At 69.7% G+C, this 114,545-nt stretch carries 106 protein-coding genes, 1 tRNA gene, 1 pseudogene and 1 riboswitch (2 of these 109 only partly in view); of the genes and pseudogenes, 76 read left to right on the forward strand and 32 right to left on the reverse strand.

Annotated elements, in window-relative coordinates:
- The 5 genes from ABD212_RS02955 to ABD212_RS02975 all read right to left on the reverse strand — a co-directional run.
- Positions 1-648, reverse strand: partial view of an ABC transporter ATP-binding protein gene (locus ABD212_RS02955; protein WP_344091029.1) — the 5' portion only. The gene continues 141 nt to the left of window position 1, outside the view; the window shows 648 of its 789 coding nt (coding positions 1-648); the start codon lies at positions 646-648; its stop codon lies beyond the left edge, outside the window.
- Positions 645-1,580, reverse strand: a complete 936-nt coding sequence (locus ABD212_RS02960) for an ABC transporter permease (protein ID WP_344091031.1) — start codon at positions 1,578-1,580, stop codon at positions 645-647. Before ABD212_RS02960 ends, ABD212_RS02955 begins: the two co-directional genes overlap by 4 nt.
- Before the next feature lie 107 nt (positions 1,581-1,687).
- Complete coding sequence (locus ABD212_RS02965) at positions 1,688-2,638, reverse strand: ABC transporter permease (RefSeq protein ID WP_344091033.1); 951 nt, start codon at positions 2,636-2,638, stop codon at positions 1,688-1,690.
- The gene (locus tag ABD212_RS02970) at positions 2,635-4,143 is read right to left on the reverse strand and encodes an ABC transporter substrate-binding protein (protein ID WP_344091036.1); all 1,509 of its coding nucleotides are present in this window, start codon (positions 4,141-4,143) and stop codon (positions 2,635-2,637) included. Before ABD212_RS02970 ends, ABD212_RS02965 begins: the two co-directional genes overlap by 4 nt.
- A 142-nt stretch (positions 4,144-4,285) precedes the next feature.
- Complete coding sequence (locus ABD212_RS02975) at positions 4,286-5,248, reverse strand: alpha/beta fold hydrolase (RefSeq protein WP_344091038.1); 963 nt, start codon at positions 5,246-5,248, stop codon at positions 4,286-4,288.
- 60 nt (positions 5,249-5,308) lie between these two features.
- Between ABD212_RS02975 and ABD212_RS02980 the strand changes: the two genes are divergently transcribed.
- From ABD212_RS02980 to ABD212_RS02995, 4 genes are all read left to right on the forward strand, one after another.
- Positions 5,309-5,818, forward strand: a complete 510-nt coding sequence (locus ABD212_RS02980) for a carboxymuconolactone decarboxylase family protein (RefSeq protein WP_344091039.1) — start codon at positions 5,309-5,311, stop codon at positions 5,816-5,818.
- Entirely contained in the window at positions 5,815-6,552 is a 738-nt protein-coding gene (locus tag ABD212_RS02985; RefSeq protein WP_344091041.1) for a tyrosine-protein phosphatase, read from the forward strand. Before ABD212_RS02980 ends, ABD212_RS02985 begins: the two co-directional genes overlap by 4 nt.
- Before the next feature lie 53 nt (positions 6,553-6,605).
- Complete coding sequence (locus ABD212_RS02990; RefSeq protein ID WP_344091043.1) at positions 6,606-7,070, forward strand: SIP domain-containing protein; 465 nt, start codon at positions 6,606-6,608, stop codon at positions 7,068-7,070.
- A 153-nt stretch (positions 7,071-7,223) separates the two neighbouring features.
- Positions 7,224-7,775 carry a hypothetical protein gene (locus tag ABD212_RS02995; RefSeq protein WP_344091046.1) on the forward strand — a complete coding sequence of 184 codons (552 nt, stop codon included), beginning with the start codon at positions 7,224-7,226 and terminating at the stop codon, positions 7,773-7,775.
- Here ABD212_RS02995 and ABD212_RS03000 read toward each other — a convergent pair.
- The 4 genes from ABD212_RS03000 to ABD212_RS03015 form a co-directional block, all read right to left on the reverse strand.
- Positions 7,767-8,231: a Fe-S oxidoreductase gene (locus ABD212_RS03000; RefSeq protein WP_344091049.1), complete on the reverse strand. Its 465-nt coding sequence runs from the start codon at positions 8,229-8,231 to the stop codon at positions 7,767-7,769. The genes ABD212_RS02995 and ABD212_RS03000 overlap by 9 nt on opposite strands.
- Positions 8,228-9,049: an arginase family protein gene (locus ABD212_RS03005; protein WP_344091051.1), complete on the reverse strand. Its 822-nt coding sequence runs from the start codon at positions 9,047-9,049 to the stop codon at positions 8,228-8,230. Before ABD212_RS03005 ends, ABD212_RS03000 begins: the two co-directional genes overlap by 4 nt.
- Positions 9,050-9,175: 126 nt before the next feature.
- On the reverse strand, positions 9,176-9,937 hold the full coding sequence (locus ABD212_RS03010) for a PspA/IM30 family protein (protein ID WP_344091053.1): 762 nt from the start codon (positions 9,935-9,937) through the stop codon (positions 9,176-9,178).
- 104 nt (positions 9,938-10,041) lie between these two features.
- On the reverse strand, positions 10,042-12,042 hold the full coding sequence (locus tag ABD212_RS03015; RefSeq protein ID WP_344091055.1) for a TPM domain-containing protein: 2,001 nt from the start codon (positions 12,040-12,042) through the stop codon (positions 10,042-10,044).
- A gap of 156 nt (positions 12,043-12,198) precedes the next feature.
- On the opposite strand from ABD212_RS03015, the gene ABD212_RS03020 reads away from it, so the two are divergent.
- The 5 genes from ABD212_RS03020 to ABD212_RS03040 all read left to right on the forward strand — a co-directional run bounded on the left by ABD212_RS03020 (position 12,199) and on the right by ABD212_RS03040 (position 16,458).
- The gene (locus ABD212_RS03020; RefSeq protein ID WP_344091057.1) at positions 12,199-13,035 is read left to right on the forward strand and encodes a DUF3097 family protein; all 837 of its coding nucleotides are present in this window, start codon (positions 12,199-12,201) and stop codon (positions 13,033-13,035) included.
- Between the two features lie 89 nt (positions 13,036-13,124).
- A complete protein-coding gene (gene trmB, locus ABD212_RS03025; protein ID WP_344092393.1) occupies positions 13,125-13,787 on the forward strand; it encodes a tRNA (guanosine(46)-N7)-methyltransferase TrmB in 663 nt (220 codons plus the stop codon).
- A 53-nt stretch (positions 13,788-13,840) separates the two neighbouring features.
- Positions 13,841-15,112, forward strand: coding sequence for an MFS transporter (locus tag ABD212_RS03030; protein ID WP_344092395.1), 1,272 nt, complete (start codon positions 13,841-13,843; stop codon positions 15,110-15,112).
- Position 15,113: 1 nt separating this feature from the next.
- Complete coding sequence (locus tag ABD212_RS03035; protein ID WP_344091059.1) at positions 15,114-16,034, forward strand: CPBP family glutamic-type intramembrane protease; 921 nt, start codon at positions 15,114-15,116, stop codon at positions 16,032-16,034.
- A 26-nt stretch (positions 16,035-16,060) separates the two neighbouring features.
- A riboswitch (guanidine-III (ykkC-III) riboswitch) is annotated at positions 16,061-16,125 on the forward strand.
- 12 nt (positions 16,126-16,137) lie between these two features.
- A complete protein-coding gene (locus ABD212_RS03040) occupies positions 16,138-16,458 on the forward strand; it encodes a DMT family transporter (RefSeq protein WP_344091061.1) in 321 nt (106 codons plus the stop codon).
- Between the two features lie 356 nt (positions 16,459-16,814).
- On the opposite strand, the gene ABD212_RS03045 is transcribed toward ABD212_RS03040, so the two are convergent.
- The gene (locus ABD212_RS03045; protein WP_344091063.1) at positions 16,815-17,243 is read right to left on the reverse strand and encodes a cupin domain-containing protein; all 429 of its coding nucleotides are present in this window, start codon (positions 17,241-17,243) and stop codon (positions 16,815-16,817) included.
- Between the two features lie 101 nt (positions 17,244-17,344).
- Between ABD212_RS03045 and ABD212_RS03050 the strand changes: the two genes are divergently transcribed.
- Positions 17,345-17,731, forward strand: coding sequence for a glucose-6-phosphate dehydrogenase (locus ABD212_RS03050; protein ID WP_344091065.1), 387 nt, complete (start codon positions 17,345-17,347; stop codon positions 17,729-17,731).
- Positions 17,732-17,785: 54 nt separating this feature from the next.
- Here ABD212_RS03050 and ABD212_RS03055 read toward each other — a convergent pair.
- Together ABD212_RS03055 and ABD212_RS03060 are read right to left on the reverse strand one after the other, a co-directional pair.
- A tRNA-Arg gene (locus tag ABD212_RS03055) sits at positions 17,786-17,858 on the reverse strand.
- A 44-nt stretch (positions 17,859-17,902) separates the two neighbouring features.
- On the reverse strand, positions 17,903-18,556 hold the full coding sequence (locus tag ABD212_RS03060; RefSeq protein ID WP_344091067.1) for an SGNH/GDSL hydrolase family protein: 654 nt from the start codon (positions 18,554-18,556) through the stop codon (positions 17,903-17,905).
- A 293-nt stretch (positions 18,557-18,849) separates the two neighbouring features.
- Between ABD212_RS03060 and ABD212_RS03065 the strand changes: the two genes are divergently transcribed.
- From ABD212_RS03065 to ABD212_RS03110, 10 genes are all read left to right on the forward strand, one after another.
- On the forward strand, positions 18,850-19,704 hold the full coding sequence (locus ABD212_RS03065; RefSeq protein WP_344091070.1) for a transglutaminase-like domain-containing protein: 855 nt from the start codon (positions 18,850-18,852) through the stop codon (positions 19,702-19,704).
- Between the two features lie 99 nt (positions 19,705-19,803).
- Entirely contained in the window at positions 19,804-21,471 is a 1,668-nt protein-coding gene (argS, locus tag ABD212_RS03070; protein ID WP_344091072.1) for an arginine--tRNA ligase, read from the forward strand.
- 6 nt (positions 21,472-21,477) lie between these two features.
- Positions 21,478-22,308: an LmeA family phospholipid-binding protein gene (locus tag ABD212_RS03075; RefSeq protein ID WP_344091074.1), complete on the forward strand. Its 831-nt coding sequence runs from the start codon at positions 21,478-21,480 to the stop codon at positions 22,306-22,308.
- A gap of 185 nt (positions 22,309-22,493) precedes the next feature.
- Positions 22,494-24,047, forward strand: coding sequence for a diaminopimelate decarboxylase (gene lysA / locus ABD212_RS03080; protein ID WP_344091076.1), 1,554 nt, complete (start codon positions 22,494-22,496; stop codon positions 24,045-24,047).
- Complete coding sequence (locus ABD212_RS03085) at positions 24,044-25,384, forward strand: homoserine dehydrogenase (protein ID WP_344091079.1); 1,341 nt, start codon at positions 24,044-24,046, stop codon at positions 25,382-25,384. Before lysA ends, ABD212_RS03085 begins: the two co-directional genes overlap by 4 nt.
- A gap of 1 nt (position 25,385) precedes the next feature.
- A complete protein-coding gene (gene thrC, locus ABD212_RS03090; RefSeq protein WP_344091081.1) occupies positions 25,386-26,474 on the forward strand; it encodes a threonine synthase in 1,089 nt (362 codons plus the stop codon).
- Between the two features lie 14 nt (positions 26,475-26,488).
- Positions 26,489-27,421: a homoserine kinase gene (gene thrB, locus ABD212_RS03095; protein ID WP_344092397.1), complete on the forward strand. Its 933-nt coding sequence runs from the start codon at positions 26,489-26,491 to the stop codon at positions 27,419-27,421.
- A 168-nt stretch (positions 27,422-27,589) separates the two neighbouring features.
- Positions 27,590-29,833 carry a transcription termination factor Rho gene (gene rho / locus ABD212_RS03100; protein ID WP_344091083.1) on the forward strand — a complete coding sequence of 748 codons (2,244 nt, stop codon included), beginning with the start codon at positions 27,590-27,592 and terminating at the stop codon, positions 29,831-29,833.
- A gap of 32 nt (positions 29,834-29,865) precedes the next feature.
- A complete protein-coding gene (prfA, locus tag ABD212_RS03105) occupies positions 29,866-30,945 on the forward strand; it encodes a peptide chain release factor 1 (protein ID WP_344092399.1) in 1,080 nt (359 codons plus the stop codon).
- Between the two features lie 49 nt (positions 30,946-30,994).
- Positions 30,995-31,396 carry a hypothetical protein gene (locus ABD212_RS03110; RefSeq protein WP_344091085.1) on the forward strand — a complete coding sequence of 134 codons (402 nt, stop codon included), beginning with the start codon at positions 30,995-30,997 and terminating at the stop codon, positions 31,394-31,396.
- 179 nt (positions 31,397-31,575) lie between these two features.
- Here the strand turns inward: ABD212_RS03110 and epsC are convergent, their stop codons facing one another.
- The 3 genes from epsC to cysK (ABD212_RS03125) are packed head-to-tail and all read right to left on the reverse strand — an operon-like array spanning position 31,576 to position 34,080.
- Positions 31,576-32,160 (reverse strand): serine O-acetyltransferase EpsC, encoded by a 585-nt coding sequence (gene epsC / locus ABD212_RS03115; protein ID WP_344091087.1) that lies wholly within the window; start codon positions 32,158-32,160, stop codon positions 31,576-31,578.
- Positions 32,157-33,110 (reverse strand): cysteine synthase A, encoded by a 954-nt coding sequence (gene cysK, locus ABD212_RS03120; protein WP_344092401.1) that lies wholly within the window; start codon positions 33,108-33,110, stop codon positions 32,157-32,159. The genes epsC and cysK (ABD212_RS03120) overlap by 4 nt, the downstream gene beginning before the upstream one ends.
- A gap of 31 nt (positions 33,111-33,141) precedes the next feature.
- A complete protein-coding gene (gene cysK, locus ABD212_RS03125; protein ID WP_344091090.1) occupies positions 33,142-34,080 on the reverse strand; it encodes a cysteine synthase A in 939 nt (312 codons plus the stop codon).
- A 159-nt stretch (positions 34,081-34,239) separates the two neighbouring features.
- On the opposite strand from cysK (ABD212_RS03125), the gene prmC reads away from it, so the two are divergent.
- The 13 genes from prmC (at position 34,240) to ABD212_RS03190 (ending at position 45,516) form a co-directional block, all read left to right on the forward strand.
- Complete coding sequence (gene prmC, locus ABD212_RS03130) at positions 34,240-35,118, forward strand: peptide chain release factor N(5)-glutamine methyltransferase (protein ID WP_344091092.1); 879 nt, start codon at positions 34,240-34,242, stop codon at positions 35,116-35,118.
- Between the two features lie 124 nt (positions 35,119-35,242).
- Entirely contained in the window at positions 35,243-35,929 is a 687-nt protein-coding gene (locus tag ABD212_RS03135) for an L-threonylcarbamoyladenylate synthase (protein ID WP_344091094.1), read from the forward strand.
- The gene (locus ABD212_RS03140) at positions 35,926-37,116 is read left to right on the forward strand and encodes an MraY family glycosyltransferase (protein ID WP_344091097.1); all 1,191 of its coding nucleotides are present in this window, start codon (positions 35,926-35,928) and stop codon (positions 37,114-37,116) included. Before ABD212_RS03135 ends, ABD212_RS03140 begins: the two co-directional genes overlap by 4 nt.
- Positions 37,094-37,573, forward strand: a complete 480-nt coding sequence (locus ABD212_RS03145) for a Cg1360 family ATP-synthase-associated protein (protein ID WP_344091099.1) — start codon at positions 37,094-37,096, stop codon at positions 37,571-37,573. The genes ABD212_RS03140 and ABD212_RS03145 overlap by 23 nt, the downstream gene beginning before the upstream one ends.
- 160 nt (positions 37,574-37,733) lie before the next feature.
- Positions 37,734-38,540: a F0F1 ATP synthase subunit A gene (gene atpB / locus ABD212_RS03150; RefSeq protein WP_344091101.1), complete on the forward strand. Its 807-nt coding sequence runs from the start codon at positions 37,734-37,736 to the stop codon at positions 38,538-38,540.
- 49 nt (positions 38,541-38,589) lie between these two features.
- Complete coding sequence (gene atpE / locus ABD212_RS03155; protein WP_179437659.1) at positions 38,590-38,811, forward strand: ATP synthase F0 subunit C; 222 nt, start codon at positions 38,590-38,592, stop codon at positions 38,809-38,811.
- Positions 38,812-38,838: 27 nt separating this feature from the next.
- Entirely contained in the window at positions 38,839-39,387 is a 549-nt protein-coding gene (locus ABD212_RS03160; RefSeq protein WP_344091103.1) for a F0F1 ATP synthase subunit B, read from the forward strand.
- On the forward strand, positions 39,387-40,178 hold the full coding sequence (locus tag ABD212_RS03165; RefSeq protein WP_344091105.1) for a F0F1 ATP synthase subunit delta: 792 nt from the start codon (positions 39,387-39,389) through the stop codon (positions 40,176-40,178). The genes ABD212_RS03160 and ABD212_RS03165 overlap by 1 nt, the downstream gene beginning before the upstream one ends.
- A gap of 63 nt (positions 40,179-40,241) precedes the next feature.
- Complete coding sequence (atpA, locus tag ABD212_RS03170; protein WP_344091106.1) at positions 40,242-41,882, forward strand: F0F1 ATP synthase subunit alpha; 1,641 nt, start codon at positions 40,242-40,244, stop codon at positions 41,880-41,882.
- A 19-nt stretch (positions 41,883-41,901) separates the two neighbouring features.
- A complete protein-coding gene (locus tag ABD212_RS03175) occupies positions 41,902-42,798 on the forward strand; it encodes a F0F1 ATP synthase subunit gamma (protein ID WP_344091107.1) in 897 nt (298 codons plus the stop codon).
- Positions 42,799-42,824: 26 nt separating this feature from the next.
- Positions 42,825-44,273 (forward strand): F0F1 ATP synthase subunit beta, encoded by a 1,449-nt coding sequence (gene atpD / locus ABD212_RS03180; RefSeq protein WP_344091110.1) that lies wholly within the window; start codon positions 42,825-42,827, stop codon positions 44,271-44,273.
- Between the two features lie 2 nt (positions 44,274-44,275).
- Positions 44,276-44,536, forward strand: coding sequence for a F0F1 ATP synthase subunit epsilon (locus ABD212_RS03185; protein ID WP_344091113.1), 261 nt, complete (start codon positions 44,276-44,278; stop codon positions 44,534-44,536).
- 230 nt (positions 44,537-44,766) lie between these two features.
- Positions 44,767-45,516 carry a YaaA family protein gene (locus tag ABD212_RS03190; RefSeq protein WP_344091115.1) on the forward strand — a complete coding sequence of 250 codons (750 nt, stop codon included), beginning with the start codon at positions 44,767-44,769 and terminating at the stop codon, positions 45,514-45,516.
- A 36-nt stretch (positions 45,517-45,552) separates the two neighbouring features.
- Here ABD212_RS03190 and ABD212_RS03195 read toward each other — a convergent pair whose 3' ends face one another.
- Entirely contained in the window at positions 45,553-46,044 is a 492-nt protein-coding gene (locus ABD212_RS03195; protein WP_344091117.1) for a DUF4282 domain-containing protein, read from the reverse strand.
- Positions 46,045-46,215: 171 nt separating this feature from the next.
- Between ABD212_RS03195 and ABD212_RS03200 the strand changes: the two genes are divergently transcribed.
- From ABD212_RS03200 to ABD212_RS03235, 8 genes are all read left to right on the forward strand, one after another.
- Complete coding sequence (locus ABD212_RS03200; RefSeq protein ID WP_344091119.1) at positions 46,216-47,112, forward strand: large exoprotein; 897 nt, start codon at positions 46,216-46,218, stop codon at positions 47,110-47,112.
- A gap of 80 nt (positions 47,113-47,192) precedes the next feature.
- Complete coding sequence (locus tag ABD212_RS03205) at positions 47,193-48,179, forward strand: aldo/keto reductase (protein WP_344091122.1); 987 nt, start codon at positions 47,193-47,195, stop codon at positions 48,177-48,179.
- A gap of 81 nt (positions 48,180-48,260) precedes the next feature.
- Positions 48,261-48,875 (forward strand): TetR/AcrR family transcriptional regulator, encoded by a 615-nt coding sequence (locus ABD212_RS03210; RefSeq protein ID WP_344091124.1) that lies wholly within the window; start codon positions 48,261-48,263, stop codon positions 48,873-48,875.
- Positions 48,876-48,877: 2 nt separating this feature from the next.
- Positions 48,878-50,611, forward strand: coding sequence for an ABC transporter ATP-binding protein (locus ABD212_RS03215; protein WP_344091126.1), 1,734 nt, complete (start codon positions 48,878-48,880; stop codon positions 50,609-50,611).
- Positions 50,608-52,674 carry an ABC transporter ATP-binding protein gene (locus ABD212_RS03220; RefSeq protein ID WP_344091128.1) on the forward strand — a complete coding sequence of 689 codons (2,067 nt, stop codon included), beginning with the start codon at positions 50,608-50,610 and terminating at the stop codon, positions 52,672-52,674. The genes ABD212_RS03215 and ABD212_RS03220 overlap by 4 nt, the downstream gene beginning before the upstream one ends.
- A gap of 58 nt (positions 52,675-52,732) precedes the next feature.
- The gene (locus tag ABD212_RS03225; RefSeq protein ID WP_425561225.1) at positions 52,733-53,527 is read left to right on the forward strand and encodes a PP2C family protein-serine/threonine phosphatase; all 795 of its coding nucleotides are present in this window, start codon (positions 52,733-52,735) and stop codon (positions 53,525-53,527) included.
- 66 nt (positions 53,528-53,593) lie between these two features.
- Positions 53,594-56,458, forward strand: a complete 2,865-nt coding sequence (locus ABD212_RS03230; RefSeq protein ID WP_344091133.1) for an FtsK/SpoIIIE domain-containing protein — start codon at positions 53,594-53,596, stop codon at positions 56,456-56,458.
- A gap of 31 nt (positions 56,459-56,489) precedes the next feature.
- Positions 56,490-58,034, forward strand: a complete 1,545-nt coding sequence (locus ABD212_RS03235) for an APC family permease (protein WP_344091135.1) — start codon at positions 56,490-56,492, stop codon at positions 58,032-58,034.
- 468 nt (positions 58,035-58,502) lie between these two features.
- Here ABD212_RS03235 and ald read toward each other — a convergent pair whose 3' ends face one another.
- Together ald and ABD212_RS03245 are read right to left on the reverse strand one after the other, a co-directional pair.
- Positions 58,503-59,618 carry an alanine dehydrogenase gene (ald, locus tag ABD212_RS03240; RefSeq protein WP_344091137.1) on the reverse strand — a complete coding sequence of 372 codons (1,116 nt, stop codon included), beginning with the start codon at positions 59,616-59,618 and terminating at the stop codon, positions 58,503-58,505.
- Positions 59,619-59,674: 56 nt separating this feature from the next.
- Entirely contained in the window at positions 59,675-60,664 is a 990-nt protein-coding gene (locus tag ABD212_RS03245; protein WP_344091140.1) for an asparaginase, read from the reverse strand.
- Between the two features lie 53 nt (positions 60,665-60,717).
- Here ABD212_RS03245 and ABD212_RS03250 point away from each other — a divergent pair, with 53 nt between their 5' ends.
- Positions 60,718-61,194, forward strand: coding sequence for an OsmC family protein (locus ABD212_RS03250; RefSeq protein WP_344091142.1), 477 nt, complete (start codon positions 60,718-60,720; stop codon positions 61,192-61,194).
- 23 nt (positions 61,195-61,217) lie between these two features.
- Here ABD212_RS03250 and ABD212_RS03255 read toward each other — a convergent pair whose 3' ends face one another.
- Positions 61,218-61,934, reverse strand: coding sequence for a lysophospholipid acyltransferase family protein (locus ABD212_RS03255; protein WP_344092403.1), 717 nt, complete (start codon positions 61,932-61,934; stop codon positions 61,218-61,220).
- A 380-nt stretch (positions 61,935-62,314) separates the two neighbouring features.
- On the opposite strand from ABD212_RS03255, the gene ABD212_RS03260 reads away from it, so the two are divergent.
- Both ABD212_RS03260 and dxr read left to right on the forward strand, forming a co-directional pair.
- Complete coding sequence (locus tag ABD212_RS03260) at positions 62,315-63,094, forward strand: FKBP-type peptidyl-prolyl cis-trans isomerase (protein ID WP_344091144.1); 780 nt, start codon at positions 62,315-62,317, stop codon at positions 63,092-63,094.
- A 75-nt stretch (positions 63,095-63,169) separates the two neighbouring features.
- Positions 63,170-64,258, forward strand: a complete 1,089-nt coding sequence (dxr, locus tag ABD212_RS03265) for a 1-deoxy-D-xylulose-5-phosphate reductoisomerase (protein WP_344091146.1) — start codon at positions 63,170-63,172, stop codon at positions 64,256-64,258.
- Positions 64,259-64,388: 130 nt separating this feature from the next.
- On the opposite strand, the gene ABD212_RS03270 is transcribed toward dxr, so the two are convergent.
- Positions 64,389-66,011: a Mur ligase family protein gene (locus tag ABD212_RS03270; protein ID WP_344091148.1), complete on the reverse strand. Its 1,623-nt coding sequence runs from the start codon at positions 66,009-66,011 to the stop codon at positions 64,389-64,391.
- A 110-nt stretch (positions 66,012-66,121) separates the two neighbouring features.
- Between ABD212_RS03270 and ABD212_RS03275 the strand changes: the two genes are divergently transcribed.
- From ABD212_RS03275 to ABD212_RS03285, 3 genes are all read left to right on the forward strand, one after another.
- Positions 66,122-67,471, forward strand: a complete 1,350-nt coding sequence (locus ABD212_RS03275; RefSeq protein WP_344091149.1) for a M50 family metallopeptidase — start codon at positions 66,122-66,124, stop codon at positions 67,469-67,471.
- An 84-nt stretch (positions 67,472-67,555) separates the two neighbouring features.
- Complete coding sequence (locus ABD212_RS03280; protein ID WP_344091150.1) at positions 67,556-67,924, forward strand: YciI family protein; 369 nt, start codon at positions 67,556-67,558, stop codon at positions 67,922-67,924.
- Positions 67,921-69,186, forward strand: coding sequence for an RNA polymerase sigma factor (locus ABD212_RS03285; protein WP_344091151.1), 1,266 nt, complete (start codon positions 67,921-67,923; stop codon positions 69,184-69,186). Before ABD212_RS03280 ends, ABD212_RS03285 begins: the two co-directional genes overlap by 4 nt.
- Positions 69,187-69,295: 109 nt before the next feature.
- Here the strand turns inward: ABD212_RS03285 and ABD212_RS03290 are convergent, their stop codons facing one another.
- The 3 genes from ABD212_RS03290 to ABD212_RS03300 all read right to left on the reverse strand — a co-directional run bounded on the left by ABD212_RS03290 (position 69,296) and on the right by ABD212_RS03300 (position 74,013).
- On the reverse strand, positions 69,296-71,299 hold the full coding sequence (locus ABD212_RS03290) for an anthranilate synthase family protein (protein WP_344091154.1): 2,004 nt from the start codon (positions 71,297-71,299) through the stop codon (positions 69,296-69,298).
- A 165-nt stretch (positions 71,300-71,464) separates the two neighbouring features.
- The gene (locus tag ABD212_RS03295) at positions 71,465-72,697 is read right to left on the reverse strand and encodes a low temperature requirement protein A (RefSeq protein ID WP_344091156.1); all 1,233 of its coding nucleotides are present in this window, start codon (positions 72,695-72,697) and stop codon (positions 71,465-71,467) included.
- 83 nt (positions 72,698-72,780) lie between these two features.
- Positions 72,781-74,013: a low temperature requirement protein A gene (locus tag ABD212_RS03300; RefSeq protein ID WP_344091158.1), complete on the reverse strand. Its 1,233-nt coding sequence runs from the start codon at positions 74,011-74,013 to the stop codon at positions 72,781-72,783.
- An 82-nt stretch (positions 74,014-74,095) separates the two neighbouring features.
- Here ABD212_RS03300 and ispG point away from each other — a divergent pair, with 82 nt between their 5' ends.
- Positions 74,096-75,247 carry a flavodoxin-dependent (E)-4-hydroxy-3-methylbut-2-enyl-diphosphate synthase gene (ispG, locus tag ABD212_RS03305; RefSeq protein WP_344091160.1) on the forward strand — a complete coding sequence of 384 codons (1,152 nt, stop codon included), beginning with the start codon at positions 74,096-74,098 and terminating at the stop codon, positions 75,245-75,247.
- 103 nt (positions 75,248-75,350) lie between these two features.
- On the opposite strand, the gene ABD212_RS03310 is transcribed toward ispG, so the two are convergent.
- Positions 75,351-76,244 carry a hypothetical protein gene (locus ABD212_RS03310; RefSeq protein WP_344091161.1) on the reverse strand — a complete coding sequence of 298 codons (894 nt, stop codon included), beginning with the start codon at positions 76,242-76,244 and terminating at the stop codon, positions 75,351-75,353.
- Positions 76,245-76,379: 135 nt separating this feature from the next.
- On the opposite strand from ABD212_RS03310, the gene ABD212_RS03315 reads away from it, so the two are divergent.
- Positions 76,380-76,934 (forward strand): pyridoxamine 5'-phosphate oxidase family protein, encoded by a 555-nt coding sequence (locus ABD212_RS03315; protein ID WP_344091162.1) that lies wholly within the window; start codon positions 76,380-76,382, stop codon positions 76,932-76,934.
- Positions 76,935-76,936: 2 nt separating this feature from the next.
- Here ABD212_RS03315 and ABD212_RS03320 read toward each other — a convergent pair whose 3' ends face one another.
- On the reverse strand, positions 76,937-78,403 hold the full coding sequence (locus tag ABD212_RS03320) for an RNB domain-containing ribonuclease (RefSeq protein WP_344091163.1): 1,467 nt from the start codon (positions 78,401-78,403) through the stop codon (positions 76,937-76,939).
- 107 nt (positions 78,404-78,510) lie between these two features.
- On the opposite strand from ABD212_RS03320, the gene ABD212_RS03325 reads away from it, so the two are divergent.
- Positions 78,511-80,280, forward strand: a complete 1,770-nt coding sequence (locus ABD212_RS03325) for a proline--tRNA ligase (RefSeq protein WP_344091165.1) — start codon at positions 78,511-78,513, stop codon at positions 80,278-80,280.
- 6 nt (positions 80,281-80,286) lie between these two features.
- On the opposite strand, the gene ABD212_RS03330 is transcribed toward ABD212_RS03325, so the two are convergent.
- Entirely contained in the window at positions 80,287-80,808 is a 522-nt protein-coding gene (locus ABD212_RS03330) for a pyridoxamine 5'-phosphate oxidase family protein (protein WP_344091167.1), read from the reverse strand.
- Positions 80,809-80,869: 61 nt separating this feature from the next.
- The gene (locus ABD212_RS03335; protein WP_344091169.1) at positions 80,870-81,673 is read right to left on the reverse strand and encodes a DUF1206 domain-containing protein; all 804 of its coding nucleotides are present in this window, start codon (positions 81,671-81,673) and stop codon (positions 80,870-80,872) included.
- Positions 81,674-81,834: 161 nt separating this feature from the next.
- On the opposite strand from ABD212_RS03335, the gene nusA reads away from it, so the two are divergent.
- From nusA to infB, 3 genes are all read left to right on the forward strand, one after another.
- Positions 81,835-82,824, forward strand: a complete 990-nt coding sequence (nusA, locus tag ABD212_RS03340) for a transcription termination factor NusA (RefSeq protein ID WP_344091172.1) — start codon at positions 81,835-81,837, stop codon at positions 82,822-82,824.
- 92 nt (positions 82,825-82,916) lie between these two features.
- Positions 82,917-83,189 carry a YlxR family protein gene (locus tag ABD212_RS03345; protein WP_344091174.1) on the forward strand — a complete coding sequence of 91 codons (273 nt, stop codon included), beginning with the start codon at positions 82,917-82,919 and terminating at the stop codon, positions 83,187-83,189.
- Between the two features lie 77 nt (positions 83,190-83,266).
- The gene (gene infB, locus ABD212_RS03350) at positions 83,267-86,113 is read left to right on the forward strand and encodes a translation initiation factor IF-2 (RefSeq protein ID WP_344092405.1); all 2,847 of its coding nucleotides are present in this window, start codon (positions 83,267-83,269) and stop codon (positions 86,111-86,113) included.
- 80 nt (positions 86,114-86,193) lie between these two features.
- On the opposite strand, the gene ABD212_RS03355 is transcribed toward infB, so the two are convergent.
- Positions 86,194-86,340: a hypothetical protein gene (locus ABD212_RS03355; RefSeq protein WP_344091176.1), complete on the reverse strand. Its 147-nt coding sequence runs from the start codon at positions 86,338-86,340 to the stop codon at positions 86,194-86,196.
- A 315-nt stretch (positions 86,341-86,655) separates the two neighbouring features.
- Here ABD212_RS03355 and rbfA point away from each other — a divergent pair, with 315 nt between their 5' ends.
- Positions 86,656-87,138, forward strand: a complete 483-nt coding sequence (gene rbfA / locus ABD212_RS03360) for a 30S ribosome-binding factor RbfA (RefSeq protein ID WP_344091178.1) — start codon at positions 86,656-86,658, stop codon at positions 87,136-87,138.
- Between the two features lie 3 nt (positions 87,139-87,141).
- On the opposite strand, the gene ABD212_RS03365 is transcribed toward rbfA, so the two are convergent.
- Positions 87,142-88,008, reverse strand: coding sequence for an HhH-GPD family protein (locus tag ABD212_RS03365; protein WP_344091179.1), 867 nt, complete (start codon positions 88,006-88,008; stop codon positions 87,142-87,144).
- A gap of 224 nt (positions 88,009-88,232) precedes the next feature.
- Between ABD212_RS03365 and ABD212_RS03370 the strand changes: the two genes are divergently transcribed.
- The 14 genes and pseudogenes from ABD212_RS03370 (at position 88,233) to ABD212_RS03435 (ending at position 102,389) form a co-directional block, all read left to right on the forward strand.
- Entirely contained in the window at positions 88,233-88,919 is a 687-nt protein-coding gene (locus ABD212_RS03370; RefSeq protein WP_344091181.1) for a nucleoside/nucleotide kinase family protein, read from the forward strand.
- Entirely contained in the window at positions 88,919-89,815 is an 897-nt protein-coding gene (gene truB / locus ABD212_RS03375; RefSeq protein ID WP_344091183.1) for a tRNA pseudouridine(55) synthase TruB, read from the forward strand. Before ABD212_RS03370 ends, truB begins: the two co-directional genes overlap by 1 nt.
- Complete coding sequence (locus tag ABD212_RS03380) at positions 89,812-90,180, forward strand: hypothetical protein (RefSeq protein ID WP_344091185.1); 369 nt, start codon at positions 89,812-89,814, stop codon at positions 90,178-90,180. The genes truB and ABD212_RS03380 overlap by 4 nt, the downstream gene beginning before the upstream one ends.
- 52 nt (positions 90,181-90,232) lie before the next feature.
- The gene (locus ABD212_RS03385; protein ID WP_344091188.1) at positions 90,233-90,685 is read left to right on the forward strand and encodes a hypothetical protein; all 453 of its coding nucleotides are present in this window, start codon (positions 90,233-90,235) and stop codon (positions 90,683-90,685) included.
- A complete protein-coding gene (locus tag ABD212_RS03390) occupies positions 90,682-91,641 on the forward strand; it encodes a bifunctional riboflavin kinase/FAD synthetase (protein WP_344091190.1) in 960 nt (319 codons plus the stop codon). The genes ABD212_RS03385 and ABD212_RS03390 overlap by 4 nt, the downstream gene beginning before the upstream one ends.
- A gap of 41 nt (positions 91,642-91,682) precedes the next feature.
- Positions 91,683-94,136 carry a PEP/pyruvate-binding domain-containing protein gene (locus ABD212_RS03395; protein ID WP_344091192.1) on the forward strand — a complete coding sequence of 818 codons (2,454 nt, stop codon included), beginning with the start codon at positions 91,683-91,685 and terminating at the stop codon, positions 94,134-94,136.
- A 33-nt stretch (positions 94,137-94,169) separates the two neighbouring features.
- Entirely contained in the window at positions 94,170-94,538 is a 369-nt protein-coding gene (locus ABD212_RS03400) for a hypothetical protein (RefSeq protein ID WP_344091194.1), read from the forward strand.
- Between the two features lie 43 nt (positions 94,539-94,581).
- Positions 94,582-95,589, forward strand: a complete 1,008-nt coding sequence (deoC, locus tag ABD212_RS03405; protein WP_344091198.1) for a deoxyribose-phosphate aldolase — start codon at positions 94,582-94,584, stop codon at positions 95,587-95,589.
- 10 nt (positions 95,590-95,599) lie between these two features.
- A complete protein-coding gene (locus tag ABD212_RS03410) occupies positions 95,600-97,114 on the forward strand; it encodes an aldehyde dehydrogenase family protein (protein WP_344091200.1) in 1,515 nt (504 codons plus the stop codon).
- Entirely contained in the window at positions 97,111-97,974 is an 864-nt protein-coding gene (locus tag ABD212_RS03415; RefSeq protein WP_344091202.1) for an aldehyde dehydrogenase family protein, read from the forward strand. Before ABD212_RS03410 ends, ABD212_RS03415 begins: the two co-directional genes overlap by 4 nt.
- Before the next feature lie 15 nt (positions 97,975-97,989).
- Positions 97,990-98,148: pseudogene (locus ABD212_RS03420) on the forward strand (glycerophosphodiester phosphodiesterase family protein); the annotation flags it as partial.
- Positions 98,149-98,236: 88 nt separating this feature from the next.
- A complete protein-coding gene (locus ABD212_RS03425) occupies positions 98,237-98,893 on the forward strand; it encodes a hypothetical protein (protein WP_344091205.1) in 657 nt (218 codons plus the stop codon).
- Positions 98,894-99,098: 205 nt separating this feature from the next.
- Entirely contained in the window at positions 99,099-101,246 is a 2,148-nt protein-coding gene (locus tag ABD212_RS03430; RefSeq protein ID WP_344091207.1) for a DEAD/DEAH box helicase, read from the forward strand.
- Between the two features lie 114 nt (positions 101,247-101,360).
- The gene (locus ABD212_RS03435; protein ID WP_344091209.1) at positions 101,361-102,389 is read left to right on the forward strand and encodes an ATP-dependent 6-phosphofructokinase; all 1,029 of its coding nucleotides are present in this window, start codon (positions 101,361-101,363) and stop codon (positions 102,387-102,389) included.
- A 230-nt stretch (positions 102,390-102,619) separates the two neighbouring features.
- On the opposite strand, the gene ABD212_RS03440 is transcribed toward ABD212_RS03435, so the two are convergent.
- Both ABD212_RS03440 and ABD212_RS03445 read right to left on the reverse strand, forming a co-directional pair.
- The gene (locus ABD212_RS03440; protein ID WP_344091211.1) at positions 102,620-104,734 is read right to left on the reverse strand and encodes a S9 family peptidase; all 2,115 of its coding nucleotides are present in this window, start codon (positions 104,732-104,734) and stop codon (positions 102,620-102,622) included.
- A 38-nt stretch (positions 104,735-104,772) separates the two neighbouring features.
- The gene (locus ABD212_RS03445; RefSeq protein ID WP_344091213.1) at positions 104,773-106,398 is read right to left on the reverse strand and encodes an MFS transporter; all 1,626 of its coding nucleotides are present in this window, start codon (positions 106,396-106,398) and stop codon (positions 104,773-104,775) included.
- 216 nt (positions 106,399-106,614) lie between these two features.
- Here ABD212_RS03445 and ABD212_RS03450 point away from each other — a divergent pair, with 216 nt between their 5' ends.
- From ABD212_RS03450 to ABD212_RS03470, 5 genes are all read left to right on the forward strand, one after another.
- Positions 106,615-107,913 carry an inorganic phosphate transporter gene (locus tag ABD212_RS03450; RefSeq protein ID WP_344091215.1) on the forward strand — a complete coding sequence of 433 codons (1,299 nt, stop codon included), beginning with the start codon at positions 106,615-106,617 and terminating at the stop codon, positions 107,911-107,913.
- Positions 107,910-108,242, forward strand: coding sequence for a peptidase (locus ABD212_RS03455; RefSeq protein ID WP_344091217.1), 333 nt, complete (start codon positions 107,910-107,912; stop codon positions 108,240-108,242). Before ABD212_RS03450 ends, ABD212_RS03455 begins: the two co-directional genes overlap by 4 nt.
- 121 nt (positions 108,243-108,363) lie before the next feature.
- A complete protein-coding gene (locus ABD212_RS03460; protein ID WP_344092407.1) occupies positions 108,364-109,278 on the forward strand; it encodes a phosphodiesterase in 915 nt (304 codons plus the stop codon).
- Between the two features lie 126 nt (positions 109,279-109,404).
- A complete protein-coding gene (locus tag ABD212_RS03465) occupies positions 109,405-110,862 on the forward strand; it encodes an aspartate ammonia-lyase (RefSeq protein ID WP_344091219.1) in 1,458 nt (485 codons plus the stop codon).
- Positions 110,863-110,953: 91 nt separating this feature from the next.
- Complete coding sequence (locus ABD212_RS03470; protein ID WP_344091221.1) at positions 110,954-111,466, forward strand: DUF4190 domain-containing protein; 513 nt, start codon at positions 110,954-110,956, stop codon at positions 111,464-111,466.
- Between the two features lie 55 nt (positions 111,467-111,521).
- Here ABD212_RS03470 and ABD212_RS03475 read toward each other — a convergent pair whose 3' ends face one another.
- Positions 111,522-112,385, reverse strand: a complete 864-nt coding sequence (locus ABD212_RS03475; RefSeq protein WP_344091223.1) for a fumarylacetoacetate hydrolase family protein — start codon at positions 112,383-112,385, stop codon at positions 111,522-111,524.
- A gap of 64 nt (positions 112,386-112,449) precedes the next feature.
- Here ABD212_RS03475 and ABD212_RS03480 point away from each other — a divergent pair, with 64 nt between their 5' ends.
- The 3 genes from ABD212_RS03480 to ABD212_RS03490 all read left to right on the forward strand — a co-directional run.
- On the forward strand, positions 112,450-113,667 hold the full coding sequence (locus ABD212_RS03480; RefSeq protein WP_344091225.1) for a PrsW family intramembrane metalloprotease: 1,218 nt from the start codon (positions 112,450-112,452) through the stop codon (positions 113,665-113,667).
- Between the two features lie 221 nt (positions 113,668-113,888).
- Positions 113,889-114,257: an FKBP-type peptidyl-prolyl cis-trans isomerase gene (locus ABD212_RS03485; RefSeq protein ID WP_344091228.1), complete on the forward strand. Its 369-nt coding sequence runs from the start codon at positions 113,889-113,891 to the stop codon at positions 114,255-114,257.
- A gap of 176 nt (positions 114,258-114,433) precedes the next feature.
- Positions 114,434-114,545 carry the start of a YceI family protein gene (locus tag ABD212_RS03490; RefSeq protein WP_344091230.1) on the forward strand. Its footprint extends 452 nt past the window's final position, so the window shows 112 of its 564 coding nt (coding positions 1-112); it begins with the start codon at positions 114,434-114,436; its stop codon lies beyond the right edge, outside the window.

Raw genomic sequence — 114,545 nt, forward strand, 5'->3', positions numbered from 1 at the left:
CGTCGCGATCTGCGACAGGACGGCGAGGTCGTGGGTGATGAACACCAGCGACATCCCGTCGTCCTCCACCAGCGACCGCAGCAGCTCGAGGATCTCCGCCTGGATGGTGACATCCAGTGCCGTCGTGGGCTCGTCCGCGATCAGCAGCCGCGGCCGGCACGCGAGCGCCATCGCGATCGCGACGCGCTGGCGCTGGCCGCCTGAGAGCTGATGCGGATACCGGCCGACGATGCGCTCCGGATCGGGGAGCGCGACGCGCCGTGCCTCGGCGACCGCGCGGGTCGCGGCATCCCGTTTCGACGCCTTCTCATGGATGCGGATCGACTCGGCGATCTGCCTGCCCACGGTGCGGATCGGGTTGAGGGCAGTGCGCGGCTCTTGGAAGACGATGCCGATCTCGTCGCCCCGCAGTTGGGCGAGCTCGCGGTCCGGCAGCCCGATGAGCTCGCGGCCGTTCCAGCGCACGCTGCCGGCTGCGACCGCGCCGTCCGGCAGGAGCCCGAGGATCGCGAGCGCGGTGAGCGACTTCCCCGATCCCGATTCGCCGATGAGACCGACGCGCGCGCCGTCCGCAACCGCGAACGAGACGCCGTCCACCACGCGGCGACCGTCGATCTCTATCGTGAGGTCCTGCACCTCGAGGCTCATGAGACCACCTCGGGGACGTGGCGGATGGATCCGCGCGGCGGATGCAGAGGATCGCGGCCGTGCGAGAGGGTCGGGTCGGTCGCCTCGCGGAGGGCATCGCCGAGCAGGTTCAGCCCCAGCACGGTCACCGTGATCGCGACCCCGGGAGGCACGACCGACAGCGGGTACACCGTGATGTACTGCTGCAGCTGCGCGAGCAGCAGCCCCCACGACGGCTGGGTGACCGGTGCGCCGAAGCCGAGGTAGGACAGGCCCGCCTCGGCGAGGACCGCGACCGCCATCGCCCACGAGAGCTGGACGATGAACACGGGAGCCACGTTGGGCAGCAGGTGCCGCACCAGGTTCTGGGTCGGGGTCAGACCCGACGCCCGACCGGCGAGCACGAACTCGCTGCGCAGCACGCGGCGGAGCTCGGGGCGTGTGACGCGCGCGATGTTGACGCCGAAGCCGATGCCGACCGACCAGATGACGACCCACAGCGAACCGCCCCACACGGCCGAGATCATCATCGCGATGATCAGCACGGGGAAGGCGATCAGGATGTCGACGAAGACGGCGACCGACTCCCGCACCCAGCGCGCCGTGAGCGCACCGAGGGCGGCGAGGGCGATGCCGATCACGGTCGCGACGATGCCCGCTCCGACGGCGACGATCACCGTGGTGCGGGAGCCCGCCATGACCAGGCTCAGGATGTCGCGGCCCGACCCGTCGGTTCCGAGCAGGTGCGGCCAGCTGGGCAGCGCCCACCGATGCGCGATGTCGACCCGCGCCGGGTCGAAGGGGGTCCACAGCAGCGACACGATCGCGGTGAGGACGACGACGATCACGACGATGATGCCGAAGCGGCCGGTCGACAGCCCCCAGAGGCGGCGCAGCCATGTCCATCGGGACCGTGCCGAGCGATCGCGAGCCGCCGGGCGAGCGTCGTTCATCGCGGGAGCGGCCCCGGCCGCAGGACTCCGGCTGGCAGACGGGCCGCCCGCCGCCGCCCGTCCGGGACCCGTTCCGGAGCCTGTCGAAGAGTCCGGCGTCGAGCCGCTCAAGACGCCTCCCGCTGCCGTGGGTCCAGCACCCGGTGGATGAGATCGACGACGAACCCGACGATGAGGACGAACGCGGTGAGAGCGAGCAGCTCCCCCTGCACTTTGGGCAGGTCGCGCGCGCCCACGTCGGCGACGAGCATCCGGCCGATCCCGGGCAGTGAGAACAGCTGCTCGATCACGACAGCGCCCACGATGATCCCCGCGACCTGCAGGCCCAGGACCGTGATGACCGAGAGGCCGACGTCGGGCAGCCCGTGGCGGATCAGCGCGCTGTCGCGCGTGAGCCCCTTCGCAGCGGCGGTGCGGACGTAGTCCTGGCCGACCGCCTGCAGCGTGGCGCTGCGGACGAAGCGCAGCAGCATCGCCCCCTCGACGATGCCGATCGTGAGGGCCGGCAGCAGCAGCGACCGGAACGCCGCTCCGGGGTCCTCCCAGCCGCTGCGCGGGAAGCCCTGTGCGGGGAGCCATCCGAGCCAGACCGCGAAGACCACGACGAGCATCATGCCGGCCCACACGACCGGGACCGCGGCGAGCGTCTGGGCCCCCACGCTCAACACCGTGCCGCTGCGCCGGCTGCGCCGCATCGCCGAGATGACCCCCAACGGCACGCTGAACAGCACCGCGATGGTGAGCGCCATGATCCCCAGGGGAACAGTCACCCGCGCCTTCTGGGCGAGCTCGTCCGCGACGCTCGATCCGGTCAGCAGCGACGTTCCGAGATCACCGCGCAGCACACCGCCGATCCAGTCGAGGTACTGCACCGGCAGCGGCTGGTCTAGACCGAGCCGCAGCCGGATCGCCTCGACCTGCGCCGGGGTGCTGTTCACGCCGGCGATCAGCTGAGCGACATCACCCGGCAGCACCCGCAGCGTCAGGAAGATGAGCACGCTGGCGACGAGCAGCCCGAGCAGCAGCAGGGCCAGTCGCGTCAGCGTGTATCTGATCACCCGTCGCTCTTGGCGAGTTGGGCGAGGTTGAGGCGCTCGTTGACGTTGGTGGTCGGCATCCCGTCGATGTGCTTGCCGATGGCGACGACGGATGCGCCGTTGTACAGCCAGTCGGCGGCGGCGTCCTCGGACACGATCCGGGCGGCCTTCTTGAGCAGGTCGGCGGCGGCGGCGGGATCGGTGGCGGCGAGGGACTGCTTGTACAGGCTTTGCACCTGCGGGTTGTCGTAGGTGAAGTAGTACTTCGGATTCGCCCAGTTCTCGAAGTCGCGTGCCTCGGTGTGCAGCACGAACGACAGCTCGTAGTCGTGGTTGACGTAGACGTCGTTGAGCCAGGTTGAGAAGTCGACGGCGTTCACTTTCAGGGTGATGCCGACGTCATTGAGGTTCGACACCAGGATCTGCGGGATCGTGGCTCCGTAGAAGTTGGGGATCGTCAGCGTCAGATTGAGGTCCTTCACCCCCGCCTCCTTGAGCAGCGCCTTCGCGGCCTCCGGATCGAAGGGTGCGACGTCGGACAGGTTCTCGTAACCGGGATCCAGCTCGGGGATCGGCCCGTAGAGGGTCTGCCCGGATCCCATCGCCTCGATGATCGCCTTGTGATCGATGGCCTGGCGGATCGCCTGTCGCACCCGCTTGTCGGCGAGCGGCCCCGAGGTCTGGTTGATCGCCAGGGTGCCCTTGTCGGTGGACTTGCCGAGCTTCAGGGCGAAGTCGCCGTTGCCCTCGATCTGCTCCTTCAGGTTCGCGTCGAACCCGGTAAGCACGTCGACCTCGCCGGCCAGCGCCGCGTTGAGAGCCGCCTGGTTGTCGGGGATGTAATCGAACACCACCTCTTTGACCTTGGCCTTGTCGCCCCAGTACGAGTCGTTGCGATCGAACGTGATGCTGTCGCCCTGCACCCAGTCCTTCAGCACGTAGGGGCCGGTGCCGTTCGCCTTGGTCTTGTAGTCCACCTTGTCGCCCTGCTTGAGGATGAGCCCGGCCCGCCCGGTCAGATTCCACAGCAGCGACGAGTCCGGCTGGGCGAGCTTGAGGGTGATGGTCTGCCGGTCGGCGGTGATCGAGTCGACGTTCGCCAGCCGAGCCGAGTCCGACCAGTCGGCGGTGTCCTTGCGCGTCTGCAGCGACCACACCACGTCCTGCGGCGTCAGGTCCTGCCCGTCGTGGAACTTCACGCCCTCACGCAGCGTGAACGTGTACGTCAGTCCGTCGCCGGACACCTTCCAATCGCTCGCGAGCGCGGGGACGATATCCTGCTCCGGAGTGCGCGACACCAGGCCCTGGTAGATGTTGTCGATGAGGATCTGGTCGAGCGCCGATCCCGCGGTCTGACGGATGTCGAGGTTGCCGGGCTCGAGCACCAGGCGGATCACCGCCGAGGCACCCGGATCGGGCGTGCCGGTGTCACTGGGTGCGGTCCCGCCGCCACCCGTGCAGGCGGTCAGCAGGAGCGCCCCCGCAGCGAGCAGGGAAGCCGCGGCGAGTGCGGTGCGACGGAGCATGGAATTCCTTCCGGGACGGGTGTCCGCGTGCTGTGCGGGCGCCGATGCCGGGTTGGATCGGCGCATGTGCTGGTGCGTCACCCCAGCCTAGAGAGTGCAGGATGAGCCAGCCGAACCTGCTGATCGGAACGCAACACAAGCGTTAATCCTTCCCCGTGAGCTCGCGCAGGCGGGCTCCGAGATCGACCGGCTGCTCCTCCTGCACGTTGTGTCCCGACGAGACCGTGATGATGGATGCCGCGGGCACGCGCTCGCGGAACTGCGCGGCATCCGCCTCGGTGACGTAGCCGCGGTCGCCGCGGATGAGAGTGATGGGTGCCTGGGCGGCGGCGAGGTCCTGCCAGCCGGCCCCGCCGAGCACGGCGGCGAGCGCGTCCTGCGACGGCTCCGTCGCCGGACCCGCCGGAGCGGCGTTCATCGCCGCGGCGAGGTGGGCGAAGTGGTGCTTCCACTCGACCCGTCCGTCGGGGCGGATGCGCGAGTTGAAGAACACACCGCGTTCGGCGGCGGAGCGCGACCCGCCGAGCCCGAACGCGAGAGCGCGGTCGACGAGCTCGTCGCGCGTGGCCCAGTCGGTCGGTCCGGCGAAGAACTCCCGGATCTGCGTCGGGCCTGCGTTCGGGTCGATTCCGGGGGTGATGTCGATGACGACGAGCTCCCGCACGAGGTCGTGGCGGGATGCCGCCACCGCCGCCGCGGTGAGCCCCCCGAGCGACTGCCCCACGAGAACCTGCCGCCCGTCGGTCCAGGCGTCCATGCCGGCCGCGACATCCGACGCGAGGACCCGCGCCACGTAGGCGGCGTCGGTGCGCCACGAGGAGTCGCCGTGTCCGGGCAGATCGATCGCGATGGCCGGGAGCCCGAGCGAGAGGATGGTGGTGTCCCAGGTGTGGGCGTTGAGCCCGGCGCCGTGGAGGAATGTCACCACGGGTGACCCGGCCGCGGGGCTTCCGGAGCTCGTCGCAGGGACGTATCGGAGCGCGCTGAGCGTGCGGCCGTCGGGAAGCGTCAGCGTCAGGCGCTCGCCGCGGGGTGCGGGCCGGTCGATGCCGGCTTCGGCGGCCTGCTCGGCCAGGAACGAGAACTCGTCGATGGGTTCGGTCACCCGCACATTCTCGCAAACGCGCGGCCGACCCGGTCACGGCGCCCTCGCTAGGCTGGCGGCATGAGCGAACAACCCCGGGTGCATCTGTCGCGTTCGGCCCCGAAGGCGTATCAGGCGCTCGCGGCGTTCTCGAAGACGGTCGGCTCGATCGCGGCCGAATCGGGGATCGACGACAGGCTCAAGGAGCTCGTGCAGGTGCACGTCTCGCAGCTGAACGGCTGCGCATACTGCGTCCGCGTGCACGGCGATCGGGCGGCCAAGGCCGGCGTCACCGTCGATGTCATCGCCCAGCTGCCGGTGTGGCGCGAGTCGGGGGTGTTCTCCGACCGTGAGCGCGCCGGCCTGGAGCTCGCCGAGGCGTACACGTTCATCGGCGAGGACGGCATCCCCGATGACGTCTACGACAGGGTCGGCGGCATCCTCACCGAAGCCGAATACGTGGCGCTCAGCTGGATCCTCGTGTCGATCAACGCGTTCAACCGGATCGCGGTCGCCGGGCGTTACCATGTTCCGCCCCGCGAAGACCTCTCGCGCGAGGACCGGGACGCCGCATCGGGCAAGGCGTGGTGACCGAGAGCCTGCACCTGGACGCGCCGCTGGTTCCGGGCGCCGTCAACTTCCGCGATGTGGGCGGCCTCAGCGCGGGGGCGGGCCGCACCCGCGGGAGGGTGCTCTACCGGTCGGGCCAGCTCGCCCAGCTCGACGAGAAGGGGATCACGGCTCTCCGGGGTCTCGGCATCCGGCGCATCATCGATCTGCGCGCCGACGAAGAGGTCTCGCACGCGCCGAGCCGCGTCGAGGGCCTCGATCTGGTCACCCAGCGGGTGCCGCTGTTCCTCGGGTCGGTCGCGTCGTTCTTCGCCGACGACATCGGCCTCGACGAGATGTACCGGCGACTCGTGGCCGATTCCGCGGCGGGAGTCGTCGACGTCGTGCGAGGAATCGTGACCGACCAGCCCGTGCTCGTGCACTGCACGGTCGGCAAGGACCGCACCGGCGTCACCGTGGCGCTCGCGCTCGCGGCCGCAGGCGTCGACGAAGGCGCCGTCGTCGCGGACTACGCCCGGACCGAGACCCTGCTGCCCGCGTGGCGCAGTCGCAAGATCGTCGACTCGCTGCGCTCCTCGCATCCTGAGGCCGTCCACCTCGAGGATCTCGCGACCAAGTCGCCGGCACCCGTCATGCAGGCGCTCCTCGCGGATGTGCGCGAACGGTACGGGTCTGCGGGGGATTACCTGCGTGCGCACGGCCTCACGGACGACGAGATCGCCGAACTGCGGCGCGTGCTCGTCGTCGAGGAGTGAGATCAGGAGCAACACAGGTTAGGCAAGCCTATGCTCAGCTATACTGGGTGATCATGTCCGCCATGTCCGAGCACAACGACGCAGCCTGCCGCGCGAAGCGGCACACGCGCGTTCAGCAGCTCATCACCGCCGACGAGGGATCCCTCGCCGAGCTCGAGGCGCTGCTGGCGACGCTGCCGATCTGCTCGACCGGTCGCGTGTTCATCGAGATCCCGGATGCCGCCTGGCACGGCGTCGTGGTCGCCCCGGCGCGCATGGTCGTGACCTGGCTCGACCGATCGCAGCGCACCGGCGACCCGGGAACCGGGCGCGCGTGCGCGCCCGGGCAGGCGCTCGCCCGCGCCGTGACCGCGTGGGCCGACGAGATGCTCTGCGACGAGGACGACGAGACCCGCATCCACCTGCTGGGCGGCTATCTCGGCACCGCTGACATCGTCGACCACCTCACATCGCGCAACGGCGTCGCGCCGGAGTCGATCCACGCCCCCGAGCAGTACGGGCTGACGACGGCTCACTGACGCCGAGAAACCACCTCCCCGCCGAGACGCAGCGCGTCGAGTGGTGTCCCGACAGGAATGTGGTTTCTCGGCGGCGCCGCGCGTCCGCCAGTGGCTCGACACACGCGGACGGGAGTTCGACGCCGGCCGGGACGAGCCCCTACAGTCGTGCCCATGACTGCCACCGCATCCCCCCTGGTCCTCTCCGCCCGTGATCTGCGAATGCCCGTGTGGGTGATCGTGTGGCTCTCGATCTCGGCCTTCATCCAGACGTATGACGCGTGCTACGTGCTGCTCGGATCCCTTTCGCACGTCGGCGGGCCGCTCGCGGGCTTCTGGCCGGGCCATGTCTTCTACGCCACGTTCGACCACCGGTATGGCACGGTCGACTCCTTCGGCAGCGCGCAGAGCTGGGCGAACCTGCTCGAGGTGATCTTCATCGTGTGGGCGCTGGTGCACGCCAAGAAATGGTCGGGAGTGGTCGTGGCACTGATCGTGACCGTCGCGACGTTCTGGAAGACCGTGCTCTACTTCCTCGTCGAGATCTCGAGCGGTCTGGAGATGACCCGCCAGTCGCTCGAGCGCGGCGACCTCGTCGGTTTCCTGATGGTGGCCGTGCTGCCGAACCTCTTCTGGATCGTGTTCCCGCTCGCCGTCGTCCTCACGCTCGGCCGGCAGGTGTATCGCGTGGGGCGCAGTGCCGCGGTGCAGCTCGAATCAGCCTGAGCCTGCACCTCGCGGGACGTAGTTGCCGTCCTCGAGTCCGGCCTCGATCTCGAACCGGTTCCGCAGCGGATCACGGCCGGCGAGCAGATACAGCACGGGCATGAGGAATCCGTAGCGCTCCCACTGGCGCTTGTGCACGGCCTCGTGGCGCAGCAGCGTATCCGTTACCGGCAGGTCGCCCGTGAGGAAGCAGCCTCCCGCGCACGTCCCACCGCGGGGGAACGCCCATTTCGGCATCCCCCGGAAGATCCACAGCCCGCCCCGCTGCTCCACCCGCCCGGTGCTCCACAGCGACCCCCACACCCAGCCCACGGTCGAGCCGTACCAGCAGCCTGCGCGGCTGACGGGCGAGTCCAGCAGGATGCCGGGGATGAGGCGGTCGAAGCGCCGGCCGCGTGCGACGGCCCGGTCGGCGGCTTCGCGCCAGCCCTCGGGCGGCGTGGGGATCGGGCTCATGCCAGCGCGCCGATGATCCGCAGGATGGCGCCGAGGTCGTCGTCCGCGGCGCTCAGCGAGGCCGGCGAATACCCGGCGAGCGATGATCCGACCAGCGGCACGGCCGCGCGGAGCCGGCCGATCGCCGCGGTGAGCTCGCCCACGGTGACGCCGAACGGCTCGGGGTGCGCGTTGCCTGCGAGCTCGGCCGGGTCGAGCGCATCCACGTCGACGTGGACGAAGACACCCTCCGCGCCGGTCTCGCGGACCGCTGTGGCGAGCGCCTCGGGGTCGCGCAGCGCCTCGACCGAGATCGTCGTGATCCCGAGCGACCCGACGGCATCCAGCTCAGCGTCGTCGAACGAGCGGGCCGCAGCCACGATCACGCGACCGGGTTCGATCACACCCCGCTCGATCGAGAAGCCCGGGTCGCCGTCGCCGAGCACGGCGCGCAGCACCATGCCGCTGAACGCCCCGGAAGGTGAAGTCTCCGGCGTGTTGAGGTCGGGGTGCGCGTCGATCCACACCACCGCAAGACCCGGCACCCGACGTGCCGCGTGCGCGATGGGGGCCAGTGCCACGCCGCAGTCGCCGCCGACGGTGAGCACCGGCTCGGTCTGGCCGTCGAGCGCGGCGTCCACGACCTCGCGGGTGTGCTGCAGGGCGCTGAGGCGATGGATGCCGGTCCCCAGCGACTCGCCCGCCTCCATCGGCACGTCGAGGATCGTCGTCGCCGACCGCGGCAGGTCGCCTGCGATGGCCTGAGCCCCGTCGATGAGCTGCATGGCCCGGGATGACGGACTGCCCTGCCACTGCGGAACGACGAGGTAACGTGTCATCCCCTCATCATCTCTCACGCCCCGCACCGCGCACACGCCGGATGCGGCATCCGCTGATCGCTTGCCGCAAGAGACTCGGGCGCCGCACCCGCCAGGGGAGCGACGCCCGAGTCCGCGATCGCCGTGTTACGGCGTGTACGGTGCGCTGGCGGCGTCGATCGCGGCCTGCGCCGGCGCGGAGCCGGCCTTCAGCGCGGCAAGCCGCGCCTCGACCTCGGTGAGCTCACCGGCGTCCTCGAGGCTCTCGAACTGCGCGTCGAGCGACGATGCTGCGAGCTCCTGCTTGCCGGCCGCGAGGGCCTCCTGCCGGCGGACCTTGTCTTCGAACCGGCCGAGTTCGCTGGTGGGATCGAGTACATCGATCGACTTGACCGCGTCGGCGACCTTGGTCTGCGCTTCAGCAGTCTTGGCGCGGGCGAGCAGCTCGGAGCGCTTCGACTTGAGTTCGCCGAGCTTCTGCTTCATGCCGTTCAGGCCGACCTTCAGCTTGTCGACCACCTCGGTCTGCGCAGCGATGGTCGGCTCGACGGCCTGAGCCGCCTTCTCCTCGCTGATCTGGCGCTGCAGCGCGATCTTCGCGAGGTTGTCGAACTTGTCGGCGTCCGCCGTGCTCCCCGCGCGGCGCAGTTCGTCGGCCTTGCGGCTCGCGGCGATGGCCTTGTTGCCCCACTCCGCGGCCGACTGGACGTCCTCCTGGTGGTCGCGCTCGAGGAGGCGCAGATTGCCGATCGTCTCGGCGATGGCCGACTCGGCATCCGCGATGCTGTTGGTGTAGTCCCGCACCAGCTGGTCGAGCATCTTCTGCGGGTCTTCGGCGGAGTCGAGGATCGCGTTGATGTTCGCCCTCATCAGGGTGGAGATTCGGCCGAAGATGGACTGCTTCGCCATGGGTGTTCCTTCCTATCGGTGAGTTCTGCGCCTGCCGGCGGCTGTGGTGTCGAGTCGGTCACGTGAGAGCTGTGGATGCCGCCTCCGCGGCGTGCTGCGTGCGGTCAGAAGCGACCACCCCCTCGGCGTGCGCGGGTCTCGCCGCCGCCGAAGCTGCCGGGACTGAATCCGCCGCCCCCGCCGCCGAACACGCCCCCGAGACCACCCGAGGAGCCGCCGCCGCTGAGCAGGGAGTTGATGACGATGCCGCCGAGCACCGCGCCGAGCATCCCGCTGCTGCTGCCGCCCTGCTGGCCGCCGCCGAACATCCCGCCCATGCCGCCGCCGAACGAGCCGACGTCGGTCTGGGCCAGCTGGATGGCGGCTCCCGCGAGCTGGTCCGCGCGCTGGGCCTGCTGCATCGCCTGCTGCGGATCGGTCGCCTGCAGCTGCTGGGCCCGGACGAGCGAGGCGCCGGCCTCGGCGAGGCGGGTCCTCGCCTGCGCGCCGACAGCGCCGCGGCGTGCGGTGATGTAGTCCTCGGCCGCCGAGACCTGGGCCTGCGCCTGCGTCATGACCTGACCGAGCATCTGACGCGCGCGGTCGGCCTGGGCTGCGGCATCCCGGACGCTCTTCACGACTCCGTCGATCTGCTGGTTGGCCGCCTCGAGGGCCTGCAGGGTGATGAGCGGGCGCTTCGCGCTGCTCGCCAGGTTGGCGCGAGCGGCATCGATCTGCTGCTTGGTCGCCGCGATGGTGGCCGCGACGCGCCCGTCGGCGTCGGGGAGGGATGCTGCCACCGCGACGTCCTGCTCGAGTTCCGCGATCAGCGCGGCGGCGCTCGTCTCGCCGGCGGCGAGGTCGGCGCCCAGCTTGTCGATCGCGGCCTCGAGCATCGCCGCCTGGGCGATCGCCTCTTCCGCGGCCCGGATGCCGACGGCGGCTTCGCCGCCGTTGCCCGCCGCGACCGCCGCCTGGGCGGCCGCGAGCTGCTGATCGGCGAATGCGATCCGCTGTGTGGCCTGCTCGGGGTTGTCGGTCACGGTCGCCAGCGTCTCGGCCGCATACGACGACGTGAGGGTCTGAAGCCGCGAGGCGGCGCCGGCCAGTCCATCGGCCGCCTTCTCGCGTTCGCCCTGTGCGCGTGCGAGGGCCTCAGGGGCGTTCTGCTCGAGCTTGCGGAGCTCGTCGAAGGCCGCGGCCTTCTCGTCGAGCTCCGAGTTCGCCTGCTGGCACAGCGCGATGATGCGCGAGTACCAGTCGCGGGTCTGCTGCTCGGTGTCGGGCGTCGCGTCGTCGAGCTGCTGCTGCAGCGTGAAGGCCTCGGTCAGCTTCTGCTGGGCGTCGGCGAGCGCCTGCTCGAAATCGACGGTGGCGGCATCGCCGAACTGCGCCTTGGCGAAGCCGAGTTCCTGGGTGCTCGTCTTGACGGCATCGTCGGTGTCGACGAGCGCGGAAGCGGCCTGACGCTCCAGGTCCTTGGTGGGGATCTGCTCCACGGCAGGACCGGCCCCGCCTGGGGCCAGGCCCGCCTTCCGCCGGCGATTGCGGATGACGAGCCATACGATGATGCCGATCCCCGCCGCCACCGCCAGCAGGACCAGCGTGACCGTAAGCACGCCGCCGCCGCCGCCCGAGCCGCCGCCGCTCTTGCCGACGGCGTCCGAGAGTCCGGCGGCGGCGGCGTCGACCGCGCCGAGCCAGTCCTGGTTCGCCAGCGCCGGCTGGATGCGCTGCTGTTCGATCGTCGCGAGCTCGTCGGCCGTCACCGGGCCGGAAGGATCGCCGGAGAGGTAGTACTGACGCCCCTCGGTCGCGACGGCGAGCAGGTACTGGCTGGGTCCGAGTCCGTTCTCGGACGCCACCTGGTTCGCCCACTCCTGTGCGCTGGCGGGATTCGTGAAGGTGCCGACGAACACGACCCACAGGTCGAGGCCGGTGTCGGCCTTCAGCTGATCGATGCGCTGCTGCGCCTGCGCCTCCTGAGCGCTGGTGAGCACGTCCGCCTCGTCCAGGACATGGCCGGATCCGAGATTCACCGGGTCGGTGGCCCATGCGCTTCCCCCGGCCGCCAGGATCACAGCCGTCAGGGCTGCCGTGAGCGTCACCGCCCATCGCGAACGCATCGATACCCTCTCCTGGGGACGCGGGATCCTGCCCCCACGCGAGTCTATGCAGGCGCGGGCGGGCCACGGTAGTCTGCGACGCCCCGTGCCGGCGGTGGCGGGTCGCTGCGCCGCGGATCGGGGACCCCCGGGTAGCCTTGCCGATTCGGAGGGCACATGGACGATCGGTACGGCGCAGACGTGCTGGCGGCAGGATGGCGCGAGCAGCGCGCCCGGCAGCTTCCTCGTGTCGAGGCCGTCAAGGACCTGGTGATAGAGGTGGCCGACGACGGCTACTGCGGCGCCGTCGTGACGGTGTCGTCGGGCATGGTCGAGCTGGAGGACCGACGGGGACGACGCCGTCTCTTCCCGCTCGGGCCGGGATTCCTCATCGACGGGGCCGATGTGGTGCTCGTGCAGCCGGCCGCTCGGGTGTCGGCCGGCCCACGGCGGACGGCATCCGGATCCTTCGCTGCGGCCGACGCGCGAGCCCGCACCGCGCGCGCGAGCCGCATCCTCGTCGAAGGTCGCCACGACGCCGAACTCGTCGAGAAGGTGTGGGGCGACGACCTCCGCGCCGAGGGAGTCGTCGTGGAGTACCTGCAGGGGATCGATCTGCTCCCAGCGATGCTCGACGAGGAGCCGCCGTCCGCGGACCGCCGCTACGGCGTGCTCGTCGACCACCTCGTTCCCGGCTCGAAGGAGTCCCGCATCGCGGACGGGATCGCTCGTGGCCGGCACGGCGCCCACGTGAGGATCGTGGGCCACCCCTGGATCGATGTGTGGCAGTGCGTCACGCCGCAGGCACTCGGCATCCCGAACTGGCCCGTCGTGCCCCGCGGAGTCGAGTTCAAGGTCGGCGTGTGCCGCGCACTCGGCTGGCCGGCGCGAGACCAGGCCGACATCGCCCGCGCGTGGCAGCGGATCCTCGGCAAGGTGTCGACCTACCGCGATCTCGAGCCGGCGCTGCTCGGCCGGGTGGAAGAGCTCATCGACTACGTCACGGCGCCCTGACTCGGGCGGCCGGGGGAGGCAATTAGCCTGGGGGAGTGCCAGAACCCTTCCGCGACCGGCCGGTCTCGTTCGTCAGACGCAGCGGCCGGATGTCGGATGCCCAGGAGCGCGCGTGGATCGACCTCGCGCCCCGCTACGTGATCCCGGCGCCGCGGGATGCGGCGGCCACGAGCGTCCGGCCGGATTCGACGCTCGACCCCGCCGCACACTGGGGACGCGTCGCACCGCTCGTCGTCGAGATCGGCTCAGGACAGGGGCACGCGATCGTGCATGCCGCGGCATCCCGCCCCGGCACGGATTTCCTCGCGGTCGAGGTGTTCCGGGCGGGCCTGGCCCGTACCATGCTCGACGCCGACAGGGCGGGGGTCGACAACCTCCGGCTCGTCGAGGCGAACGCGCCCGAGGTGCTGCAGCACCTGCTGCCCGCGGCATCCGTCTCCGAGCTGTGGATCTTCTTCCCCGACCCGTGGCACAAGAACAAGCACACGAAGCGCCGGCTCGTGACACCCCGGTTCGCCGCCATCGCGGCCGCCGCGGTGTGCATGGGCGGGATGCTGCGGCTCGCGACGGACTGGCAGGACTACGCCCTGCAGATGCGCGATGTGCTGGACGGCGCGTCCGGCTTCGCACGGGACTTCGAGGGGGAATGGGCGCCGCGCTTCGACGGTCGGGTGCTCACCGCGTTCGAACGGAAGGGCACCCGAGCGGGGCGCGACATCCGGGACCTCGCGTACCGCCGGCAGGCGGCATGACCGAGCACCGCAGCCCCGAAGAGGAGACGCCGCTTCCGACGCACTCGATCGGGATGCCGGAGCGCGCGGTGACCGGTCCGTGGCGGATGCTGCGGCCCCTCGGCAACCGCGACTTCCGCGTGCTGTTCAGCGCGGTCGTGCTCTCCGTCTTCGCGGCTGGCATGTGGGCTGTCGTCATGGTCTACTCGGTGATCGGCGCAGGCGGCGGACCCCTCGATCTCTCGCTGGTCGCCGCGGCCAACGCGGTCGGGCTGCTGCTGTGCGCGGTCCCGGGCGGGATCGTGGCCGACCGGGTGTCGCGGCGGCTCATCGTCCGGCTCGTCGAGCTGCTGAACCTCGTCGCGATCACCTCGGTCGTCGTGACCGGATGGTTCGGCGTCGTGACGATCCCGCATCTCGCGATCGTCGCGTTCGCGCTCGGCGCGGGAGCGGGATTCTTCTTCCCCGCCTACAGCGCGATGCTGCCGCGCATCCTGCCGCCCGAGCAGCTGCTCGCAGCCAACGGGCTCGAGGGGGCGATCCGGCCCGCCCTGCAGCAGGCGGCGGGACCCGCCGTCGCGGGCGTGATCGTCGCGGCCGTCATGGTCCCGACGCATGCCGCGCTCGCGATCGCGATCGCGCACGGCTGCGCCCTCGTGCTGCTGCTGTTTCAGGGTCCCGAGCCCGTCCTCGCCTCGGAGGAGCCGTCGGACACGACCAAGAGCGTCTTCCACGACCTGAAGGAGGCCGTTCAGTTCACGGTGAAGACCCCGTGGCTGCTGTGGACACTGCTGTACGCGAGTGGCTGGGTCCTCGTGTTCATCGGGCCGGATGAGGTCCTGCTGCCGTTCATCACCCGCGAGCGGATCGGGGTGGACCCGCGCTGGTTCGGCTTCCTGCTCGCCGTGTACGGGCTGGGAGGCGTCCTCGGGTCGATCGTGGTGTCGTCGAGACCGCTGCCCCGTCGCTACCTGACCGTGATGAACCTGGTGTGGGGGCTGTGCACCCTGCCCTATGTGCTCATCGGGGTCACCGATCAGTACTGGGTCATGCTGGCCGTCGTATTCGTGTGCGGGTTCGGGTTCAGCTTCGGCAACGTCATATGGGGGACCCTGCTGCAGCGGCGCGTCCCGACGCACATGCTCGGCCGCATCTCGAGTCTCGACTTCTTCGTGTCGCTCGCGCTCATGCCGCTGTCGATGGCGCTCGCCGGACCGGTCGCCGAGGTCGTCCCGATCCCGGTGATCTTCCTGTTCGCGGGAGTGCTGCCGCTGCTGTTCGGCATCGTGGCGATCATCGTCGCGAAGATGCCGCAGGACGAGATCGCCCACCCGCTGGACCGCTGACATGCCTGCCGATCCTGCCTCCGTCCCGGTGCGTGCACTCCCCGGCTGGTCATGGGCGCTCATCCCCGCACTGCTCGTGTGCCTCGCGGCTCCGGCGTTCTTCCTGGTCCGACTGCCGTGGCTCGGCTGGCTGCTCCTCGCGGCAGGCGTCGCGAGTTCGCTGCTGATTCGCGGGACGGATGCCGCGGCCCCACCGGGTTCCGCCGGCCCGGCGCCCATCGGGACCGTGCCCGGCGCCGGCATCCGCCCCGCGAGCCTGGTGCGCGATCTCTCGCTCATCGCGATCGGCCTGCTGATCGTCAGCGCCATCCCGCTCGCCGCCCGTCTCGACGATTTCGCCTTCGTCCGCTTCGCTCTTGGACTCGGCGGGGCCGTTGCGCTGCCGTACGTGATATCGAGATGGGCCTACCGGGACCGCGCGATCAGGTTTCCGTGGCGCGGCGGCGTGCGCTGGACGGCGTTCCAGTGGTCGTGGCTGGTCGCGGTGCTCGTGCTCGGCTGGCTGATCCTGCCGTTCTACTTCATCACCACCGGCGTGTATCTCAACTGGCCGGTCGTCGACACCCCGGAGCTGATCGCGCGGCTGTTCGTCGGCGTCGGAAGCGTCGGCATCTGGGACGAGCTCTTCTTCATCTGCACCGTGTTCGCGCTGCTGCGACGCCACTTCCCGTTCTGGCAGGCGAACGTCCTGCAGGCGGTCGTGTTCGTCTCGTTCCTGTGGGAGCTGGGGTACCAGGCCTGGGGGCCGGTCCTGACGATCCCATTCGCGCTGCTGCAGGGCTTCATCTTCATGAAGACGCGCTCGCTCGGATACGTCGTGACTGTGCACCTCCTGTTCGACGCGGTCGTGTTCCTCGTTCTCGTGCACGCCCACAACCCGGGCATGCTGGACTGGCTGTTCCTCGTCGACGCTGCCCGGTGACTGCACAGGCACGCCCCGTACCCTGGAGCTGGATCCCACCCGGATCCCCGGACGACGGATCAGTACCCGGTGAGCGACAAGACTGGCCGTGGAGGTCAGTCCCATGTCGTGGGTCATCCTTGTCGCATCCGGCATCCTCGAAGCCGTTTGGGCGACCGCGCTCGGCAAGTCGGAGGGCTTCACCCGGCTCTGGCCGAGCATCGTCTTCGGCGTCGCGCTGCTGGCGAGCATGGGCGGGCTCGCCTGGGCCATGCGCGACATCTCGACCGGTACCGCGTACGCCGTGTGGGTGGGGATCGGCGCCTCGCTGACGGTCGCCTACGCGATGTTCACGGGTGCCGAGCCGTTCTCGATCGTCAGGCTGCTGCTCATCCTCGGGCTCGTCGGCTGCGTGATCGGATTGAAGCTCGTGGGTCACGAATAGGGCCGACGGATGCCGGGATCCTCACCTTCAACATGACGTAGAAGTGACTTTCCGGTGAACTCTTGACGGCCGTTCGGTTGCTGCGCGATTCTTCTCTTGCGAAGAGAAAACGGAGACGAGGAACCCGCAAGGGGACCGGACACAGAGACCGCAGATCGCAGATGATCGCCCCGGTGCTTCGGCGCCGGGGCGATCTTCGTGTGCCGTCCCGCGGCCGTCCGGTGCACCCGGCCGCGCTCGGCCGGCTCTTCGCAATCGGCTACATCCGCGGGCTCGAGCAGTCGGCATACGGACATCCGGCCACCGCATGAGCGGCTGGCGCTGAGGTCTCACCACCGGCCGCCTCGCGGCCGCGGCTACCAGGGTGGCGGGCGGTCTTCGTCGCGCTGGCTGTCGTCCGGAAACCGCGGAAGCTCGTATCCGCCGGCTCGGATGCAGAGCCATCGCAGCTCGTCGGGACTGTCCGGCACGCAGCGCCACGTTCGCCACACGCCTTGGCCGACCCGCACGACGGTGCCCGGGCCGACATCCACGACATCGTCATCCAGCCCCATCTGGCCACGCCCGGTGAGGAACACGTAGAGCTCCTCGATGCGGGAGTGCGAATGCCAGTAGCCTGCCTGTTCGCCCGGCTCGAACGCGTTCGCGGTCATGCCGATGTACTGCGACGCGATGTCGTGGTCGACCACCCGCCGGCCGTCGCGCGAGCTCGCCGGCCGGAACCCGCCGTAGTGCTCGCGCCACTGGTCGAGCCCGCCCGTCTCCAGCACCTGGTAGTCGCCCACGTCGTCACAGTATCCGTTCGGGTGCGCCCTCGGGCCGGACGCGGTCACAGGTTCACAGGTTCGCGTGGGACGATCAAGCTAGTCGCAGAGGAAGGCACGACATGAGGGTCGCGAAGACCGCAGATTGGCGTGACGCCATCCCGTTCGAGACCCCGATGCTGGTCGCGGATGTCGTGCCGGGCGAGATGAGCCGCTGTTCCGTCTGCGGCGGCGGCTCCGAGCTGCGCAGCCGGTCGGAGCTGTGGGCGGTGAAGCACCGGCATCCGCATCACCACGACGGATACGTGCGGTTCTACTGCAGTGAGCATGTGCCGCGGGTGCAGGTCACCGTGTCCTCACCCGCACTGAATCCGGTTCGCGGCGAACGGCGGCCGGCCGCGCATCGCAGCCCCGCTGCGTCCGATGTGGTGCGCGCGATGTGCCCGGACTGCTTCATCGAGGTCTCGGCGACGGGCCAGTGCGGGAACTGCGGCCTGCAGGTCGTCTGAGGTCCTCGCGTACGAAAGAGGGCCGACCCTCTCGAGCCGACCCTTTTCCATCCGTGCCCCCGACAGGAATCGAACCTGCGACCTTTGGTACCGGAAACCAACGCTCTATCCCCTGAGCTACGGAGGCGTACCGATCGAGATTACCACCCGCGTCGCGGGCTCCTGTTCGCCCTAGGGTCCCGAGGGCGCTTCCTCGAGCGGGGCGCCGGCGGCGACATCCGCCCCCTCGCCCAGGGTTGCGAGATCAGCAGCCAGTCGCTCCGCGAGGTAGGCGTGGCCATCGGTCGTCGGATGGTTCTTGCCGACGCCGGTGTCGATCACCTTGCGGTAGTTGGATGGGGTGATCCAGTCCTCGGCGATGGGCGAGATGTACCACCAGCCGCGGGCGGCGGCGAGTTCGGAAAGATCCCTGTCGATGTGCGCCGTGGTCGCCTCGACCGGCAGGACCTGGGGTGCGGGTCCGAGGATCACGACCCGTGCGTCGGGGTAGAGCGCCGCGAGCTCGTCCCACGCGGCGGTGACGGCGGTGCGGTAGCCCTTCGCGAGAACCCGCCGGTCGTTGATGGATCCCTCGACGATGACGACGTCGGGGCGGAGCGCGGGATCGAGGTGGGCGATCCGCTCGCCATAGCTTCCGCCATCCTGACCGCGCTTGAGGTACCCGCTGCCGCGGACGCCGTCGACGACGGTGTCCCAGCCCTCCGCCTCGCCGATTCGATACGCGAATCCGAGCGACGGCATGATCGCCGCGGAGCCGTACACCCAGGAGTCGCCGAAGATGAGCACCCGCGCGCCGTGGGGGACTGCCAGGGGAGCCGGGGCCACCGCCGCGACAGGCGCTGATTCGGGCCCCCGCCACGGGTGCCGACGGCACGGCCCAAGGGCGCCACACCGCCACGGCGCACACCAGGGCGACGGCGATCGCGGCGCCGACGATCGGCTGCCACGGACGCCGTGCGCGGGGGCGTCCGGGCGCGTGCATGGATAGAGGCTACGTCACCGCGAGAGCTCTCGAGAGCGATCGCGATCCGCGCCGTTGGGACCGTTCCCATCCGCGGCCTCCGCAGACTGTGAGATCGCCGTGCGGAGCACCCGTCAGGGCATGCGAGGATACTTCGGTGCAACGCATCCTGACCGCCGAACTGGACCTCGACCTGGGGTCATCCGTCGACCTCATCTTCCAGATCACGGCGGCCCAGGGAGTGCCCCTCGCGAGCGAGGAGATCACCTTCACGCAGGGCGAGCGCGTGTACACGCCGACCGAGATCGTCGACCAGTCCGGGAGCCGTCTGCACCGCTTCACGGGGGAGGCCGGGCGCCTCGAAGTGCGCTACCAGGCGACGGTCGACGGACAGATCTCGACGAGCCGCACGAGCGACCTCGAGGCCATCACATATCTGCGTCCGAGCCGGTACTGCCAGTCGGACGAGGTGTTCCAGCAGGCCCGCCGTCAGTTCAAGGGGCTGCAGGGTCACGACCTGATCGCCGCGGTGTCCGATTTCGTGGCGACGAGCACCGCCTATACACCCGGCCTCAGCCACGGAACCGACAGCGCCGTGACCACTCTCATGACCGGCCAGGGTGTGTGCCGCGACTACGCGCACCTGGTGATCGCGCTGCTGCGCGCCATGGACATGCCGGCGCGCTACACCGCCTGCTTCGCCCCGGGCCTGCGGCCGATGGACTTCCACGCCGTCGCCGAGGCGTACTTCGACGGCGCCTGGTACGTGATCGACGGCACCAAGCTGGCTAATCGCCAGTCCCTCGTGCGCATCGCGACGGGGCGGGATGCCGCGGACTGCGCCTTCCTCAGCTATCACGGCGGCTACGTCGGCCTCCAGCGCATGCGGGTGGACGCCTGGGTCATGCCGGATGTCGCGCCGGACGGGGCGCTCGAGACGCTGTGGGCTCACGACGCCGACCCCTCGGCGCCTGTGACGGACGACTTCACCTCCCTCGTCCAGTTCGCCTGACCCGCCTATCGCCTCGTCCGGTAGGCTCCCGGCGGTCATGGCCCGCACGCCGCCCGCGACTGCGGAGGCCGAGGGGGCCGCCCGTAGACTTGGGGGGTCATGAACCCTGAAGACCTCGCCGCCGCCCTGCTCGCCGTCATCGTCCCGCTCGCCGAGGCGCGACGAGAGGGCGCGAGCGAGGGGCTGACCGCGGCGGATCTGCCGCTCGACCGCCCGAAGAACCGCGACCACGGCGACTGGGCGTCCAATGCCGCGCTGAAGCTCGCGAAGGTCGTGGGCACCAACCCGCGAGAGTTCGCCGCGGCGATCGCGGCCGGGCTCGAGACGGTGCCGGGCATCGCGAGCGTCGAGGTCGCGGGACCCGGCTTCATCAACATCCGATTGGATGCCGCGGCCGCCGGCTCGCTCGCCAAGACGATCGTCGATGCCGGGGCATCCTTCGGCACGAACGAGAGCCAGCGCGGCAACTCGATCAACGTCGAATTCGTCAGCGCGAACCCCACCGGACCCCTGCACATCGGACACACCCGGTGGGCGGCGCTCGGCGACTCGATCGCGCGGCTGCTGCTGGCGAGCGGCGCCACCGTGGCCCGCGAGTTCTACATCAACGACGCCGGTGCGCAGATGGAGCGCTTCGGCCGTTCCGTCCTCGCTGCGGCGAAGGGCCAGCCCACCCCCGAGGACGGCTATGCCGGCTCATATATCGAGGAGCTCGCGCGGCGGGTGCTGGCGGCCCGGCCCGATCTCCTCGACCTCGACGAGGATGCGCAGCACGCGGTAGCGCGCGATCTCGCTTACGAGTTCCAGCTCGGCGAGCTGCAGGCGTCGCTCGAGAAGTTCCATGTGCAGTTCGACGTGTGGTTCTCGGAGCGGGTGCTGCACGCCGAGCCCCCTGACGGCGGGCCGAGCCTCGTCGACGAGGCGGTGGACCGGCTGCGGGCGCAGGGCCACGTCTTCGATGACGAGGGCGCCGTATGGGTGCGCACGACCGACTTCGGCGACGACCGCGATCGCGTCATCCGCCGCGCGAACGGCGTGTACACCTACTTCGCCGCGGATGCCGCGTACTACCTGAGCAAGAGCGACCGGGGGTTCCGGCACAAGATCTACCTGCTCGGCGCCGACCATCACGGGTACGTCCACCGGTTGAAGGCGCTGGCCGGCGCCGCCGGCGACGATCCCGACAAGGACGTCGAAGTGCTGATCGGCCAGCTCGTGTCGATCAACGGCGCCCGGCTGTCCAAGCGTGCGGGAAACATCATCGAGATGGACGACCTGCGCGAATGGCTCGGGACGGATGCTCTGCGCTACTCCCTCGCGCGGTATCCGGCCGACTCGCCCCTGACGCTCGACCCCGAGCTGCTGCGCAAGCGCACCAACGACAACCCGGTGTTCTACGTGCAGTACGCGCACGCCCGCACGCACAACGTCGCACGCAATGCCGTGGCATCCGGCGTAGACCGCTCGGAGTTCGCACCGGAACTGCTCACACACGAGACGGAGTCGGCCCTGCTCGGTGCGCTGCAGGAGTTCCCGCGGATCGTCGCGTTCGCCGCCGAGGTGCGCGAGCCGCATCGCGTGGCGCGGTACCTCGAGGAGCTCGCCGGGCTGTACCACCGGTGGTACGACAACCGCCGGGTGATCCCGCTCGGCGACGAGCCTGTCGAGGCCGTGCACCACACGCGTCGCTGGCTGAACGATGCCACCGGCCAGGTGCTGCGGAACGGTCTGGGCCTTCTGGGCGTCGACGCCCCCGAGCGGATGTAGGACACCATGACGACCGCCGATGCGCAGCCGACCCAGCCCATCCCCGACGCATGGGCCGTTACGACCGCGCCGGCACCGCGCCGGCGGCGGGCATGGCCGTGGATCGTCGCGATCGTGATCGTCGTCGGCCTCGCGATCGTGGCGTGGTTCGCCGGCGAGGCGATCGCCCGCAACCTGGTGGTAAAGACCATTCGCGACCAGGTCATCACCCAGCTCGCGCTGCCTGCAGGCCAGGACGTGCGGGTGGACGTGCCGGGCCCGATCCTCCCGCAGCTCATCGGCGGCACCCTCGGTGAGGTGACGATCGCATCCGACGACGTCCCCATCGGGTCGTTCGCGGGCGACGTCGTCGTCACCGCACACGATGTCCCCATCCGCGGGGGCGATATGGCCGGTGCCACAGCGCGGGTGACCCTCGACGAGCAGCAGCTCCGCGAGCTGATGGCCACGGTCGACGGCTTCCCCGCGGGCTCCGTCGGGCTTGCTGCGCCGAACGTGACGATGTCCACACAGATCTCGCTGTTCGGCGTCGGGTTCCCGGTGACCGTCGCGCTGACCCCGAGCGCGGTCCAGGGCGATCTCCTCCTCACGCCGGCGACGCTCCAGCTGGCGGGAGCCTCGATCTCGGCGGACGAGCTGCGTCAGAGGTTCGGCCAGCTCTCGGACGCCGTCCTGCGGGACTGGACGGTGTGCGTGGCCCAGTACATCCCGTCGGGAATCACCCTCACCGATGTCGCCGTCCAGCGCGCCACGCTCGTCGCGGACTTCGACATCGACGGCGGGATCGTCTCCGACCCCGCCCTCCAGGCGAACGGCACCTGCAAGTCGGCTTCGTGACGCGGATGACGCGGGTCGCAGGGGCCGGATGCCGAGTGCCCTAGACTGCAAGGACCGCCCGGCGCGTGCGTCCACCGGCCGCAGCCGGCGGATCGAGTGCAGGCGAAGCCCGTGTATTCAGATCACCCGACGAGATCGGCCTGTCCGGACGCCGTGCGCCGAAGCTCCCACTGATTGGTCCCCCGTTGCCCGCCGCCCCGCACTCCCGCACGCTGCCCCCCTCGTGGCTGGTCCGGCCGGATGATGGGAACGGGCTCGCGCCCGCGGTCTGGCCCTCCGGCGCGGATCGCGACGACGACGGGGTGCTCCGCGTCGGCGGCATCCCCGCCACCGTCCTGCGAGAGCGGTTCGGCACCCCCCTGTACGTGGTCGACGAGGAGGATGTGCGCGCTCACGCACGCCGGGCTCTCGACTCCTTCCGCGGTGCTGCGGCCCTGCACGGCGTGCAGGCGCGCGTCTACTACGCGGGCAAGGCGTTCCTGAGCACCGAGGTCGTCCGCTGGGTGACCGAAGAAGGACTCGCAGTCGACGTGTGCAGTGGCGGCGAACTCGCGGTCGCGCTCGCCGCGGGCGCCGATCCGTCGCGGATCGGCTTTCATGGCAGCAACAAGAGCACGGTCGAGCTCGAGCGAGCGGTCGAGGTCGGTGTCGGATCCATCGTGATCGACAGCCTCATCGAGCTCGAGCGCCTGGCGGCGATCGTCCAGCGCCGCGACGCCGTGCAGAACGTGCTGCTGCGCGTCAACAGCGGCGTCCATGCCGAGACGCACGAGTTCCTCGCGACCGCGCACGAAGACCAGAAGTTCGGCTTCACTCTCGAGGACGCGCCCGCCGCAGTGGCGCGCATCCGTGAGATCGCCGGCCTGTCGTTCGTGGGGCTGCATTGCCACATCGGCTCGCAGATCTTCGGCACCGCGGGTTTCAAGGAGTCCGCGGCCCGCCTCGTCGAGCTGCACGCGGCGCTTCTCGAAGGGGGCGCCATCCCGGTGCTGAACCTCGGCGGCGGCTTCGGCATCGCCTACACCGCCGCGGACGATCCGACGCCGATCGAGGAGCTCGCCGCCGGCATCGCGGATGCCGTCGGCCGCGAATGCGCCGTGCGCGGCATCCCGATGCCCAACCTCGCCTTCGAACCCGGTCGTGCGATCGTCGGCCAGGCCGGCGTCACGCTGTACGAGGTGGGCACGACGAAGTCGGTGGCGCTCGGCGACGGCGCAAGCCGGCTGTACGTGAGCGTCGACGGCGGCATGAGCGACAACGCCCGCCCTGCGCTCTACGGCGCGCAGTACTCGGCCCGCATCGCCTCCCGCGTCAGCGACGCGCCGTCGGTGCTGGCACGCGTCGTCGGAAAGCACTGCGAGTCCGGCGACATCGTCGTCGATGCGGAGTACCTGCCGGCCGACATCGCCCCGGGCGACCTGCTGGCGGTCCCGGCGACAGGTGCGTACTGCTTCTCGCTGTCGAGCAACTACAACTACGTCCCCCGGCCGCCGGTCGTCGCCGTGCACGGGGGAGAGGCGCGCGTCATCGTGCGCGGCGAGACGATCGAGGATCTGCTCAGCCGCGACGCGGGCCTTCAGCTGACCGAGATCGAAGGGATCGACATGCCTGCACCGAGCGAGCGGTGGTCGTCGAGCGAGCCGCAGGCGAGACGAAACGCGGAGACGAAAGGCGCCGGACCGAGCGAGCGGCGGTCGTTGAGCGAGCCGCAGGCGAGACGAAACGCAGAGTCGAAGTGACCGACTACCGCCGCCTGCGCGTCGCGCTCCTCGGAGCCGGAGCCGTCGGCTCGCAGGTCGCCTCGCTGCTGCGCAAGCACGGCGAAGAGCTCGCCGACCGTGCCGGAGCCACGCTCGAACTCGTCGGCATCGCCGTCCGCGACGTGGACGCCAAGCGCGATGTGGAGCTGCCGCGCGAGCTGTTCACGACGGATGCCGAGACGCTCATCGTAGGCGCCGACATCGTCATCGAGCTCATGGGCGGGATCGAGCCGGCCCGCGACTATCTGCTGCAGGCGATCAACTCCGGCGCCGACGTCGTCACGGCGAACAAGGCGCTGCTCGCGACCCACGGCCCGGAGATCTTCGACGCGGCCGATCAGGTCGGCGCGCAGGTGTACTACGAGGCCGCTGCGGCAGGCGCCATCCCGATCATCCGCCCGCTGCGCGACTCGCTCGCCGGCGATCGCGTGCAGCGGATCATGGGCATCGTGAACGGCACCACCAACTACATCCTCGACCGCATGGACAAGGAGGGCGCCGAGCTCGCGGACGTGCTCGCCGACGCTCAGCGACTCGGGTATGCCGAGGCGGATCCGACAGCGGATGTCGGGGGCTATGACGCGGCGCAGAAGGCCGCGATCCTCGCGAGCCTGGCCTTCCACACGACCGTCCCGCTCGAGATGGTCCACCGCGAGGGCATCACCGGCATCGACAAGGCGACGATGGATGCCGCGCGCCACGCCGGCTACGTCATCAAGCTGCTGGCCGTCTGCGAGCGGCTCACCGACGTTCCCGGGGCTTCCGGCTCGGGAGAGGCGATCTCGGTGCGGGTCTACCCGGCGCTCATCGAACGCGACCACCCGCTCGCAAGCGTGCACGGCGCCAACAACGCGGTGTTCGTGCAGGCCGAGGCGGCGGGCAACCTCATGTTCTACGGAGCGGGCGCCGGCGGCGTGCAGACCGCGTCGGCTGTGCTCGGCGACGTCGTCTCGGCGGCGCGCCGGCACATCGCGGGGGGCGTCGGAGTCGGCGAATCGACGCGCGCGAACCTGCCGATCGTGCCGATCGGGCGGGTCACCACCCGCTACCAGATCACCCTCGAGGTCGACGACCAGCCAGGCGTTCTCGCGACCGTGGCCGGCATCCTGAGCCACGGCCGCGTGTCGATCGCGACGGTGGAGCAGACGGTCGAGCGCGATCTGGACCACGACGACGAGCGGGGCACGGGCGTCGCCCGGCTCGTCATCGGCACTCACAAAGCCCTCGAGCAGGACCTCAGCGACACCGTCGACGATCTGGCCGCGAGCGGCGTCGTCGAGCGGGTCGTGTCGGTGCTGCGTGTGGAAGGAGACTGAAATGGCACATGTCTGGCGCGGAGTCCTCCGCGAATACGCCGACCGTCTGGGCGTCACGGACGCCTCGACCGTCGTCACCCTCGGCGAGGGCGGCACTCCCCTCCTTCCCGCGCCGGCGCTCTCGCGTCGCACGGGCGTCGACGTGTGGGTGAAGTTCGAGGGCATGAATCCGACCGGCTCGTTCAAGGACCGCGGTATGACCGTCGCCGTCTCGCGAGCGATCGAGCGCGGAGCGAAGGCCGTGATCTGCGCCTCGACGGGCAACACATCGGCTTCGGCGGCCGCATACGCCGCGCACGCCGGCATCAAGGCCGCCGTCCTCGTGCCCGAGGGCAAGATCGCGATGGGCAAGCTCAGTCAGGCCGTTGCGCACAACGGCGAGCTCATCCAGATCCGCGGCAACTTCGACGACTGCCTCGAGATCGCCCGCGAGCTCGCGGATCACTACCCCGTCCACCTCGTCAACTCCGTCAACCCCGACCGGATCGACGGGCAGAAGACCGCCGCCTACGAAGTCGTCGAGACCCTCGGCGACGCGCCGGACTTCCACCTGCTGCCCGTCGGGAACGCCGGCAACTACACCGCCTACTCGCGCGGATACCGGGAAGAGGTCGACCGCGGCGTCTCGACGCGGGTGCCGCGCATGTTCGGCTTCCAGGCCGCGGGCTCGGCGCCCCTTGTGACCGGCGAGGTCGTCAAGCATCCCGAGACGATCGCGAGCGCCATCCGCATCGGCAACCCCGCCTCGTGGGAGCTCGCCCTCGAGGCGCGCGAAGCCACCGACGGATTCTTCGGCGCGATCGACGACCAGCGGATCCTCGCCGCGCAGAAGCTCCTCGCCGGCGAGGTCGGCATCTTCGTCGAGCCTGCCTCGGCCATCAGCGTTGCGGGCCTGCTTGATCGCGTCGAGGCGGGCGTCATCCCCGCGGGCTCGCGCGTGGTGCTGACGGTGACGGGCCATGGCCTGAAGGATCCGCAGTGGGCCCTCCGCAACGCCGACGGCTCGCAGGTCGAGCCGACGGTGGTCGACGCGACGACATCCGACGTGGCATCGGTCCTCGGCCTCGCCCCGGTGGCGGCGACCGCGTGAGCACAGCCCCCGCCGTGGCCCTCGAAGGGCGCCGCGTCGCGGTGCGCGTCCCCGCGACGAGCGCCAACCTCGGGCCCGGGTTCGACACGCTCGGCCTCGCCCTGAGCGTGTACGACGAGCTCACGGTGACGGCGCTGGCCGAGGGTGAGCTCGAGGTGCTGGTATCGGGCGAGGGCGCGGGCGACGTGCCCCGTGACGCGTCGAATCTCGTCGTCCGCTCGATCGCCTACGCTTTCGAGGCGATGGGGCGACGGATGCCGGGGATCCGGCTCGAGGCGCGCAATGTCATCCCGCACGGCCGCGGCCTCGGCTCGTCCGGCGCGGCCGTCGTCTCCGGGCTGCTCGCGGCGAAAGGTCTGCTGGAGGGCGACGTCGAGTTCGGCGCGGAAACGCTCCTCCGGCTCGCGACCGAACTCGAAGGCCACCCCGACAACGTCGCGCCCGCCCTCTTCGGCGGTCTCACGATCGCATGGGTGGACGAGCACGGCCCGCAGCACAAGAAGCTGCTCGTGCACCGCGGGGTCTCACCTGTCGTGTTCGTGCCGGAGTTCACGATGTCCACGAGCGTCGCACGCAGCCTTCAGCCGCTTCAGGTGCCGCGCGAAGACGCCGTGTTCAACGTGTCGCGGTCGGCCCTGCTGATCGCGGCCCTCATGCAGAGCCCCGAGCTGCTTCTCGCCGCGACCGAGGACAAGCTCCACCAGAACTACCGCGCGCAGGCCATGCCCGAGACCGATCGCCTCGTGCGGGCGCTGCGCGAGCAGGGATTCGCCGCGGTGGTCTCGGGGGCCGGTCCGAGCGTGCTGGTGCTCGCCGACGGACCCGGCCGCCGGCTCGAGGCGGCGGCTCTCGCCGAGGCCGTCGGGGACACCCTGTGGGAGGCGCTCATGCTCGCCGTCGACTTCAAGGGTGGTACAGTGAGGGAGTACGCGGAGGGTTCCACGTAGTACGTGAATCTGGCCTCCGTCGCAAATCTGCGAAACCACCGCACGACCCCCCTGCCCGCTGACAGCTTCGCTGCCGAGGGCACCCGAGCTAGCCGAAGGGTCGGGCGATGCCTGCCATGCAGGCCATCCGTGTTCGTACATATCCATTCGTTTCACAAGGGAGAACTCGTGGAGTCCATCTCCGAGATCCACACCGACGCACCCGCCGACGAGCGCGCTGACGCGCCCGAGAACGCAGATGCCGTCGACACCGCCACCGAGGCCGCGGCAGACACCGCAGCCCCCGAAACCCCGGCCGAGTCGCCTGACGACGAGGCCTCGCAGACTGGTGAGAACACCCCGTCCGAGGACGTTGAAGGCGCCGAGCCGACGGCCGAGGCGCAGAATGCCGAGGCCGAGGGCGCTGCCGAGCCCCAGGACCCTGGAGCGCAGGACGCCGGAGCCCCGGCCGAGGCGCAGGATGCCGAGGCCGATGGTGTCGCCGAGGCGCAAGACGAGCCACAGGACACCCAGCCTCAGGGCGCGGGAGCCCCGGCCGAGCCGCAGGACGCGGATGCCGAGGCCGACGGCGTTGCCGAGCCTCTGATCGCCGCTGAGGCTCCCGAGGCGGCCGCCGAGTCCGCACCCGCGGCCCGCGCGCCTCGGAAGCGCGCCCCGCGCCGTGCCAAGAGCAGCGATGTGCTCGAGGCATCCGTCGAAGGGGCCGTCGCCGTCGCGCCGGTCTCCGACGCGTCCGCAGCAGCCCCCGAGGGTGGCGCACAGGCCGAGCCCGCCGCAGAGGCCGAGCCCGGCGCAGAGGCGGGCGCCGAGGCGCCGAGCGAGGCCGAAGCCTCCATCGAGGCCGAGGCCGAGGCCGAGGCAGCCGCCGACGCCGAGCCGCCCGCCGAGGGCGACCAGAACGAGTCCGCCGAGGGCGAGTCCGCCGAGGGCGACGACCAGGCCGCGGAGTCCGCGACCGATGAGGGCGCCCCGAGCCGCAGCCGCAGCCGCAGCAGGAACCGCAACCGCAACCGCGCGCAGGGCGCCCAGCCGGCCCAGAACGCTCAGGGCGGCCAGAACGCGCCTGCCGGTCAGAGCAACCAGAACGCGCAGGGTGGCCAGAACGCGCAGAACGGCCAGAACGCGCCTTCGCTCGACGCGGATGACGACGGCACCCCCGGCAGCGCCCGGAGCCGCCAGCGCAACAAGCGCCGCGGCCAGCCCGGCGACGAGTTCGAGACCGAGATCGGCGAGGACGACGTCCTGATCCCGATCGCCGGCATCCTGGACGTGCTCGACAACTACGCATTCGTCCGCACCTCCGGCTACCTTCCGGGCACCAGCGACGTCTACGTCTCACTCGGTCAGGTCAAGAAGTACAACCTGCGCAAGGGCGACGCCGTCGTCGGCGCGATCAAGCAACCCCGCGAGGGCGAGCAGTCGAGCCGGCAGAAGTACAACGCGCTCGTGAAGGTCGACTCGATCAACGGCCTCTCGGTGGATGACGCGGCGACCCGTGTCGAGTTCGGCAAGCTCACGCCGCTCTACCCGCAGGAGCGCCTGCGCCTCGAGACCGCGCCTGAGAAGCTGACGCAGCGCATCATCGACCTCGTCGCACCCATCGGCAAGGGACAGCGCGGCCTGATCGTCGCGCCGCCGAAGGCCGGCAAGACGATCGTGCTGCAGCAGATCGCCAACGCCATCGCGACCAACAACCCCGAGGTCCACCTCATGGTGGTGCTGGTCGACGAGCGTCCGGAAGAGGTCACCGACATGCAGCGGACGGTTCGCGGCGAGGTCATCGCCTCGACGTTCGACCGCCCTGCCGAGGACCACACCACCGTCGCCGAACTCGCCATCGAGCGCGCCAAGCGCCTCGTCGAGCTCGGCCGCGACGTGGTGGTCCTCCTCGACTCGATCACGCGCCTCGGCCGCGCCTACAACATCTCCGCGCCGACCTCGGGCCGTGTGCTGACCGGTGGCGTGGATGCATCCGCGCTCTACCCGCCCAAGCGCTTCTTCGGCGCCGCGCGCAACATCGAGAACGGCGGGTCGCTCACGATCCTCGCGACGGCCCTCGTCGAGACCGGTTCCAAGATGGATGACGTGATCTTCGAGGAGTTCAAGGGCACCGGCAACAGCGAACTGCGCCTCAGCCGCCAGCTGGCAGACAAGCGCATCTTCCCGGCGGTCGACGTCAACGCGTCGAGCACCCGCCGCGAGGAGATGCTGCTCTCGGCCGACGAGGTCAAGATCACGTGGAAGCTGCGTCGCGCGCTCGCGGGTCTCGACCCGCAACAGGCCCTCGAGGTCGTGCTCGGCAAGCTGAAGGAGACGCAGTCCAACGTCGAGTTCCTCGTGCAGATGCAGAAGTCGATCCCCACGCCGACCGGCGGCGGTCACAGCCACTCGCACGACAACAGCATCCGCTGACGTCCACGGAGAAGCACGTGTCCGAACCCGCGATGTTCGATTCCGTGCGCGCGCTGATCGAAGAGCACAAGGCCGTCCAGGTCGAGCTCTCCGACCCGGCCGTGCACGCCGACGCTGGGCGTGCCAAGAGGGTCAACCGTCGCTACGCGGAGCTGTCGAAGATCGTCGCGGCGAACGACGCGTGGCTCGCGGCATCCGCCGATCTCGAGGCGGCGCGCGAGCTCGCCCGCGACGACGCGGCGTTCGCCGAAGAGGTTCCGCAGCTCGAGGCGAAGCTCGCCGACGCGCAGGAGAAGCTGCGGCGGCTGCTGATCCCGCGCGATCCGGATGACGCGCGCGACGTGATCATGGAGATCAAGGGCGGCGAGGGCGGCGCCGAGAGCGCGCTGTTCGCGGCGGATCTCCTGCGCATGTACCTGCAGTACGCCGCCTCCAAGGGGTGGAAGACCGAGCTGCTGGAGCGAACGGAGTCCGACCTCGGCGGCTACAAGGACGTCCAGGTCGCGATCAAGGGCTCCTCGACCGATCCCGCTCTGGGCGTCTGGGCACATCTCAAATACGAGGGCGGCGTTCACCGCGTGCAGCGCGTGCCGGCGACCGAGTCGCAGGGACGCATCCACACGTCGACCACCGGGGTGCTGGTGTTCCCCGAGGTCGACGAGCCCGACGAGATCGACATCAACCCCAACGATCTGAAGATCGACGTGTTCCGGTCGTCGGGTCCGGGCGGCCAGTCCGTGAACACGACCGACTCCGCGGTTCGCATCACGCACGTGCCGACGGGAATCGTCGTGTCGATGCAGAACGAGAAGTCGCAGCTGCAGAACCGCGAGGCGGGCATGCGCGTGCTGCGCGCTCGCCTGCTTGCGAAGCAGCAGGAGGAACGGGATGCCATGGCCTCCGACGCCCGTAAGTCGCAGATCCGCGGGATGGACCGGTCCGAGCGCATCCGCACGTACAACTTCCCCGAGAACCGCATCGCCGACCACCGCACCGGCTACAAGGCGTACAACCTCGACCAGGTGATGGACGGGGCGCTCGAGCCGATCATCGAGTCGGCGATCCAGGCCGACGAAGAAGCACGCCTCGCCGCGCTCGGGGACACCGCCTGAACCCCGAGGCGTGCGCGGCGTGTGGCCGGCGAGGCACTAGCCTGACCGCGTGATCACCTTCCTGATCCGCGCCGCGATCTTCCTCGTGTCGGCCTTCCTCGGACTCGTCGCGGCCGACCTCGTCCTGCCCGGGTTCTCGCTGCACTGGGACGACTGGTGGGGCATCGTGCTCGCCGTCGTGATCTTCGCGGTGCTGCAGAGCATCCTCGCCCCATGGCTGCTCAAGATCACCCGACGGCATGCGCAGGCGTTCCTCGGCGGAATCGGCCTCCTGTCGACCTTCGTCGCGCTGCTCGTAGCGGTGCTGATCCCGGCCGCCGGGATCGGCATCGACGGTCCCGTCGCCTGGATCATCGGCACGCTCGTCGTCTGGCTCGTCACCGCGCTCGCGACCTGGCTGCTGCCGCCTCTGTTCCTGAAGAAGAAGGTCAGCGACCGGCGCGACCCGTAGCGCGGGCGTCCCATCCCGCCGCGGCCGTTGAGCGAGGAGCGCACCGACGAGGGTGAGGCGGGGGGTTCGGGTCGTTGAGCGAGGAGCGCAGCGACGAGACGAAACGCGCCGAACGTCTCGAGGTGGTTCGGGGCGTTCCATCTCGCTTCGCTCGCTCAACGACCGCGGGGTGGCGGGACTCAGATGATGTACTCGGGCGCCATCAGGATCGCCCGGGTGTCCTCGCTCAACTTTCGAGCGCGGGGCTTCGCAGGCACACCGACGAGAACGCTGTCGGCCGGCGCGTCTCGGGTCACCACGGCATTCGCGCCGACGACCGAGTGCGAGCCGATCGTGATCGGACCGAGGATCTTGGCGCCCGCACCGACCGCAACGCCGTCCTCGAGGGTCGGATGCCGCTTCCCGCCTTCGCGCTGACGACCGCCGAGGGTGACGCCGTGGTAGAGCATCACGTCGTCGCCGACCTCGGCCGTCTCGCCGATGACGACGCCCATGCCGTGGTCGATGAAGAAGCGCCGGCCGATCGTGGCGCCGGGGTGGATCTCGATGCCGGTGAGCCACCGCGTGACCTGGGATCCCGCCCGGGCCACGAACCGCAAGTCCCGCACCCAGAGGGCGTGCCACAGGCGGTGCGCCCAGATCGCGTGGAGTCCGGGGTAGAGCAGGGCGATCTCGACAGAGCTGCGCGCCGCCGGGTCACGCAGCTTGGCCGCTGCGAGGTCTTCCTTGATGCGCGCGACCGCGCCGATCCGCTCGTCTGTCATGCCTTGGCCTCCTCCGGCTCGCGAAGGTGCTCGTAGAGCGCCGTCGACAGGTAGCGTTCACCGGCATCCGGGATGATCACGACGATCCGCTTGCCGGCGGCCTCGGGCCGCGCCGCGATCTGCAGCGCCGCCCAGACGGCGGCCCCTGCCGACATCCCGGCGAGGATGCCCTCGCGCGTCGCCAGCTCGCGCGCCACGCGGATGGCGTCATCGAACTCGACGTCGAAGACCTCGTCGATGATCGAGCGGTCGAGCACCTCGGGGATGAAGTTCGGTCCGATGCCCTGGATGCGGTGCCCGCCGGCGCGACCCTCGGTCAGCATGGGCGAATCCTTGGGCTCCACCGCGACGACCTTGACGTCGGGGTTGCGCTGCTTGAGCACCTGCCCGACGCCCGTGATGGTGCCGCCCGTGCCCGAGCCGGCGACGAACCAGTCGACGGACCCCTCGGTGTCGCGCCAGATCTCCTCCGCCGTCGTGCGACGGTGGATCTCGGGGTTGGCGGGATGCTCGAACTGGCGTGCCAGCACCGCTCCGGGCGTCTCCGCCGCGATGCGCTCGGCCGTCGCGACAGCCTCGGTCATGCCCTTGTACGGGTCGGTGAGCACGAGCTCCGCGCCGTAGGCCTTCAGCAGCGTGCGCCGCTCCTTCGACATCGAAGCCGGCATCGTCAGGATGACCCGGTAGCCGCGCGCTGCGCCGATGAGGGCGAGCGCGATCCCGGTGTTGCCGCTCGTCGACTCGACGATCGTGCCGCCGGGCCGCAGCTCGCCGGATGCCTCGGCGGCGTCCACAAGGGCCACACCGAGGCGATCCTTGACGCTCGAGCCGGGGTTGTAGAACTCGAGCTTGGCGACGATCTCGCCCCCGAGCCCCTCGGTGAGCGCGTTGAGCCTCACCAGGGGCGTGTTGCCGTAAGCGGAGGTGATGTCGGAGTGGATCCCGGGCACGGATCGCCTTTCGATCGAGGTCAGCGGTGGTTCAATCCTCACGCAGATCCTCGTACAGGGCGGTCGAAAGGTAGCGTTCGCCATACGACGGCACGATCACGATGATGTTCTTGCCCGCGGCCTCGGGGCGGGCGGCCACTTGCAGCGCCGCCCAGATCGCGGCTCCCGAAGAGATGCCGACCAGGATGCCGTCCTTGGTGCCGACCTCGCGCGCGGTGGAGATGGCGTCGGGGAACTCGACGTCGATCACCTCGTCGATGACGCTCTGGTCGAGGATGGCGGGGATGAAGTTCGGCCCGATGCCCTGGATCTTGTGCGGACCGGGCGTGCCCTTGGTCAGCAGCGGCGAATCGGCCGGCTCGACCCCGATGACCTTGGCGTCCGGCACGCGCTCCTTGAGCACCTGACCGACGCCCGTGATGGTGCCACCCGTGCCGATGCCGGCCACGAAGTAGTCGATCTCTCCCTCGGTGTCGCGCAGGATCTCCTCGGCGGTGGTCTCACGGTGGATGCGCGGATTCGCCTCGTTCTCGAACTGCTTCGCGAGCACGGCGCCGGGGATGCCGGCCACCAGCTCCTCCGCCTTGGCGACCGCGCCCTTCATCCCGCCTGCGGGATCGGTCAGCACGAGTTCGGCGCCGTACGCCTTCAGCAGCAGCCGGCGTTCGATCGACATCGAGGACGGCATCGCGAGCACGACGCGGTAGCCGCGCGCTGCGCCGACCATCGCGAGGGCGATGCCGGTGTTGCCGCTGGTGGCCTCCACGATGGTGCCGCCGGGCTGAAGCTGGCCCGACGCCTCGGCGGCATCCACGATCGCGATCCCGAGGCGGTCCTTGACGCTCGCCGCGGGGTTGTAGAACTCGAGCTTCGCGAGCACGTTGCCCTCCACGCCTTCCGCGACGCGGTTCAGGCGGACCAGGGGAGTGTCGCCGAAGGCAGAGGTGATGTCGGGATGGATGCCGGGCATGGTGCGGGCCTTTCGCGAGTCGTCGTCGATGCGGTCTACAGCCTATTGGGGACCCCGGCGCGTGAGTCCTTCTATGACAGCCGCCGGATCAGCGCCTCGAACGCCGGCGATGACCGTCGCGATGCGACATCCGCAGGCCGATTAGGCTGGTTGCCGCTCATGGCTCCGCCCGACTCCCCGCCCCTGCTCGCCGACGTGCTCCGCCGCGCCGCCGGCAGCCTCGCGCGCGCCGGCGTGCCTGATCCACAGGTCGACGCGGAGCTGCTGGCGGCCCACGTGCTGGGCACCGGCCGCGGGGGAGTGCAGGCGGCGATCGTGCGGGGCGACACCCTCGACCCTGCCGTCGCCGAGGCCGTCGAATCGCTCGTCGCCCGCCGTGCAACCCGCGAGCCGTTGCAGCACATCACCGGCGTCGCGCCGTTCCGTCACCTCGAGCTGCGAGTCGGGCCCGGCGTGTTCGTGCCGAGACCCGAGACCGAGATCGTGGCACAGCTGGCGATCGACGTGCTGCGGGCTGAGGCATCCCCCTCTCCCGTCGCCGTGGATCTCGGCACCGGCAGCGGAGCGATCGCGCTCGCCCTCGCGACCGAGGTGCCGCACGCGAACGTCTTCGCCGCCGAGAACTCGGTCGCGGCGTTCATCTGGACGAAGGAGAACTTCGCGCACACCGGCGCGCCCAACGCGACGCTGGCCTTCGTCGATCTGGAGCATGCGTTCCCCGAGCTGGACGGCATGGTGTCCGTGGTCGTCTCGAATCCGCCGTACGTCCCGGATGCCGCGATACCGCGCAATCCGGAGGTGCGGCTGTTCGACCCGCCGGTCGCGCTGTACGGCGGCGAGGACGGGCTGGACGTCGTGCGGGTGCTGAGCCGCGTCGGCCTCCGCCTGGCGCATCCGGGCGGCACGATCGTCATCGAGCACGGCGAGTGGCAGGGCGACGCCATCCGGTCGATCCTCTCCGCCGACGGCTGGCGGGCGGTCGCGACCCACCCGGATCTGACCATGCGCGACCGCGCCACGACGGCCCTCCGTCCCTGATGGGCTCCGCCCGAACCCCTAGCTCGCTGGCGCACGCCCCTGATGGGGCTCCGCCGCGAACCCCACCCTCGCGGGGCACGCCCCTGAGGGCAGGCTGTCGACGCGCACGTAGACTGGGCAGGACATGTCCCCGATCTTCGACTGCCGCGACGAGGCACAGCTGCTCGCAGGCATGCGACAGGCGCGCCAGGCCATCGGCAAGGGCGAGCTGGTCGTCCTGCCCACTGACACGGTGTACGGCGTCGCTGCCGACGCGTTCGACCCGCGCGCCGTCGCGCGGCTGCTGGCAGCGAAAGGCCGGGGGCGACAGTCTCCGCCGCCCGTGCTCGTCGCCGGGCTGACGACGCTGCGTGCGCTCGTCGCCGAGGTGCCCACGCCCGTGGAGCGCCTGGTCGAGACGTTCTGGCCCGGCGGACTCACCATCGTCCTGCCGTCGCAGCCGTCGCTCACCTGGGACCTGGGCGATACCCACGGCACCGTCGCGGTGCGCATGCCCGCCCACCACATCGCTCTCGAGCTTCTGGAGGAGACGGGCCCGCTTGCGGTGTCGAGCGCGAACCTCACCGGCAAAGCGGCGGCGATCGCCGCCGACGACGCCCAGGCGATGCTCGGCGACAGTGTCGCGGTCTACCTGGACGCCGGCCCGTCCGCCACCGGCGTCGCCTCGACGATCATCGATGCGACGAGCCTCGTCGGCGGGACGGATGCCGTCATCCGCGTGCTGCGCGAGGGCGCCGTCGACCGCGGCCGGCTCCGTGAGGTGCTCGGCGACCTGCTCGAGCCCGATCCTCAGGACGCGGACACCCGGTGAAGCAGTACATCTTCACGATCATCTTCACCGCCACCATCACCTACGCGCTGGCGTGGGGAGTCTGGCGGCTGAGTCTCAAGTACAGGCTCTATCCCGGCATCCGAGACCGCGACGTCCACAAGACGCCGACGCCCCGGCTCGGCGGGATCGCGATGTTCCTCGGCGTGACCGCGGCCTTCCTCGTATCTTCGCAGAACCCGTATTTCGCCATCTTCTGGGCGGATCCGGTCTCGGTCTGGGCGATCCTCGGTGCGACGCTGCTGATCGTCCTGGTCGGCGTCGCCGACGACGTGTGGGACCTCGACTGGATGATCAAGCTCGGCGCCCAGTTCCTCGCCGCGGGGATCATCGCGTGGTTCGGTCAGCTGCAGATCTATTCGCTGCCGATCGGCGGCCTGTGGGTCAACTCCAGCTGGGTGAGCTTCACACTCACGGTGTTCTCCATCGTCATCGTCATGAACGCGGTCAACTTCATCGACGGGCTCGACGGTCTCGTCGCAGGCGTGTGCCTCATCGCGAACGGCGTGTTCTTCGCCTACTCGTACATGCTCGTACGGGACACCGGGGCGAGCTCGTACTTCAACCTGGCCTCATTCATCGCGGCAGTTCTGATCGGGGCGTGCATCGGCTTCCTCCCGCTCAACTGGAGTCCGGCGAAGCTGTTCATGGGAGACGCCGGCGCCCTCATGCTGGGCCTTCTCATGGCCACCTCGGCGATCTCGATCACCGGCATCCTGGATCCGGCCATCGTGGGCGACAACGACGAATTCGGCCGCTCGCAGCTGCTCGGAGCGTTCATCCCGATCCTGCTGCCGATCGTCGTCGTGCTGCTGCCGCTGCTCGATTTCGGCCTCGCCGTCATCCGCCGCATGAGGGCCGGCAAGTCGCCGTTCTCTCCCGATCGCAAGCACCTGCACCATCGGATGCTGGACATGGGCCACACCGATCGCGACGCCGTGCTCGTCTTCTACTCCTGGACCGCGATCGTGAGCCTGTCGTTCCTGCTCATGTACATCGGAACGCAGTACCAATGGCCAGGCGACTACCTGATCGGCGTCGTGTTCGGCGTGGTAGGGGTCGCCGCGTGCCTCGCGGTGACGTTCCTGCCCTCTCGACGGTCCTTGCCGCAGCCGCAATCCGTCAGCACACCAGAGAGACCGTCGAATGACCTCCGCGCCGTCGTCTAGTTCCGTCATCCTCCGCATGACGCTCGTGTGGGGTGCGGTGATCACCGGCATCCTCGCCCTCGTGGGGGGTGTCATCGGCTACCTCGTCGCCGGCCTCACGGGGCTTGCGAGCGCCCTCGTCGGCGTCCTGCTGGCGGGGCTCTTCCTCGGGATGACGGCGCTCATCATCCTGATCGCGGGTCGCCTGCCCCCCGGGCCGGCGCAGATCCCGACGTTCTTCGCGATCGTGCTGGGCGGCTGGGTCGTCAAGCTCGTCGTCTTCATCGTCGCACTGCTCCTGCTGCGCGGACAGCCGTGGATCGAGCCGTTCGTGTTCTTCTTCAGCGTGCTGGCGAGCGTCATCGCGTCCCTCGTCGTCGACCTGGTCGTGATGGCGCGGGCGCGTGTTCCGTACGTCGGCGAGGTCGATCTGCCGACGTCGGTGGATCCCTCGGAGGGTGGTCCCGGGGGTTCGTGACGAAGGCGATTAGTTGATAGGGTTGGAAAGTCGCCGAGTTCGTGCGCGAATCGCCCGTGTGGCGGCATGCCCGACCGGATGACGCTCATGACCAATCGTCGCACCGGATTCTTCCGGTGCCCCGAAGCCGGAGCCTCCACTGCTAACCCACGTCGCATCCATGATCGCCAACGCCGCCGCGAGCGATGGCGGTGGCGGCTTCCACGGTCCCTCCATCGACGAGTTCTTCCCGCCGATCGTGCTCTTCGAAGGCACGCCGTTCGCGCTGGATCGCGTGATGCTGATCCGCATCCTCGTGGTCGTGATCATCCTCGTGGTGTTCTGGCTCGGCACGCGGAACATGAAGCTCGTGCCCGGTCGTGGCCAGGCCGCGCTCGAGTTCATCTTCGGCTTCGTGCGCCAGAGCATCATCTTCGACACGCTCGGTGAGAAGCGGGGCCGTCGCTACGAGCCCATTCTCATGACGATGTTCTTCCTGATCCTGTCGATGAACCTCACCGGCGTCATCCCGGGCCTTCAGCTCGCGGGCACTGCCCGGATAGGCCTGCCGATCGTCCTGGCGATCGTCTCCTGGATCATGTTCATGTACGCCGGCGTGCGGGAGAAGGGCGGGAAGTTCTGGAAGGATTCGCTCTTCCTCCCGGGCGTGCCCTGGCCGCTGTACTTCCTGCTGGTGCCGCTGGAGTTCTTCTCGACGTTTATCCTGCGGCCGATCACGCTGACGCTCCGACTCACGATGAACATGATCGCCGGGCACATGCTGCTCGTGCTGTGCTTCGCCGCGACGCAGTTCTTCTTCTTCACGGTCCTCGCCGACGGCAACCTCATCGGTCTGCTCGGCATCGGATCGTTCGCCTTCGGCGTCGCCTTCACGGTGCTCGAACTGTTCGTCGCCGCCCTGCAGGCATACGTCTTCGCAATCCTGTCAGCCATCTACATCCAGCTCGCGGTCGCTGAAGAGCACTGATCCGCTCGCCGGCCGCCATCCCAAACCCCTTTCGAAAGGAACCACCCCCGTGAACATCGTCGGACAACTCGCTCCTCTCGCCTTCGGCCTCGCGGTCATCGGCTCCGGTATCGGCGTGGGCATCATCGTCGGCAAGACCATCGAGTCGGTCGCCCGTCAGCCCGAGCTCCAGGGTCGGCTCAGCAGCCTGATGTTCCTTGGTATCGCGCTGACCGAGGCACTCTGCTTCATCGCCATCGCCGTCGCCTTCATCCCGTTCCCCGCGCCGTAATCCGGCTCGGACATCCAAGGAGTCTGAATGCTGACCTCGACGGTCACGATCGCAGCGGCGGAGTCCGTCAACCCGCTGATCCCGACACTGCCCGACCTGGTGTGGGGCACGCTCGCGTTCATCATCGTGCTGGCGTTCTTCTGGTGGAAGGTCCTTCCTTCCATGAACAAGGCGCTCGACGCCCGGCGTGACGCGATCGAAGGCAGGATCGAAGCCGCTGAAGCAGCCCAGGCCGAGGCCCAGGCCGCGCTCGAGAAGTACACCGCACAGCTCGCCGACGCACGAGCCGAGGCCGGCCGCATCCGCGAGCAGGCACGCGCCGACGGCACCGCCATCGTCGCCGAGCTGCGTGACCAGGCTGCGGCCGAGGCCGCGCGCATCACCTCGAACGCCCACGCGCAGATCGAGATGGAGCGCCTGTCGGCCCTCACGTCGCTGCGCTCGGATGTCGGCAGCCTCGCCCTCGACCTCGCCGGCGGCGTGATCGGGGAGACCCTCACCGAGGACGCCAAGGCGCAGGCTGTCGTGGATCGGTTCCTCGCCGAGCTCGAGGCCTCCGAGAAGGCGACGAGCTAGTGGGCAGCGCAACCACTCAGGCCCTCGCGACGTCGACGGCGGCGCTCGAGGCCGCGTCGGGTGTCGACCTCGATACCGCCCGCGAGCTCTTCGCCGCGGCGCGGATCGTCGGCGACTCGCCGCAGCTGAGCGGTGCGCTCGCCGATCCTGCTGCGGCTGCCGCCGCCCGATCCCGCGTCATCGCCGACGTGTTCGGCGCGGCATTCGGCAAGACGACCGTCGACCTGCTCACCACCGCGGTCGAGCAGCGCTGGTCAAGCGCCCCTCAGCTCATCGACGGCCTCGAGGAGCTTGCCGTGCGCGCCGCCGCGATCTCGGCCCCCTCGGTGGATGTCGACGGCGAGCTGTTCGGCGTGGTGCGCCTCATCGCCGACAACCCCGAGCTCGAACTGGCGCTCGGCAGCCGCCTCGGAGACGAATCGGCCAAGGGCGCGCTGACCGACGCGCTGCTCGACGGCCACGCGAGCGCCGCGACGACCCTCATCGTGTCGTCGCTCGTGCAGCAGCCCCGCGATCGCCGCGTCCGCCCATTGCTCTCGCACGCGATGGACATCGTCGCCGACCAGCGCGGCAGCATCGTCGCGACCGTCCACACGGCCACGCCGCTCAGCGCGGCGCAGTCCGAGCGCCTGAGCGCGGTCCTGTCGAAGCGCTACGGCAAGCAGATCGGCCTGAACGCGGTCATCGACCCCTCCGTCGTCGGGGGACTGCGCGTGCAGATCGCCGACGACGTCATCGACGCGAGCGTCGCGGCCAGGCTCACCGAGCTGCGCCAGCGGCTTGCCGGCTAGACACGAGATTTCCCGCCCTCCGCGGAAGCTTCGGGGCTCCGGCCCCTTGAACGAAGGAACACAATGGCAGAACTAACGATCAGTCCCGACGTCATCCGCGACGCTCTCAAGGACTTCGTCGCCGCATACGAGCCCGCGGGCGCCGCTGCGACCGAGGTCGGCACCGTCGTCGACGCGGCAGACGGCATCGCGCACCTCGAGGGCCTGCCGGGCGTCATGGCCAACGAGCTCGTGAAGTTCGCCGACGGCACGCAAGGCCTCGCGCTGAACCTCGACGAACATGAGGTGGGAGTCGTCGTCCTCGGCGAGTTCTCGGGCATCGAGGCCGGCCAGGAAGTGACCCGCACCGGTGAAGTCCTCTCGGTCGCCGTCGGCGACGGGTACCTCGGCCGGGTCGTCGACCCGCTCGGAAACCCGATCGACGGACTCGGCCCGGTCGCGACCGATGGCCGCCGCGCGCTCGAGCTGCAGGCGCCGGGCGTCATGCAGCGCAAGAGCGTGCACGAGCCCATGCAGACCGGTATCAAGGCGATCGACGCGATGATCCCGGTGGGCCGCGGCCAGCGTCAGCTGATCATCGGCGACCGCCAGACCGGAAAGACCGCGATCGCGATCGACACGATCATCAACCAGAAGGCCAACTGGGAGTCCGGCGACGTCGAGAAGCAGGTCCGCTGCATCTACGTCGCCATCGGTCAGAAGGGCTCGACGATCGCCTCCGTGAAGGGCGCGCTCGAGGACGCCGGCGCTATGGAGTACACGACGATCGTCGCGGCTCCGGCATCCGACCCCGCCGGCTTCAAATACCTCGCCCCGTACACCGGCTCGGCCATCGGCCAGCACTGGATGTACGACGGCAAGCACGTCCTGATCATCTTCGACGACCTCACCAAGCAGGCCGAGGCCTACCGTGCCGTCTCGCTGCTGCTGCGCCGCCCGCCGGGCCGCGAGGCATACCCCGGTGACGTCTTCTACCTGCACTCGCGCCTCCTCGAGCGCTGCGCGAAGCTCTCGGACGAGCTCGGCGCAGGTTCGATGACCGGTCTCCCGATCATCGAGACCAAGGCGAACGACGTCTCGGCGTACATCCCGACCAACGTGATCTCGATCACGGACGGCCAGATCTTCCTGCAGTCCGACCTGTTCAACGCGAACCAGCGCCCCGCGGTCGACGTGGGCATCTCGGTGTCGCGCGTCGGCGGTGACGCCCAGGTCAAGTCCATCAAGAAGGTCTCCGGCACGCTCAAGCTCGAGCTCGCCCAGTACCGCTCGCTCGAGGCGTTCGCGATGTTCGCGAGCGATCTGGATGCCGCATCCCGTCGCCAGCTCGCCCGCGGCGCCCGCCTGACCGAGCTTCTCAAGCAGCCGCAGTACTCGCCGTACCCTGTCGAGGAGCAGGTCGTCTCGATCTGGACCGGCACCAACGGCAAGCTCGACAGCATCGAGGTCGAGGACGTGCTCCGCTTCGAGCGCGACCTGCTCGACCACGTGCGCCGAAACACGACGATCCTCGACCGCCTGCGCGACACCAACGTGCTCGACGACGACACCGTCGCCGAGCTCGGCAAGGTCGTCGACGCGTTCACGCTCGAGTTCCAGGGCGGCGCCGGTCAGACGATCGCCAACCCCGGCCACGAGGAGTTCAAGGCCGCCGAGGCCGAGGACGTCGGGCAGGAGCAGATCGTCAAGGGTCGCCGCAAGTAACGGGCGACGGATACGGACCATGGGCGCACAACTGAGGGTCTACAAGCAGAAGATCAGCACTGCTCAGACGACCAAGAAGATCACCAAGGCGATGGAGCTCATCGCGGCTTCGCGCATTCAGAAGGCGATGGGGCGCGTTCGCGCTTCGGCGCCGTTCGCGCGCGCGGTGACGCGCGCCGTCTCGGCGGTCGCGACGCATTCGAACGTGGATCACCCGCTGACGACCGCTCGCGACGTGAAGACGTCCGCGATCGTGATCTTCGCGTCCGACCGCGGACTCGCGGGCGCGTTCAACTCGCAGATCCTGCGCGAGGGTCTCGAGCTCGCCACCCTGCTGCAGTCGCAGGGCAAGGACGTCAAGTACTACCTCGTGGGTCGCAAGTCTGTCGCGTTCTTCCAGTTCCGTCGCATCCAGAGCGAGGCGGAGTGGACCGGTGACACCGACACGCCGGGCTTCCGGTTCGCGGAGCGGATCTCGGAGACCCTGCTGGATGTCTTCGAGCGCGGTTCCGAGCGCGGTGGCGTCGATGAGATCCACCTGGTCTACAACCGCTTCGTGAGCATGATGACGCAGACGCCCGAGACGGTGCGGCTGCTTCCGCTGCAGGTCGTCGAGGCGAACGAGGCCGACGAGAACGCCCAGGTCTTCCCGCTGTACGAGTTCGAGCCGGATGCCGCCACCGTCCTGGACGCGCTCCTGCCCGTCTACATCCAGAGCCGCATCTTCAACGCCCTGCTGCAGTCCTCGGCCGCGAAGCACGCCGCGACGCAGAAGGCGATGAAGTCGGCGAGCGACAACGCCGACAAGCTCATCACCGATTACACCCGCCTGCGCAACAACGCGCGCCAGGCCGAGATCACCCAGCAGATCGCCGAGATCGTCGGCGGCGCCGACGCCCTGTCCTCGACGAAGTAGAAACCCTCCGAAAAGAGAAGAAGACAATGACCCCCACCGCTACCGCCGAACAGACCACGGTCATCGGGCGCGTCGCGCGCGTCACCGGTCCGGTCGTCGACATCGAGTTCCCGCACGACTCGCTTCCCGACATCTACAACGCGCTCAAGACGACGATCACGATCGGCGACGAGTCGAACGAGATCACCCTCGAGGTCGCACAGCACCTCGGCGACGACCTGGTGCGCGCGATCGCCCTGAAGCCCACGGACGGCCTCGTCCGCGGCCAGGAGGTGCGCGACACCGGCGAGCAGATCACGGTGCCCGTCGGCGATGTCACCAAGGGCAAGGTCTTCAATGTCATCGGCGAGGTGCTCAACGCCGAGCCGGGGGAGAAGATCGAGATCACCGAACGCTGGCCGATCCACCGCAAGGCCCCCAACTTCGACCAGCTCGAGTCGAAGACGCAGATGTTCGAGACCGGCATCAAAGTCATCGACCTTCTCACTCCGTACGTGCTGGGCGGCAAGATCGGCCTGTTCGGCGGCGCGGGCGTCGGCAAGACCGTCCTCATCCAGGAGATGATCCAGCGCGTCGCGCAGGACCACGGAGGCGTGTCGGTGTTCGCCGGCGTCGGCGAGCGCACCCGCGAGGGCAACGACCTCATCCACGAGATGGAAGAGGCCGGCGTCTTCGACAAGACCGCCCTGGTGTTCGGCCAGATGGACGAGCCGCCCGGGACGCGCCTGCGCGTCGCCCTCTCGGCGCTCACCATGGCCGAGTACTTCCGCGACGTCCAGGGTCAGGACGTGCTGCTGTTCATCGACAACATCTTCCGCTTCACGCAGGCGGGCTCCGAGGTCTCGACGCTGCTCGGCCGCATGCCCTCCGCGGTGGGCTACCAGCCGAACCTCGCCGACGAGATGGGTGTGCTCCAGGAGCGCATCACCTCGACGCGCGGCCACTCGATCACGTCGCTGCAGGCCATCTACGTGCCCGCCGACGACTACACCGACCCGGCGCCAGCGACCACGTTCGCCCACCTCGACGCCACCACGGAGCTCTCCCGTGAGATCGCGTCGAAGGGCCTCTACCCGGCCGTCGACCCGCTGACCTCGACGAGCCGCATCCTCGACCCGCGCTACATCGGCGCCGACCACTACCGCGTGGCGACGGCGGTGAAGCAGATCCTGCAGAAGAACAAGGAGCTGCAGGAGATCATCGCGATCCTCGGTGTCGACGAGCTCTCGGAAGAGGACAAGGTCGTCGTGTCGCGTGCACGTCGCATCCAGCAGTTCCTCTCGCAGAACACCTACATGGCCAAGAAGTTCACCGGTGTCGAGGGTTCGACCGTTCCGATCAAGGAGACCATCGAGTCGTTCGACGCGATCGTCAAGGGCGACTTCGACCACGTGGCCGAGCAGGCGTTCTTCAACGTCGGCGGCATCTCCGACGTCGAGGCGAACTGGGCACGCATTCAGAAGGAGAACGGCTGATCATGCCGCTGAACGTGAGCCTCGTGTCAGCGGATGGCGAGGTCTGGGCAGGCGAGGCGAGCCTCGTCGTGGCGAGGACGGTCATCGGCGAGATCGGGATCATGGTAGGTCACGAGCCCTTCCTCGGGGTGCTGGCCGCCGGCGAGGTGCGCATCACCGAGACCTCCGGAGCGAAGATCATCGCGAATGCGCAGGACGGCTTCGTCTCGATGGAAGGCGACCAGCTGACGGTCGTCGCGGGAAACGCCAGGATCATCTCCTGACGCGTTGCGTCTCGCCTGCGACTCGCTCGACGACCCGGGTCGCGGATCGGCGTGCTTTCGCCACGCGCAACCACCCGGTTCCGGCATCCGCGGGTTTCGTTGCTCGTTCAGCTCGACGACCGCGTACTGTTATCCAGTCGTCGAGCGAGCAGGGAGGGCGAAACGCGTCGCGGTATCCGGTCGTCGAACGAGCGCAGCGAGACGAAACGCGTTCGGCGTTCTGACCCCACATGCTGATTCTGCTGCCACCTTCGGAGACCAAGCGGCCCGGTGGACGGGGACGCCCGGTCGATCTGAACAGCCTCACGCTGCCGTCCCTCGTGCCGCAGCGCGAATCCGTGGTCGACGCGCTGATCCGCCTCTCCGCGGACGAGGATGCGGCTGCCCGGATCCTGAAGCTCGGTGCCACGCAACGGGATGAGATCGCCGTGAACGCCGATCTGCGAATCGCGCCGACGACCGCCGCGGTAGACCGCTACACCGGTGTGCTCTACGACGCGCTGGGCGCGGCATCCCTTCCGTCCGCGGCCCGCGCATGGCTCGGACGTCACGTGCTGATCCATTCCGCCCCGTTCGGTCCGGTGGCGGCCCTGGACCGGATCCCCGCGTACCGGCTCGGGGCGTCGGCGTCGCTTCCGGGGCTCGCGCCCCCGACGCGGCTTTGGGCGGATGCCGTGACCGACGCGTTCGCGTCAGCCGCGCCGTCGTTCGTCCTCGACCTGCGATCCGAGGCGTACGCGGCGCTCGGTCCGGTCCCCTCCCGCGTGCCGTCGGCGTATGTCCGGGTCGTCACGGAGGCCGGCGGGGGAGCCGTCCGTGCGCTGAACCACTTCAACAAGCACGCGAAGGGCGCCTTGACGCGACGTCTCGCCCTCGAGCGCCCCCGCATCGCGTCGCGGGTCGGACTGCTGCGTTGGGCGGATGCCGCGGGCCTGCGCGTACGAGACGGAGAACGAGGCGAGCTCCGGCTGTTCGTGTGAAGCGGCCACCCGGATGATCGTTCCCCGCGACGCGGGTCAGCGCTCGGTGTGCTGCGCCGTGCGCTCGGTGTTCTCGGCGATCGCGATCAGCGCGACGACAGCCTCGATGACGAATCTCAGCACGATGATCGCGAGGAAGGTGGCGAGCGGCACCAGCACCACCGTGGCCACCAGCAGGCTCACGCCGCCGCCGACGTTGAACTGCAGAAGCCGGATGCCGTTGACTAGCCCCGTGACGAAGTACACCAGGAAGCCGATCGCGATCACGATGAGCCCCACGATGTAGAACACGCTCGCGAGTCGCCGCGTGATGAAGGTGCGGAACGAGACGTCGAACAGGGCCGAGAAGAATCCGCGCCCGATGTCGTCGAGACCTCCCTTGAGCGAGGTCGGCACCCCGGTGTCGTCGGGGTCGACGGCCGCGCCCGACGAGGTCTGCGTCGCCCCGGTGGGCGGCTGCGGCGTACGTGCGGCTTCCGCCGCGGGCTGTTCGGGGAGCGGGGGGACGGGGGGAGTGGAGCTGCTCATGTCGTGTGCCTTTCGGACGTTCGATCGTCGGACAGTCGATTTCGCCAGGCTAGCGACACTCGGCGTTCTGCGTGTTTCCCTTGCCCGCGTGGGCTGCGTCGCTACGATGAGGGGCGCAGATCCTTGCAACGGAAAGCTCGTCGACTCCCGACGACAGAGAGTGGGGCTCCTATGGACTACTACGACAACAGTGGATACGGGATGCTGGCCTTCTGGCTGCTCATAGCTCCCGTCTTCTTCATCCTCGCCATCGCCGGGTACGTCATCACGGCGTGGTTCTTCATGAGGGTCTTCGACAAGGCGGGTGTCCAGGGCAAGTGGCGAGCCTGGATCCCGGTCTACAACACGCTGATCTTCGTCAAGCTCGGCGATCTGAACCCGTGGTGGCTCCTGGTGCTGTGGGGCGCCGGCATCGTCCTCGGGTGGGTCCCCGTCCTCGGACAGCTCATCTTCCTCGCCGCGTTCCTCTACACCCTCCTCGCGGCATGGCGTGTGGGGCTGAAGCTGCAGAAGGAGGCCATCTGGCTGATCCTGTATTTCTTCCTCTTCATCGTGTGGCTAGGCATCAACGCCTTCGACAAGTCGCGCTGGAACACCGCCATCCCGGCAGCCCCGTGGGCCGGCAACTTCCTGGCCGACAAGACGACGTGGGCCGGCATTCCGAGCCAGGTCCCCGCGGGCGGCTACCCCGCCAACCCCGTCGCAGGTCCCGGCTACGCACCGCCGGCCGGCTACCAGCCCCCGCCGCCTGCCGGTTACGCACCGCCGCCGGCCGCTCCGGAGGGATACGCCCCGCCGCCTGCCGGCTACGCACCGCCGCCGGCCGCTCCGGAGGGATACGCCCCGCCGCCTGCCGGCTACGAACCGCCGCCCGCCGCCGCACCTGCGGCCGCGCCGCCGGCAGCCACGCCGCCGGCCGGCTATGAGCCGCCGCCGTCCGCGCCCGCCGCAGCTCCTACCCCGCCTGTCACGCCTGAGCCTCCCGCTGCACCCGCGGCCGAGCCTCCGGCCGCGCCGGAGCCTCCGGCGACCGAGCCGCCGGCAGCCCCCGAACAACCCAAGCCGTAACGGATGTCGACGACCCCCACCTGCTGGTGGGGGTCGTCGACGTCTCGGCGACACCCGGTTGCGCGGGATAGCGTGGAAGGATGACTTCACCCGTTCCTCTGCGCCGGGTCGGCGCCTCCGGACTGCTCGTCTCGGCCGTCGGCCTCGGCTGCAACAACTTCGGCCGCGGCGGCACGAAGACCGAGACCCCCGCCGGCACCCGCGCCGTGCTCGACGCCGCCATCGACGCGGGCGTCACCTTCCTCGACACCGCTGACATGTACGGCAACGACCCCGGTCTCTCCGAGACCCTCATGGGCGAAGCGCTGCGCGGCCGACGCGACCAGATCACGCTCGCCACCAAGTTCGGCCACTCCGGGCGCGACATGGGGTACCCGGCGTCAGGTGGGAAGGCCTCCCGGGGCTACGTGCGGCGAGCTGTCGAGGCATCCCTCAGCCGTCTGCAGACCGACTGGATCGACCTGTACCAACTCCACTCCCCCGACCCGCAGACGCCGATCGAAGAGACCCTCGACGTCCTCGGCGACCTGGTCCGCGAGGGCAAGGTGCGCTACATCGGGCACTCGAACCTGTCGGGCTGGCAGATCGCGGAGGCGCATTACGTCGCGGCCGAGCGCGCCGGCATCCCCTTCGTCTCGGCGCAGAACCACTACAGCCTGCTCGCCCGCGGGGCCGAGCGCGAGGTGCTGCCGGCGGTCGAGCGCTTCGGGCTCGGGTTCTTCCCGTTCTTCCCGCTGTACAACGGTCTGCTCACCGGCAAGTTCACGCGCGATCACGCGCCGGCGGACTCGCGCATCATGCGTCAGCGGCAGCACCTGTGGCAGGAGGCGCCCTGGGATGCGCTGGAGTCGTACCAGGCGTTCTGCGACGAGCGGGACATCACGATGCTCGAGGCGACTTTCGGATGGCTGCTCAACCGGCCTGCGCTGTCCAGCGTGATCGCAGGCGCGACGAGCCCCGAGCAGGTCCACGCGAACGCCGCGGCCGCGACGGCCTGGACGCCCACGACGGAGGAACTCGCCGCGATCGACGAGATCTTCCCGCTCCCCGCGGACCCGGCCGCCTGAGACCGCCCACCGTCCGGGTGTTCGCCCTGAGCGTAACGGCCTGGCATCCGGAGTGAGTACTCACTCATTTAGACTTCCGGAGTGGCAGCAGCGGAGATCCTGGATGACGCGCCGCTCGTGAAGCAGCGTGCGCAGCCGATGACCCCCGACGATCGGCGGGCGATGATCGCCGAACAGGCGATCCCGCTGTTCATCGAGCAGGGCACCTCCCTCACGACCAGGCAGCTCGCAGAGCACCTCGGGATCGCCGAGGGAACCATCTTCCGTGCGTTCGGCGACAAGGACGCGCTCGTCCGGGCGTCGGTGCGAGCCTTCTTCGACGGAGCCGAGGCGCATCTGTCGACCGGGATCGTCGATGCATCGCTTCCGCTGGAAGAGAAGGTCGCGCGGCTCGTGCGCGGCGCGCGCGAGCACGCGAAGGGCGTGTTCGCGATGCTGTCGCTGCTGGAGCCCGCCGAGGCGGGCGAGTACATGGCCCGCGCCAGGTCGGGTGCGTTCGAAGCCGCGATCGCGGAAGCATTCGCGCCCGACGCGGAGGTGCTCGGGGTCCCCTCCGACCGCATCGCCGTGCTGCTGCGGGTCGCGGTGGTCGCGGCATCCATCCCCGCCCATCACCGGCAATCACCGCTGGACGACGAGGAACTCGTCCAGTTCATCCTCTACGGCATCGCGGGCCGGCCCCGCGGAAAGGACTGACCGTGCTCGGCAAGCTCCTCGTGCGCTACCTCGTCCCGGCCTGGCCGCTGGTACTCGCGGTGGTCGTCTTCCAGCTCGCGCAATCGATCGCGTCGCTCCTGCTGCCGACGCTCAACGCGGACATCATCGACAACGGCGTCGTCAAGGGCGACATCCCGTACATCTGGTCGACCGGCGGCGTGATGCTCGCGATAAGTCTGGTCCAGGTCCTCTGTGCGATCGTCGCGGTCTACTTCGGCTCGCGCCTCGCGATGGGCATGGGCCGCGACCTGCGCGGCGACCTCTTCCATCGCGTCGTCGGCTTCTCGCAGCGCGAGGTGGGCCAGTTCGGCGCTCCGTCGCTCATCACCCGCAACACCAACGATGTGCAGCAGGTGCAGCTGCTCGTGCAGATGTCGGCGACGCTGATGATCTCGGCCCCGATGCTCGCGATCGGCGGGGTCATCATGGCGGTGCGCCAGGATGCCGGCCTGTCGTGGCTCATGGCCGTCTCGGTGCCGGTGCTGCTCATCATCGTCGGCCTCATCGTCTGGCGGATGGTGCCCGCCTTCACGCAGATGCAGGCCAAGATCGATCGCGTCAACCAGATCATGCGGGAGCAGCTCTCGGGCATCCGCGTCGTGCGTGCGTTCGTGCGCGAGCGCGAGGAGCGCGCCCGGTTCTCGACGGCGAGCGAGGGCGTGATGGCGACCGGCCTGCGTGCCGGGAACCTCATGGCGCTGATGTTCCCTGCGGTCATGCTCGTCATGAACGTGTCGAGCGTCGCGGTCATCTGGTTCGGCGCCTACCAGGTGCAGAACGCAGGTGTGCAGATCGGCACCCTGTTCGCCTTCCTGAACTACATGATGCAGATCCTCATGGGCGTCATGATGGCGACGTTCATGTTCGTCATGATCCCGCGCGCCGCCGTGTGTGCCAAGCGGATCGGGCAGGTGCTCGACACCGATCCCTCGGTGGTGGCACCCGTCGAGCCGGTCGACGCGCCCGCGCCGGCCGGACGCATCGAGTTCGACCACGTCGACTTCGCCTACCCCGGCGCCGAAGAGGCCGTGCTGCACGACATCACCTTCGCGGTCGAACCGGGGACGACTACGGCGATCATCGGCTCGACGGGCGCGGGCAAGACGACGCTCATCGGGCTGGTCGCCCGCCTGTTCGACGTCACGGCGGGATCCGTCCGGGTCGACGACGTCGACGTGCGCGCCTACGACCCGGACGAGCTCTGGGAGCGGGTCGGACTCGTCCAGCAGCGCGCCTTCCTCTTCTCGGGGACCATCGCGTCCAATCTCCGCTACGGCGACATGCGAGCCACCGACGACGAGCTGTGGCGCGCGCTCGAGCTCGCCCAGGCGAGGGACTTCGTCGAGCGGATGCCCGAGAAGCTCGAGGCGCAGATCTCGCAGGGCGGCACCAACGTCTCGGGTGGGCAGCGCCAGCGTCTCGCGATCGCGCGCGCCATCACGAAACGGCCCGAGGTCTACATCTTCGACGACTCGTTCTCCGCCTTGGATCTGAGGACGGATGCCGCGCTCCGGCGCGCCCTGGACACCCACCTTCCCGATGCGACGCGCCTGGTGGTGGCGCAGCGCGTCTCGACCATCCAGCACGCCGATCAGATCGTCGTGCTCGATCACGGCCGGATGGTGGGCGTCGGAACGCATGACGAACTCGTGGAGACATGCGAGACATACCGCGAGATCGTCGATTCGCAGCTCTCGGTGGAGGCGGCAGCATGAGCGGCTCGCAGCAGTCCCGTCCCATCGCGCCTCCGACCCCGCGCGGCCCAGGCGGCGGCGGTCCCATGGGCCGTGGCATGGGCGTCCCGGTCCAGAAGGCTCAGAACTTCGGGCCCAGCGCGAAGCGCCTTCTCGCCACGCTGAGCTCGGATATGCCCATGCTGGTCGTCGTGCTGGTGCTCAGCATCCTGAGCGTCGGTCTCTCGGTGATCGGGCCGAAGCTCCTCGGCAACGCGACGAACGTGGTCTTCGCGGGCTTCATCTCGATGCAGATGCCGGCAGGCGTGACGAAGCAGCAGGTCATCGACCAGCTCGTCGCGTCCGGCAACCAGCAGCAGGCCGACATGATCTCGTCGATGGACTTCGTCCCCGGGGCCGGAATCGACTTCCAGCAGCTCAGCATGATCCTCATGCTCGTCCTGACGGTCTACGTTTTCGCCAGCCTGTTCAGCTGGCTGCAGGCCCGCATCCTGAACGGGATCGTGCAGCGAGCCATGGACCGTCTGCGCAAGCAGGTCGAGGACAAGATCCACCGCCTGCCGCTCTCGTACTTCGACAAGGTGCAGCGCGGCGAGCTGCTCAGCCGGGTGACGAACGACGTCGACAACATCGGCCAGTCGATGCAGCAGACGCTGTCGCAGGTCGTGATCTCGCTGCTCACGGTGGTCGGCGTGCTGGTGATGATGTTCGTCATCTCGCCGCTGCTGGCCGTCATCGCACTCGTGACGATTCCGCTGACGATCGTGATCACGGTGCTCGTGGCGCGGCGGTCGCAGAAGCTGTTCGTCGCGCAATGGAAGGCCACCGGCATCCTGAACGCTCGCGTCGAGGAGACCTTCTCGGGGCACTCCATCGTGAAGGTGTTCGGTCACCAGCACGAGGTCGAGTCCGACTTCCGCACCGAGAACGCCGAGGTCTACCGCGCGAGCTTCGGTGCGCAGTTCCTCTCGGGCACGATCATGCCCGCCATGATGTTCATCGGAAACCTGGTGTACGTCGCGATCGCCGTCGTCGGCGGTCTGCAGGTGGCGGCGGGGCTGCTCTCGATCGGCGATGTGCAGGCCTTCATCCAGTACTCGCGTCAGTTCACCCAGCCGCTCAGTCAGCTGGGTTCGATGGCGAACCTGCTGCAGTCCGGCGTGGCCAGCGGCGAGCGGGTGTTCGAGCTGCTCGACGAGGAGGAGGAGGACCCTGACGACGTGGATGCCGAGTCGGCGCACGCGTCTGCCGGCCGCCTCGAGTTCGAGGATGTCGCGTTCAGCTACAGCCCCGACAAGCCGCTCATCGGGGGCCTCAGCCTCACCGCGAAGCCGGGCAGCACCATCGCGATCGTCGGACCGACGGGTGCCGGCAAGACCACGCTGGTGAACCTCATCATGCGCTTCTACGACGTGCAGGGCGGAAGGATCACCCTCGACGGCGTCGACACGATGCGCATGACCCGCGACGACCTGCGTTCTCGCACCGGCATGGTGCTCCAGGACACCTGGCTGTTCGCCGGCACCATCCGCGAGAACATCGCCTATGGACGTCCGGACGCGTCAGAGGAGGAGATCATCGCCGCCGCGACCGCCGCGTATGTCGACCGATTCGTGCACGCGCTGCCGGACGGGTACGACACGATGCTCGACGACGAGGCCACGAACCTCAGCGTCGGCGAGCGCCAGCTCGTGACGATCGCCCGCGCGTTCCTCGCCGATCCCCGTCTGCTGATCCTGGACGAGGCCACGTCGAGCGTCGACACCCGCACCGAGCTGCTCATCCAGCGGGCGATGTCGAGGCTCCGCGAAGACCGCACGGCCTTCGTCATCGCGCACCGGCTCTCGACCATCCGGGATGCCGATCTGATCCTCGTGATGGAGGACGGTGCGATCGTCGAACAGGGCTCGCACGATGAGCTGCTCGAGGCCAAGGGCGCGTACTGGCGCTTGTACAACGCGCAGTTCGAGGCCGCGATCGAGGACGAGGACGTGCGTGTGCCGGTGCTCACCGGTGCTGCGCCGGTTCCCACCGTGGCCGACCTCATCGCCGGAGCCGAGGAAGGGTTCGAGGTCGAAGACTGACCGTCCACTAGGATGTGAGCACGCCGACGGTCGCCGGCCGCGGCTCGTTCGCCGGACCATGGAGGGACACCGCGTGCCTGGAGTATCCACGCAGTCTCACTCCGTGACCGTGCACAACGGCACGCTCGAGCTTCGCTGGGCCGCGGCGACGCACACCGGGCGCCGCCGCGATGTCAACCAGGACGCCGTCTTCGCGGAGTTCCCCCTCTTCGTCGTCGCAGACGGCATGGGCGGGCACATCGGCGGCGAGATCGCGAGCACGAGCACGATCGAGCGGCTGCGGGATGTCGCAGGCACGGGTCAGGTCACCGCCAAATCGATCGAGAAGGCGCTCACCCGCGCGGTCAAGGACATCGCGTCCCACCCCGAGACGACGGATGACGGAACGGGGACCACGCTGACGGGTGTGTACCTCGACACGAGCGGCGAGGCGCCGCACTGGGTGACCCTCAACATCGGGGACTCGCGGGTGTATCTGGCGCGGGACGGATCGATCGTCCAGGTGACGACCGACCACTCCGTCGTGCAGGAGCTCATCGCGGCCGGACGGCTCAGCCCTGAGGAAGCCGAGAACCACCCGTACGGCAACGTGATCACGCGTGCTGTGGGACCGACCGAGAGCGTCACGCCGGATTACGTGCGGCTGGATGTCGTGGCCGGCGATCGCTTCGTCATCTGCTCGGACGGCCTGACCAAAGAGCTCACCGATTACGGCATCCGGCACTTCCTCGAGGAGAACGACGATCCTGCCGCCGCCGTCTCGGCGATGCTGGAGGCGGCGCTGGAGAACGGCGGTCGCGATAACATCACGATCGTCGTGCTCGACGTCGGGTCCTCCCCAGCCGCGAGCTGACCCCCGCGCTCCACAGATCGCCCGCTGCGCGTTCGGACCCGGACGATTCCGGGGTCGGATGGACCCGTGCTCCGTTCTGCCGTACCGGTCCTCGCGCCGGCCCCTCTCTCGAGCGATCCCGATCTCCTGCATGAGACCGAGTCGCTGACTCTTCCCGCGGCGTGGATGCGTCCCGCTCGGCCGCCGCTGCCGATCGTCGCGTCGATCGTGCCCCTCATCGGCGCGGTGGTGCTCTACCTCGTGACAGGGTCGATGTTCACCCTGCTGTTCGCCGCCCTCGGGCCTCTCATCGCCGGCGCCACCATGCTCGACGCTGCGCGCGGCGCCCGACGAGACCGCCGCCGTGCGCAGATCGACGCGGCGGCGGCGCGCGAGCGGGTGTCTGCCGAGGTGACGCGCCGCCACGACGCCGAACGCCGGCGCCGGTGGGCGCGACACCCCGATGTCCGGTCGTTCGCCGCGCGCGACGACGAGATCTGGCGAAGCGTCCCCGGGCGAGGCGAAGCGCTCGTGATCGGGACCGGCGAGGCGGCGAGCGCGATTCGCATCACCGGCGGCGAGGGTGATCCGGACGCCGCGTCCCTGCGCAGTCGGGCCGCCCGGCTGACCGGTGCACCGGTCGTCGTGCCGGCGACGGACGGCGTCGCGATCACCGGGCCCGCCGTGGTCGCCGCGGCGGTGCAGCGAGCACTCGTGGTCCAGCTGTGCCTCGCCTACCCGCCCGGCGAGCTGCGCGTCGTCGGCCCGCTGCCCGACGACCGCGCGTGGGCCGAGCACCTGCCGCACCGACGCGCGGCGTCGGGGCTGCGCCTGGCGCTGCTGGGCCCGGGTGAGACGGTGCCGCCGGAGGCCGACATCCTGCTCGTGCGCGAAGAAGGCGGCGCGCCGCACCCTCCGCGCTGCGCGGTCTCGATCGCCGTCTTGTCGCTCGAGGAGGCCCGCGTGGACTACGCGGGCGACGTGTTCCACGTCGACCTCGAGGCGCTCGGATCCGAGCAGGCGGCGAGCATCGCGGACGACCTGCGCGTCCGCGCCGAGCGCAGCCTCGGCATCCCGTCGCGTCCGGACCTCCCGATCGCGCTGGCGGAGCTTCTCGCCGACGCACCGGCGGGGCGCGGTGGCGCACTTCCGGCGCTGATCGGACGCCAGGGCGTCGAGCCGGCTGTCGTCGACCTCGTCGCCGACGGGCCGCACGCCGTGGTCGCGGGGGTGACCGGGTCGGGCAAGAGCGAACTGCTCATCTCGTGGATCCTCGCGCTGTGCGCGACCCGCTCGACGCGCGAGGTCAGCTTCCTCCTCGCGGACTTCAAGGGCGGCACCGCGTTCGACGGCCTCGCGCAGGTGCCGCATGTCACCGGTGTGATCACGGACCTCGACGGCGCCGGCGCGCGCCGGGCGATCGAGAGCCTGCGCGCGGAGGTTCGCTGGCGCGAATCCGCCATCGCCGGCGTCGGTGCCCGCGACATCCTCGATCCGCGCGTCGACCTGCCGCGACTGGTGGTGGTCGTCGACGAGTTCGCGGCACTTCTCGGCGACCACCCCGAACTGCACGCGGTCTTCTCCGACGTCGCCGCCCGCGGCCGGGCGCTCGGCATCCATCTCATTCTCGGCACCCAGCGGGCCGCAGGGGTGATCCGTGAGAGTCTGCTCGCGAACTGTCCGCTGCGAATCAGTCTTCGGGTGACGGACGCGTCCGACAGCCGCGCCCTGATCGGATCCGATGAGGCGGCGAACCTCCCCGGCGATGCGAGCGGCCGGGGTCTCGCCCTGCTGCGACGGGGCGGCGATGGCGCACCGCGGCTCGTGCGCATAGCCCTCTCGGATGCCGCGGACGTCGACGCGGTCATCGCGAGTGCCGACGGCCCGCGGCCGCGACGACCGTGGCTGCCTGCGCTGCCGAGCCGCATCTCGCTCGATGAGCTGCGGTCGTCCGGCGACGAGAAGGGGCTGTTCGTGCTGGGCCTCGCGGACGAACCCGACCGGCAGCGGCAGCGGCCGGCCGGGGTGCGGATCGAGGATCGCGGGCTGCTGGTGATCGGCGGACCGGGCTCCGGCAAGTCGACGGCGCTCGCCGCGATCGCGGCACAGGCGCCTGCGGCGGTCGTGCGGATTCCGTCGACCTCCGAAGAGGCGTGGGATGCCGTGGCCGACCTGGTCGACCGTCCGCCCGCGCCAGGCAGCGTGGTCCTGATCGACGACCTCGACACCATCTCTGCGCGCTTCCCGCACGATCACGCCCGCGAAGTCATGGAGCGGCTCGAGCGCCTGCTGCGCGGGGCGGGGGAGTCGCGGATCCTCGTCGTTGCCGCGGCGCAGCGGGTGACGGGAGCCGCTGCGCGGCTCGCCGACCTGCTGCCGCGACGCGTCCTGCTGCCGATGCCGTCCCGTGCCGATCACCTGGCGGCGGGCGGCGACCCGGTGCAGTTCTCGCCGGACGCGCCGCCCGGACGCGGCAGGTTCGACGGCGTGTCGATCCAGGTCGCGCACGTCTCGCGCACCCCCGCGGGCACACCGATCACGGCTGCCTTGTGGTGGCCGCGCGCCCGGCTGACGGGCTTCGCGGCACGGCGTTCCCCCGCCGCACGCGCGGCGCTCTCATCGTGGGAGGAGCGCGGCATCCGTATCGCGACGATCGATGCGTACGTCACAGACCCTGGAATGAGCGCCGAAGGGCAGCTCGTCCTCACGGGCGAGCCGGATGATTGGCAGCGGCACTGGCGCGTGCTGGCGGAAGTCCGCTCCGATCACGATCTCGTGGTGGACGGTTCGTGCGGCGCGGAGCTTCGCCTCCTGACGGGCTCTCGCTCGCTCGCGCCGTACTGCGAGCCCGGGCGCGGGAGGGCATGGCTCGTCTCCGCGGGCGCGGAGCCCGTACGGATCGTCCTTCCCGGCCCACAGGCACCCACAGGCCGTCGCGCAGGGGTGTCTTGACCGGCTGTGGCGATCGCCATACCTTCGCTGTGTGGCTACATCCCCGATAGACCTGGAACGACCCGAAGGAAAAGGTCTCGCCGCCGGCACGCTCGGACTGTGGGGTTCGACAGTCATCGGGCTCGCCTCGACCGCACCGGTGTATTCGCTCGTCGCGACCCTCGGATTCGTCGTGATCGCGGTGGGCGCGCAGGCGCCGATTGCATTCGTGATCGCGTTCGTCCCGATGCTGTTCATCGCCTTCGCGTATCGAGAGCTCAACAACGAGATCCCCGACTGCGGCACCACCTTCACCTGGGGCACCAAGGCCTTCGGCCCCTGGGTGGGCTGGATGGGCGGCTGGGGCGTCGCCGTCGCCGGCATGGTCGTCCTCGCGAACCTCGCGCAGGTGGCATCCATCTACTTCTGGAACCTGTTCGGCGTGGAGTTCGATCAGAACAACGACTGGCGCGTCATCCTCGTCGGCGTGATCTTCATCGCGGCCATGACCTGGGTCTCGTGGCGCGGTGTCGAGATCGGCGAGCGCATCCAGAACATCCTGCTCGGCATCCAGTACCTCGCGCTCGCCGTCTTCTTCGTCGCGGCACTCTGGCAGTTCTTCGCCGGCACGGCCCCCGACCCGACGCCGTTCGACTGGTCGTGGTTCAACCCGTTCGCGTTCGGTGACTGGAACGCGTTCGTCGAGGCGATCCTGCTCGCCCTCTTCATCTACTGGGGCTGGGACACGTGCCTCGCCCTCAACGAGGAGACGAAGGATCCGAAGCGCATCCCCGGACGTGCGGCACTGCTGACCACCGTCATCCTCCTCGTCACGTACGTCGGCGTGACTGTCGCGGCGATGATGTACGCGGGCCTCGGCACCGAGGGCACCGGCCTCGGCAATGAGGCGAACGCCGACGACTTCTTCCTGGCGATCAAGGACGGCCTGCTCGGACCCGTCGGGTGGCTGCTCGTGGTCGCGGTGATGATCTCGGCGATCTCGTCGACCCAGACGACGATCCTGCCGACGGCCCGCGGAACCCTCGCGATGGCGGCGTACAAGGCGCTGCCCAGGAGGTTCGCCAGCGTCCACCCGCAGTACAAGACCCCCTCGTTCTCGACGCTCGTCATGGGTGTCGTCGCCATCGTGTATTACGTGGCGTTCACGTTGATCAACGACAACATCCTGCAGGACTCGATCCTGTCGCTCGGCCTCGCGATCGCGTTCTACTACGCGATCACGGGGTACGCGTGCGTCTGGTACTACCGCCGTGAACTTTTCGCGTCGACGAGGAACTTCTTCTACAAGTTCCTGCTCCCGCTGCTCGGCGCGTTGATGCTGACCTACGCATTCGTGCAGTCGGCGATCGACATGTGGAGTGTCGACTACGGGTACTCGGTCCTGCTCGGCGTCGGCGGGTCCTTCGTGATGGGCGTCGGCGCCCTGGCGTTCGGCGTGCTGCTGATGTTCCTCTGGTTCGTGTTCCCACGTTCGAAGGCCTTCTTCCGAGGCGAGAGCCTGAACCGGGAGACGCCCGTGCTCGTCCCCGAAGACCCCGCGGACTACCTGCGCTCCGTCGACGGCGGGCTCGCCTGACGAAAGCCGGCGTTCGCGGCGCGCGGTCTCCGCGACCGCGGTGCCGGTGTCGCGGGTCTCGCACGGACCCCGTTACCGCGGGTTCGGCGCGGTAATGGTCCGTTGGGGCGCAGGAGATCCGCCCCAACGGACAGGGCGCGCCCCAAACCCGGGTCGCGGTCACGCCGGTGGAGCCGGCGCCCCCGTGTGGCCCGCGTCACGGCGAGGACCGGTGGGGTCGATGGCGCCGGCGTCGCCCGGGATACTCCGGGTTCGGGGCGGTATCGGTCCGGTGGGGCGCACGAGATCCGCCCCACCGGACAGGATGCGCCCCGAACCCGCGTCACGGCCCGACCGGTGGGGTCGATGGCGCCGGCGTCGCCCGGACCCCGTTACCGCAGGGTTTGGGGCGGTATTTGTCCGTCGGGGCGCAGGAGATCCGCCCCACCGGACAGGATGCGCCCCAAACCGGCGCCCGGGCGGGGTCAGTCAGACGATGGCGTCGGCGAGGGGAGCGAGGTCCATGCCATGGGCGGTGGCGACCCCGGCATTGACGACCTGCCCGGCGTGGGTGTTGAGACCGGCAGCGAGCGCGGCATCCGCTCGTAGCGCGTCCTTCCAGCCGCGCCGGGCGATCTGACGGATGTAGGGGAGCGTGGCGTTCGTGAGCGCCGAGGTCGACGTGTTCGGCACGGCGCCGGGCATGTTCGCGACGCAGTAGAACACGCTGCCGTGCACCATGAATGTGGGATCGGCGTGGGTGGTCGGCCGGGTGTCCTCGAAGCAGCCGCCCTGGTCCACGGCGATGTCGACGAGCACGCTCCCTGGCCGCATCCGCGAGACCATGTCGTTGGTGACAAGCTTCGGCGCCTTCGCGCCGGGGATCAGCACCGACCCGATCACCAGATCGGAGTCCACCACCGCGCGGTCCAGGTCGAAGGGGTTGGATGCCGCGGTCTTCACGCGCCCCTGGAAGTGATCGTCCAGGTACCGAAGCCGCTGCACGTTCGTGTCGAAGACAGTGACGTCCGCGCCGAGGCCGACGGCGATCACCGCGGCGTTCGCCCCGGCGACGCCGCCGCCGATGACGGTCACTCGTGCCGACCGCGTGCCGGGCACGCCCGACATCAGCAGCCCGAGCCCGCCGGCCGAGCGCATCAGCGTTGCGGCACCGACAGTCGGTGCGAGGCGCCCCGCCACTTCCGACATGGGCGCGAGGAGCGGCAGCCCCCCGCCGGCGAGCTGCACCGTCTCGTACGCGATCGCGGTCACCCTGTCGGCGACGAGCCGGTCGGTGAGGGGACGGTCCGCGGCCAGGTGCAAGTATGTGAAGAGGACCAGATCGTCGCGGAAGTACCCGTACTCGCTCGCGATGGGCTCCTTGACTTTGAGCAGCAGCTCGGCGCGGCCCCACACGTCGGCGGGATCGTCGAGGAGCGTCGCCCCGGCGGACTCGTACTCGGCGTCCGGCATGGAAGAGCCGAGGCCCGCGCCGCGCTGCACGAACACCTCATGCCCGGAGGCGACCAGGTCGTGCACGCCCGCGGGCGTGAGTGCTACGCGGTACTCGTTGTTCTTGACTTCGGTGGGGACGCTGATCCTCATCGTGGGATCCTTTCCGCTCCGCCATTGGAGCGCTCGCGCTCGTTGTGGGAGCGCCTCTAAAACGCGGGGCGGATCGCCCCGACATCCTGCCCGCCGCCGGAGACCGCCAGGGGAAGCTTCGCCATCGCATCGGACACTTCCGATGCGGAGAGTGCGCCCGCCCGCTCGAGCAGCCGCAGCGCCACGGCGGTGGCCGCGCGACCGCTGCCGTCGAGCATCTTGAGGGCGACGGTGGTGCCGTCTGGGGCGACCATCACCATGACGCCCTCGGCTCCGCCCTTCGCGAAGACTCCGAGCCGTTCGATCACGATCGTGTCGGGCCGGCCGGGTCCGTCGATCGTCCACGGGTTCGCGCGCACCGCCTGCACGAGGACGCCCGCGCTCCGATGCAGCGCGAACGGCGACGTGGTCGACGAGTTGCCGATGCGGTGCACCGCGCGCGCCAGTCCGAACAGGGTCGTGGCGAACACCGGCGCGCCGCATCCATCGACCGCCGTCGCAGCGACCTTCTCACCGATGAGGCGCTCGACGACCTCGCGGATGTGGAGCTGGAGCGGATGCTCGGGCTCGAGGTAGCCGGAGACACCCCAGCCGTTCGTCACGCAGGTGAGCAGCATCGCGGCGTGCTTGCCGGAGCAGTTCATGCGGATGCGCGACGGCTCGGTCCCCTGGCGCACCAGCTCGTCGCGAGTCGCCGTGTCGCCCGGCCAGGCCGGCGGGCACGCCAGCGCGTCGTCGCCGAGGGCGGCCGAATCGAGGATGTCGCGCACCACCGCGACGTGCCGATCGGTGCCGGAGTGGCTCGCCGTGGCGAGACCCAGCCGCTCGCCGTCGAGCGGCGCCCCCGCCGCGAGGCAGGCGAGCGCCTGCAGCGGCTTGAGGCTCGAACGCGGCAGCACCACGGATGTCGGATCCCCCAGCTGCGTGGCCACGGTGCCGTCGGCGGCGAGGACGATCGCGATGCCGGTGTGGCGCGACTCCACGAAACCGCTCCGCTCGACGACGGCGAGCTCGACGGCGTCGGCTGCGGCGAAAGTCTGCGGCACGTCCGCCAGCCTACCCGCCGGGACGGCGGCATCCGCGTGACAGACTGTTGCGCATGTTCGGTGAGCATCGATACTCCGTCCGGACCACCTGGACGGGAGACCGCGGCACCGGCACCTCCGGCTACCGCGACTACGACCGGTCGGCGACGATCGGGATCGACGGAAAGCCGGCGCTCGCCGCATCCGCCGACAAGCCCTTCCGCGGCGACCCCTCGCGGTGGAACCCGGAGGATCTGCTGCTGGCCGCCCTGAGCCAGTGCCACCTGCTGTCGTACCTGCACGCGTGCGTGACGGCGGGCGTCGTGGTCGTCGCGTACGAGGACGACGCAGCCGGGGTCATGGTCGAAGACGGCCGCGGCGGAGGGGCGTTCCGCGAGGTCGTGCTGCGCCCCCGCGTGACGGTCGCCGACGAGTCGATGGTGGATGCCGCGACCGCGGCCCACGCGCAGGCGCACCGGTGGTGCTTCATCGCGAACTCGGTGAACTTCCCCGTCCGTCATGAGCCGGCGGTCGAGATCGCGGGGGGCTGACGTGGTCTCGCGGCGCCAGCGGGTCAGCGGCGCTCGTGGGGCAGGACCTGCCTGATCCGCTCGATGGGAGTGTGCGCGGGGACTTCGTTGTACGCGTTCGCGAGCACCTGGCCCGAGAGCGCATGGATGGCGGACATGATGTCGTCCGTCGCGAGACGGCGGGCCTTGCCCGAGTCCGCCGGGCCGTGGTGCGAGAGGTCGAGGGGGTCGCCGAACTTCACCGTGACGCGGTGCCGGAGCGATGGCAGCTTGGCGCCGACCGGCATCACCTTGTCGGTGCCGATGAGCCCCACCGGAACGACCGGAGCGCCGGTCTGCAAGGCGAGGAACGCCACCCCCGTGCGGCCCTTGTAGAGGCGGCCGTCCAGTGACCGCGTGCCTTCGGGATACAGAGCGACCGCGCTGCCCTGCTCGAGCAGGACCCGCTGCTGGTCGAGTGCGTCCAGAGCCGCCTGACCTGCACCGCGCTGCACCGGGACGGCGCCGATCGCGGTGAAGAACTCGCGGGAGGCCCATCCGGAGAGCCCGCTGCCCTCGAAGTAGCTGGCCTTCGCGAGGAAGTGCACCGGCCGCGGTGCCACCACAGGGATCGCGATCGAGTCGAGGAACGACAGGTGGTTGCTCGCGAAGATCACCGGCCCGTTCTTCGGCACACGCGAGCGTCCCTCGATGTGCGGGCGGTACACGAGCCGCGCCAACGGCGTCAGGATGAATCGGCCGAGGAAGTACGTCGCACCCATGACGCGCGCCTCCGGCTCGACCTCACTCGCCGCGACGTCATCCCCTGGCGCAGCCGCATTCGTCGGCTCGGGTGCGTCCTCGGATGTCACCCGTCGAGGGTACTCCCGATTCCATTCCGGTATCGGCATGCCGGCTCTCAGCCGAGACAGAGGAAACATGGGGGAGACTGGACCTCTCCCCTTCCCTTTCGTCAAGAGGTCCTTCCGTGCGCATTCGCCCGCTCGCTGCTCTTTCCGTCGCCGCCTTGTCCGCGCTGCTGCTCGCAGGCTGCTCGGGATCCGGATCCGGGGCCAGCCCATCGCCGAGTGCGACCGGCTCCGCTGCGTCCGCCATCTGCGCGTCGGCCGCGCCGTCCGGATCGATCTCCAAGGGCGTCAAAGTGACCGGTGATCCGGGCAAGGTAGCGAAGGTCACCTTCACGGCACCCCTCGACATCAAGAGCGCAGAGCGGACCGTCGTCGTCGAGGGAAAGGGCGACCCGATCGAAACGGGCGACATCGTCAACTACGCCGCGTCGATCTACGACGCGTCGACCGGAAAGCTGATCCAGTCCGGCGGCTACGATTCGGCGATCCCCCCCGTCGCGGTCACCGTGGGCTCAGGCGCTGACCAGTTCTTCGGCTGCGCCACGCAGGGCTCGAGAATCGTCATGGCGGTCCCTGCCAGCGAGCAGGCCGCAGCCACCGTGTGGGTGCTCGATGTCCTCGGCACCACACCGGTTGCGGCGTGGGGCGACCCGCAGAAGCCGGTCGCCGGCATGCCGACTGTCAAACTCGACGCCGACAGCTCTCCGACGGTCACCCTCCCGAAGGGCGACATGCCGACCGAGTTCAAGAAGGCCACGCTCAAGAAGGGCGACGGTCCCGTCGTCGCCGCAGGCGACACGGTGCTCGTGCAGTACCACGGCGTCTCATGGAACACCGGCAAGGTCTTCGACGAGAGCTGGGGCAAGCAGCCGCTCAGCTTCACCGTCGGCACCGGAGTGGTGCAGGGCTTCTCGGATGCTGTGACCGGCGAGACCGTGGGCTCGCAGGTGATCGCGGTGCTCCCGCCGTCCGCCGCCTACGGCGAGGGCGAGATCACCGACGCCGATCTGAAAGGCCAGACGCTCGTCTTCGTCGTCGACATCCTCGCTGCCCAGCCGCCTGCCGCCAAGTAGCCGGCGTCCCCGGCCTCGGCGTGGGTCCGGTGACAGGATCAGGGTCGACGAGACGCGTCTCGCTAGGCTGGTGCGATGCGACGCGTCCTGATCCTAGGCTCCACAGGATCGATCGGCACCCAGGCGCTCGACGTCATCCGCAGCAATCCCGACCGGTTCGAGGTGGTCGGCCTGTCAGCCGGATCGAACCGCGCGCTGCTCGGGGCGCAGGCGGCTGAGTTCGGGGTCGAGGCCACCGCACTCGGCGCCGATGAGGCTGAGCAGCTGGTGAGGGATGTCGAGGCAGATGTCGTGCTCAACGGCATCACCGGGTCCGTGGGGCTCGGTCCCACGCTCGCCGCGCTGGAGGCCGGCCGGGTCCTGGCACTGGCGAACAAGGAGTCGCTCATCGTCGGCGGCGACCTGGTGACGGCGCGCGCACAGCCGGGCCAGATCGTACCGGTCGATTCCGAGCACTCGGCGATCGCGCAGGCGCTGCGATCCGGGGAGCACGCCGAAGTCCGGCGGCTGGTGCTGACGGCATCCGGCGGGCCGTTCCGCGGGCGGACGCGCGCGTCGCTCGCCGACGTGACGCCGGCCGAAGCGCTCGCGCATCCCACCTGGGACATGGGCCGCGTCGTCACAACGAACTCCGCGACACTGGTGAACAAGGGCCTCGAGGTGATCGAGGCTCATCTGCTGTTCGGCGTGCCATACAGCGATATCGACGTCGTGGTGCACCCGCAGTCGATCGTCCACTCGATGGTCGAGTTCGTCGACGGCTCGACGATCGCGCAGGCATCGCCGCCCGACATGCGGCTGCCGATCTCGCTCGGGCTGGACTGGCCTCACCGAGTGGCGGGGGTGGGCAGGCCGCTCGACTGGACGGTGGTCTCCTCGTGGACCTTCGAGCCCCTGGACATCTCCGCGTTCCCCGCGGTGCGGCTGGCCAAGCACGTCGGGCGGGCCGGCGGCACGTATCCCGCCGTCTTCAACGCGGCCAACGAGCAGGCGGTCGACGCGTTCCACGAGGGGCGGCTCTCATTCCTCGGCATCGTCGACACCGTCGAGCGGATCGTGGACGCGCACGAGGCTCCGACCGAGCTCACCCGTGAGACGCTCGCCGACGCCGAGCGGTGGGCGAGGGATGCCGCCGACCGCGCGATCGCGGCATCCGCTCGCTGAGCTTGCTGAGGCGTCCGGAGCGTTTCGTCTCGCTGCGATCGCTCAGCGCCCGGTGGTTCCGTCGCCCCGGTGGCTGGGTCTCGCTGCGCTCGCTCAGCGACCGGGGGTCCTGGCGCCGCGGTGGTTCTGATCAGGCGTCGGGCGGGTACGGGACGGGCCAGTGCGGGTCCGGGACCGGCCAGCCTGCGGCCTTCACCGCGCGACGGGCGAGCTCCCGCGCGGAGTACGGCGTGCGCACGCCGCGGATGTCCCGGTAGTCCTGGTGACCGGGCCCGGCCCACAGGATGGCATCGCCGTCGCCGACGAGCGCGACCGCCTCGACGATCGCCCGCTCGGGCGGGGAGTATTCGCGGATGTCGGCATCCGGTCGCGCTCTTCTCGCACCCTCGATGAGAGTCGCCCTGATCGACTCGGGATCCTCGAAGCGCGGGTGGTGATCCGTGATGACCAGGATGTCGCTGCCCTCGACACCGGCTCGGCCCATGTCATGCCGCTTGGTCGCGTCGCGGTCGCCGTCGGCGCCGAAGAGCATCAGCACCTTGCCGGGCGTGACATGGCGCACTGCGGCGAGCGTCTTCTCGAAGGCGTCGGGGGAGTGGCCGAAGTCGACGTAGACCGCTGGGCCCCGCGCGCCCGACACCAGCTCGGTGCGCCCCGGAAGGTAGGCGTCGATGCGCTTGCCGTCGAGCGCGGCGACCAGACGGTCCCACGCGTAGCCCGCCTCGAGGATCATCACGATGGCAAGCCCCGCGTTCGCCGCCATGTGGCGACCGATGACCGGCACCACCGCGGTGAGCGTGCGGCCGTCCCGCGCCGCGAGGCGGAACTCGGTTCCGGTCTGGCGCTCTTCGAGGATCTCGACGACCCAGTCCGCCGCACCTGCGCGCGCGGGGTCCGCGGCGATGGCGGGGGTGCGGATCGTCACGGTCGGCACCTCGCTGCGGACGACGACCTCCGCGCCCGCGACCGAGTCCAGGCACACGACGGCGCGGCGCGAGCGGTCCGGGCGGAACAGCGGCAGCTTCGCCTCGAAGTACTCGCGCATGTCGGCGTAGTCGTCGAGATGGTCGTGGGACAGGTTGGTGAACCCCGCGACGTCGAACACGAGGCCGTCGACCCGGCGGCGGCTCAGGGCCTGGGCGCTGACCTCGACGGCGACCGCTTCGACGCCGCGCTCGCGCATGAGCGCAAGGAGTGCGTGCATCTCATAGGCCTCGGGGGTCGTCAGTCGCGACACGATCACCTGCCCGGCGATGTGACGCTCGGCGGTGGAGGACAGACCCGTGACCACGCCGAGCTGGCCGAGGATCCCTTCGAGCAGGTGGGAGACACTCGTCTTGCCGTTGGTCCCGGTGGGCGCGAACAGGATCGGCAGCCGGTCGTCCCGCCCGGTTCCGTAGACCCACGCCGACAGATCGCCGAGGATGCCGCGCGGGTCGTCGACGACGACCACCGGCAGGCCGCTCTCGGCAGCGCGGTCGGCGCCGGCGGCATCCGTCACGACCGCGACCGCACCTTTCTGAGCGGCGGCCGCGGCGAACTCGGCGCCATGGCGGTTCGCGCCGCGGACGGCGACGAACACGTCTCCCGGCCGCAGGTCGGCGGTCGCGAGCGTCAGCCCGGTCAGGGTCACCCCGCCGGTCTCGCCGCGGACGTCGATGCCGAATCGCGCGGCGAGATCGTCGAGCGTGTGGGCGGGGGGCGCGTCCGGGCGGAGCACGGGGGGCAGGTTCGAGGGCGCGTCTGTGGGCATGGCGCATCCATCTTCTCATTCGCACGCCTGCCCATCGGTGCGTGCGCGCCGCGGTGCGCGTCGCTCAGGTCACGGCGAACTCAAAGGCCGGGGCGGGTACCGTAACGGTTGTGGAAGTGATCGCGTTCGTCATCGGTGTGGTGCTCCTGGTCGTGGGGCTGGCCGTGTCCATCGCGCTCCACGAGCTCGGCCACCTGCTCCCGGCGAAGAAGTTCGGCGTCCGCGTCGGCCAGTACATGATCGGATTCGGCCCGACGCTGTGGTCACGTCGGCGGGGCGAGACCGAGTACGGGTTCAAGGCGATCCCACTCGGCGGCTACATCTCGATGGCCGGCATGTATCCGCCGTCACCGGCCCTCCGCCGCAGGAACGGCGCCGTCACCGGCCACCGCACCGGCCGCGCCGGCGGCGGCTTCTTTGCGACGATGGTGCAGGACGCCCGCACGGCGAACGACGAGACGCTGCTGAGCGAGGACGACGATAGGGTCTTCTACCGCCTCCCGGTCTGGAAGCGCGTCGTCATCATGCTCGGCGGGCCTGTCATGAACCTGCTCCTCGCCCTCGTGCTGTTCGCGATCCTGCTCTCGGGCATCGGCGTGCAGACGGCGACCACCACCGTGCAGAGCGTCAGCGAGTGCGTAATCCCGAGCGGCGTCACCCGCACCACGTGCGCGGCATCCGACCCCATCGCCCCGGCGAAAGCCGCGGGGCTCCAGGCGGGAGACGTCATCGTCTCGGTCGACGGCACCGGTGTGAACACCTTCGCCGAGGCATCCGCCATCATCCGCAAGTCGCCCGGCCGCACCCTCATCGTGGTCGTCGAGCGCGACGGCGTCGTTCACAGCGTGAACCTCACTCCGGTCGCCGTCATGCAGCCGGTGACGGATTCGTCCGGCAAGGCGGTCTTGAACCCCGACGGCAGCGCCATGACCCAAGAGGTCGGCTTCGCCGGCATCCGTCAGGAAGTGCAGTACGTACGTCAGCCGATCTGGGCGGGGCCGCAGGCGGCCGTCGAGAATGTGGGGGCCGTAGCAGGCGTGGTGTTCCAGCTGCCGGTGAAGGTGTGGCAGACGGGCGTCTCGCTCGTCACGGGCCAGGAGCGCGATCCCAACGGGCCGCTGAGCGTCGTCGGTGCCGGCGTGCTCGCCGGTGAGGTCGCATCGGCCGACGCACCCGTGCTCAACCGCGTGGCCGGACTCCTGTCGCTGCTCGCATCGCTGAACATCGCGCTGTTCGTGTTCAACATGATCCCGCTGCTGCCGCTCGACGGGGGTCACATCGCAGTCGCACTGTGGGACGGCATCAAGCGCGGGTGGGCGAGGATCTTCCACCGCCCACCGCCGAAGCCCGTGGATGCGACCAAGCTCGTCCCCGTGACATTCGTCGTCGTGATCGCGCTCGTCGCCATGGGCGCCGTCCTGATCCTGGCCGACATCTTCAACCCGGTGTCGCTCTTCTGAGGATTTTCAGAGTCGGATGTCGATTCCGGCCTTGTCCGTTCGCTGTGGGAATGAAACGGTTCCACTGACGAAAGGATCACGACCGTGAAGTACGTCATCATGTTCACGTCCACGCCCGAACTCGACTCGGCGGTGCCGCCGGAGCGGGCCGAGCAGGTCTACCGCCGGGTCTACGACTGGTTCGGCGCGCACGCCGAGCAGATCTCCGACTCGGGTGCGGAGCTGCAGCCCGTCACGACCGCGACCACCGTCACCTACGGCGGTGACGCTCCCGTCGTCGCGGACGGGCCGTTCTCCGAGGCGAAAGAGGTCGTCGGCGGGTTCAGCGTGCTGGATGTGGCCGACCTCGACGCCGCCATCGCGATCGTCAAGACATGGCCGATGCTGGAGCTGCCCGGCACCTCTGTCGAGATCCGTCCGATGGTCGTGGACTACAGCCACATGGAGCAATGAGCGCGCCGGATGCCGCGGCCCGGGGCTCGGGGGAGCACCGGGCAGCGGCATCCGATCTGCTTCTCACCCGCGTCGTGCGAGAGGAGTACGGGCGTATCGTCGGAGCGCTCACCGCCTGGATCGGCAACCTCGACATCGCCGAGGAGGCGGTGGCCGAGGCCGTGGAGGAAGCCCTGCGCGAGTGGCGCAGCCGCGGTGTACCGCCGAATCCCGGTGGATGGCTCACGCAGGCCGCGAGGCACAACGCACTGGACCGGCTGCGACGCGAGACGAGGTACCGTGACAAGCTCACTCTGCTCGCCGGGCCTCCGGAGGTCGAGCCGGCCGCCGTTGCGGCGGATGCCGATGCGGACGAGCGACTGCCGCTCCTGTTCGGATGCTGCCACCCGGCCCTCTCCCCGGACGCTCAGCTCGCCCTGACGCTCCGTGCTGTGTGCGGGCTCACGACACCGCAGATCGCACGGGCGACGTTCAGTCCCGAGGCCACGGTGGCGCAGCGGATCGTCCGGGCGAAGCGCAAGATCGGCGCCGCCGGCATCCCGCTGCGGATTCCCGAGCCTGCCGAGCGGCCCGAGCGTCTCGACATCGTGCTGACCGTCGTGTCGGTCATGTACAGCGAGGCGCACCTGGTGGCCGGCGGCGATGCGACCGCCGACCGCGACCTCGCCGACGACGCACTGTGGCTCGCTCGTGTGGTCGCGGCGGCGCTGCCGCGCGAGGCCGAGGCACAGGGTCTTCTCGCTCTTCTCGAGTTCCACCGCGCCAGGGAGCCCGCCCGCGCGGTGGAGGGCGAACTCGTGCTGCTCGGTGAGCAGGACAGGTCGAGATGGGACGCGGCGCTCCTCGCCGATGCGCGGGCGGCGCTCGAGCGCGCAGCGCGCGTGCGGCGCCCGGGTCGCTGGCAGCTTCATGCTGCGATCGCGGCGTGTCACGCAGATGCCGCCGACTCCGCCACGACGGACTGGCTGCAGGTGCTGACCCTCTACGACCTGCTGCTGAGGTACGACCGGTCGCCGGTCGTTCGTCTCAACCGGGCCGTCGCGCTCGCGCGCGTGGAAGGGGCGGCGGAGGCGCTCGCCGAGGTCGACGCCTTGGCGGACCGGCTCGCGGGCTATCACCTGTGGCATGCGGTTCGCGCGCAGCTGCTGCGCGAACTCGGTCGCCCCGATGACGCGCTCGCAGCCGATCTGCACGCGCTCGAGCTGACGGCGAACGACGCCGAGCGGCGGCTGCTCGCCTCGCGGATGGCGGACGGCCGGTAGTCGACTCGGCCTCCGGCCGGGTTGGGGCGAAGTCCGTCCGTCGGGGCGCACGATGATCGCCCCAACGGACACTACGCGCCCCGAGCTGCTTGTGGTGGCCTCACCAGGGTCAGGCGCCCACGGGCATGAGGGCATGGGAGACCAGCCGCTCGAGTGTCGTCATGCCGTCGCGCGAGAGGATCGACTCGAGGTGGCCCTGCACCGAGGCGTAGCCGGGGCCGCGCAGCGCATACACATCCCCCGACACGGGATCGGACGCGACCTCGGCCTCGCCGATCCACTCCATTCCGGGTGCGACTCGCGCGGTGAAGGTGTTGTAGAACCCGATGGATGCCGGCATCCCGAACAGGTCGACCGTGTGCTGCAGACCCTGATGCGGCGCCGAGAGCGGTGCGAGTTCGATGCCGAGCGAGTCGGCCAGGATCTGGTGGCTGAGGCACACCGCGAGCAGCGGCCTACCCGAGGCACGGCGATGCGCCACGACGTCGCGCATGCGCCGCATCCGAGGACTGGACGGGTCACGCGGGTCGCCCGGGCCGGGTCCGGACACCACGAGGTCGGCGTCGTCGAGCTGTTCGTCGGTGACGTGGTTCCACGGTGCGATCTCGACCTCCAGGCCGAGGTGCCGCAGCTGGTGGGCGAGCATGGTCGTGAACCGGTCCTCGGCATCGACCACGAGGGCGGTCCTGCCCGCGAGCGGCCCGGTGCCTGCGGCATCCTGCGGATTGAGCCAGAAGGCGGCGAGCCGGGCGTTGCGAGAGGCCAGCAGTGCGGCGATCGCCGGATCGTCGGCCAGCAGCCGCGGCCGGACCGCCGGCGCGTCCTCGTCGAGCGCGACCGACGCCGGGATCCCCGCGACCGTGACGGCCGCGCCCGGCACGGCCGCAAGAGCCGCCGCTACCGGAGTGCCCGCGGTGAGCCCCGACGAGGGGTCGCGCGGGACCGCGCCGATCGCGCCGAGCACCCCGGCCGCCTTGCCATGCGTCTCGCTGACTTCGCCGTACGGGTCGGAGTGGCGCACGAGCGTCGCGCCGACGGGGACGCGCAGGCGGCCGTCCACGAGGTAGGCGGTGCGGATGAGGATCGGCGCGTCGAGGTCGTGCGTCGGCTCGTCCACGGACACCGCCGTCGCAGGCCGCGGCGTGAACAGGGCTGCGACGCCGGAGTAGTAGCCGCGTGGCGTGCGTTCGTGCCGCGTGATGACCGTGCAGGCGTTCTGCATGGGGGATCCGGTCACCGTGGGCGCGAACATCGTCTCGCGCAGGATGTCGCGCGGGTCGAGCCGGCTTCGTCCACGCAGCACGTATTCGGTGTGGGTGAGCCGCGACATCTCCTTGAGATGCGGACCGGTGATGCGCCCGCCGTCCGAGCAGACGGCGCTCATCATCTTGAGCTCCTCGTCGACGACCATGAACAGCTCTTCGGTCTCTTTCGTGGACCGCAGGAACTCGGTGAGGGTCTCGGCGGTCGCCCCGCCGGCGGGATGGCGGAACGTCCCCGAGATCGGGTTCATGGTGACGAGGCCGTCCTGGGCGCTGACGTGCGCCTCGGGGCTCGCTCCGACAGCGACATGTCCCGGGGTCACGATCGCGAAGGTCCAGTACGCACCGCGCTCGTACTCGAGCAGCGCGCGGAACCAGGTGAGCGCCGCCGTGACCGGATCGGCCTCGACGCCGGCGATGAAATCGCGGCGGATGACGAAGTTCGCACCCTCGCCGCGGCCGATCTCATCCGCGATCACACGCGTCACGATCTCGGCGTACTCGGGGTCGGCGATGTCGAAGTGCGGATCGGCCAGAGGGATCGGCGTCGTCGGCAGCTGCTCGAGCAGATCCTCCCGTGGAATCCGGGTTCGTGCCGAGACGATCAGACACCTCAGCGGCGCACCGTCGTCGTGGCATTCGAATCCGCGTTCGCGCACCTGACGGAAGGGCACCAGAGCGAGCACCTCACGCGGCCGGCCCTCGGCATCCGTCAGCGGGATGTCGGACAGAAGGTCGACGTCGACCACCTCGCCGGTGAGCAGCTCGACGGTCGCCGCGTCGCGCGCGATGAGGGCGAAGGAGTCCCCGGCCGCGAGCACCGCGGTCAAGGGGGAGGGGCTCGGTGTCATCGCCGGCCTTTCATCGGGTCGGGCGGTCGCTCAAAACGAGAAAGACCGCCCTCGGGCGGTCTGTGGTCCTGCGAACGCGAACACACCGCCGTCAGCGGGCGGGCCACCAGGCGGTGAGGTTCGCGGACATGCGGTCACGATATCAGACGAGCGGATGCCGCCGCGCTACGCGTCCTCGCGTTCCTGGACTGCGGCGAAGTGTCGGTAGCCGACTGTCTCGTAGCCGACCACCAGCACGAGCGGGGATGCGGCCACGATCAGGAGCGAACCGCCGATGGACAGGCCGGCGGAACCGGCGACGACACTCAGCCCGAGAAGGGCGACGCCGCCGATGAACAGCCAGATATGGAGCGGGTCGAACCTGCCCACGAGCAGGGTGTAGAGGACGAGGATCATGATCTCGAACGCCAGCACCGGCACTGTGACGCAGGTGAGAGCGAACGCCGCGTCTACGTCCGCGACGCCCGAGATGACCTGCGCGGCGACGTGGAGTCCCGCACCGACTCCGATGATGGAGCCGAACAGGATGATGTGCAGGTAGCCCCATGCCCAGGACCGCTCCCGATGCCGCGCGAGCATGACACCGGACGGCAATGTGAAGTACGCCCACCACATCCCGAACGCGAGAATCGTTCCCGACACTGCGAGCACACCGGCTTCGATGCTCCAACCGTCCTCGTCGACGACCGCCGAGATCGTCAGGATCGTCCCCAGCACCACCTCGCCGAGACTGATGATGACCAGCAGACCGTAGCGCTCCGCGATGTGGTGGGCGTGCCACGGTGTGCGTCCGTACTTCGTCTCCGCGTAGAGGGGACCGATCAGCTCGACCGCGACGAGGAGTGCGGCGATGCTGAAGGTCGCGAAGAGGGGAGGGTCGACCACGACGAGCACCACCCAGCCCACCTGCGCTGCCGAGACCCAGATGGCATACGCGAGGCAGGTGCGGCGATGGGCGGGGTCGTGTGCTGCGGCCCGCAGCCAGACGGCGACCGTCGCGATGCGGATGATGACGTACCCGGCGACCATCACGATGTTGTCGAGATGACGACCCTCGTCAATCGAGCGGAACGCCGGAGTGAGGCCGAGCGCGATCAGCAGCACACCGACCATCGCGACGAGCGTCGCGATGCGGAAGAAGATGTCCTGGGTGTCGTACGCCGAGGCGAGCCACGAGTAGTTGATCCACGCCCACGACACCGCGAAGGTCGCGAATGCGAACCCCATCAGCGCCGGCCCGATGTGTCCGAGTTCGAGCAGATGCGCGGTCTGGTCGGCGGCCTGGCTGAACGCGACGACGAACGTGAGGTCGAAGAGCAGTTCCAGTGGTGTCGAGGTCCGATGCGACTCCAGCGGGTCGCGGCTGATCATCCGGGTGTCTCGATGACTCAGGCTCATGCCGGAAAACTACACCGGCGCACGTCGTCCGCTCCCGCCTCTGCACGCACCGCAGGCAGTTCCGGCATCCGCGGGGGAACGGGTCAGCGGGTCACGTGCGCAAGCGCCTCTGCTTGGTGCCGGTATCCGATCGTCTCGTAGCCGACGATGATCACGGTCGGTGAGCAGGCTATGACGATGAGCGCCACTCCCACCGAGGCGCCGAGCGTGACAGTCAGCACCGCGACCGCGAGGATCGCGACGGCGCCGAGGAGCAGCCACAGGTGCAGCGGATCGAACTGCAGGACCAGCAGCGCATAGAGGGCGAAGACCATGACCTCGAACGCGAGGACCGGAATCGCGACGGTGAGCACCGCGAAGACCGTGTCGACGTGGGCGTCGCCCGCGATGACCCGGGCCGCGACGTGCAGTCCGGCGCCGACTCCGACCACCGATCCGAACAGCAGGACGTGTCCGTATCCCCACGGAAAGGCGCGCAAGGGATGCCGCGCGAGCACCGGTCCCACCGGGACGACGAAGTAGACCCACCACATCGCGAAGGCGAGTGCGGTTCCGCCGAACGCGATCAATGCGGCCTCGACGGTCCACCCGACGTCCTCGACGACGGCCGAGATGGCGAGGATCGTGCCGAGCACGATCTCGCCGAGCGTGATGATGACGAGGAGCCCGTAGCGCTCCGCGATGTGATGCGGATGCCACGGCGTCCGGCCATACTTCAGCTCGGCGAACGGGGGACCGGCGAGCTCGAAGACGACGAGGAATCCGGCGATGGCGAACGTCGCGCCGATCGGGAGGTTGAGGAAGATGAGCGCGACCCACCCGATCTGGGCGATCGAGATGTCGGTCGCGTAGGCGAGGCAGGTCTGTCGCCGCTGCGGGTCGTGCGTGGCCGCGCGCAGCCAGAGCGCGACCGTGGCCACGCGCATGATGACGTAGCCGGCCACCATCACGGTGTTGTCGAGATGGTCGCCCTCCTCCAGCGAGCGGAAGACATCGGGCACGCCCAGAGCCACGACCAGCACGCCCACCATCACGATGAGTGTTGCGATGCGGAAGAAGATGTCTTCGTTGTCGTAGGCGCTGGCGAGCCAGGAGTAGTTGATCCACGCCCAGCTCACGGCGAAGGTCGCGAACCCGAATCCGGCGAACGCCGTCGACAGGTGCCCGAGCTCCAGCGCGTGGGCCGTCTGAGACGAGATCTGACTGAACGCGACGACGAACGTCAGGTCGAACAGCAGCTCCAGGGGAGTGGCCCCGCGATGGCTCTCCTCCGGGTCGCGGCCCGTCATCCGGGTGAGACGGTGGCTGAGGCTCATGCCGGAAAACTACACCGCGGCGCGGCGCACGCTGCGTGCCTGCGCAGACTTCGCACATGCGTCGCGGCGTAGGGTGGATGCCGTGCCAGCAGTCAATCTCGGGATGCCCAAAGTCCCTGAAACGCTCGCCCCCCGCCGCAAGAGCCGCCAGATCCGGGTCGGCAAGGTGCTCGTCGGCGGTGGCGCACCCATCAGCGTCCAGTCGATGTGCACGACGCCCACCACCAACATCAACGCCACTCTTCAGCAGATCGCCGAGCTGACGGCATCCGGGTGCGAGATCGTGCGCGTCGCGGTGCCGTCCCAGGACGACGCCGACGTGCTGCACATCATCGCCAAGAAGAGCCAGATCCCGGTGATCGCCGACATCCACTTCCAGCCCAAGTACGTCTTCCAGGCGATCGACGCCGGCTGTGCCGCGGTGCGCGTGAACCCCGGCAACATCCGCAAGTTCGACGACCAGGTGGGGGCGATCGCGAAGGCGGCGTCGGATGCCGGTGTGTCGCTGCGCATCGGGGTCAATGCCGGCTCGCTCGATCCGCGCCTCCTGCAGAAGTACGGCAAGGCCACCCCCGAAGCCCTGGCCGAGAGCGCCAGGTGGGAGGCGAGCCTGTTCGAGGAGCACGACTTCCACGACTTCAAGATCTCGGTCAAGCACAACGATCCCGTGATCATGGTGCAGGCGTACCGCCTGCTCGCCGAGATGGGCGACTGGCCGCTGCACCTGGGAGTGACCGAGGCCGGGCCGGCCTTCCAGGGCACCATCAAGAGCGCGACGGCATTCGGCATCCTGCTCGGCGAAGGCATCGGCGACACGATCCGCGTCTCCCTCTCGGCGCCCCCCGCCGAAGAGGTCAAGGTCGGCCACCAGATCCTCCAGTCGCTGAACCTGCGCGAGCGCAAGCTCGAGATCGTCTCGTGCCCGTCGTGCGGTCGCGCCCAGGTCGACGTCTACACCCTCGCGGACGACGTCACGGAGGGCCTCAAGGACATGACCGTGCCGCTGCGCGTCGCCGTCATGGGATGCGTCGTGAACGGACCGGGAGAGGCGCGCGAAGCGGACCTCGGGGTCGCCTCGGGCAACGGCAAGGGCCAGATCTTCGTCAAGGGCCAGGTCATCAAGACCGTGCCCGAGGCCGACATCGTCGCGACGCTGATCGAGGAGGCGAACCGGCTCGCCGCCGAGATGGGTCCTGCCGCTCCGGTCGGCACGGCGCAGGTCGTGACGGCCTGAGCGATGGGTTGACGAGGTCTCCCGCAAGGGCTCAAAGCCGGTCAGCAGCACGGTTGTCAAGCGCTCAGGCCACGGCGACCATCTGCGACCCGAGCGCCGGCTGCTACGGACTCATCGCGCCAGGACGCAGCAGCGGCAGCAGCTGCAGCCCGATCGCACTCGCGACGAACCGCTGCCGGCGGTTGCCGGTAAGCTGCCCCACCCAGTCGAACGCGCCGAGGTCGATCCACTCCCGCAGCGTTCCGTCGTGGCTGTGCACCCCGAACAGGATGCGCAACCCGCCGTAGTACGCCGAGTGCAGCGGCTCCGATCGCACCTCGACGTCCGGTTGCGCCAGATGCAGGGCCGCCGCCACACGGTCGGCGATGGCGGGAAGGCGGTCGTCGGTGCGCACGATCGCGACCGGGCGCTCCCATACGAGCCCGTGCACCCGTGCCGCGGTGTCGAGAATCCGGCGGTGCACTCCGAGCTGCTCGGTGACGGCCGCCACCTCGAAGCCGTCGTCGGCGAGACCTCGTCCGGCGTCCGCGAGTGAGAAGAGGCGGAAGTGCTGCGTGAATCCAGGACCGCTCGGCACCGGCTGCCTCCGCACCACCTGGTGCGCCGTGCAGAGCCGGACGTGATCGCCCGGCGACGCGCGAAGCCTGCGGGCGCACTCGAGCGCCAGCACATTCGTGGGATCCGAGACGACCTCGCTCCCGCGGATCGTCGAGAGCGTGCGATCCTGCGAGGTCGGGGCCACCGACGAGTTCGTTCCGATCGGGGCGACCGGGGAGAGCAGGAGCGCCTCATAGCCCGCCGCGGCCTCGAGCGCCAGCGCGTCGTAGGCCGTGGATGTCCGCTGATCCACCTGTGACGGGCGGACGGTGGCGTCGTCGGACCACTGTGCCAGCACATCGACGGGCCGGTGCGAGCGGGCCTCGGACCGCGCGATCGCGAGGAGTTCGCCGCGCCGATCGCTCGGCGAGCCGCGTCCGTGGATCGACCGCTCGCTCATCCCGTCATCCTTCCAGGCGGCGTGCGGGGTGGTAAGCCATCCCTGCGGATCCGGCTGACAAGACCGTGGGGATCGGCATCCGTCCCGTCCCGTGACTCAGCGGAGCAGGGGAGAGGCCCTCGCTAGACTTCCGCTATGGGAAAGGTCTTCGACGAAATCGATGACAGCCTCGCGGCCTGGATCAGCGCTCAGCACCTCTTCTTCGTGGCGACCGCGCCACTGTCCGCCGATGGGCATGTCAATGTCTCGCCGCGTGGGCTCGACTCGCTGAGCATCCTCGACGCGCACACCGTCGCCTGGCTCGACCTGACCGGAAGCGGTGCCGAGACGATCGCGCACCTCAATGAGAACGGCCGGATCTGCCTGATGTTCTGCGCGTTCAGCGATCGCCCGCGGATCGTACGGCTGCACGGGCGGGGACGTGTGGCGCTGCCCGGCGAGGACGTATTCGAGCAGGTCGCGCGCGAGCATCCTGGTCATGTCGGCGCTCGCGCGGTGATCGTCGTCGACGTCGCACGCGTGTCGGACTCATGCGGCTGGGGTGTCCCTGTCATGGAGTTCGTCACGGACCGCGAAATCATGCGTCCGTGGGCCGTGAAGAAGGGGCCCGAAGGCCTCGACGCCTATCGCGCCGAGAAGAACGCCAGGTCGCTCGACGGACTGCCCGCTCTCGTGAACACCGAGTCCTGACCTCAGCGATCGGTCGTGCCCGCTGAGGCGCCCACAGCTGCGAACTCGATCTCGCCCGTCGCGATGTCGGCCCGTTCGAGCCGCACCTCGACCCTCGAGCCCGCGGGCGCGCGCATCCCGGCGACCCGGGCCGTAACCGGCGAATTCGCCAGTTGAACACGCGAGCCACCACCTTGCTCGGCCAGCACCACCGCCGGGAACACCGCGCTCTCCTGCCCGTGCAGAAGGGCCGCTTCGACGCGATGGATCGATGCCGCGTCGAACTGATCGGCGCGCTGATCGCTTCGGCCCATCAGCTTCGGGATCTCGGGGAGGCTCTGCCTCGCCCACTCGGGCACAGGCCGCCCGTTCGCGAGCGCTTCGCAGACGACGAGCGACCATCGGTCGACGAGCCGGCGCAACGGCGCGGTGGTATGAGCGTACGGCGCGCCGATCGCCGCCTGCAGCGTCTGCGTCGGAGGTCGGCCGTCGAACGCGACATAGCCGGCCCCCCGGAACAGCGATGCCGCAGCGCTTCGCACCGCGAGTGCCGCGGGGTCGTCTCGGTCGAGAGTGCGCAGATAGTCGCCGTACTGGATGCCGTCGCGCCACGGGATGCCGAGCGCGACGGTCTGCGCGCGGAATGCGGCGACATCGGCGACGCCCGCGGCAGGCATCGTGCGGAGGACGCCGATGCCCCCGGCGAGCATGATCTCGGCGGCGGCCATCCCCGTCAGCAGCGAGACCTGGGCGTTCCAGTCCTCGAGCGGCAACGGCGGATTGCGCTGCAACCGGTACGTGCCGTGATCGACCTCGATCGTCGTCTCGGGAACGTTGAGGCTCGCGCCTCCCCGCTCGCTTTCGCGCTGTGCTCGCAGCGGTCCGAACCAGGCGAGCGTCCGCAGGGTTTCGGGCGCGGATCCGTGTTGGAGCGCCGCCTGCGCGTCGGGGTAGCTCCACCTGTGGCGGGATCGGACGATGGCGCGGGTGAGCGTCGTCTGCAGTGGACGCGCACCGCTGTCGAGAGTGAATCGCCAGACGTAGGCGCGACGGTCGGCGTTGTCCACGAGAGACGCGGCATCCTCGCTCAGGACCGGCGGATGAAGCGGAATGCGCCCGTCTGCGGCGTAGAGCGTCTGACCGCGCAGGCGCACCTCTGCATCCAGTTCTCCGCCCGGCGTCACGAACGCCGGAACATCGGCGATCGCATAGTGAAGGACCGCGCCTTCGGACGTCTGCTGGAAATGCATCGCCTGGTCCAGATCAGGTGAGCCCGGCGGGTCGATCGTGAGGAACTCGAGGTCGCGGAGGTCGGCGAGGTTCGCCACTGCGGGGTCGGTCGGCACGGAGCGCGCGGCATCCCGCGCCTCGGCGAGCACGGCGCGAGGGAAGCCGCTGGGAAGGTCGAGCGACTGCCTCAGCGAGGCAAGGGACTCGACGAGCGCTCCTGTCGCGGTGGCCGGGACCAGACGGGAGCGACGGGCGGGCACGAGGCCAGTGTAAGCGTGCCTCACAGGGATGGAGACCTTCAGCAGTCGCAGCCCGCGGCAATGCGGCTTCACGGCATCGACCCGGCCCGACTCTAGACTTGACCCTCGTGGTCACCCGTCTCTCGCATTTCTTCCTCCGCACGCTCCGCGAAGACCCGGCAGACGCCGAGGTCGCGAGCCACCGCCTGCTCGTGCGCGCCGGCTACATCCGCCGGCAGGCGCCGGGGGTGTTCGCATGGCTGCCGCTCGGGCTGCGCGTGAAGGCGAAGATCGAGGCCATCATCCGCGAGGAGATGGCGAACGCGGGGGCGTACGAGGTCCACTTCCCGGCGCTGCTGCCGCGCGAGCCGTACGAGCTGACCGGTCGGTGGGAGGAGTATGGCGACGGCATGTTCCGCCTGCAGGACCGCAAGGGCGCCGACTATCTGCTCGCCCCGACGCACGAAGAGGTCTTCACCCTGCTGGTGAAGGACCTGTACTCCTCGTACAAGGACCTGCCCCTGTCGATCTACCAGATCCAGGACAAGTACCGCGACGAGGCGCGGCCTCGGGCGGGCCTGCTGCGCGGCCGCGAGTTCACCATGAAGGACGCGTACTCGTTCGACTACACCGACGAGGGGCTGGATGCCTCCTACCAGGCGCAGCGCGACGCGTACGAGCGCATCTTCGATCGACTCGGCCTCGAATACGTGATCGTCGAGGCGGATGCCGGTGCCATGGGCGGCTCGAAGTCAGAGGAGTTCCTGCATCCGACGCCGATCGGCGAGGACACGTTCGTCCGTTCCGCAGGCGGGTATGCGGCGAACGTCGAGGCATACACGACGACTGCTCCCGACCCGATCGCGTTCGACAGCCGGCCCCAGCCCGTGATCTTCGACTCGCCGAACACCCCCACGATCGCGACACTCGTCGAGCACGCGAACGCGCACCTGGACAGCCCCGCCGAGGGCGCGTGGACAGCGGCGCACACCCTCAAGAACGTCGTACTCGCCCTCACGCACCTCGACGGGACGCGCGAACTCGTGATCGTCGGCATCCCGGGCGACCGCGACGTCGATGACAAGCGCGTCGAGGTCGCCTTCGCACCCGCGACCGTCGAGGCGGCCCACGAGCAGGACTTCGAGAATCACCCGCTGCTCGTGAAGGGGTACATCGGCCCCTGGTCGGAGACCGGCCAGGTGCTCGGCGAGGAGTCGGCGACCGGCATCCGGTACCTCGTCGACCCACGCATCGCGGACGGATCGAGCTGGATCACGGGTGCGAACATCGACCAGAAGCACGTGCACTCGCTCGTGGCGGGGCGCGACTTCGCGGTGGACGGCTACGTCGAGGTCGCGAACGTCCGCGAGGGCGATGACGCACCCGACGGCTCGGGCCCGGTCACGCTCGCCCGCGGCATGGAGATCGGCCACGTCTTCCAGCTGGGTCGCAAGTACGCGGACGCCCTGGGGCTCAGGGTGCTCGACGAGAAGGGCAAGCTCGTCACGGTCACGATGGGCTCGTACGGCATCGGGGTCACACGCATCATCGCGATCATCGCCGAGCTCAACAACGACGAGAGGGGCCTCATCTGGCCCGCGTCGGTCGCTCCGTTCGACGTGCACGTGGTGGCCGCGGGCCGGGATGCCGCGATCTTCGACGTCGCGGAATCGCTGAGCGCCGAACTCGAGGCCGCAGGGCTCGACGTGCTCTACGACGACCGGCCCAAGGTCTCGCCCGGCGTGAAGTTCGGCGATGCCGAGCTCGTCGGGGTGCCGCGGATCGTCATCGTGGGCCGCGGAGCGGCCGACGGTCAGGTCGAACTATGGGACCGGCGCAGCGGAACCCGCGAGGTCGTTCCCGTCGCCGAGGCGGTGGCGGCGCTCACCCGCGGCTGAGCGCGCCTACAGGGCGGTCCTCGAGCCGACGATCTTCTCGTCGCGCATCGCGTCGTCGGGTGTGTCCTTCGTCACGAGTGCCTTGAGCATGGCCGCCGCCATCACGAGCTTGCCGTGCTTGGGTTCCCAGAACTCGCACGCCACCGGCGTCACACGCAGCAGGGCGATGCCGGGCGTGTCGAGCCCCTGCTCGAACCAGATGTCCAGCGATGACGTGTACAGCTCGGCCATCTTCGCGCGATCGTGCACGACGCTCGCCCTTCCTGCCACCGACACGAAGCGCATCCCCTTCTTGTCGACGTAGGAGAGCCCCACGTCCCTCTCGGCCTGCGCCTCCTCCGCCTTCTTGGAGTCGTCGGCGAGGAAGAACCAGATGTCGCCGTTCTCGTCCATCTCGCGGGTGCTCATCGGTCGGCTGACGAGCCTGCCGTCCGCATCCTGAGTCGTCAGCATCGTGAAGTCGATGTCCTCGACCAGTTCCTTGAGTCGCTGCTGCGCCTCGCTGCGGGTCATCGTGTCGTCTGTCATGACTCCACGCTCACACCGACCCGGTGGCTGCCATAGGGGCTTGACAGCCTCGCGGGGGTCTTCAGAGGTCCGCATACGGGGCCCGGAAGAAGCAGAACACCCCGTAGGCGATGAGGCCTCCGCCCACGCCGCCGACGAGCACTGGGCCGAGGGCCTGGGCGAGGAGGGCGTCGATCGCGGCATCCAGTCCGCCCGCGGCGGTGGGCTCGACCTTTACCGCGGCGACGAGAAGCAGGATGCCGATGATGACGAGCGCGACGCCCTTGGCGATGAACCCGACGATGCCGAGCCCCTTCACGGCGGCGCCGAGGGGTCCCGGCGGCTGGGTCATCCTGTTCTCGAAGCTGCGCCGCACCCCCATCACCACGAAGGCGACGCCGCCGATGCCGATGCCGATGCCGACGAGCCCCAGAACGAGCGCGCCGCCCGGAATCGCGAGAACCCCCCGGCTGGCGTCCTCGGCGGAACGGTCCGCGTTGGGCTTCGCGCCGAGCGCCACGGATGCCGAGATCACGCCGAGCGCTGCGAACACGATCGCCTGACCGAACTCCGCCACCCGGCGGCCCCATTTCTTCGCGGCATCCCCGCCCCGCGCGAGGATGCCCTCGAGCGCGTGGTAGATCCCGAGCGCGAGGAGGGCGATCGCGAGGATCCACAGCGCGACGAACCCGGCGGGCGCACTCGCCACCGCCTTGAACGCCCCGATCTGGTCGGTCTCGCCCTTGCCGCCGAACGCGACCACGAGGACGATCACGCCGATCAGCACGTGCACCAGCCCGTTCGCGGCGTAGCCCGCCCGCGCGACGACCCGGAAGGCGCGACTGGACTCGGCCTTGCGCGCTGCGTGCTTCACCTCGGCGGTCACCCGGCGAGCCTACGGGGCGGCGCCGTCAGGGCACCGGGGTTGACTCGACGAGCACCCGTCCGACGCCGGGGCCTCGCGGGCGCCCCACAGCCTGGCATCGGGTAACGTTGTAGGGTTCCGGCGGCTGGACGCGCCGGTGAGAGCTGAATATGGAGGTCACGATGGACATCGATCTGGGACTGCTGCGGACGATCGAGCGCGAGAAGGAGATCCCCTTCGAAGAACTCGTCCGGATCATCGAGCAGGCGATTCTGACCGCATACGCGAAGCACAGCTCAGCCACCGGTGAACTGCCCGAAGGCGCGCGCGCCGAGCTCGACCGGAAGACCGGGCACGTCGCCGTCTTCGTCCCGCTCGTCGACGACGAGGGCGCCGTCATCGGCGAAGAGGAGTCCACCCCCGACGACTTCGGCCGCATCGCCGCGTTCGCCGCCAAGCAGGTCATCAGCCAGCGGCTTCGTGACATCGCGGATGACGCCGTGCTCGGCGAGTTCCGCGGCAAGGAGGGCGACATCGTCGCCGGCGTCGTGCAGCAGGGGCCCAACCCGCGGATGGTGCACGTCGACCTGGGCTCCGTCGAGGCGATCCTGCCTCCCGAGGAGCAGGTCGCAGGCGAGGAGTACACGCACGGCTCCCGGCTGCGCGTGTACGTCACCTCTGTCGCGAAGGGCAACAAGGGGCCGCAGATCACCGTGTCGCGCACGCACCCCGGCCTGGTCCGCAAGCTCTTCGCGCTCGAGGTGCCCGAGATCCACGCCGGCCTCGTCGAGATCGTGTCGCTCGCGCGTGAGGCGGGTCACCGCACCAAGATCGCCGTGAGGGCCAACGACCCGTCCATCAACGCCAAGGGCGCCTGCATCGGCGAGCTCGGCCGCCGGGTGCGCGCCGTGACCGAGGAGCTGGGCGGCGAGAAGATCGACATCGTCGACTACGACCCCGAGCTCGCGCGATTCGTCGCGAACGCGCTGTCGCCGGCGAAGGTCACGTCGAGCTTCATCCTGGATGCCTCGAGCAAGGCCGTCCGCGCACTCGTGCCGGACTACCAGCTCTCGCTCGCCATCGGCAAGGAGGGCCAGAATGCGAGGCTCGCGGCCAAGCTCACCGGCGCCAAGATCGACATCCAGCCGGACAGCATCTTGGAAGAGGCCTGACGGGCGGAGGGCTCCCCGCCCGGACGCGCGGAGGGCTCCCGGCGCCGGGGTGCAGCGGAGAGGGGACCGGGGCGAAAGCGCCGGGGTGTAAGATGGAACCTGTACGAACGTGCGTCGGTTGCCGCACGCGTGCTCCCCGATCCTCCCTTCTCAGGGTGGTCTCCATCGATTCCGCTCTCGTCCCCGACGAGCGCGCGTCGATGCCGGGACGAGGCGCGTGGGTTCACGAGACGCAGGAGTGCATGGATGCCGCCATCCGGCGCCGTGCCTTCGTACGTGCTTTGCGCGTGTCGGGTCCTCTCGATTCGCAGACGTTAGAGAACAGGCTGAATGGCTATGGAAACAAAGTGAACGGCTCGAAATGAGTCCCGTCCGCAACTAACGGTCTGCCCTGCCTGGGTGGACCCCAGACAGGAGAATTGTGGCAAACGCCAAACCCCGCGTGCACGAGATCGCCTCCGAACTCGGAGTCGACAGCAAGGTGGCTCTCGCCAAGCTGAAGGAGCTCGGCGAATTCGTCAAGAGCCCCTCGTCCACCATCGAGCCCCCGGTGGCTCGCAAACTTCGTGCTGCCCTCGAGGCAGACGGTGCAGCGCACCCCGTCGCTGACACCAAGCCCGCCGCTCCGGCGCGCCCGGCAGGCCGTCCTGGTCCCGTGCGCCCTGCCGCCCCGGCAGCGCCCCCCGCGCCCGTCGCCGAGGCGATCGCCGAGACCAAGCCCGCCGCACCGGCTCCCGCCGCTGCTGCGGCCCCGGCTCCGGCGCCCGCCGCTGCGACCGCTGCGGACGCGGCCGTTGCGGCTCCTGCCCCGGTTCCCGCGGCTGCATCGGCTCCGGCTCCCGCGCCGGCGGCCTCTGTCGCAGCGGAGGTCTCCGCTCCCGCCGCGGCCGAGACCGCGGCTCCGGCGACCCCTGGCAGCACTCCCCAGCCCCCGCGTCCGGGCGGATCGCCCCGCCCCGGCAACAACCCCTTCGCGTCGGCGCAGGGCATGGGCCAGCGTCCCGCCGGACCGCGTCCGGGCAACAACCCGTTCGCGTCGGCGCAGGGCATGGGCCAGCGTCCGAGCCCGACTCCCGGCAACATCCCGCGCCCGCAGGCGCCGCGCCCCGGCGCGCCGCGTCCGGGTGCTCCCGGCGCCCGTCCCGGCGGCCCCGGTCGTCCCGGTGGTGCCGGTCGTCCCGGTGGCGCGCCGTTCCAGCAGCGTCCGGGCGGCCCCGGTCGTCCCGGCGGTGCGGGCGGCGGCTTCCAGCGTCCGGGTGGCGCCCCTGGCGCCGCGCCCGCCGGCGGCTTCGCCGGTCGTCCCGGTGGCGGCGGCGGCCGTGGCCGCGGTCCCGGCGGTGGCACCGCGGGTGCCTTCGGCAAGGGCGGCGGCAAGTCCAAGCAGCGCAAGTCGCGTCGGGCGAAGCGCCAAGAGTTCGAGATGCGGGATGCGCCCGTCGTCGGCGGCGTCAACGTCTCGCGCGGCAACGGCGAGATCATCCGCATGCGCCGTGGCGCGTCGATCTCGGACTTCGCCGACAAGATCGAGACGATCACCGGCTACACCGTGCAGCCCGGCACGCTCGTGACGATCCTGTTCAACCTGGGAGAGATGGCCACGGCCACCGAGTCCCTGGACGAGGCGACGTTCGAGGTGCTCGGCGTCGAGCTCGGCTACAAGATCCAGATGGTCTCGCCCGAGGACGAGGACAAGGAGCTCCTCGAGGGCTTCGGTCTCGATCTCGACGCGGAGCTGGAGAACGAGAACGAGGAAGACCTCGAGATCCGTCCGCCGGTCGTGACCGTGATGGGTCACGTCGACCACGGCAAGACGCGACTGCTCGACGCCATCCGTCAGACCAACGTGGTCGCGGGCGAGGCCGGCGGCATCACGCAGCACATCGGTGCGTACCAGGTCTGGACCGAGCACGACGGGCACGATCGTGCGATCACCTTCATCGACACCCCGGGTCACGAGGCGTTCACCGCCATGCGCGCCCGTGGTGCGCAGGTCACCGACCTCGCCATCCTCGTGGTCGCCGCCGACGACGGCATCATGCCGCAGACGGTGGAGGCGCTCAACCACGCCCAGGCGGCAAATGTGCCGATCGTGGTCGCGGTGAACAAGATCGACAAGCCCGACGCCAACCCCGGCAAGGTGCGCCAGCAGCTCACCGAGTACGGGCTGGTCGCAGAGGAGTACGGCGGCGACGTCATGTTCATCGACGTCTCGGCGCGCAACAACATCGGCATCCAGGACCTCCTGGACGCGGTGCTGCTGACGGCGGATGCCGGTCTCGACCTGACCGCGAACCCGAACAAGGACGCGCGCGGTGTGGCCATCGAAGCGAAGCTCGACAAGGGCCGCGGTTCGGTCGCCACCGTCCTCATCCAATCCGGAACGCTCCGCGTCGGCGACGCGATCGTGGCGGGAACGGCGTACGGCCGCGTCCGCGCGATGGTCGACGAGAACGGCGATCCGGTCGCCGAGGCGTACCCGTCTCGCCCGGTGCAGGTGCAGGGCCTGAACTCCGTGCCCCGCGCAGGCGACACGTTCATCGTGACCGAAGAGGACCGCACGGCCCGCCAGATCGCCGAGAAGCGTGAAGCGGCCGAGCGCAACGCCCAGCTGGCCAAGGCCCGCAAGCGCATCTCGCTCGAGGACTTCACCCGCGCTCTCGAAGAGGGCAAGGTCGAGTCGCTCAACCTCATCATCAAGGGCGACGTGTCGGGTGCCGTCGAGGCACTGGAGGAGTCGCTCCTCAAGATCGAGGTCGACGACTCCGTGCAGCTGCGGATCATCCACCGCGGCGTCGGCGCGATCACCGAGTCGGATGTCAACCTGGCCACGATCGACAACGCGATCATCATCGGGTTCAACGTCCGTCCCGACACGAAGGCGCGCGAGCGCGCCTCTCGCGAGGGTGTGGACACGCGCTTCTACTCGGTCATCTACAACGCGATCGACGACGTCGAGCAGTCCCTCAAGGGACTTCTCAAGCCGGAGTTCGAAGAGAAGCAGTCCGGTGTCGCCGAGATCCGCGAGGTGTTCCGCTCCTCGAAGTTCGGCAACATCGCGGGTGTCATCGTCCGCAGCGGCACCATCACGCGCAACGCGAAGGCTCGCGTCATCCGCGACGGTGTCGTCATCGCGGATGGCCTCGCCATCGAGTCGCTGCGTCGTTTCAAGGACGACGTCACGGAGGTGCGTACGGACTTCGAGGCCGGCATCGGCCTCGGCAAGTACAACGACATCCAGATCGGCGACGAGATCGAGACCATCGAGATGGTGGAGAAGCCGCGCGGCTGACCCGTCTGCGTCCCTCACACGGATCGCCCCCGCCGATTGCTCGGTGGGGGCGATCCGTTTCGGTGCTGCCGGTGCAGTGATCAACGCACCGGCGCGTCCGGGCCGACGTCCGCTTCGGGCGCCGGCTCGGGGGCCGGCGCGACGGCGTCGGCGGGTGCACCCTTCGCGATGAGCGGGCTGACTTCCGTCGTGCGCCGAGGACGGTAGACGACCCGTGCGTGCAACACCCACCGAGATGAACCCCGCCGACGTCCCGAATCTCGTCCAGAAGCCTCTGCCTTCATGGCGCAGGTCGCGGAAGACGAACAGCTCCTGGAGGCCGCCATGATGCCGCGTTGACGATCGCGCCGACTCCGCCGATGATCGCGAAGCGCGACATCCGCCCGAATCGGAGCGCCGCGAGCCGCATCCACGATGCCTCGGCGAAATCATGTCGTAACCGGAAGGCCGGGTGCGGCCGGGCGCACCGGGGCCGACTATCCTGGATCCGGGCCCGAACACCTCCCCGATGATCGGCCCGCACAATCGCAGATGGGAGCATCATGGCCGACAACGCGCGAGTGGCGAAACTCGCCGACAGGATCAAAGTTCTCATCGCGGAGAGGCTCGAGAAGGGCCTCCGCGACCCCCGACTCGGCTTCGTGACGATCACCGACGTCCGCGTGACGGGCGACCTGCAGCACGCCTCCGTGTTCTTCACGGTCCTCGGCTCCGCGGAGGAGCGGGCATCGTCGGCAGAGGCGCTGAAGGCCGCGACCGGGATGCTGCGGGCCGAGGTCGGACGCCAGCTCGCCGTGCGGCTCACACCGTCCCTCGAATTCATCCCCGACGCGATCCCTGAGAACGCCGACCACATCGCGGCGCTGCTGCGTGAGGCCCGCGAGCGGGACGAGGCCGTCGCCGGACTCGCATCCTCGGCGACCTACGCCGGCGATGCCGACCCGTACGTCAAGCCCCGCGAGTTCGAGGATGTGGACAGCGCCGAAGACGCGGTCACCGAAGACGAGGACTCGGTCCAGGCCTGATCCTCAGCGCGGCAGGCGGAGGGCGCCGTCGGATGCCTCCGCCAGCCCATCCACGATGAGCGAGTCGATCGCCCGGTCCCGCTGCAGCCGGTCGGGCCAGTCGGAGACGAGGTCTTCGAGCCGCACCGGCAGGGGAGCGGCATCCCGCAGCACCCTCAGCACCGCCCCGCGTGCCTGCCGGTCGCTGCCCTCGTAGCGCGCCTGCCGGCGGCGCTCCTCGCCGGTGTCGGGGTAGCCCGCCGCGCGCCACGCGCAGCGATCGGCGATCGGGCAGGCCCCGCACCGCGGCGACCGGGCGGTGCAGACGGTGGCGCCCAGTTCCATCGCGGCGGCGTCGACGATCGCCGCGTCATCGGAGCGCGCCGGCAGGATGGCCGCCATCGCATCGAGGTCGCGTCGGGACGGCGGCCCTGGCTGAGAGCGGCCCTCGATCGCGCGTGCCAGGACGCGCCGCGTGTTCGTGTCGACGACCGGATGCCGGTCGCCATACGCGAAGACCGCCACCGCCCGCGCGGTGTAATCGCCGATCCCGCTGAGAGCGAGGAGGGCGTCGACGTCCTGCGGGACGATTCCGCCGTGCCGGTCGCGGATCTCCACCGCTGCGCGATGCAGCCACAGCGCCCGGCGCGGGTACCCGAGGTTCGCCCACTGGTGCACGGCCTCAGCCGGAGCGTCCGCGGCGAGAGCGGACGGTGTCGGCCATCGCGTCAGCCACGCCTCGAGATGGGGGATGACGCGACCTACCGGCGTCTGCTGCAGCATGAACTCGCTGACCAGGACGCCCCACGCCCCGAAACCCGGTCGCCGCCACGGCAGATCGCGCGCATTGACCCGATACCAGGCGATGAGCGGCGTCGCGAGGTCGGGCATGCGGCTCAGCCTAAGCGAAGGGTGCGAGGCAGCGTGTCACCGTGCCTTGTCGTTCAGTTGCCCCGAGTGGAGGCCTCCAGGCCCGGTCGATCCCGCCGTTCGGGGAAACTCCCCTGGTGGTCGTCCCGTCCGGGCCGATCGCCGAACCTCGGCGAGCGGCTCGTACCCGTGACCGCATGCGCCCACCGATCGGCGGGCCCGTGGCACCGCCGTAGGCTGGATGCATGGCTCTGCCCGTCACCCCCGTCAGCACGCTGTGGCGCGATCTCCGGGACGAGGTGCGGCGGCAGTACCGGGGCGGGCGCGTCCTCGTGGGCGTCGACGGCGTCGACGGCGCGGGCAAGACGGTGTTCGCCGACGGCCTCGCCGAGGTGTTCGCCGAGGGCGGCTCCACGGTGTTCCGCTCGTCGATCGACGGCTTCCACCGTCCCCGATCCGACAGGTACGCGCGGGGCCGGCGCAGCGCCGAGGGATTCTATCGCGACTCGTTCGACTACCCCACCTTCCGTCGCGTCCTCATCGACCCGTTCCGCGAAGGCTGGCAGACCGCCGGGACGGCGGGCTTCCAGCTGGAGGCGTTCGACCTCGCCCGCGACGCTCCGGTGGAATCGGCCTGGGTCGCGGCGCCGCGCGACGCCGTGCTCATCGTCGACGGGGTCTTCCTGCATCGTCCCGAGCTGCGCGAGCTGTGGGACTGGTCGGTGTGGCTCGAGGTGCCGTTCGAGGTCTGCTACGCCCGGATGGCGCTGCGCGACGGCTGCGACCCCGACCCGCACGCGTCCGGGAACGCCCGCTACCTCGGCGGGCAGGAGCTCTACCTCCGCGAGGCGGATCCACAGGCCGCGGCATCCGTGATCATCGACAACTCCGACCTCGCCCACCCGCACCGCGTGTCCCGGGGCCCCCGCTGATGGTCCGCGCCGGCGTGATCCTCGTCGACAAGCCGGGCGGGATGACGAGTCACGATGTGGTCGCCCGCGCCCGTCGCGCGCTCGGCACGCGCAAGATCGGTCACGCCGGCACGCTCGACCCGATGGCCACCGGCCTGCTGATCCTCGGCGTCGAGGGCGCGACCAGGCTGCTCACGTTCATCGTCGGACTCGACAAGAGGTACGAGGCGACGATCCGGCTCGGGGCCTCCACCGACACCGACGACGCCGAGGGCACCGAGACGAGCAGAGCGGATGCCGGCGCCCTCGCTGCCATGACGTCCGAGCGCATCGCCGCCGGCGTCGCGGCCCTGACCGGACGGATCTCACAGGTGCCGAGCACGGTCTCGGCCATCAAGGTCGGGGGACGCCGCGCATACGACCTGGCCCGTGAGGGCGCCGAGGTCGAGCTGAAGGCTCGGGAGGTGACCGTCTCGCGCTTCGAGGTCGTCGCCGCGCGATCCGGACCGGACGCCGTGGACCTCGATGTGGTCGTGGACTGCTCGAGCGGCACGTACATCCGCGCGCTCGCCCGCGATCTCGGAGCGGCCCTCGGCGTCGGCGGCCATCTCACAGCACTGCGCCGGACGCGCATCGGCCCGTTCGACGTCGGGGACGCGGCATCCGCCGACGACATCGCCACGGCCTCGCTTGCGACGCCCGCGGGGATCGCCGCCGCCGTGCTCGGGCGCCTCGGCGTGTCGGGCGACGAGGCGCGGGATCTGCGCCACGGCAAGCGCCTCACCGGCGCCGCCCCGCGCCTCGTCGCCGAGCGGGTCGCCGCCATCGACCCGGACGGCGCGCTCGTCGGGGTCGTCGAGCGGCGCGGCGATGACGTCAAGAGCGTGATGAACATGCCCGAGGAGGCACCCGGATGATCCTGTGGTTCACGTATGTCGAGGTCGCCGTGGCCGTCGCGGCGGGCCTCTTCTGCACGATCGCGGGACTCGCGGGACGTCGGCCGAGCGACTTCACCGTGGGCTCGCTCGCGCTGCTCGAACTCCTGCTGCTCGCGCAGATCGTGATCGCGATCATCGCCCCGTTCGTCGGCAATCCGCCCACCGGGAGCCTTCTGGAGTTCTGGGTGTACCTGGTCTCGGCCGCGCTGCTGCCGGTGTTCGCCGTCGGGTGGGCTCTTCTCGAGCGCAGCCAGTGGAGCACCGTCATCATGGGCATCGCGGCTCTCGCGGTCGCCGTGATGGTCTGGCGCATGCACGTGATCTGGACCGTGCAGCTGGCCTGAGCTGCCGCCCCGGGCGCGGGGCCGCCGACGTGCGGCCTAAGATTGACGAGTCATGTCGTCGTCGCCCGCCCGCCCCCGTATGACCGGCATCGGCCGCGTGCTCGTGATCGTCTACGCGATCATGGCACTCGCCGCCACCGGCCGGTCGTTCGTCCAGATCGTCGAGCGATTCGACGAGGCCCCGCTCGCCTACACGCTGTCGGCCATCTCCGCGCTGGTGTACATCCTCGCCACGCTCGCCCTGATCTTCTCGGGCTCGCGCACCTGGTACCGCATCGCGTGGATCACGATCCTGTTCGAGCTGGCCGGGGTGCTCATCGTCGGCACCCTCAGCCTCGTGCTGCGGGAGCTGTTCGCGCACCCGACGGTGTGGTCGTGGTACGGAGTGGGGTATGTCTTCGTGCCACTGGTGCTGCCGTTCTTCGGCCTGTGGTATCTGATCACCCATCGCCCGGTCGAACCGTCCGAGGCGACGGATGCCGCGGCCGCCGCGGTGGCGCCGTGATCGTCTTCCGCGATCCGGCCGAGGTGCCCGAGGGCTTCGGTCCGTCGGTCGTCGCGATCGGCAAGTTCGACGGCGTGCACTCCGGTCATCGCGCGGTCCTCGACCGCGCACGCGTGGATGCCGCCACCGGCGGCGCGCGTGTGGTCGCCGTCACGTTCGACCGCAACCCGCTCGCCCTGCTGCGGCCCGAGATCTGTCCCGAGAATCTGATCGGCGTGCACCAGAAGCTTCAGCTGCTCGGCGAGACGGGAATCGACGCCACGCTGATGCTGCGCTTCGACCGGGCGCTCGCCGACCTGTCGGCGCGGGAGTTCGTCGAACACGTCCTCGTCGACGCTCTCGGGGTCCGCACCGTGCTCGTGGGGCGCGACTTCCGCTTCGGCCGCGGCGGGGCAGGCGATCCCGATCTGCTGCGCGAGCTCGGCGCGGAGTACGGCTTCGACGTCGACATCGTCGATGACGTGCGGGCGATCGAGCCTGGCCGACGGGTGTCGTCGACCTGGATCCGCGAGCTTCTCAGCCAGGGCGACGTCGCGTCGGCGGGGAAGCTCCTCGGCCGTCCGGCCTCGGTATGGGGCGAGGTGGTCCACGGGGCGAAGCGCGGCCGCGAGCTCGGCTTCCCCACCGCGAACCTCTCGCACGACCTCGAGGGATTCGTGCCGGCCGACGGCATCTACGCCGGGTGGCTCATCGACGAGGGCTCTGCCGACGGGCTGCGCTCCGGCATCCGGTATCCGGCCGCGATCAGCGTGGGCACGAACCCGACCTTCGACGACGTCCCGGTGCGGCAGGTCGAGGCGTATGTGCTCGACGAGACCGACATCGACCTCTACGGCCACAGCGTCGAAGTGCAGTTCGCCGCGCGCATCCGCGGGATGGTCGCGTTCGACGGCGTCGAGCCGCTGAAAGCGCAGATCGCCGACGATGTCGAGCGAGTGCGTGCCACGCTGAGCTGATCCGGGGCGTGTCCGGTCTGGAAGGTGCGATGGAGCACGTGATGCCGCTTCGCGACGTGGGTCGCACAGATCTCGCCGTCGCGGGCGGCAAGGGCGCGAACCTCGGCGAACTCGTGCGCGCCGGATTCGCCGTGCCCGACGGCTTCGTCGTCACCACGGCCGCCTACGAGAGTGCCCTCGCACGGATTCCTCCGCCGTCGTCGGCGGATGCTGCGGGCTCCCGTGACGCGGTGTCCGGAGCCGTCCTGCCCGACGACGTGCGCGATGCCATCCTCGCCGCATACGAACGTCTCGGCGGCGGCGCGGTGGCGGTGCGATCGAGCGCGACGGCGGAGGATCTGCCCGGCGCCGCCTTCGCGGGGCAGCAGGAGACCTTCCTCAACGTCCGAGGCGGCGGCGACGTGCTCGACGCCGTGCGGCGCTGCTGGGCGTCGCTGTGGTCGGATCGGGCGATCGCGTACCGGGCGCAGCGCGCGATCCCGGATGCCGGCATCCGGATCGCGGTGGTCGTCCAGGTGCTCATCCCGGCCGACATCGCGGGCGTGCTGTTCTCGGCCGATCCCGTCACGGGGGAGCGCGACCGCATCGTGATCGACTCGAGCCCGGGCCTCGGCGAGGCCGTCGTCTCGGGGCTCGTCACGCCCGACCATGTCGTGCTGGACTCCCAGGATCGGGTCGTGGAGCACCGCACCGGTCGCACCGAGGTCGTGATCCGCCCGGCCGACGGCGGCGGCACGGTTGCGGATCACTCGTCGACGACAGGGGCGGCGCCCACGCCGGCGCAGCGCGGCGAGCTCGTAGCGGCAGGGCGGGCGATCGCCGCGCTGTTCGGCGTGCCGCAGGACATCGAGTGGGCGTTCGCAGGCGATCGGCTCTGGATTCTGCAGGCGCGGCCCCTGACCGCCCTGCCGCCCGCCCCGCGGCGGGTGAACCCGGTGCGCCGCCTGATGGGCTCGATCATCGCCGAGCTGCTGCCGGTGCGGCCTTATCCGCTCGACATGTCGACGTGGACCCTGCGCGGGCACGGCCGCATCCTCACCCGGATGCTCGCCGAGATCCCCGCGGTGCGGCTCGATCTCCCCCGGATGCTTCCCGAGACCGGCGGCGTCGTCGACGAGCTCGTGCCGCCTGAGCCACGCCCGACGCTGCGCACGTTCTCGGCGCCGGCGCGAGTGATCCGCCAGGCACGGCGGTTCGACACGCGGGACTGGACGCGTGACCCGCGGTTCGCCGAGTTCGAGCGCGAGATCGCCGAACTGCGCTCGCTCGAGCCGCGCTCGCTCCGGTGGCCCGACCTCGTCGGCATCCCTGATCGTGCCCTCGCCTCGCTCGACGGCCTGATCACGCTGCGGATCGACTATCTCCCGCACGCCGGGGTCAGTCTCGCGAGACTCCGGCTGCGACTCGCGCTCGTCGGGCTTGTCGGCCAGGCCGGTCCCCTCTCGCGAGGAGCGCACACCCGCACGGCGGACGCCGTCGCCGGGCTGGCCGCTCTGGCCCGTCTGATCGCATCGCGTCCCGAATGGCTGCGGTGGTTCAGGGAGTGCGAACCTGCCGGATTCACCGACGGCGTCGCGACGGACGAGCGGTTCGCCGACCTGCGCGAGCCGATCTCGGCATACCTCGCCGAATACGGGCACCGCGAGGTGCGCAGCGCGTTCCTGATGTCCGAGCCCACGTGGGGCGAGGTGCCGGCGCTGCTTTACTCGGGGATCGATGCGTTCCTGGACCACCCCGACCAAGCCCCCGACACCGGCGCGCGCATCGCCGCCGCCGCCTCGGACCGCGTCAGCTCACGGCGACTGGTGCGTCTGACGCGTTCCGCACCCGCCATCCTCGCGGCCGCCGATGCGGCACGGTCGGGCATCGCGTTCCGCGAGGACACCCACTTCCACGCGATGCGTGCGATGCCGATCCTGCGGGCCTCGATGCTCGAGGCCGGCCGTCGCCTCGCCGCCGCCGGAGTCCTCGGCGAGCCCGCGGACGTGCTGCACCTGCGGCTCGCGGAGCTCACCGCGCTCGCGACCCCGGAGGATGCCGGCGAACTGCTTCGCGAGACGGTGCGCGCACGCAGCGCGCGGCGCTCGGGCCTGGCCGGTGCACCGCTCATCTCGCCGGCGACGCTCTACCCGCGCCGCCGCGGCGGTGGGGACGCTCTCGCTGTCGGCACACCCGCCGGCGGCGGACGCGCGACCGGACCCGTCCGCGTCATCCTCGGCCCCGAGGGCTTCGCGTCCCTTCGCGCGGGTGAGGTGCTGGTCTGTCCCTACACGAATCCGTCGTGGACGCCGCTCTTCGAGCGCGCGGCCGCCGTCGTCGTCGACACCGGCGGACTCGCCTCGCACGCCGCGATCGTCGCCCGGGAGTACGGCATCCCGGCCGTCATGGGGACCGGTGTCGGAACGAAGACGCTGCGCGACGGCGACGTCGTCATCGTCGACGGCGACAGCGGCCACGTGAAGCGCGCCTCGGGCGGCGCCCGACCGTCGCCGTAGACCCCGCCGAGTCGCGCCCCTACCATCGAGAGCGTGGATGTCGACGTGCTCCCCGCCGCCGCGGACGGCCATTCGGTGAATCTGCGGGGCGCGCTCGGATGCGCGGCCGCGTGCGCGGCGGCACTCCTCACGACCCTCGACCCGTTCGCCGACCTGATCCCCGCGCGGCACGACTCGCCGGCCGCGCGCGTCACCCCCGCGGTAGGCTTGAAGTTCGGATCGAAGCTCGTCGCCGCGGCGATCGCGGTGATCTCGGCCGCGATCGTCCTCGCACTGGACTCGAACTGGTTCGCCTTCACGTGGCTGTCGATCGCGTTCGCCGTGGTCGTCGGAGTCGGCGCGGCGGTGATGCTGCGAGACCGGCGGACGACATCCGATCAAGGATCGCGCGGAACCGGCTGAAGTCGTCGCGCCCTCGCCGCCGACACACACCTGAGGGAGAACGATGAGCAGAACAGACCTCCAGACGCTGCCGGAGCGCGCCGTCGAGCTGCTCGGCGGCGAACCGGACGACACCACCCTGCGCAGATACCTGCACGGGCTTGCGGGCGTCGACGCGGTCGGCCTCGAGCAGCGCGCGGCGGGCCTCGGCACGCGCTCGATCAAGACCACGTCGAAGGCATGGGCGCTCGACAAGATCATCGAGCTCATCGACCTCACCACCCTCGAGGGCGCGGATACGCCCGGCAAGGTACGGTCTCTCGTCGCGAAGGCTTTGACTCCGGATGCCGCAGACCCGACCTGCCCGCGGGTCGCGGCCGTATGCGTCTACGGCGATATGGTGCCGTACGCGGTCGAGGCGCTCGGCGGCGCGCACGGCGACCCCGATGAGGGGCTGGTGTCGGTGGCAGCGGTGGCGACGGCGTTCCCCAGCGGACGCGCCTCGCTTGCGGTGAAGCTCGCCGACACGGCGGATGCCGTGGCCGCGGGGGCCGACGAGATCGACATGGTCATCGACCGCGGCGCGTTCCTCGCCGGCCGCTATGGGCTGGTGTTCGACCAGATCGCCAAGGCGAAGCAGGCGTGCCGTCGCGAGGACGGCACGTACGCGTCGCTCAAGGTCATCCTCGAGACCGGCGAGCTGAACACCTACGACAACGTCAAACGCGCCTCCTGGCTGTCGATCCTCGCCGGGGGCGACTTCATCAAGACCTCCACCGGCAAGGTGCAGCCCGCGGCGACGCTCCCGGTGACGCTGCTCATGCTCGAAGTCGTGCGCGACTGGCATCGCGTGACAGGGGAGAAGATCGGGGTGAAGCCCGCCGGCGGCATCCGCACGTCGAAAGACGCGATCAAGTACCTCGTGACTGTCGCCGAGACCGTGGGCGAGGAGTGGCTGCAGCCGCACCTGTTCCGATATGGCGCATCCAGCCTGCTCAACGACGTGCTGCTGCAGCGCCAGAAGCTCGCGAGCGGGCACTACTCCGGCACCGACTACGTGACGATCGACTGAGGCGAGATCCATGAGTTTCCTCGAATACGCACCCGCCCCCGAATCCCGGGCGATCCTGAACCTCCGCGACGAGTACGGGCTGTTCATCGACGGCGAGTTCCGCCCGGGCACAGGGGAGTCTTTCGTGACCATCTCGCCCGCCGACGAGAAGCACATCGCCACGATCGCCTCGGCGAGCGACGCGGATGTCGACGCCGCCGTCGCCGCCGCGCGCCGCGCGCACGACAAGTCGTGGTCGAAGCTGAGCGGCCGCGATCGCGGCAAGTACCTGTTCCGCATCGCGCGCCTCGTGCAGGAGCGCGCCCGTGAGCTCGCCGTGGCCGAGAGCCTCGACAACGGCAAGCCGATCAAGGAGAGCAGGGATGTCGACGTGCCGCTCGTCGCGGCGTGGTTCTTCTACTACGCCGGATGGGCCGACAAGCTCGACTACGCGGGACTCGGCGCGAACCCCCGGTCACTCGGCGTGGCGGGGCAGGTCATCCCCTGGAACTTCCCGCTGCTCATGCTCGCGTGGAAGATCGCCCCGGCGCTCGCCGCCGGCAACACCGTGGTCATCAAGCCGGCCGAGACGACTCCGCTGTCGGCCCTCATATTCGCCGAGATCCTGCAGCAGGCAGACCTGCCGCCTGGCGTCGTCAACATCGTGACGGGCGCGGGCGCGACCGGAGCGGCCGTGGTGCGGCATCCGGATGTCGACAAGGTCGCCTTCACCGGTTCCACCGCCGTCGGACGCGCCATCGCGAAGGCGACCGCGGGCACGGACAAGAAGCTCACGCTCGAACTCGGCGGCAAGGCGGCGAACATCGTGTTCGAAGACGCCCCCATCGACCAGGCGATCGAGGGCATCGTCAACGGGATCTTCTTCAACCAGGGGCACGTGTGCTGCGCGGGCAGCCGCCTGCTCGTGCAGGAGTCCATCCACGACGACGTCGTCGAACGGCTGAAGACCCGCCTGTCCACGCTTCGGATGGGGGACCCGCTCGACAAGAACACCGACATCGGCGCCATCAACTCCCGAGAGCAGCTCGATCGCATCCGCGAGCTCAGCCGGATCGGCGAGGAGGAGGGCGCCGAGCGGTGGACCGCGGACTGCGTCATCCCCGAGAACGGGTTCTGGTTCGCCCCGACGATCTTCACGAACGTGCAGGCGAGCCACCGGATCGCGCGCGACGAGATCTTCGGGCCCGTGCTGTCGGTGCTGACCTTCCGGACGCCGGCCGAGGCGATCGAGAAGGCGAACAACACGCCGTACGGGCTTTCGGCGGGGATCTGGACCGACAAGGGCTCGCGCATCCTCGCCGTCGCCGACCGCCTCCGTGCCGGCGTCATCTGGGCGAATACCTTCAACCGATTCGACCCGGCGAGCCCGTTCGGCGGGTACAAGGAGTCCGGCTACGGCCGGGAGGGCGGCCGGCACGGCCTGCTCGCGTACCTCAAGGCTCCCTCGCCGCTGGGCGACCGAGCCGCAGTCGGCTCGAAACGCGCGGACGAAACACCCCGCGCCAAGAAGGGAGCGGCGGCGTGAGCAAGCGACTGACGGTGCCGAAGACGTACAAGCTGTACATCGGCGGCGGGTTCCCACGCAGCGAGTCCGGCCGCACGTACGAGGTCGTCTCGGCCAAGGGCGACTTCCTCGCCAATGCGGCGCTCGCCTCGCGCAAGGACGCGAGGGATGCCGTCACCGCAGCGCGCGGCGCCGTGAAGGGCTGGTCGGGCGCCACTGCATACAACCGCGGTCAGGTGCTGTACCGCGTCGCCGAACTCCTCGAGGGCCGCCGCGCGCAGTTCGTGGACGAGATCGTCCAGCAGACCGGCGCCTCGGTCGCTGCGGCCACCGCCGAGGTGGACGAGGCTATCGACCGATGGGTCTGGTACGCGGGCTGGTGCGACAAGTTCGGACAGGTCTCAGGCAACGGCAACCCGGTAGCAGGCCCCTACTTCAACATCTCGGTGCCGGAGCCGACCGGCGTCGTCGCGGTGGTCGCGCCGCAGAACACGGCGCTCGTCGGACTGGTCTCGGCCATCGCGCCGGTGCTCGTGCCGGGCAACTCGGTCGTGGTCGTCGCATCGCAGCGGTACCCGCTCTCGGCGATCAGCCTCGCCGAGGTGCTGGCGACCTCCGATGTGCCTGGCGGAGTCGTGAACGTCCTCACCGGTTCGCCCGCCGAGCTCGCACCGTGGCTGGCCTCGCACCCCGACATCCATGGTCTCGACCTCGTCGGTGCCGGCGACCTGGATTGGGTCGATCTTCAGGTCTCGGCGGCGGAGACGCTCACGCGCGTGCTGCCGCCGGAACAGGGTCCGGATGCCGCATCCCCGAGCCTGAACCGCATCGCGGCCTTCACCGAGACCAAGACCGTCTGGCACACGAAGAGCCTCGTCTGACGCCCCGAGGTCGTCGACGCGCTGCACGACGCCGGCATCCGGGTCGCCGGCTACACCCTGAACCAGGACGCGCAGTGGCATGCCGTCATCGCGCCGGGGGTGGACGGCATCGTCACCGACGACCCCGGCGCGCTCTCGCAGTGGCAGCGCGCCGCGGCCGACGGGAGCCGCTGAACCTGGCGGAGGCGGGCGGCGCGTCCGCCTGACCGGTCGGCTGCCGCGTCGTAGGGTCGAGCCAGGACGCCCGGGACGGAGGTGCGACATGCGCGCAGTCCGTCCGTCGCCCGGTGTGCGCATCGTCGGGACGATCGCGGCCCTGGTTGCGGCCTCCGCGCTGCTCACCGCGTGCCGCCCGGAGCCGGTGGCGACACCGACGGCGACCGACGCCACACCATCGCCCACGGTGTCTGAGCCGTCCCCTTCGCCGTCGCCGATGCCGTCGCCCACCGAGACGAATCCGCCCGCCGCCTTCGAACTGCCCGCGCGCTGCGAGGACCTCTACTCCGCGAAGATGCTCGCATCCCTCAACACGGCGAATCCGCCCTTGAACGACCCCGGCGTCACGATGCACTCGACCCAGAACGCGGACGCGCTCGAGGTCCTCACTTCCGGCATCCCCACCGTCCGCTGCTCGTGGGGAAAGCCCAGCGAGTTCGGGCTCTCGACGAACGTGTCGGTGGTGGATGCCGCGCAGTCGGCCGCGATCATCGCGGCGCTTCGCAATGCGGGGTTCTCCTGCGACGACGTGTGGAGCGGGGTCCGGTGCTCGGTCGAGCAGAAGACGGTCGATCAGGATGACCACGAGGTCGCATTCGGCGAGACCCACTTCCTCCGCGGCACCGGCTGGGTGTCGACGGCGTGGGTGAATTTCGCCCCCGCGGGCTACACGGAAGACGTCGTCGCGACGCTCTGGCGCTGAATTGCGGCGCAATGCCGCTACACTGGGCCTCGGGGATCCCGCAGCCCGACGCCGCAGCTCGCAGAAGCGAGTGCCCGCGGCCGGTGGGCGGAGGCTTCCTGTCCCGCGTTCGCGACGGCCACCCAGCCGCCCGCGGGAGCAAGCAACCCTCGCCGGCCAGACCGGCCATCGCCGGATCATTCCGGCAGACACGCTCAGGAGGAGCATGCCGACCACGGCACCCGCCGCACAGCGGCGAAGGAGGACCCCCTCCGCCCGTCGCGACGACGAAGCACCCATCATCCCGATCCTCGCGCGCAAGGTCCGCGAGGTCGAGGCCAAGGCCCAGCGCGGAAAGCTCGGGCCCACGAACCGCGTCAAGTTCCAGGTCATCGCCTTCCTCGTGCGCGAAGAGCGCGCCCGCGTGAAGGCCGACACGACTCTCGCCGACGGCGCGCGGGCCGAGCTGCTCAAGCGCCTCGACGGCGTTGCGACGATCCTCGCCAAGACCGCTGCACGCGACACGTCCCTCATCCAGCTGCTCGAGGTCGATCAGGCGGCCTCACCGGTGGCGCGGCGCATGCGTCGGGACTGGCTGCTCGAGTCCGGCGCCGAGCTCGCTCCCGACGAGCTCATCATCACCGACGTCGCGCCCGCGTCGACGACGGTCGTGCCGGCGGCGCTCGCCGAGCGCCAGGTCGTGCCGGCATCCATCGAATCGCGTCAGCTCGCCAATCCGTTCCAGCCCCCCGACCTCAGCCTTCGCGCGCCGAAGCCGACGCCGCGTCGCCGGCTCGACGGGTGGGAGCTCATGGGCCCGCTTTACAAGGCGTTCGAGATGGGCGCCGGGGGGGCGAGCGCATCCATGGAGCTGCCTCAGGTGCCCGAGTTCGACCGGCTGTCGCCCAAGGGGCTCGAAGTGATGCCGCACCAGTCGCGCTTCCTCGAGGCTGTTCGTGACGGACACCGCACGTTCCTGCTCGCCGATGAGCCGGGCCTCGGCAAGACCGCGGAGTCGGTGCTCGCGGCATCCGTCGCCGGCGCGTACCCGCTCCTGGCCGTCGTCCCGAACGTGGTGAAGATGAACTGGGCGCGTGAGGTCGAGCGGTGGACACCGCAGCGGCGTGCCACCGTGATCCACGGCGACGGCGAGACGGTGGATGCCTTCGCGGACGTCTTCATCGTCAACTACGAGATCCTCGACCGCCATCTGTCGTGGCTCGGCTCGCTCGGGCTGAAGGGCATGGTCGTCGACGAGGCGCACTTCATCAAGAACCTCACCTCGCAGCGTTCGCAGAACGTACTGGCGCTGGCCACCCGAATCCGCGAGCAGGTGCGCAACCCGCTGCTGCTGGCGCTCACCGGAACGCCGCTCATCAACGACGTCGAGGACTTCGACGCGATCTGGCGCTTCCTCGGCTGGACGACCGGCGAGAAGCCGGGCCCGGTCCTCATGGAGCGTCTCGACGACACCGGCCTGACCCCCGCCGACAAGGCCTTCTATCCCGAGGCGCGAGAAGCCGTGATCTCGATGGGGATCGTCCGCCGCAAGAAGAAGGATGTCGCCGCCGACCTGCCCGACAAGCTGATCGCGGACCTCCCGGTCGAACTCGACGACGATTTCGGGCGCTCGATCCGCGCGGCCGAGCGCGAACTCGGCGAGCGTCTCGCCGCCCGCTACCGGCGCATAATCGAGGCGCGCGGCGCGCGCGGATCGACATCCGGAGGGGTCGACGCCGACATCGTGCGGCTCGTCGCCCAGAACGAGCTGGACGAGTCGAAGGCGGCCGGCACCGGCTCCGAGAACGTCTTCACGATGGTCCGCAAGATCGGCCAGGCGAAGGCTCTGCTGGCGGCCGATTACACCGTGCAGCTGCAGCGCTCGGTCGGCAAGGTGGTGTTCTTCGCGAAGCACATCGACGTGATGGATGCGGCCGAGGCCCACTTCGCGGCAGCCGGCATCCGGACCATCTCGATCCGCGGCGACCAGACCACCCCGGCACGGCAGATCGCGATCGACGCGTTCAACAACGACCCCGGCGTCGGCGTCGCCGTGTGCTCGCTGACCGCGGCGGGCGTGGGCCTGAACATGCAGGCGGCATCGAACGTCGTCCTCGCCGAGCTGTCCTGGACGGCGGCGGAGCAGACGCAGGCGATCGACCGGGTGCACCGCATCGGCCAGGACGAGCCGGTCACGGCGTGGCGCATCATCGCCGCCCACACGATCGACACGAAGATCGCCGAGCTGATCGACTCCAAGCAGGGGCTCGCCGCTCGTGCGCTCGACGGCGAGGCCGTCGACCCGCAGTCCAGCGACTCGGTGCAGCTGTCGGCCCTCATGCACCTGGTGAGGCGGGCGCTCGGAGCCGAGTGAGCAGGGTCGGCGGGCGCCGACGGTCCGCGGTGTGGCAGGCGCGCGGCATCCGACGCTAGTGTCGGGTGAGGCAGCGTCGCCGCATCCGAAGGCACCGAAAGCAAGGACCAGAGCATGAAGATCGGCATCCTGACCAGCGGAGGCGACTGCCCCGGACTGAACGCCGTCATCCGAGGAGTCGTGCTCAAGGGGACGACGACCTACGACCTCGAGTTCGTCGGCATCCGCGACGGATGGCGCGGCGTCGTCGACGCCGACTTCTTCCCCCTCACGCGGCACGAGGTGAAGGGCCTGTCGAAGGTCGGCGGCACGATCCTCGGTACGAGCCGGACGAACCCCTACGAAGGACCCCGCGGCGGTGCCGACAACATCGCCAAGACGCTCTACGGCCACCGCATCGACGGCATCATCGCGATCGGCGGCGAGGGAACCCTGGCTGCGGCCGACCGCCTCTCGAAGGACGGCATCAACGTCGTCGGCGTGCCGAAGACGATCGACAACGATCTGCGTGCGACCGACTACTCGTTCGGCTTCGACACGGCGGTCAACATCGCCACCGACGCCATGGACCGGCTCCGCACCACGGGCGACTCGCACCAGCGGTGCATGGTCGCCGAGGTCATGGGCCGTCACGTCGGCTGGATCGCCCTGCACGCGGGCATGGCGGCGGGCGCTCATGCGATCTGCATCCCCGAAGTGCCGATGTCGATCCAGGACATCACGGCACTCGTCAGCCGGGCTCATGACCGCGGCCGTGCGCCGCTGATCGTGGTCTCCGAGGGCTTCACGCTCACCGGCATGGAAGAGGCCTACAGCGACAAGGGACTGGATGCCTTCAACCGGCCGCGCCTGGGCGGCATCAGCGAGGTGCTGGCGCCTGAGATCCAGCGGCTGACCGGGATCGAGACCCGGGCGACCGTTCTCGGCCACATCCAGCGCGGCGGGTCCCCCTCGGGCTTCGACCGAGTGCTCGCGACCCGCCTCGGCCTCCACACCGCGGATGCGGTCGTAGACGGGGCATGGGGCCAGATGGTGGCGATGCGCGGCACCGACATCGTGCGGGTGCCCTTCGCCGACGCGCTCGGCGAGCTGAACACCGTCCCGCGCTACCGCTACGACGAGGCCGCCGCCCTGTTCGGCTGACGCCGGCTCGTCCCCTCGGTTTGGGGCGGGTCTGGTCCGTTGGGGCGTTGGGAACGCGCCCCGATGGATGGATTGCGCCCCGAAGGAAGCGACCCGGGCCACGGCGAGCCCGACCGGGGTTTCGGGCCTGGGACCAGCCCGACCCAGGGTTCGGGGCGCGTCCGATCCGTTGGGGCGTTGGGAACGCGCCCCGACGGACGGATCCCGCCCCAAACCCAGCAGTGAGAAGGTCAGTCGGTCGAGCCCACCACGTCCAGGAGCCACGCAAGTTCGAACGCGCGCTCCTTCCAGGCGTTGTAGCGGCCGCTCACGCCGCCGTGGCCGGCCACCATCTCGCACTTGAGCAGGGCATCGGCCCCTACCTCGCGCAGGCGAGCCACCCACTTCGCCGGCTCGACGTACAGCACCCGCGTGTCGTTGAGCGAGGTCACCGCGAGGATGCGCGGGTACTCGGCATCCGTCCGCACGTTCTCGTACGGGGAGTACGACTTCATGTAGGCGTAGACGTCGGCGTTGTGCAGCGGATCGCCCCACTCATCCCACTCGATAACCGTCAGCGGCAGCGACGGATCGAGGATCGTGGTCAGCGCATCCACGAACGGAACGTCCGCGAGGATGCCGGCGAACAGCTCGGGGGACAGGTTCGCCACGGCGCCCATCAGGAGCCCGCCCGCGGAGCCCCCCTCGGCCACCATCCGATCGGCCGTCGTGTAGCCGCTGTCGATGAGGTGCAGCGCGCAGTCGACGAAGTCGGTGAACGTGTTGCGCTTGTGCAGCATCTTGCCGTCCTCGTACCACTGGCGGCCCATCTCTCCGCCGCCGCGCACATGCGCCACCGCGAAGATCACGCCGCGGTCGAGCTCCGACAGCCGCGGCACCGAGAAGCCGGGCTCGATCGAGTGCTCGTACGAGCCGTAGCCGTACAGGTGCAGCGCTCGCGGCGCGGCGCCGGCATCCCCGAACGATTGCTTCCACACCAGCGAGATGGGGATCTGCACCCCGTCCTGCGCCATCGCCCATACCCGTGCCTGTGCGTAGTCGGCGGGCTCATAGCCGCCCAGCACCGGCTGGCGCTTGCGCAGCAGCAGCTCGCCGGTCGCGATCTCGTAGTCGTACACCGTCCCGGGAGTCACGAACGAGCCGTAGCCGAGTCGCAGCAGGGGGGGCGCCCACTCCGGGTTGCCGCCCGTGCCCACGGCGTAGAGCGGCTCGTCGAACTCGATCTCGGACACCGACCCGTCGGCGTAGTCGAGCATCCCGATGCGCGGGAGCCCACCGCGGCGGTAGCCGACGACCCCCCAGTCGCGGAACGTCGAGACGCCGAGCAGCCGCTCGCCGGCACGATGCGGGATCACGGTCTGCCGCGCTCCCGAGGGGTCGGATGCCGCCACCCGCACCAGCTCGAAGTCCAGGGCTCCGTCGTTGTGGAGGATGAAGAGCACATCCTCGCCGTCGATCACCGCATGCGAGGAGTCGTATTCGACCCCCTCGACGCGCGGCCACACGACGCGCGGCTCGGCGCGGAGGTCACCGGCATCCACGAGCCATTCCTCGCTCGTGATGGACGAGCCGATCCCGATGACGAGGTAGCGATCGCTGCGGGTGAATCCCGCGCCGACCCAGTACCGCTCGTCGGGCTCATGGAACAGCTTCACGTCGTCCGCGACGGGCGTTCCGAGCTCGTGCAGCCAGACCGTGTCGGGCCGCCACGCGTCATCGACGGTCGTGTAGACGATGGACCGGCCATCGGGAGAGAAGGTCGCTCCCGCGAAGGTGCCCGGGATCTCATCGACCAGCTGCTCGCCGGTGGCGAGATCGCGTACCCGCACGGTGTAGCGCTCGTCGCCGGCGACATCCACGCCGTACAGCATGCGGGTGCCGTCGTTGGTGACCTCGAAGCTGCCGAGTGAGAAGAACTCGTGGCCCTCGGCTTCGACGTTCCCATCCAGCAGAACCTGCTCGCCGGGCACAGTGACATCGGGCGAGAGCTCCGGCGGCGTCCAGTCCTCGACTGCGGCGAGTGGGGCACGGCACTGGATGCCGTACTGCTTGCCCTCGAGGGTCCGGCCGTAGTACCACCAGCCGCCGTGGCGGGAGGGCACCGAGAGATCGGTCTCGAGAGTGCGTCCCTTGATCTCGTCGAAGATCCGCGCTCGAAGGCCTTCGAGGTGCGCCGTGCGCTCCTTCGTGTACGCGTTCTCGGCCTCGAGATGGGCGATGACCGCGGCGTCCTCTTTGGCGCGGAACCACTCGTAGGCGTCTTCGACGTCGTCGCCGTGGTGACTGCGGACGATCGGCGCGCGGGCGGCGACGGGAGGGACGGTGGGGATTGCGTCGGTGGTCACCGTCCCACGGTAGTCGACGCGTCGGGCGATAGCCCCGGTCAGGTGGCCGCCTTCGGGCTTTCGGCTTCTTCTGCCTTCGGCAGCGGAACCTCGTTCGGGATGCCGCGCGAGGCAAGAAGTGACAGCAGCGCGAGCGCGATGAGACCGAAGAACGCGATGCGCAGCGACTCCAACTGCGACGTCACGTACACCTGGGTGAGCTCATTGCCCTGGTCCTCGCTCAGTCCCGCTTCCGTGGCGATCTTCTGGACGTCGGCGGCGGGGATGATGTCGACGCCGCCGGCGGTCGCGGTGCTCACGGTGGCCTTGACATCGTCGGGGAGCGAGCTCTCCGCGAGCCCCGACGCGAAGGTCGTCGCGAGCGCGCCGATGAGGAACGAGCCGATGAGTGCGGTTCCGAGCGACGAACCGAGGTTCTGGAAGACCCCCTGCAGGCCGCCGACCTCGCTGGTGTCCTTCTCGGTGACCGAGGACATGTTCACGTTCCCCAACTGCGAGGCGAGAAGGCCCAGGGCCGCACCGGCACAGAACATGCCGGTGCCGAACGCCCAGCCCGAGAGCTCGGGGTCGACGGCGCTCAGCAGGACGACGGCGCTCGCGACGAGGATCCACTGGGCGACGACGACGATCCGGCGCGGCGACCATCGGGTCGACAGCCGCGTGCCGACGATGGAGAACAGGATGAGCGAGATCGACAGCGGGAAGATCTTGATCCCGGTCTGGAGCGCGTCGAATCCCAGGGTCATCTGCAGGTACACCGGCACCATGAAGAAGAGCCCTGCAGTGATCGCGTACTGCGCGCCGAGCACGCTCAGGCCGCTGCGGAGTCGGCGGATCGACAGCAGCTCGACGTGGACGAGCGGCTCCCTGCCTTTGTCAACGAGCCCGCGCTGGCGGCGGAAGAACAGCGCGAGCAGCACGAGTCCGAGGACGATGAACCACGCGCTCAACGAGATTCCGAGCGGCGCGATCTCGACTCCGTTGACAACCGGGGAGTACAGCGGCACGACCCATCCCCAGACCTTGCTCTGCAGCATCCCGAACACCACCCCGATCAGACCGAACGCGGACAGGATGACGCTGAGGGGATCGATCCGAATGGAGCGGCGCTGGCTCTTCTCGCCGATGCGGCGGGCGAAGATCACGACGATGATCATGATGACGACCTCGGCTGCGAACACATACCGCCAGCTGAGGTAGGTGGTCATGAACCCGCCGATCAGCGGCCCGGCGGCGACTGCGGCGCCCGTCACGGCGCCGATCACCGCGAACGCAGTGATGCGGTCGCGGCCCTCGTAGTTGTCGGCGATCAGGGCGGCGACGGCCGGGATGACCAGCACCGCGCCGAGGCCCTCGATGATGGACCAGCCGAGGAAGAGGACGGCCATGTTCGGCGCGATCGCAGTCGTGCCGGAGCCGATCGCGTAGATGATCGACCCGATCACCAGGGCCCGACGGCGCCCCCACACGTCACCGAGCTTGGCTCCGAGCAGCATGAACGCCGCCATAGTGAGCGTGTAGAACGTGATCGCCGCCTGCATCGCCGTCACCGAGCTGTCGAGGTCTGCGACGACGGTCGAGATCGAGACGTTCATCACCGTGCCGTCCAGCACCATGACGAACTGCGCCGCTCCCAGGATCAGCACGACGAACCATTTCTTCATTGCGACTCGTTTCCAGGCGATCGGGCAGCGGGGCGATGTCCGCTCATTCAATACCCTGAACGGCCTCCGACGCACCATTGCCGAGTTGACCGGATGCTGTGGCGATGTAAGGATTCTTCGAGGCCGGTTGCCGGCACATTAACTCACGGTGAACTGTTCGTTCGTCACGCCGATCACGTCGGCACCACACCCCACCACCCCCACGGAAAGCGAACGGTGGACGCCGTAACCCTCACGCTCGTGCTCGTCATCGTGCTGGCGCTGTTCTTCGACTTCACGAATGGCTTCCACGACACCGCGAACGCCATGGCCACGCCCATCGCGACGGGTGCCCTCAAACCTCGGACCGCGGTGCTGATCGCCTCGATCCTTAACCTGGTCGGAGCGTTCCTGTCGACCGAGGTCGCCAAGACGATCTCGGGCGGGATCATCCGCGAGGACCAGATCGCATCGGATCTCTTCCCCGCCATCATCTTCGCGGGGCTCATCGGGGCGATCACCTGGAACATGCTGACCTGGCTGCTCGGACTTCCGTCGTCATCCTCGCATGCGCTCTTCGGCGGGCTCATCGGCGCGACGATCGTCGGCGTCGGCTACATGGCGATCGACTTCAGCGTGGTGCTGTCGAAGGTCATCCTGCCGGCCGTCATCGCGCCAGTCACGGCCGGCGTCATCGCGTTCACCGCCACCAAGATCGCGTACGTCATCACCCGCCGGTACGACGGCAAGCCGGATGGGCGCGACGGGTTCCGGGTCGGTCAGATCTTCTCGTCGTCGCTGGTGGCGCTCGCGCACGGCACGAACGACGCGCAGAAGACGATGGGCGTGATCACGCTGGCGCTCATCGCCGCAGGATGGCAGTCGGCATCCAACCCGAATCCGGAGCCTTGGGTCATCATCGTCTGCGGCCTGACCATCGCGCTCGGCACCTACATGGGCGGGTGGCGGATCATCCGTACGCTCGGCAAAGGCCTCACCGAGGTCAAGCCCGCTCAGGGCTTCTCGGCGGAGACGTCGACGGCGGCGACGATTCTCTCCTCGAGCGCTCTCGGCTTCGCCCTGTCGACCACCCAGGTGGCCTCCGGGTCGGTGATCGGATCCGGGCTCGGCCGGCGCGGGTCGATCGTGCGCTGGCGCACGGTGGGACGCATCATGGTCGGCTGGCTGCTGACCCTGCCGGCGTCGGGTGCCGTCGGTGCCGGCGCCGCGTTCATCGTGGTGCGGCTCGGGTTCTGGGGCATCCTGCTCGACACCCTCATCGCCGTGATCATCGTCACCGCGCTGTTCCTCCGCTCGCGTCGCAACGCCGTGACCGCGAGCAACGCGATGAGCGAGGTCGCCGATTCCGGCGCCGCGGTCAAGGTGAAGCGCAACCCGCCACCGACTCGCCGCCAGCGTTCGGTCGCGCGCGAAGAGGCCCGCCGGCTCGCCGCCGCGGACGCCGCCGCGCGCAGAGCCGCCAAGTCCGCCGATTCCGCCCCAGGGGACGGCGCGAAGAAGGGTCCCCGGCGATGATCGTCATCAACTGGCTCGCTTTCGTCCAGGTCTTCGTCGCCGCGATCCTGGCGACGACCATCGTGGTCACCTTCTACTCGCTGGGACTGCGGCTGCTCGTCCGCGCCGGTCGGGCGCCCATCGTCGCTCCGGCCGAGTTCACCGATGCGATCACCGTCATCTCGTCGAAGGACGCGCGGCGAGCCGAGAAGGCCGCGGCGAAAGCGGCCCAGCGCAGCCCCCTGAGCGAGGGACAGAAGCGCCTCGCCCGCTACGGCTCGTACGGATGCTTCGCGGTGTGCGCCGCGGCGGTGCTCGGCGGCATCCTGCTGATCTTCCTCAACCGCTGAGGGCTCCCGCCGTCGGCGGGTGTGCTCGCTGTTCCGCCGCGCCCAGACCTAGGCTGGCGGCATGGTCCCCACGCCCCCTCCCCCCGACGCCGGCGGCGCGTCGCGCGGAGCCTCCGGGCGCGTGAGCCCGGCGTCCGTGCAGTTCGGCCAGTACCCGCCCGCGCGGCGAACCCTCCTGCACCTGAGCGACACGCACCTGCTCGCCGGCAATCCGCCCCTCGGGGGACGGTACGACACCGCCGCCAACCTTCGCAGAACCCTCGAGGCGGTCGAGCGGATCGGCATCCGGCCCGATGCCATCGTCTTCACGGGCGATCTGACCGACCTGGGTGAACCCGACGCCTACCGGGCGCTGCGCGACGCCGTGCAGCCGGTGGCCGAGCGCCTCGGCGCCCCCGTCGTGTGGGTCGCAGGCAACCACGACGAGCGCCCCGCGATGCGTCGCGACCTGCTCGCGCTCGAGCCGACCCAGGAGCCGGTCGTGGGCGTCTGGGACCTCGGCGGGCTGCGTCTGGTGGCACTCGACACGTCGGTACCGGGGTGGCACCACGGCGACCTCGACGACGGGCAGCTGGCGTGGCTGCGCGAAGTCTTGGCCGTCCCGGCGCCTCTCGGCACGATCATCGCGATGCATCACCCCCCGCTGCCGTCGCACCTGCCGCTCTTCGACATTCTCGAACTGCGCGACCAGGGCCGGCTGGCCCAGGCGATCGGCGGGACCGACGTGCGCGCCATCCTCGCCGGCCACCTGCACTATTCGACGAGCGGCACGTTCGCCGGGGTCCCGGTGAGCGTGTCGGCGGCGACCTGCTACACCATGGATCTGGCGCGGCCGGCCGCCGACGTCAACGGAATGGATGCCGGCCAGTCCTTCCACCTGGTGCACGTCTACGACACCACGGTGACCCACGCGGTCGTCCCCGTCGTGGACGCTCCGGCCGGCGACTTCTTCTCGGACGCGTGGGTCGCGCGGATGGCTGCCCTGTCGCCGCAGGAGCGGCTCCAAGCGTTCTCGCGCAAGCGCACGACACGCTGACCCGGCTCGCCCAGCCGTACAGGGGAGCCATCCGGCTGTACGTCCTGTACATGCCCGTTCACAGGGGCCGCGAGTAGTCTCGAAGCACCCCCTGCACACCGCTGTGAACCCACGAGGACTGCACAAATGGCTTTGGACGCAATGACGCGAACCCGCACCGAGACCGACTCACTGGGATCCATGCAGATCCCCGGTGACGCCTATTGGGGCATCCATACCGCGCGGGCGCTCGAGAACTTCCCGATCTCGAAGCGGCCCATCTCCGTGTACCGCGATCTCGTGGCGGGCCTCGCGATGGTCAAGCAGGCGTCGGCGCGCGCGAACCGCGAGATCGGCGCGCTGAGCCAGGAGAAGGCCGAGCTCATCGACCGCGCATCCCAGCTCGTGATCGACGGCAAGTACCACGACCAGTTCGTGGTCGGCGTGATCCAGGGCGGAGCCGGCACCTCCACGAACATGAACGCGAACGAGGTCATCACCAACATCGCGCTCGAGCTCGCAGGCCGCGAGAAGGGCGACTACGCGTTCCTCTCACCCCTCGACGACACGAACCGCAGTCAGTCCACCAACGACGTGTACCCGACCGCGGTCAAGGTCGGGCTGAGCCTCGATCTTCTGACGCTGCTCGAGGAGCTCGACCTGCTGCGCCGGGCGTTCCTCGCCAAGGCGGTGGAGTTCCACGACATCCTCAAGGTCGGTCGCACGCAGCTCCAGGACGCAGTGCCGATGACGCTCGGCCAGGAGTTCCACGGCTTCGCGACGACGCTCGGCCAGGACCACAAGCGCCTCACCGAGAACGCGTACCTGCTGTACGAGATCAACATGGGTGCCACGGCCATCGGGACGGGCATCACGACGCACCCCGAGTACGGCACGGCCGTGCTGCGCCACCTCCGCGAGATCACCGGACTCGACCTCGAGACCGCGACCGACCTGGTCGAGTCCACGAGCGACACCGGTGCGTTCATGTCGTTCTCGGCCTCGCTCAAGCGCAACGCCATCAAGCTCTCGAAGATCTGCAACGACCTGCGGCTGCTGTCCTCCGGGCCGCAGGCGGGCTTCGGAGAGATCAACCTGCCGGCACGGCAGGCGGGCTCGAGCATCATGCCCGGCAAGGTGAACCCCGTCATCCCGGAGGTCGTCAACCAGGTGGCGTTCGCCGTCGCAGGCGCCGATCTGACAGTGACCATGGCCGTCGAGGGCGGCCAGCTGCAGCTGAACGCCTTCGAGCCGGTGATCGCGCACTCGATCTTCCAGTCGATCACGTGGATGCGCCGCGCGATGCACACGCTGCGCGTCAACTGCATCGAGGGGATCACGGCGAACCGCGAGCGGCTCGGTGCGATGGTGGGATCCTCGGTCGGAGTCATCACGGCGCTCACTCCGTTCATCGGATACGCGGCCGCCACGGCCCTCGCGAAGGCCGCGCTGCTCACCGGGCGCAACGTCGCGGACCTCGTCGTCGAAGCCGGACTGATGTCGAGGGAAGACGTCACGAAGCAGCTTTCGCCTGCGCGGCTGTCGGGACTCGAGGCGGTCACCGCCGCGATCCCGATCGTTCAGGCGGCGGAGGACGTCGTATAGGCCGGGGGCGAGAGGCGAATCGCCGCCGGGAATTGCCCGTTCTGCACGCGCAACGCTACCTTCGTGCAGAACCCACGTGAGAGGAACCGCAATGACCGATCCGCAGAACCCCGCCGAGCCCACGCCGCCTGGGGCGCAGCCCGCCCCGCCCGCCTACAGCCCGCAGCCGACCCCACCCGTCTACAGCCCGCAGCCCACGGCTCCGCCGGCCTATGGCGCGGCGCCGACGTACCCGCAGCCCTATGCGTCGGCTCCGCCGCCCGCGTACGGCCCGCCTGCCACGGACACCGTGCCGGGCCGGACGATGGGCATCGTCGCGTTCATCCTGTCGTTCTTCATCCAGCTCGTCGCGCTGATCCTCGGCATCGTCGCGCTCGTGCAGAGCCGGAAGGCCGGTCAGAAGAACGGCTTCGCCGTCGCGGCGATCATCATCAGCGCCGTGCTCCTGGTGGTCGGGATCATCGTGGGCATCTTCGTGATCATCGCCGTCTCGGCCGCCGCCGGGTTCGCGACCGACGCTCTCGCTGCCTGCCAGGCGGTCGGTTTCACCGGCACGGTGACCGTCCACGGCGTCACGGTCGACTGCTCGACCATCAACCCTTAGCAGCCGCCGAACGCCGGCCCGCGCAATCGCGCAGGCCGGCGTTCGCGTGCGCGGCTCAGTCCAGGATCCGGCAGTGCGTCGTGAGCGCGCCGATGCCGTCGATCCCCACCGTGACGGTCGATCGGTCCCGCAGGAACACCTGCGGGTCACGGGAATAGCCGGCTCCGCCGGGGCTGCCCGTCGAGATCAGGGTGCCGGGCAGCAGTGTCGCCGACTTCGACAGATGCGAGATGAGCGTCGCCACGGGTCGCACCATCTGCGACGTCGAGGCGTCCTGGAGCGTCCGTCCGTCGAGCACGGTCCAGATGTGCAGATCCTGCGGGTCGGGGATCTCGTCGGCGGTGACGGCGAAGGGTCCGGTCGGTGTGAAGCCGTCGAACGACTTGCACCGCGACCACTGCGCTTCGGAGTACTGGATGTCGCGGGCCGTGATGTCGTTGACCACGGTGTAGCCCCACACGTGGGCGAGCGCGTCGTCGGGTGCGACATCCTTCGCCGGCCGGCCGATGATGACACCGAGTTCCGCCTCGTAGTCGATCGACTCGCTCAGGGATCGCGGCCACGACGTCGTGGCGCCGTGCCCCGTCAGCGAGTTGGGCCAAAGGCCGAACACGGTCGGGTTGGAGTCGGTCTTCAGGCCCAGTTCGCTCGAGTGCGCGGAGTAGTTCAGGCCGATGGCGAGGATCACGGGCGGCGTGAGCAGGGCGGACGCGAACGGCAGGCCGTCGAGCGGATGTCGCGGCGCGCCGGGAGCGGCATCCCTCACCCGCTGCAGCAGTTCGTCACCGCCGGCGATGAGCTCCTCGAGCACCCGCGGGGCCCCGTCGAAGAGGTCCTCGACGAACACGAGCTCGTCGCCTTCGACGACCACGAGCCGCGCGGCTGCCGATCCCGGCGCCATCACGTGGGCGAAGCGCATTGCTCCAAACTACCGGCCTGGCATGCCGCCCGTTGTGCGCGGTGCGCGGTCCTATGCTGTGCGCATGACCCTCGACTCGGGCCCAGCCGGGCCTCAGCCATCCCTGACACCGCCGCCCTTCCCGTCTGCGCTCGCCCAGCCGCATCGCCGGGAGCCGGCCGCCGTCCCGCCCGCGTCCTCGTCGCCGGCCGCACTGCACGTGCCCCTGCGCGCGGGCAGAACCGCCCCGGTGTGGTGGTTCGCCGTCCTGGTGATCGTGCTGACCGTGCTGGTGGGCTACTTCCTCAGCGCGATCGGGCCCGCGGCGTCGCTGATCGGGATGCTGCTGGCCCTCGTGCCGTTGACCGGCGTGCTGCTGGCCGTTCGGCTCGTCGACCGATGGGAGCCCGAGCCGCGGGGCCTCCTCGTCTTCGCGGTGGCGTGGGGGGCGATCGCCGCCGTCGCCATCGCGCTCGGCGTCGACCTCGTCGTCACGACCGTGTTCGGCGTGTCGTCCTCGCCTGAACGGGACGCTTTCGTCGCGATCGTGCAGGCGCCGATCGTCGAAGAGATCGCGAAGGGCATCGGCGTGTACCTGATCTTCGTCACCGCGCGTCGCGCGTTCGACGGTCCGGTCGACGGGATCGTCTACGGCGGCCTGGTCGGCGCGGGGTTCGCGTTCACCGAGAACATCCAGTACTTCGCGGTCAGCTTCATCGAGGGCGGGGTGAGCGAGGTCTCGACGACCTTCTTCGTGCGCGGCATCCTCTCGCCCTTCGCGCACGTGATGTTCACGAGCGTCACCGGCCTCGCCCTGGGCCTCGCCGCACGGCGGGGGATGAGCCCCGGGAGAGCCGTCGGGCCGTGGGTGCTGGGCATGATCGGCGCGATCGCGCTGCACGCCTTCTGGAACGGCTCATCCGTGTTCTACGACTTCTTCGCGCTCTACATGGCGGCTCAGATTCCGCTGTTCGTGCTGTTCGTGCTCGGCGTCATCGCCCTTCGGCGCGAGGAGGCGAGGCTGACGCGGCGAAGGCTCGGCGATTACGCAGCAGCAGGATGGTTCACCCCACAGGAAGTCGACATGCTGGCAACTCCCGCGGGCCGGCGAGCCGCACTCCGGTGGGCCAAGACCCTTCGGGGCGACCGCACCCCGCTCATGCGCCGGTTCATCCTCGATGCGACCGCTCTTGCGGCTGCGCGCCAGCGCGCGATCACCGGCCGGGACTCGCGCGCGTCCGAGGACGAGGGCGTGCTGCTCGCGCGCACCGCGGCCGACCGTGCCGGTCTGTTCGCGCCCTGACCGGGGTTGACAGTATCAGGGGGCCCCGGCATCCTGAATTCAGGTCAACTCAGCGCTCGGTAGTCACGCAGGCATCGCCGCGGCACCGAGCGCTGAGTCCTGTTCCGGATGGTTTCCACCCTCCCCGCCACCGAGTTCACCGCGCCCCTCTCACCCGGGCGGCGACGCACCCGGGCGGCAGCCGCGTTGACCGGGGCGCCCGCCTCGGGTTGGATGGCATCATGAGTGACGACCGCACCAAGCCCGAGATCGACGCCCCCGAGGGTCCCGCACCCACCGAGCTGCTCAGCCGCGACATCATCTTCGGTGACGGGGACGAGGCGAAGCCGGGCGACACCGTGACCGTCCACTACCTGGGCGTCGAGTACGAGACGGGCGAGGAGTTCGACTCGTCCTGGAACCGCGGTGAGAGCATCCAGTTCCCGCTTCGCGGCCTCATCCAGGGCTGGCAGGAGGGGATCCCCGGCATGCGGGTCGGCGGGCGGCGTGAGCTCGTCATCCCCCCGGCGCTGGCCTATGGCCCTCCGGGCGGTCACTTCCTCGGCGGCAAGACCCTCATCTTCGTGATCGATCTGATCGACGTCGCATAGACCCCACCTTCGAACCGGGGGGCGGATGCTGACGGCATCCGCCCCCCGTCGTCTCACCACTTCACCATCAGTCCTGAGCCAATAATATATTCACGGGAATGGATGTCGGTCGCCTGTCGTTCTCACATTCAGAGCTTGCCGCGCACCGCGGCGAAGAATCGACGCAAAGGACGACCATGACAGCCACGACCACGATCGACGTTCCCGGCTACCAGACGGGCACCTGGGTGCTCGACCCCTCGCACAGCGAGGTGACCTTCAGTGTCCGCCACATGATGATCTCGAAGG

Source organism: Microbacterium deminutum, assembly GCF_039530205.1.
In the GTDB taxonomy this organism is placed as follows: Bacteria; Actinomycetota; Actinomycetes; order Actinomycetales; family Microbacteriaceae; genus Microbacterium; species Microbacterium deminutum.

What these genes read in the sequence shown, in the direction of transcription:
- ABD212_RS03135 (WP_344091094.1), top strand. Translation starts at nt 35,243, where the DNA reads ATGTCCCCGATCTTCGACTGCCGCGACGAGGCACAGCTGCTCGCAGGC.
- epsC (WP_344091087.1), bottom strand. Translation starts at nt 32,160, where the DNA reads ATGACAGACGAGCGGATCGGCGCGGTCGCGCGCATCAAGGAAGACCTC.
- ABD212_RS03310 (WP_344091161.1), bottom strand. Translation starts at nt 76,244, where the DNA reads ATGAGCGAGCGGTCGATCCACGGACGCGGCTCGCCGAGCGATCGGCGC.
- ABD212_RS03425 (WP_344091205.1), top strand. Translation starts at nt 98,237, where the DNA reads ATGCGCGCAGTCCGTCCGTCGCCCGGTGTGCGCATCGTCGGGACGATC.
- ABD212_RS02960 (WP_344091031.1), bottom strand. Translation starts at nt 1,580, where the DNA reads ATGAACGACGCTCGCCCGGCGGCTCGCGATCGCTCGGCACGGTCCCGA.
- ABD212_RS03020 (WP_344091057.1), top strand. Translation starts at nt 12,199, where the DNA reads ATGGACGATCGGTACGGCGCAGACGTGCTGGCGGCAGGATGGCGCGAG.
- ABD212_RS03175 (WP_344091107.1), top strand. Translation starts at nt 41,902, where the DNA reads ATGGGCGCACAACTGAGGGTCTACAAGCAGAAGATCAGCACTGCTCAG.
- ABD212_RS03445 (WP_344091213.1), bottom strand. Translation starts at nt 106,398, where the DNA reads ATGAAGAAATGGTTCGTCGTGCTGATCCTGGGAGCGGCGCAGTTCGTC.
- rbfA (WP_344091178.1), top strand. Translation starts at nt 86,656, where the DNA reads ATGGCCGACAACGCGCGAGTGGCGAAACTCGCCGACAGGATCAAAGTT.
- ABD212_RS03385 (WP_344091188.1), top strand. Translation starts at nt 90,233, where the DNA reads ATGTCGTCGTCGCCCGCCCGCCCCCGTATGACCGGCATCGGCCGCGTG.
- ABD212_RS03200 (WP_344091119.1), top strand. Translation starts at nt 46,216, where the DNA reads ATGGACTACTACGACAACAGTGGATACGGGATGCTGGCCTTCTGGCTG.
- ABD212_RS03330 (WP_344091167.1), bottom strand. Translation starts at nt 80,808, where the DNA reads ATGACAGACGACACGATGACCCGCAGCGAGGCGCAGCAGCGACTCAAG.
- ABD212_RS03160 (WP_344091103.1), top strand. Translation starts at nt 38,839, where the DNA reads ATGCTGACCTCGACGGTCACGATCGCAGCGGCGGAGTCCGTCAACCCG.
- ABD212_RS03395 (WP_344091192.1), top strand. Translation starts at nt 91,683, where the DNA reads ATGCCGCTTCGCGACGTGGGTCGCACAGATCTCGCCGTCGCGGGCGGC.
- ABD212_RS03315 (WP_344091162.1), top strand. Translation starts at nt 76,380, where the DNA reads ATGGGAAAGGTCTTCGACGAAATCGATGACAGCCTCGCGGCCTGGATC.
- ABD212_RS02970 (WP_344091036.1), bottom strand. Translation starts at nt 4,143, where the DNA reads ATGCTCCGTCGCACCGCACTCGCCGCGGCTTCCCTGCTCGCTGCGGGG.
- ABD212_RS02980 (WP_344091039.1), top strand. Translation starts at nt 5,309, where the DNA reads ATGAGCGAACAACCCCGGGTGCATCTGTCGCGTTCGGCCCCGAAGGCG.
- ABD212_RS03005 (WP_344091051.1), bottom strand. Translation starts at nt 9,049, where the DNA reads ATGACACGTTACCTCGTCGTTCCGCAGTGGCAGGGCAGTCCGTCATCC.
- ABD212_RS03030 (WP_344092395.1), top strand. Translation starts at nt 13,841, where the DNA reads ATGCCGGAGCGCGCGGTGACCGGTCCGTGGCGGATGCTGCGGCCCCTC.
- cysK (WP_344091090.1), bottom strand. Translation starts at nt 34,080, where the DNA reads ATGCCCGGCATCCATCCCGACATCACCTCTGCCTTCGGCGACACTCCC.
- prmC (WP_344091092.1), top strand. Translation starts at nt 34,240, where the DNA reads ATGGCTCCGCCCGACTCCCCGCCCCTGCTCGCCGACGTGCTCCGCCGC.
- ABD212_RS03295 (WP_344091156.1), bottom strand. Translation starts at nt 72,697, where the DNA reads ATGAGCCTGAGTCATCGAGACACCCGGATGATCAGCCGCGACCCGCTG.
- ABD212_RS03035 (WP_344091059.1), top strand. Translation starts at nt 15,114, where the DNA reads ATGCCTGCCGATCCTGCCTCCGTCCCGGTGCGTGCACTCCCCGGCTGG.
- ABD212_RS03455 (WP_344091217.1), top strand. Translation starts at nt 107,910, where the DNA reads ATGATCGTCATCAACTGGCTCGCTTTCGTCCAGGTCTTCGTCGCCGCG.
- ABD212_RS03015 (WP_344091055.1), bottom strand. Translation starts at nt 12,042, where the DNA reads ATGCGTTCGCGATGGGCGGTGACGCTCACGGCAGCCCTGACGGCTGTG.
- ABD212_RS03040 (WP_344091061.1), top strand. Translation starts at nt 16,138, where the DNA reads ATGTCGTGGGTCATCCTTGTCGCATCCGGCATCCTCGAAGCCGTTTGG.
- atpA (WP_344091106.1), top strand. Translation starts at nt 40,242, where the DNA reads ATGGCAGAACTAACGATCAGTCCCGACGTCATCCGCGACGCTCTCAAG.
- ABD212_RS03050 (WP_344091065.1), top strand. Translation starts at nt 17,345, where the DNA reads ATGAGGGTCGCGAAGACCGCAGATTGGCGTGACGCCATCCCGTTCGAG.
- nusA (WP_344091172.1), top strand. Translation starts at nt 81,835, where the DNA reads ATGGACATCGATCTGGGACTGCTGCGGACGATCGAGCGCGAGAAGGAG.
- ald (WP_344091137.1), bottom strand. Translation starts at nt 59,618, where the DNA reads ATGAGGATCAGCGTCCCCACCGAAGTCAAGAACAACGAGTACCGCGTA.
- dxr (WP_344091146.1), top strand. Translation starts at nt 63,170, where the DNA reads ATGCGACGCGTCCTGATCCTAGGCTCCACAGGATCGATCGGCACCCAG.
- ABD212_RS03285 (WP_344091151.1), top strand. Translation starts at nt 67,921, where the DNA reads ATGAGCGCGCCGGATGCCGCGGCCCGGGGCTCGGGGGAGCACCGGGCA.
- ABD212_RS03250 (WP_344091142.1), top strand. Translation starts at nt 60,718, where the DNA reads ATGTTCGGTGAGCATCGATACTCCGTCCGGACCACCTGGACGGGAGAC.
- ABD212_RS03345 (WP_344091174.1), top strand. Translation starts at nt 82,917, where the DNA reads ATGGAACCTGTACGAACGTGCGTCGGTTGCCGCACGCGTGCTCCCCGA.
- ABD212_RS03075 (WP_344091074.1), top strand. Translation starts at nt 21,478, where the DNA reads ATGACGACCGCCGATGCGCAGCCGACCCAGCCCATCCCCGACGCATGG.
- ABD212_RS03195 (WP_344091117.1), bottom strand. Translation starts at nt 46,044, where the DNA reads ATGAGCAGCTCCACTCCCCCCGTCCCCCCGCTCCCCGAACAGCCCGCG.
- ABD212_RS03000 (WP_344091049.1), bottom strand. Translation starts at nt 8,231, where the DNA reads ATGAGCCCGATCCCCACGCCGCCCGAGGGCTGGCGCGAAGCCGCCGAC.
- truB (WP_344091183.1), top strand. Translation starts at nt 88,919, where the DNA reads ATGGTCCGCGCCGGCGTGATCCTCGTCGACAAGCCGGGCGGGATGACG.
- ABD212_RS03225 (WP_425561225.1), top strand. Translation starts at nt 52,733, where the DNA reads ATGGAGGGACACCGCGTGCCTGGAGTATCCACGCAGTCTCACTCCGTG.
- ABD212_RS03220 (WP_344091128.1), top strand. Translation starts at nt 50,608, where the DNA reads ATGAGCGGCTCGCAGCAGTCCCGTCCCATCGCGCCTCCGACCCCGCGC.
- ABD212_RS03470 (WP_344091221.1), top strand. Translation starts at nt 110,954, where the DNA reads ATGACCGATCCGCAGAACCCCGCCGAGCCCACGCCGCCTGGGGCGCAG.
- thrC (WP_344091081.1), top strand. Translation starts at nt 25,386, where the DNA reads ATGGCACATGTCTGGCGCGGAGTCCTCCGCGAATACGCCGACCGTCTG.
- ABD212_RS03410 (WP_344091200.1), top strand. Translation starts at nt 95,600, where the DNA reads ATGAGTTTCCTCGAATACGCACCCGCCCCCGAATCCCGGGCGATCCTG.
- ABD212_RS03190 (WP_344091115.1), top strand. Translation starts at nt 44,767, where the DNA reads ATGCTGATTCTGCTGCCACCTTCGGAGACCAAGCGGCCCGGTGGACGG.
- trmB (WP_344092393.1), top strand. Translation starts at nt 13,125, where the DNA reads ATGTCGGATGCCCAGGAGCGCGCGTGGATCGACCTCGCGCCCCGCTAC.
- ABD212_RS03270 (WP_344091148.1), bottom strand. Translation starts at nt 66,011, where the DNA reads ATGCCCACAGACGCGCCCTCGAACCTGCCCCCCGTGCTCCGCCCGGAC.
- ABD212_RS03380 (WP_344091185.1), top strand. Translation starts at nt 89,812, where the DNA reads ATGATCCTGTGGTTCACGTATGTCGAGGTCGCCGTGGCCGTCGCGGCG.
- ABD212_RS03435 (WP_344091209.1), top strand. Translation starts at nt 101,361, where the DNA reads ATGAAGATCGGCATCCTGACCAGCGGAGGCGACTGCCCCGGACTGAAC.
- ABD212_RS03290 (WP_344091154.1), bottom strand. Translation starts at nt 71,299, where the DNA reads ATGACACCGAGCCCCTCCCCCTTGACCGCGGTGCTCGCGGCCGGGGAC.
- ABD212_RS03205 (WP_344091122.1), top strand. Translation starts at nt 47,193, where the DNA reads ATGACTTCACCCGTTCCTCTGCGCCGGGTCGGCGCCTCCGGACTGCTC.
- deoC (WP_344091198.1), top strand. Translation starts at nt 94,582, where the DNA reads ATGAGCAGAACAGACCTCCAGACGCTGCCGGAGCGCGCCGTCGAGCTG.
- ABD212_RS02995 (WP_344091046.1), top strand. Translation starts at nt 7,224, where the DNA reads ATGACTGCCACCGCATCCCCCCTGGTCCTCTCCGCCCGTGATCTGCGA.
- atpD (WP_344091110.1), top strand. Translation starts at nt 42,825, where the DNA reads ATGACCCCCACCGCTACCGCCGAACAGACCACGGTCATCGGGCGCGTC.
- ABD212_RS03300 (WP_344091158.1), bottom strand. Translation starts at nt 74,013, where the DNA reads ATGAGCCTCAGCCACCGTCTCACCCGGATGACGGGCCGCGACCCGGAG.
- ABD212_RS02990 (WP_344091043.1), top strand. Translation starts at nt 6,606, where the DNA reads ATGTCCGCCATGTCCGAGCACAACGACGCAGCCTGCCGCGCGAAGCGG.
- ABD212_RS03370 (WP_344091181.1), top strand. Translation starts at nt 88,233, where the DNA reads ATGGCTCTGCCCGTCACCCCCGTCAGCACGCTGTGGCGCGATCTCCGG.
- ABD212_RS03365 (WP_344091179.1), bottom strand. Translation starts at nt 88,008, where the DNA reads ATGCCCGACCTCGCGACGCCGCTCATCGCCTGGTATCGGGTCAATGCG.
- ABD212_RS03480 (WP_344091225.1), top strand. Translation starts at nt 112,450, where the DNA reads ATGACCCTCGACTCGGGCCCAGCCGGGCCTCAGCCATCCCTGACACCG.
- ABD212_RS03255 (WP_344092403.1), bottom strand. Translation starts at nt 61,934, where the DNA reads ATGGGTGCGACGTACTTCCTCGGCCGATTCATCCTGACGCCGTTGGCG.
- ABD212_RS03485 (WP_344091228.1), top strand. Translation starts at nt 113,889, where the DNA reads ATGAGTGACGACCGCACCAAGCCCGAGATCGACGCCCCCGAGGGTCCC.
- ABD212_RS03185 (WP_344091113.1), top strand. Translation starts at nt 44,276, where the DNA reads ATGCCGCTGAACGTGAGCCTCGTGTCAGCGGATGGCGAGGTCTGGGCA.
- atpB (WP_344091101.1), top strand. Translation starts at nt 37,734, where the DNA reads ATGATCGCCAACGCCGCCGCGAGCGATGGCGGTGGCGGCTTCCACGGT.
- prfA (WP_344092399.1), top strand. Translation starts at nt 29,866, where the DNA reads ATGTTCGATTCCGTGCGCGCGCTGATCGAAGAGCACAAGGCCGTCCAG.
- ABD212_RS03145 (WP_344091099.1), top strand. Translation starts at nt 37,094, where the DNA reads ATGACCTCCGCGCCGTCGTCTAGTTCCGTCATCCTCCGCATGACGCTC.
- ABD212_RS03465 (WP_344091219.1), top strand. Translation starts at nt 109,405, where the DNA reads ATGGCTTTGGACGCAATGACGCGAACCCGCACCGAGACCGACTCACTG.
- ABD212_RS03475 (WP_344091223.1), bottom strand. Translation starts at nt 112,385, where the DNA reads ATGCGCTTCGCCCACGTGATGGCGCCGGGATCGGCAGCCGCGCGGCTC.
- ABD212_RS03010 (WP_344091053.1), bottom strand. Translation starts at nt 9,937, where the DNA reads ATGGCGAAGCAGTCCATCTTCGGCCGAATCTCCACCCTGATGAGGGCG.
- argS (WP_344091072.1), top strand. Translation starts at nt 19,804, where the DNA reads ATGAACCCTGAAGACCTCGCCGCCGCCCTGCTCGCCGTCATCGTCCCG.
- ABD212_RS03430 (WP_344091207.1), top strand. Translation starts at nt 99,099, where the DNA reads ATGCCGACCACGGCACCCGCCGCACAGCGGCGAAGGAGGACCCCCTCC.